At 73.3% G+C, this 113,296-nt stretch carries 102 protein-coding genes, 1 tRNA gene and 3 pseudogenes (1 of these 106 cut by a window edge); 62 read left to right on the top strand and 44 right to left on the bottom strand.

From position 1 onward, the window contains the following. On the bottom strand, positions 1–223 hold the beginning of the coding sequence (locus ACVV2G_RS26605; RefSeq protein WP_453845318.1) for a glycoside hydrolase family 15 protein. 1,580 nt of this gene lie to the left of the window's left edge; only the first 223 of its 1,803 coding nucleotides appear in the window; it begins with the start codon at positions 221–223; its stop codon lies beyond the left edge, outside the window. A 569-nt stretch (positions 224–792) separates the two neighbouring features. Here ACVV2G_RS26605 and pyrG point away from each other — a divergent pair. The 16 genes from pyrG to der all read left to right on the top strand — a co-directional run bounded on the left by pyrG (position 793) and on the right by der (position 18,472). Beyond that, on the top strand, positions 793–2,442 hold the full coding sequence (gene pyrG, locus ACVV2G_RS26600; protein ID WP_453845296.1) for a CTP synthase: 1,650 nt from the start codon (positions 793–795) through the stop codon (positions 2,440–2,442). 86 nt (positions 2,443–2,528) lie between these two features. Next, positions 2,529–3,164: an NUDIX domain-containing protein gene (locus ACVV2G_RS26595; protein WP_453845295.1), complete on the top strand. Its 636-nt coding sequence runs from the start codon at positions 2,529–2,531 to the stop codon at positions 3,162–3,164. 237 nt (positions 3,165–3,401) lie between these two features. Continuing rightward, positions 3,402–5,429, top strand: a complete 2,028-nt coding sequence (locus ACVV2G_RS26590; protein WP_453845294.1) for a tetratricopeptide repeat protein — start codon at positions 3,402–3,404, stop codon at positions 5,427–5,429. A 130-nt stretch (positions 5,430–5,559) separates the two neighbouring features. Next, the gene (gene ald / locus ACVV2G_RS26585) at positions 5,560–6,684 is read left to right on the top strand and encodes an alanine dehydrogenase (protein WP_453845293.1); all 1,125 of its coding nucleotides are present in this window, start codon (positions 5,560–5,562) and stop codon (positions 6,682–6,684) included. 439 nt (positions 6,685–7,123) lie between these two features. Next, positions 7,124–8,251 carry a ParA family protein gene (locus ACVV2G_RS26580; RefSeq protein WP_453845292.1) on the top strand — a complete coding sequence of 376 codons (1,128 nt, stop codon included), beginning with the start codon at positions 7,124–7,126 and terminating at the stop codon, positions 8,249–8,251. A 41-nt stretch (positions 8,252–8,292) separates the two neighbouring features. Then, the gene (locus ACVV2G_RS26575) at positions 8,293–8,787 is read left to right on the top strand and encodes a hypothetical protein (protein WP_453845291.1); all 495 of its coding nucleotides are present in this window, start codon (positions 8,293–8,295) and stop codon (positions 8,785–8,787) included. Between the two features lie 261 nt (positions 8,788–9,048). Next, positions 9,049–10,158, top strand: coding sequence for a segregation and condensation protein A (locus ACVV2G_RS26570; protein WP_453845317.1), 1,110 nt, complete (start codon positions 9,049–9,051; stop codon positions 10,156–10,158). A gap of 4 nt (positions 10,159–10,162) precedes the next feature. After that, on the top strand, positions 10,163–10,816 hold the full coding sequence (scpB, locus tag ACVV2G_RS26565) for an SMC-Scp complex subunit ScpB (RefSeq protein WP_453845290.1): 654 nt from the start codon (positions 10,163–10,165) through the stop codon (positions 10,814–10,816). Then, on the top strand, positions 10,816–11,931 hold the full coding sequence (locus ACVV2G_RS26560) for a pseudouridine synthase (protein WP_453845289.1): 1,116 nt from the start codon (positions 10,816–10,818) through the stop codon (positions 11,929–11,931). The genes scpB and ACVV2G_RS26560 overlap by 1 nt, the downstream gene beginning before the upstream one ends. A gap of 74 nt (positions 11,932–12,005) precedes the next feature. Further along, the gene (locus ACVV2G_RS26555; protein WP_453845288.1) at positions 12,006–12,725 is read left to right on the top strand and encodes an NUDIX hydrolase; all 720 of its coding nucleotides are present in this window, start codon (positions 12,006–12,008) and stop codon (positions 12,723–12,725) included. Continuing rightward, positions 12,722–13,744 (top strand): ADP-ribosylglycohydrolase family protein, encoded by a 1,023-nt coding sequence (locus tag ACVV2G_RS26550; RefSeq protein WP_453845287.1) that lies wholly within the window; start codon positions 12,722–12,724, stop codon positions 13,742–13,744. The genes ACVV2G_RS26555 and ACVV2G_RS26550 overlap by 4 nt, the downstream gene beginning before the upstream one ends. A gap of 278 nt (positions 13,745–14,022) precedes the next feature. Next, positions 14,023–14,385 carry a chorismate mutase gene (gene aroH, locus ACVV2G_RS26545; protein ID WP_453845286.1) on the top strand — a complete coding sequence of 121 codons (363 nt, stop codon included), beginning with the start codon at positions 14,023–14,025 and terminating at the stop codon, positions 14,383–14,385. Beyond that, a complete protein-coding gene (locus ACVV2G_RS26540; RefSeq protein WP_453845285.1) occupies positions 14,382–15,467 on the top strand; it encodes a prephenate dehydrogenase in 1,086 nt (361 codons plus the stop codon). The genes aroH and ACVV2G_RS26540 overlap by 4 nt, the downstream gene beginning before the upstream one ends. A gap of 112 nt (positions 15,468–15,579) precedes the next feature. Continuing rightward, complete coding sequence (gene cmk, locus ACVV2G_RS26535) at positions 15,580–16,275, top strand: (d)CMP kinase (RefSeq protein WP_453845284.1); 696 nt, start codon at positions 15,580–15,582, stop codon at positions 16,273–16,275. Next, a complete protein-coding gene (locus ACVV2G_RS26530) occupies positions 16,272–16,934 on the top strand; it encodes a lysophospholipid acyltransferase family protein (RefSeq protein ID WP_453845283.1) in 663 nt (220 codons plus the stop codon). The genes cmk and ACVV2G_RS26530 overlap by 4 nt, the downstream gene beginning before the upstream one ends. A gap of 59 nt (positions 16,935–16,993) precedes the next feature. After that, positions 16,994–18,472 (top strand): ribosome biogenesis GTPase Der, encoded by a 1,479-nt coding sequence (gene der, locus ACVV2G_RS26525; RefSeq protein ID WP_453845282.1) that lies wholly within the window; start codon positions 16,994–16,996, stop codon positions 18,470–18,472. A 66-nt stretch (positions 18,473–18,538) separates the two neighbouring features. On the opposite strand, the gene ACVV2G_RS26520 is transcribed toward der, so the two are convergent. Next, positions 18,539–18,829, bottom strand: a complete 291-nt coding sequence (locus ACVV2G_RS26520; protein WP_453845281.1) for a hypothetical protein — start codon at positions 18,827–18,829, stop codon at positions 18,539–18,541. Between the two features lie 74 nt (positions 18,830–18,903). Further along, the gene (locus ACVV2G_RS26515) at positions 18,904–19,716 is read right to left on the bottom strand and encodes a hypothetical protein (RefSeq protein ID WP_453845280.1); all 813 of its coding nucleotides are present in this window, start codon (positions 19,714–19,716) and stop codon (positions 18,904–18,906) included. 389 nt (positions 19,717–20,105) lie between these two features. On the opposite strand from ACVV2G_RS26515, the gene ACVV2G_RS26510 reads away from it, so the two are divergent. Both ACVV2G_RS26510 and ACVV2G_RS26505 read left to right on the top strand, forming a co-directional pair. After that, positions 20,106–20,915 carry a hypothetical protein gene (locus ACVV2G_RS26510; RefSeq protein WP_453845279.1) on the top strand — a complete coding sequence of 270 codons (810 nt, stop codon included), beginning with the start codon at positions 20,106–20,108 and terminating at the stop codon, positions 20,913–20,915. Positions 20,916–21,398: 483 nt separating this feature from the next. After that, positions 21,399–21,614, top strand: a complete 216-nt coding sequence (locus ACVV2G_RS26505) for an I78 family peptidase inhibitor (protein WP_453845278.1) — start codon at positions 21,399–21,401, stop codon at positions 21,612–21,614. Between the two features lie 41 nt (positions 21,615–21,655). Here ACVV2G_RS26505 and ACVV2G_RS26500 read toward each other — a convergent pair whose 3' ends face one another. Then, entirely contained in the window at positions 21,656–22,672 is a 1,017-nt protein-coding gene (locus ACVV2G_RS26500) for a phosphatase PAP2 family protein (RefSeq protein WP_453845277.1), read from the bottom strand. 238 nt (positions 22,673–22,910) lie between these two features. Next, positions 22,911–24,098, bottom strand: coding sequence for a glycosyltransferase family 39 protein (locus ACVV2G_RS26495; protein WP_453845276.1), 1,188 nt, complete (start codon positions 24,096–24,098; stop codon positions 22,911–22,913). Positions 24,099–24,343: 245 nt separating this feature from the next. Between ACVV2G_RS26495 and ACVV2G_RS26490 the strand changes: the two genes are divergently transcribed. After that, complete coding sequence (locus tag ACVV2G_RS26490) at positions 24,344–25,984, top strand: MFS transporter (protein ID WP_453845275.1); 1,641 nt, start codon at positions 24,344–24,346, stop codon at positions 25,982–25,984. Between the two features lie 171 nt (positions 25,985–26,155). Further along, entirely contained in the window at positions 26,156–27,346 is a 1,191-nt protein-coding gene (locus ACVV2G_RS26485) for an acyl-CoA dehydrogenase family protein (protein WP_453845274.1), read from the top strand. 74 nt (positions 27,347–27,420) lie between these two features. Here ACVV2G_RS26485 and ACVV2G_RS26480 read toward each other — a convergent pair whose 3' ends face one another. Beyond that, on the bottom strand, positions 27,421–27,858 hold the full coding sequence (locus ACVV2G_RS26480) for a cell division protein SepF (protein ID WP_053128490.1): 438 nt from the start codon (positions 27,856–27,858) through the stop codon (positions 27,421–27,423). Between the two features lie 289 nt (positions 27,859–28,147). Here ACVV2G_RS26480 and ACVV2G_RS26475 point away from each other — a divergent pair, with 289 nt between their 5' ends. From ACVV2G_RS26475 to ACVV2G_RS26465, 3 genes are all read left to right on the top strand, one after another. Continuing rightward, positions 28,148–29,317: a DUF5685 family protein gene (locus tag ACVV2G_RS26475; RefSeq protein WP_453845273.1), complete on the top strand. Its 1,170-nt coding sequence runs from the start codon at positions 28,148–28,150 to the stop codon at positions 29,315–29,317. A 27-nt stretch (positions 29,318–29,344) separates the two neighbouring features. Next, positions 29,345–30,130: a DUF1684 domain-containing protein gene (locus tag ACVV2G_RS26470; RefSeq protein ID WP_453845272.1), complete on the top strand. Its 786-nt coding sequence runs from the start codon at positions 29,345–29,347 to the stop codon at positions 30,128–30,130. 207 nt (positions 30,131–30,337) lie between these two features. After that, entirely contained in the window at positions 30,338–31,243 is a 906-nt protein-coding gene (locus ACVV2G_RS26465) for a S1 family peptidase (RefSeq protein ID WP_453845271.1), read from the top strand. A gap of 202 nt (positions 31,244–31,445) precedes the next feature. On the opposite strand, the gene ACVV2G_RS26460 is transcribed toward ACVV2G_RS26465, so the two are convergent. Continuing rightward, positions 31,446–32,504, bottom strand: a complete 1,059-nt coding sequence (locus ACVV2G_RS26460) for a DUF3533 domain-containing protein (RefSeq protein ID WP_453845270.1) — start codon at positions 32,502–32,504, stop codon at positions 31,446–31,448. Positions 32,505–32,656: 152 nt separating this feature from the next. Between ACVV2G_RS26460 and ACVV2G_RS26455 the strand changes: the two genes are divergently transcribed. Continuing rightward, entirely contained in the window at positions 32,657–36,181 is a 3,525-nt protein-coding gene (locus tag ACVV2G_RS26455; protein WP_453845269.1) for a DNA polymerase III subunit alpha, read from the top strand. Then, entirely contained in the window at positions 36,178–37,146 is a 969-nt protein-coding gene (locus ACVV2G_RS26450; protein WP_453845268.1) for a DNA polymerase Y family protein, read from the top strand. Before ACVV2G_RS26455 ends, ACVV2G_RS26450 begins: the two co-directional genes overlap by 4 nt. A gap of 114 nt (positions 37,147–37,260) precedes the next feature. Here ACVV2G_RS26450 and ACVV2G_RS26445 read toward each other — a convergent pair whose 3' ends face one another. Continuing rightward, positions 37,261–38,349 (bottom strand): lytic polysaccharide monooxygenase auxiliary activity family 9 protein, encoded by a 1,089-nt coding sequence (locus ACVV2G_RS26445; protein ID WP_453845267.1) that lies wholly within the window; start codon positions 38,347–38,349, stop codon positions 37,261–37,263. A gap of 178 nt (positions 38,350–38,527) precedes the next feature. Here ACVV2G_RS26445 and ACVV2G_RS26440 point away from each other — a divergent pair, with 178 nt between their 5' ends. Beyond that, positions 38,528–39,034 (top strand): GNAT family N-acetyltransferase, encoded by a 507-nt coding sequence (locus ACVV2G_RS26440; protein ID WP_453845266.1) that lies wholly within the window; start codon positions 38,528–38,530, stop codon positions 39,032–39,034. A 14-nt stretch (positions 39,035–39,048) separates the two neighbouring features. Here the strand turns inward: ACVV2G_RS26440 and ACVV2G_RS26435 are convergent, their stop codons facing one another. After that, positions 39,049–39,183, bottom strand: a complete 135-nt coding sequence (locus ACVV2G_RS26435) for a hypothetical protein (protein ID WP_453845265.1) — start codon at positions 39,181–39,183, stop codon at positions 39,049–39,051. 151 nt (positions 39,184–39,334) lie between these two features. On the opposite strand from ACVV2G_RS26435, the gene ACVV2G_RS26430 reads away from it, so the two are divergent. After that, the gene (locus ACVV2G_RS26430; RefSeq protein ID WP_453845264.1) at positions 39,335–39,985 is read left to right on the top strand and encodes a class I SAM-dependent methyltransferase; all 651 of its coding nucleotides are present in this window, start codon (positions 39,335–39,337) and stop codon (positions 39,983–39,985) included. On the opposite strand, the pseudogene ACVV2G_RS26425 reads toward ACVV2G_RS26430, so the two are convergent. Together ACVV2G_RS26425 and ACVV2G_RS26420 are read right to left on the bottom strand one after the other, a co-directional pair. Beyond that, positions 39,972–40,466 (bottom strand): annotated as a pseudogene (locus tag ACVV2G_RS26425) (ribonuclease FAU-1 family protein); the annotation flags it as partial. The gene ACVV2G_RS26430 and the pseudogene ACVV2G_RS26425 sit on opposite strands and share 14 nt — an antisense overlap. Beyond that, the gene (locus ACVV2G_RS26420) at positions 40,447–40,704 is read right to left on the bottom strand and encodes a hypothetical protein (RefSeq protein WP_453845263.1); all 258 of its coding nucleotides are present in this window, start codon (positions 40,702–40,704) and stop codon (positions 40,447–40,449) included. The gene ACVV2G_RS26420 and the pseudogene ACVV2G_RS26425, both read right to left, overlap by 20 nt. A 70-nt stretch (positions 40,705–40,774) precedes the next feature. On the opposite strand from ACVV2G_RS26420, the gene ACVV2G_RS26415 reads away from it, so the two are divergent. Then, the gene (locus ACVV2G_RS26415; protein WP_453845262.1) at positions 40,775–41,143 is read left to right on the top strand and encodes a GntR family transcriptional regulator; all 369 of its coding nucleotides are present in this window, start codon (positions 40,775–40,777) and stop codon (positions 41,141–41,143) included. A 178-nt stretch (positions 41,144–41,321) separates the two neighbouring features. Here the strand turns inward: ACVV2G_RS26415 and ACVV2G_RS26410 are convergent, their stop codons facing one another. From ACVV2G_RS26410 to ACVV2G_RS26395, 4 genes are all read right to left on the bottom strand, one after another. Then, complete coding sequence (locus ACVV2G_RS26410) at positions 41,322–42,416, bottom strand: DUF5925 domain-containing protein (RefSeq protein ID WP_453845261.1); 1,095 nt, start codon at positions 42,414–42,416, stop codon at positions 41,322–41,324. A gap of 106 nt (positions 42,417–42,522) precedes the next feature. Then, complete coding sequence (locus tag ACVV2G_RS26405) at positions 42,523–43,338, bottom strand: polysaccharide deacetylase family protein (protein WP_453845260.1); 816 nt, start codon at positions 43,336–43,338, stop codon at positions 42,523–42,525. Beyond that, positions 43,331–44,332 carry a glycosyltransferase family 2 protein gene (locus ACVV2G_RS26400; RefSeq protein ID WP_453845259.1) on the bottom strand — a complete coding sequence of 334 codons (1,002 nt, stop codon included), beginning with the start codon at positions 44,330–44,332 and terminating at the stop codon, positions 43,331–43,333. The genes ACVV2G_RS26405 and ACVV2G_RS26400 overlap by 8 nt, the downstream gene beginning before the upstream one ends. Then, positions 44,329–45,186, bottom strand: coding sequence for a glycosyltransferase family 2 protein (locus ACVV2G_RS26395; RefSeq protein WP_453845258.1), 858 nt, complete (start codon positions 45,184–45,186; stop codon positions 44,329–44,331). Before ACVV2G_RS26395 ends, ACVV2G_RS26400 begins: the two co-directional genes overlap by 4 nt. Before the next feature lie 617 nt (positions 45,187–45,803). Between ACVV2G_RS26395 and ACVV2G_RS26390 the strand changes: the two genes are divergently transcribed. The 4 genes and pseudogenes from ACVV2G_RS26390 (at position 45,804) to ACVV2G_RS26375 (ending at position 48,291) form a co-directional block, all read left to right on the top strand. Further along, on the top strand, positions 45,804–46,610 hold the full coding sequence (locus ACVV2G_RS26390) for an SGNH/GDSL hydrolase family protein (RefSeq protein WP_453845257.1): 807 nt from the start codon (positions 45,804–45,806) through the stop codon (positions 46,608–46,610). A gap of 340 nt (positions 46,611–46,950) precedes the next feature. Then, a pseudogene (locus ACVV2G_RS26385) lies at positions 46,951–47,163 on the top strand (sigma factor); the annotation flags it as partial. Beyond that, complete coding sequence (locus ACVV2G_RS26380) at positions 47,112–47,906, top strand: anti-sigma factor (protein ID WP_453845316.1); 795 nt, start codon at positions 47,112–47,114, stop codon at positions 47,904–47,906. The pseudogene ACVV2G_RS26385 and the gene ACVV2G_RS26380, both read left to right, overlap by 52 nt. 115 nt (positions 47,907–48,021) lie before the next feature. Continuing rightward, positions 48,022–48,291 (top strand): hypothetical protein, encoded by a 270-nt coding sequence (locus ACVV2G_RS26375; protein WP_453845256.1) that lies wholly within the window; start codon positions 48,022–48,024, stop codon positions 48,289–48,291. Between the two features lie 499 nt (positions 48,292–48,790). Here the strand turns inward: ACVV2G_RS26375 and ACVV2G_RS26370 are convergent, their stop codons facing one another. Genes ACVV2G_RS26370 through hmgA form a run of 3 tightly spaced genes read right to left on the bottom strand, consistent with a single transcriptional unit; the run spans position 48,791 to position 52,066 of the window. Then, entirely contained in the window at positions 48,791–49,951 is a 1,161-nt protein-coding gene (locus ACVV2G_RS26370; protein ID WP_453845255.1) for a type ISP restriction/modification enzyme, read from the bottom strand. 22 nt (positions 49,952–49,973) lie between these two features. After that, positions 49,974–50,723 carry a GntR family transcriptional regulator gene (locus ACVV2G_RS26365; RefSeq protein WP_453845254.1) on the bottom strand — a complete coding sequence of 250 codons (750 nt, stop codon included), beginning with the start codon at positions 50,721–50,723 and terminating at the stop codon, positions 49,974–49,976. Beyond that, complete coding sequence (hmgA, locus tag ACVV2G_RS26360) at positions 50,720–52,066, bottom strand: homogentisate 1,2-dioxygenase (protein WP_453845253.1); 1,347 nt, start codon at positions 52,064–52,066, stop codon at positions 50,720–50,722. Before hmgA ends, ACVV2G_RS26365 begins: the two co-directional genes overlap by 4 nt. 171 nt (positions 52,067–52,237) lie before the next feature. Here hmgA and ACVV2G_RS26355 point away from each other — a divergent pair, with 171 nt between their 5' ends. The 7 genes from ACVV2G_RS26355 (at position 52,238) to ACVV2G_RS26325 (ending at position 62,382) form a co-directional block, all read left to right on the top strand. Further along, positions 52,238–52,798, top strand: a complete 561-nt coding sequence (locus ACVV2G_RS26355; RefSeq protein ID WP_453845252.1) for a hypothetical protein — start codon at positions 52,238–52,240, stop codon at positions 52,796–52,798. Positions 52,799–52,898: 100 nt separating this feature from the next. Further along, positions 52,899–53,516: a TetR/AcrR family transcriptional regulator gene (locus ACVV2G_RS26350; protein ID WP_453845251.1), complete on the top strand. Its 618-nt coding sequence runs from the start codon at positions 52,899–52,901 to the stop codon at positions 53,514–53,516. Between the two features lie 602 nt (positions 53,517–54,118). Continuing rightward, complete coding sequence (locus tag ACVV2G_RS26345; RefSeq protein WP_453845250.1) at positions 54,119–56,350, top strand: molybdopterin-dependent oxidoreductase; 2,232 nt, start codon at positions 54,119–54,121, stop codon at positions 56,348–56,350. Between the two features lie 135 nt (positions 56,351–56,485). Continuing rightward, the gene (locus tag ACVV2G_RS26340; RefSeq protein ID WP_453845249.1) at positions 56,486–57,967 is read left to right on the top strand and encodes a CitMHS family transporter; all 1,482 of its coding nucleotides are present in this window, start codon (positions 56,486–56,488) and stop codon (positions 57,965–57,967) included. A 72-nt stretch (positions 57,968–58,039) separates the two neighbouring features. Next, positions 58,040–59,332 carry an MFS transporter gene (locus ACVV2G_RS26335; protein ID WP_453845248.1) on the top strand — a complete coding sequence of 431 codons (1,293 nt, stop codon included), beginning with the start codon at positions 58,040–58,042 and terminating at the stop codon, positions 59,330–59,332. 542 nt (positions 59,333–59,874) lie between these two features. After that, a complete protein-coding gene (locus ACVV2G_RS26330; RefSeq protein WP_453845247.1) occupies positions 59,875–61,263 on the top strand; it encodes an aldehyde dehydrogenase family protein in 1,389 nt (462 codons plus the stop codon). 21 nt (positions 61,264–61,284) lie between these two features. Continuing rightward, complete coding sequence (locus ACVV2G_RS26325) at positions 61,285–62,382, top strand: zinc-binding dehydrogenase (protein WP_453845246.1); 1,098 nt, start codon at positions 61,285–61,287, stop codon at positions 62,380–62,382. 127 nt (positions 62,383–62,509) lie between these two features. Here ACVV2G_RS26325 and ACVV2G_RS26320 read toward each other — a convergent pair whose 3' ends face one another. Next, positions 62,510–63,223 (bottom strand): ArsR/SmtB family transcription factor, encoded by a 714-nt coding sequence (locus ACVV2G_RS26320; protein ID WP_453845245.1) that lies wholly within the window; start codon positions 63,221–63,223, stop codon positions 62,510–62,512. 438 nt (positions 63,224–63,661) lie between these two features. Here ACVV2G_RS26320 and ACVV2G_RS26315 point away from each other — a divergent pair, with 438 nt between their 5' ends. Continuing rightward, positions 63,662–65,047 carry a PP2C family protein-serine/threonine phosphatase gene (locus ACVV2G_RS26315; protein ID WP_453845244.1) on the top strand — a complete coding sequence of 462 codons (1,386 nt, stop codon included), beginning with the start codon at positions 63,662–63,664 and terminating at the stop codon, positions 65,045–65,047. Here the strand turns inward: ACVV2G_RS26315 and ACVV2G_RS26310 are convergent. Continuing rightward, the gene (locus tag ACVV2G_RS26310; protein ID WP_453845243.1) at positions 65,031–65,672 is read right to left on the bottom strand and encodes a TetR/AcrR family transcriptional regulator; all 642 of its coding nucleotides are present in this window, start codon (positions 65,670–65,672) and stop codon (positions 65,031–65,033) included. The genes ACVV2G_RS26315 and ACVV2G_RS26310 overlap by 17 nt on opposite strands. A gap of 89 nt (positions 65,673–65,761) precedes the next feature. Here ACVV2G_RS26310 and ACVV2G_RS26305 point away from each other — a divergent pair, with 89 nt between their 5' ends. From ACVV2G_RS26305 to ACVV2G_RS26295, 3 genes are all read left to right on the top strand, one after another. Next, complete coding sequence (locus ACVV2G_RS26305) at positions 65,762–66,913, top strand: acyl-CoA dehydrogenase family protein (RefSeq protein WP_453845242.1); 1,152 nt, start codon at positions 65,762–65,764, stop codon at positions 66,911–66,913. Between the two features lie 80 nt (positions 66,914–66,993). Next, positions 66,994–67,284, top strand: coding sequence for a YiaA/YiaB family inner membrane protein (locus ACVV2G_RS26300; RefSeq protein WP_453845241.1), 291 nt, complete (start codon positions 66,994–66,996; stop codon positions 67,282–67,284). An 86-nt stretch (positions 67,285–67,370) separates the two neighbouring features. Beyond that, entirely contained in the window at positions 67,371–68,015 is a 645-nt protein-coding gene (locus ACVV2G_RS26295) for a TetR/AcrR family transcriptional regulator (RefSeq protein WP_453845240.1), read from the top strand. On the opposite strand, the gene ACVV2G_RS26290 is transcribed toward ACVV2G_RS26295, so the two are convergent. After that, complete coding sequence (locus ACVV2G_RS26290) at positions 68,006–68,467, bottom strand: MaoC family dehydratase (protein ID WP_453845239.1); 462 nt, start codon at positions 68,465–68,467, stop codon at positions 68,006–68,008. The genes ACVV2G_RS26295 and ACVV2G_RS26290 overlap by 10 nt on opposite strands. Positions 68,468–68,587: 120 nt before the next feature. Here ACVV2G_RS26290 and soxR point away from each other — a divergent pair, with 120 nt between their 5' ends. Further along, positions 68,588–69,109, top strand: coding sequence for a redox-sensitive transcriptional activator SoxR (gene soxR / locus ACVV2G_RS26285; RefSeq protein ID WP_453845238.1), 522 nt, complete (start codon positions 68,588–68,590; stop codon positions 69,107–69,109). A 113-nt stretch (positions 69,110–69,222) separates the two neighbouring features. On the opposite strand, the gene ACVV2G_RS26280 is transcribed toward soxR, so the two are convergent. Both ACVV2G_RS26280 and ACVV2G_RS26275 read right to left on the bottom strand, forming a co-directional pair. After that, positions 69,223–69,963 (bottom strand): 3-keto-5-aminohexanoate cleavage protein, encoded by a 741-nt coding sequence (locus ACVV2G_RS26280; protein WP_453845237.1) that lies wholly within the window; start codon positions 69,961–69,963, stop codon positions 69,223–69,225. 97 nt (positions 69,964–70,060) lie between these two features. Beyond that, the gene (locus ACVV2G_RS26275; protein ID WP_453845236.1) at positions 70,061–70,663 is read right to left on the bottom strand and encodes a hypothetical protein; all 603 of its coding nucleotides are present in this window, start codon (positions 70,661–70,663) and stop codon (positions 70,061–70,063) included. A 220-nt stretch (positions 70,664–70,883) separates the two neighbouring features. On the opposite strand from ACVV2G_RS26275, the gene ACVV2G_RS26270 reads away from it, so the two are divergent. Continuing rightward, a complete protein-coding gene (locus ACVV2G_RS26270; protein ID WP_453845235.1) occupies positions 70,884–73,724 on the top strand; it encodes a penicillin acylase family protein in 2,841 nt (946 codons plus the stop codon). 48 nt (positions 73,725–73,772) lie between these two features. On the opposite strand, the gene ACVV2G_RS26265 is transcribed toward ACVV2G_RS26270, so the two are convergent. Continuing rightward, complete coding sequence (locus tag ACVV2G_RS26265; RefSeq protein WP_453845234.1) at positions 73,773–75,029, bottom strand: exo-beta-N-acetylmuramidase NamZ family protein; 1,257 nt, start codon at positions 75,027–75,029, stop codon at positions 73,773–73,775. Between the two features lie 172 nt (positions 75,030–75,201). Between ACVV2G_RS26265 and ACVV2G_RS26260 the strand changes: the two genes are divergently transcribed. Genes ACVV2G_RS26260 through ACVV2G_RS26250 form a run of 3 tightly spaced genes read left to right on the top strand, consistent with a single transcriptional unit; the run spans position 75,202 to position 78,267 of the window. Then, the gene (locus tag ACVV2G_RS26260) at positions 75,202–75,972 is read left to right on the top strand and encodes an SDR family oxidoreductase (protein ID WP_453845233.1); all 771 of its coding nucleotides are present in this window, start codon (positions 75,202–75,204) and stop codon (positions 75,970–75,972) included. Further along, a complete protein-coding gene (locus ACVV2G_RS26255; RefSeq protein ID WP_453845232.1) occupies positions 75,969–77,639 on the top strand; it encodes a class I adenylate-forming enzyme family protein in 1,671 nt (556 codons plus the stop codon). The genes ACVV2G_RS26260 and ACVV2G_RS26255 overlap by 4 nt, the downstream gene beginning before the upstream one ends. 34 nt (positions 77,640–77,673) lie before the next feature. Then, positions 77,674–78,267, top strand: a complete 594-nt coding sequence (locus ACVV2G_RS26250; RefSeq protein WP_453845231.1) for a TetR/AcrR family transcriptional regulator — start codon at positions 77,674–77,676, stop codon at positions 78,265–78,267. 37 nt (positions 78,268–78,304) lie between these two features. Here the strand turns inward: ACVV2G_RS26250 and ACVV2G_RS26245 are convergent, their stop codons facing one another. The 3 genes from ACVV2G_RS26245 to ACVV2G_RS26235 all read right to left on the bottom strand — a co-directional run bounded on the left by ACVV2G_RS26245 (position 78,305) and on the right by ACVV2G_RS26235 (position 81,025). After that, entirely contained in the window at positions 78,305–79,519 is a 1,215-nt protein-coding gene (locus ACVV2G_RS26245; protein WP_453845230.1) for an acyl-CoA dehydrogenase family protein, read from the bottom strand. A 6-nt stretch (positions 79,520–79,525) separates the two neighbouring features. Next, positions 79,526–80,548 (bottom strand): phosphotransferase family protein, encoded by a 1,023-nt coding sequence (locus ACVV2G_RS26240; protein WP_453845315.1) that lies wholly within the window; start codon positions 80,546–80,548, stop codon positions 79,526–79,528. Between the two features lie 180 nt (positions 80,549–80,728). Continuing rightward, the gene (locus ACVV2G_RS26235; protein ID WP_453845229.1) at positions 80,729–81,025 is read right to left on the bottom strand and encodes a hypothetical protein; all 297 of its coding nucleotides are present in this window, start codon (positions 81,023–81,025) and stop codon (positions 80,729–80,731) included. Positions 81,026–81,098: 73 nt separating this feature from the next. Between ACVV2G_RS26235 and ACVV2G_RS26230 the strand changes: the two genes are divergently transcribed. Next, complete coding sequence (locus ACVV2G_RS26230; protein WP_453845228.1) at positions 81,099–82,043, top strand: NADP-dependent oxidoreductase; 945 nt, start codon at positions 81,099–81,101, stop codon at positions 82,041–82,043. A gap of 133 nt (positions 82,044–82,176) precedes the next feature. On the opposite strand, the gene ACVV2G_RS26225 is transcribed toward ACVV2G_RS26230, so the two are convergent. The 3 genes from ACVV2G_RS26225 to ACVV2G_RS26215 form a co-directional block, all read right to left on the bottom strand. Next, positions 82,177–82,518, bottom strand: a complete 342-nt coding sequence (locus ACVV2G_RS26225; RefSeq protein ID WP_453845227.1) for a DUF202 domain-containing protein — start codon at positions 82,516–82,518, stop codon at positions 82,177–82,179. Positions 82,519–82,520: 2 nt separating this feature from the next. Then, the gene (locus ACVV2G_RS26220; protein WP_453845226.1) at positions 82,521–82,913 is read right to left on the bottom strand and encodes a YidH family protein; all 393 of its coding nucleotides are present in this window, start codon (positions 82,911–82,913) and stop codon (positions 82,521–82,523) included. A gap of 224 nt (positions 82,914–83,137) precedes the next feature. After that, the gene (locus ACVV2G_RS26215) at positions 83,138–83,647 is read right to left on the bottom strand and encodes an NUDIX hydrolase (RefSeq protein WP_453845225.1); all 510 of its coding nucleotides are present in this window, start codon (positions 83,645–83,647) and stop codon (positions 83,138–83,140) included. A gap of 299 nt (positions 83,648–83,946) precedes the next feature. Here ACVV2G_RS26215 and ACVV2G_RS26210 point away from each other — a divergent pair, with 299 nt between their 5' ends. Further along, positions 83,947–84,897 (top strand): hypothetical protein, encoded by a 951-nt coding sequence (locus ACVV2G_RS26210; protein WP_453845224.1) that lies wholly within the window; start codon positions 83,947–83,949, stop codon positions 84,895–84,897. Positions 84,898–84,976: 79 nt separating this feature from the next. Further along, a pseudogene (locus ACVV2G_RS26205) lies at positions 84,977–85,315 on the top strand (amino acid permease); the annotation flags it as partial. Positions 85,316–85,357: 42 nt separating this feature from the next. Here ACVV2G_RS26205 and ACVV2G_RS26200 read toward each other — a convergent pair. After that, a complete protein-coding gene (locus tag ACVV2G_RS26200) occupies positions 85,358–86,755 on the bottom strand; it encodes a GntP family permease (protein ID WP_453845223.1) in 1,398 nt (465 codons plus the stop codon). 82 nt (positions 86,756–86,837) lie between these two features. Next, entirely contained in the window at positions 86,838–87,365 is a 528-nt protein-coding gene (locus tag ACVV2G_RS26195; RefSeq protein WP_453845222.1) for a gluconokinase, read from the bottom strand. A gap of 137 nt (positions 87,366–87,502) precedes the next feature. Here ACVV2G_RS26195 and ACVV2G_RS26190 point away from each other — a divergent pair, with 137 nt between their 5' ends. Beyond that, positions 87,503–88,204 (top strand): FadR/GntR family transcriptional regulator, encoded by a 702-nt coding sequence (locus ACVV2G_RS26190; protein ID WP_453845221.1) that lies wholly within the window; start codon positions 87,503–87,505, stop codon positions 88,202–88,204. A 28-nt stretch (positions 88,205–88,232) separates the two neighbouring features. On the opposite strand, the gene ACVV2G_RS26185 is transcribed toward ACVV2G_RS26190, so the two are convergent. Both ACVV2G_RS26185 and ACVV2G_RS26180 read right to left on the bottom strand, forming a co-directional pair. Then, positions 88,233–88,616 carry a YchJ family protein gene (locus tag ACVV2G_RS26185; protein ID WP_453845220.1) on the bottom strand — a complete coding sequence of 128 codons (384 nt, stop codon included), beginning with the start codon at positions 88,614–88,616 and terminating at the stop codon, positions 88,233–88,235. Positions 88,617–88,699: 83 nt separating this feature from the next. Further along, positions 88,700–88,787: transfer RNA gene (locus ACVV2G_RS26180), tRNA-Leu, on the bottom strand. Positions 88,788–88,960: 173 nt separating this feature from the next. On the opposite strand from ACVV2G_RS26180, the gene ACVV2G_RS26175 reads away from it, so the two are divergent. The 3 genes from ACVV2G_RS26175 to ACVV2G_RS26165 all read left to right on the top strand — a co-directional run bounded on the left by ACVV2G_RS26175 (position 88,961) and on the right by ACVV2G_RS26165 (position 91,640). After that, on the top strand, positions 88,961–90,286 hold the full coding sequence (locus ACVV2G_RS26175; RefSeq protein WP_453845314.1) for a M20/M25/M40 family metallo-hydrolase: 1,326 nt from the start codon (positions 88,961–88,963) through the stop codon (positions 90,284–90,286). Between the two features lie 166 nt (positions 90,287–90,452). Further along, positions 90,453–90,686 carry a chaplin ChpH gene (gene chpH, locus ACVV2G_RS26170; protein ID WP_453845219.1) on the top strand — a complete coding sequence of 78 codons (234 nt, stop codon included), beginning with the start codon at positions 90,453–90,455 and terminating at the stop codon, positions 90,684–90,686. Between the two features lie 183 nt (positions 90,687–90,869). Next, positions 90,870–91,640, top strand: coding sequence for a chaplin (locus ACVV2G_RS26165; RefSeq protein ID WP_453845218.1), 771 nt, complete (start codon positions 90,870–90,872; stop codon positions 91,638–91,640). A 109-nt stretch (positions 91,641–91,749) separates the two neighbouring features. Here ACVV2G_RS26165 and ACVV2G_RS26160 read toward each other — a convergent pair whose 3' ends face one another. Continuing rightward, positions 91,750–91,938: a DUF5703 family protein gene (locus tag ACVV2G_RS26160; RefSeq protein WP_027758838.1), complete on the bottom strand. Its 189-nt coding sequence runs from the start codon at positions 91,936–91,938 to the stop codon at positions 91,750–91,752. 47 nt (positions 91,939–91,985) lie between these two features. Between ACVV2G_RS26160 and ACVV2G_RS26155 the strand changes: the two genes are divergently transcribed. Then, the gene (locus tag ACVV2G_RS26155; protein WP_453845217.1) at positions 91,986–92,813 is read left to right on the top strand and encodes a hypothetical protein; all 828 of its coding nucleotides are present in this window, start codon (positions 91,986–91,988) and stop codon (positions 92,811–92,813) included. A gap of 167 nt (positions 92,814–92,980) precedes the next feature. On the opposite strand, the gene ACVV2G_RS26150 is transcribed toward ACVV2G_RS26155, so the two are convergent. Both ACVV2G_RS26150 and ACVV2G_RS26145 read right to left on the bottom strand, forming a co-directional pair. Then, positions 92,981–95,410, bottom strand: a complete 2,430-nt coding sequence (locus ACVV2G_RS26150) for a helix-hairpin-helix domain-containing protein (RefSeq protein ID WP_453845216.1) — start codon at positions 95,408–95,410, stop codon at positions 92,981–92,983. Further along, entirely contained in the window at positions 95,407–96,393 is a 987-nt protein-coding gene (locus ACVV2G_RS26145; RefSeq protein ID WP_453845215.1) for an aldo/keto reductase, read from the bottom strand. The genes ACVV2G_RS26150 and ACVV2G_RS26145 overlap by 4 nt, the downstream gene beginning before the upstream one ends. A 111-nt stretch (positions 96,394–96,504) precedes the next feature. Between ACVV2G_RS26145 and ACVV2G_RS26140 the strand changes: the two genes are divergently transcribed. Then, positions 96,505–97,560 carry an LLM class F420-dependent oxidoreductase gene (locus tag ACVV2G_RS26140; protein ID WP_453845214.1) on the top strand — a complete coding sequence of 352 codons (1,056 nt, stop codon included), beginning with the start codon at positions 96,505–96,507 and terminating at the stop codon, positions 97,558–97,560. 291 nt (positions 97,561–97,851) lie between these two features. On the opposite strand, the gene corA is transcribed toward ACVV2G_RS26140, so the two are convergent. Further along, complete coding sequence (gene corA, locus ACVV2G_RS26135; protein ID WP_453845213.1) at positions 97,852–98,847, bottom strand: magnesium/cobalt transporter CorA; 996 nt, start codon at positions 98,845–98,847, stop codon at positions 97,852–97,854. Positions 98,848–98,908: 61 nt separating this feature from the next. Between corA and ACVV2G_RS26130 the strand changes: the two genes are divergently transcribed. The 4 genes from ACVV2G_RS26130 to mshC all read left to right on the top strand — a co-directional run bounded on the left by ACVV2G_RS26130 (position 98,909) and on the right by mshC (position 102,402). Continuing rightward, positions 98,909–99,595: a histidine phosphatase family protein gene (locus ACVV2G_RS26130; RefSeq protein WP_453845212.1), complete on the top strand. Its 687-nt coding sequence runs from the start codon at positions 98,909–98,911 to the stop codon at positions 99,593–99,595. Between the two features lie 84 nt (positions 99,596–99,679). Beyond that, a complete protein-coding gene (locus ACVV2G_RS26125; protein ID WP_053128347.1) occupies positions 99,680–100,270 on the top strand; it encodes a DUF3090 domain-containing protein in 591 nt (196 codons plus the stop codon). Then, positions 100,234–101,064 carry an SCO1664 family protein gene (locus ACVV2G_RS26120; protein WP_453845211.1) on the top strand — a complete coding sequence of 277 codons (831 nt, stop codon included), beginning with the start codon at positions 100,234–100,236 and terminating at the stop codon, positions 101,062–101,064. The genes ACVV2G_RS26125 and ACVV2G_RS26120 overlap by 37 nt, the downstream gene beginning before the upstream one ends. Positions 101,065–101,172: 108 nt before the next feature. Then, positions 101,173–102,402, top strand: coding sequence for a cysteine--1-D-myo-inosityl 2-amino-2-deoxy-alpha-D-glucopyranoside ligase (gene mshC, locus ACVV2G_RS26115; RefSeq protein WP_453845210.1), 1,230 nt, complete (start codon positions 101,173–101,175; stop codon positions 102,400–102,402). A gap of 70 nt (positions 102,403–102,472) precedes the next feature. Here the strand turns inward: mshC and ACVV2G_RS26110 are convergent, their stop codons facing one another. The 6 genes from ACVV2G_RS26110 to ACVV2G_RS26085 form a co-directional block, all read right to left on the bottom strand. Next, the gene (locus ACVV2G_RS26110) at positions 102,473–103,456 is read right to left on the bottom strand and encodes a PAC2 family protein (RefSeq protein ID WP_453845209.1); all 984 of its coding nucleotides are present in this window, start codon (positions 103,454–103,456) and stop codon (positions 102,473–102,475) included. A 150-nt stretch (positions 103,457–103,606) separates the two neighbouring features. Beyond that, complete coding sequence (locus ACVV2G_RS26105) at positions 103,607–104,278, bottom strand: FadR/GntR family transcriptional regulator (protein ID WP_453845313.1); 672 nt, start codon at positions 104,276–104,278, stop codon at positions 103,607–103,609. A gap of 138 nt (positions 104,279–104,416) precedes the next feature. Further along, on the bottom strand, positions 104,417–106,033 hold the full coding sequence (locus ACVV2G_RS26100) for a glycerol-3-phosphate dehydrogenase/oxidase (protein ID WP_453845208.1): 1,617 nt from the start codon (positions 106,031–106,033) through the stop codon (positions 104,417–104,419). Positions 106,034–106,041: 8 nt separating this feature from the next. Further along, entirely contained in the window at positions 106,042–107,580 is a 1,539-nt protein-coding gene (glpK, locus tag ACVV2G_RS26095) for a glycerol kinase GlpK (protein WP_453845207.1), read from the bottom strand. Positions 107,581–107,665: 85 nt separating this feature from the next. Next, positions 107,666–108,460: an MIP/aquaporin family protein gene (locus ACVV2G_RS26090; RefSeq protein ID WP_453845206.1), complete on the bottom strand. Its 795-nt coding sequence runs from the start codon at positions 108,458–108,460 to the stop codon at positions 107,666–107,668. A gap of 398 nt (positions 108,461–108,858) precedes the next feature. Beyond that, entirely contained in the window at positions 108,859–109,623 is a 765-nt protein-coding gene (locus ACVV2G_RS26085) for an IclR family transcriptional regulator (RefSeq protein ID WP_453845205.1), read from the bottom strand. Positions 109,624–110,019: 396 nt separating this feature from the next. On the opposite strand from ACVV2G_RS26085, the gene metH reads away from it, so the two are divergent. Next, positions 110,020–113,296 (top strand): methionine synthase (gene metH / locus ACVV2G_RS26080; RefSeq protein ID WP_453845204.1); only part of this gene is annotated, 3,277 nt, incomplete at its 3' end.

Genomic DNA, 113,296 nt, shown 5'->3' with positions numbered 1-113,296 from the left:
CGCCCCGGTAGGTCCGCCGGGTCGCGGCGGGCGGCTCGGCGCCGGGAGCGTGGGCGGGGCCCATCCGCCAGAAGCCGTGTTCTCCGGTGCCCAGCAGACCGGCGAAGATGGCATGCGAGTCGAAGCGGGGCAGGCACAGCCAGTCGACTGTGCCGTCCCGGCAGACCAGGGCAGCGGTCTGCATGTCTCCGATGAGTGCGTAGTCTTCGATGCGCCCGGCCACGTGCAACTCCAGTCGAACGGCCACGTCACCCCGCGTGGGGGCGGTCGCTAGTGCGGTCAAGGGTGGGGTCAGGGGTGTGAGTCATGCCTGTGTGTCATGCGTGTTGTCATGCGTCGTTGAGTCATGAAGCAAAGCAGCCGTTCGGCCGGGAAGCCAAACGCTGCGCCCCAGAAGTCAATTGTTCCTCAACGGACTGACGAGCTGTTGTTGTTCCGGTGCTGACGGGCGAGGGGTGGTGCCGTGTCACCGGGGCGGGCTCGGCAGCGAACGTCCGAGCAGGATACGACGCACGTAGATGATCTGTGTGCCGCTCCGGACAACCCGGGTACGCCGAACGGGTGGCCACCGGGTGAGGAAACGGTGAGCCACGCGCCTGGGTGCCCGCGCGTGTGCGGAGGGTGGCCGGAAGCCTTCGCCCCGAGGCGCTGATACGCTGGTAGCCCGTGGACCGGTGGGAGAAAAACCCCGGAACCGCAGCGACGGCGCCGCCGACGACAACCCGGTACGACCGGGTCGGACGACGAACGCACCGCACCCCAGACCGCGACCACGGGAGCCCCCTCTTGGCCATGCCGCCCAAATCCTCGACGACCAAGCACATCTTCGTCACCGGGGGTGTCGCCTCCTCGCTCGGCAAGGGGCTGACCGCCTCCAGCCTCGGCATGCTGCTCAAGGCACGGGGTCTGCGCGTCGTGATGCAGAAGCTCGACCCGTACCTCAATGTCGACCCTGGCACGATGAACCCCTTCCAGCACGGTGAGGTGTTCGTCACCAACGACGGCGCCGAGACCGACCTGGACATCGGCCACTACGAGCGTTTCCTCGACCGCGACCTCGACGGCTCCGCCAACGTCACCACCGGTCAGGTCTACAACACGGTGATCGCCAAGGAGCGGCGCGGCGAGTACCTGGGGGACACGGTCCAGGTCATCCCGCACATCACCAACGAGATCAAGCACCGCATCCGCCGCATGGCGACGGACGAGGTGGACGTCGTGATCACCGAGGTCGGCGGCACGGTCGGAGACATCGAGTCGCTGCCCTTCCTGGAGACCGTCCGCCAGGTCCGGCACGAGGTCGGCCGCGACAACGTCTTCGTCGTCCACATCTCGCTCCTGCCGTACATCGGCCCCTCCGGTGAGCTGAAGACCAAGCCGACCCAGCACTCGGTCGCGGCGCTGCGCAACATCGGTATCCAGCCGGACGCGATCGTGCTGCGCTGCGACCGCGAGGTGCCGACCGCGATCAAGCGCAAGATCTCCCTGATGTGCGACGTCGACGAGGCCGCCGTGGTGGCCTGCCCCGACGCCCGCTCGATCTACGACATCCCCAAGGTCGTCCACACCGAGGGCCTGGACGCCTACGTCGTCCGCAAGCTGGACCTGCCGTTCCGCGACGTGGACTGGACGACCTGGGACGACCTGCTCGACCGGGTCCACAACCCCGACCACGAGATCGTCATGGCCCTGGTCGGCAAGTACATCGACCTGCCCGACGCCTACCTGTCGGTCATCGAGGCACTGCGCGCGGGCGGCTTCGCCAACAAGGCCCGGGTGAAGATCAAGTGGGTCACGTCCGACGACTGCAAGACCCCGGCCGGCGCCCAGGCGCAGCTCGGTGACGTCGACGCGATCTGCATCCCGGGCGGCTTCGGCGAGCGCGGCGTCACCGGCAAGGTCGGCGCGATCAGGTACGCCCGCGAGAACGGGATCCCGCTGCTGGGGCTCTGCCTGGGCCTGCAGTGCATCGTGGTCGAGGCCGCGCGCAACCTGGCCGGCGTCTCGGACGCCAACTCCACCGAGTTCGACCCGGCCACCGCCCACCCGGTCGTCTCCACGATGGCCGAGCAGCTCGACATCGTGGCCGGCGAGGGCGACATGGGCGGCACCATGCGGCTCGGCATGTACCCGGCCAAGCTGGCGGAGGGCTCCCTGGTGCGCGAGGTCTACGACGGCAAGGAGTACGTCGAGGAGCGGCACCGCCACCGCTACGAGGTGAACAACGCCTACCGCGCGGAGCTGGAGAAGAAGGCGGGTCTCGTCTTCTCGGGCACCTCCCCGGACGGCAAGCTCGTGGAGTACGTCGAGTACCCGCGCGAGGTCCACCCGTACCTGGTCGCCACGCAGGCGCACCCGGAGCTGCGCTCGCGCCCGACCCGCCCGCACCCGCTCTTCGCCGGACTGGTCAAGGCCGCGGTCGAGCGGAAGACGTCCAAGTAGCACGCCAGTTGTACGGTGGCCGGGGCGCGCGCAAGCGACGGCGCGGGCCCCGGCTTTTCGCGTACGTCTGAAAGGGCAGGTCAGGCATGACGGGCAGCACGATCAAGGACATCCCCGAGGAGTGGGAGGTCCGGGGCACGCGGACCCCCTTCCAGGGCAAGAAGACCTCCGTCCGCACGGACGACGTGGTCATGCCCGACGGCTCCGTCGTGACCCGCGACTACCAGGTGCACCCCGGCTCCGTGGCCGTCCTCGCCCTGGACGGCGAGGGGCGGGTCCTGGTCATCCGGCAGTACCGGCACCCGGTGCGCGAGAAGCTCTGGGAGATCCCGGCGGGCCTGCTCGACGTCCCCGGTGAGAACCCGCTGCACGCCGCCCAGCGCGAGCTGTACGAGGAGGCGCACGTCAAGGCCGAGGACTGGCGGGTGCTGACCGACGTCTACACCACCCCCGGCGGCTGCGACGAGGCCGTACGGATCTTCCTCGCCCGGAACCTGTCCGAGGCCGAGGGCGAGCGCTTCGTCGTCGAGGACGAAGAGGCCGACATGGAGCTGGCGCGGGTGCCCGTCGCGGACCTGGTCCGCGGCGTCCTCGCGGGCGAGCTGCACAACAACTGCCTGGTCGTGGGTGTCCTGTCGCTGGTCGCGGCCGAGCGGGGGGACGGGTTCGACGCCCTGCGCCCGGCGGAGGCGCCGTGGCCCGCCCGTCCGTTCGAGGCGTGAGTCCCGCCCGGGACGCCCGGGGCAAACGTTCTCGGCCGGCGCCGGGGCCCGAACGCCACCGAGGAGGGTCCTCCGCGGTGTGACCGGCGAGACCGGTGTGACCATCGGTTGATCCGATCGAGGGACGTGCCCGCCGCGCTCCGCCGGGAACGTAGCAGAGCGTGAACTAGGCTCTGGAAACGCCCGAACCGGAGTTCCGGCGGGCACCGGCGTGCGGTGGGATCGGGAGTGTGGCCCGTGACGGATCAGGCGGTGGACACGGACGGTGTACGGCTGTCGCAGGACGGGGCCGAGGAGAGTCGGTTCCTGGGCCGCACCCGTGAGCTGAAGGCGCTGCGCGCCGACATCGAACGCGCGGGCCTGGACACCCTCTCCGGCCGCAAGGCCCCCCGCGCGCGCGTCCTCCTCATCGCGGGCCGTCCCGGCTCGGGCCGCACCGCGCTCGCCGGGGAACTGGCCGCCCAGGTCGCGGACGGCTACCCCGACGGCGTGCTGCGGGCCCGCCTGAGCGAGCCGGACGGCACGCGCGTGCCCGTCTCCCGGCTCGCCCGGGACCTGCTCACCGAGCTGGACCACCCTGCCCCGCCCGGGGCCGACGAGGACGACCTCACCGAGGCACTGCGCGCCGCCCTCGCCGACCGCAGGGCCCTGCTCCTGCTCGACGACGCGGCCGACGCCGAGCAGGTCGACGCCCTGCTGCCGGACACCCCGCACTGCCTGGCCGTCGCCGTCGCCGAGGGCCCGCTCACCGGGATCGCGGACGTCCGCCCGTGCACGCTGGGCGGGCTGGACACCAAGTCGGCCGTGGAACTGCTGTCCCGGCACACCGGCTCGGTCCGCATCACCGTCGACCCCCGGGCCGCCGAGCAGCTCGCCGAGGCCTGCCGGGCCCAGCCCGCCGCGCTGACCCTGGCCGGCGGCTGGCTCGCCGCCCGCCCCCAGGCGGCCGTCGCCGACCTCGCCAAGCAGGTGCACACGGAGGGGGACGAAGGGACCCCGCTCAGCCGTGTCTTCCGCCTCGCCTACGCCTCGCTGCCCAGCCCCGCCGCCCGGATGCTGCGGCTGCTCTCCCTGGCTCCGGCCGGTCTGGTCGACCCGCACACCGCCTCCGCGCTCGCCGGCTGCTCGGTGCACGGCGCCCGCACCACGCTGGACGACTTCGTCGCCCTCGGCATGCTGCGCGCGGTCGACGCCCCGCTGCCCGAGTACGAGGTCCCCGGCTGCCTGCACTCCCTGCTGCGGTCCCTCGCCGAGACCCACGACCGGCCCGCCGAGATCCAGCTCGCCCGCGCCCGGATGCTGGAGCGGACGGTACGGCTGCTCCAGTCCTGCCGGGCGGTCACCGAGACCGACAGCCCGCAGGCCCGCGAGAAGCTCCTGACCCTGCCGCGCTCCCTGCGCTTCCCCACTCCGCGGGCCGCCGCCGAATGGCTGCGCGTCCGCCGTCCCGCCCTGCTGGCCGCGGCCCGCCTCGCGGTCGCCGACGGGGAGCTGGACACTCTCGCCCGGCGGCTGATGTCCCAGCTGGTACGGGCCATGGTGGCCCACTTCGGAACCCAGGCGGCGGCCCCCGACCTGTACGGCGTCCACCGCCTCGTCCTCGACGTGGCCGAGCGCCGCGACCTGCCCCGGGAGAAGGCGGCGGCCCTGCTCAACCTGGCCGACCTGGACGCCCGCACCGGACGCACCGCCGAGGCCCTGGTGCGCTACCGGGCCGCGCTGGACGCCGGACGCGAGGCGGACGACCCGTACGCGACCGCCCGCGCGATGGAATCCGTGGGCGGCGCCCACCTGGAGCTGGGGGACTACGACCGGGCCGCCGACTGGTTCGGCCGGGCCCTCGCCCAGCGGCTCGCCCGGGACGAGCGCGCCGACGCCGCCCGGGTCTACGGCCGCCTCGCCACCGCCCACACCTATGCCGGCCGCTACGGCGAGGCGCAGCGGGGCTGGCGCGCGGCGGCCGCCGGGTACCGCAGGACGGGCGACGTGGCCGCGCACGCGCGGGCGTTGAGCGAGCTGGCCCGTGTCCAGGAGTACGCGGGACGCCCCGTGGAGTCGCTGCGCACCTGTCAGGAAGCCGTCGACCGGGCCCGCCGGGCCGAGGACGTCCGGCTCCAGGCCGCGCTGCACCTGCGGCTGGCCGACACGCTCGACCGGCTCGGCGACCCCGCGGCGGCCGGCCTGCAGCGCAGCGCTGCGGACCGCATGCTGAGGGAACATCCCGCTGAAGCCTGCGAAATCCGCAGCACTGCGTCTGAAGATTGATGCTTTGAAAGGCTAGACAGCGGGAACACCTTCATTAGACTGGCTCTGCCGCACGTTCTTGCGGTCTCTCCCGTTGTGCCCTCTGCACACGGGTACGCGTAGTAATGCCCCATCCTCTGAGCCAAGGACCGTGATCGACGTGAAGGTCGGTATCCCCCGCGAGGTCAAGAACAACGAGTTCCGGGTGGCCATCACCCCCGCCGGCGTGCACGAGCTGGTGCGCCACGGTCACCAGGTCGTCATCGAGCACGACGCCGGTGTCGGTTCCTCGATCCCCGACGAGGAGTACGTCGCGGCCGGCGCGCGGATACTCGGCACCGCCGACGAGGTCTGGGCCACCGCCGACCTGCTGCTGAAGGTCAAGGAGCCCATCGCGGAGGAGTACCACCGCCTCCGCAAGGACCAGACGCTCTTCACCTACCTGCACCTGGCCGCCTCCCGGGAGTGCACGGACGCGCTCGTGGAGTCCGGCACCACCGCGATCGCCTACGAGACGGTCGAGCTGCCGAACCGCGCGCTGCCGCTGCTCGCCCCGATGTCCGAGGTCGCGGGCCGGCTGGCCCCCCAGGTCGGCGCCTACCACCTGATGGCCGCCAACGGCGGGCGCGGTGTGCTGCCCGGTGGCGTCCCCGGCGTGCTGGCCGGCCGGGCCGTCGTCATCGGCGGCGGTGTCTCCGGCTGGAACGCGGCGCAGATCGCCATCGGCATGGGCTTCCACGTGACCCTGCTCGACAAGGACATCAACAAGCTCAAGGAAGCCGACAAGATCTTCGGCACGAAGATCCAGACCGTCGTCTCCAACGCCTTCGAGCTGGAGAAGGCCTGCCTGGAGGCCGACCTCGTGATCGGCGCCGTCCTCATCCCGGGCGCCAAGGCCCCGAAGCTGGTCACCAACGAGCTGGTCTCCCGGATGAAGCCCGGGAGTGTCCTTGTCGACATCGCGATCGACCAGGGCGGCTGCTTCGAGGACTCCCACCCGACCACGCACGCCGAGCCGACCTTCCCGGTCCACCACTCGGTCTTCTACTGCGTCGCCAACATGCCCGGCGCGGTGCCGAACACCTCCACCTACGCGCTGACCAACGCCACGCTGCCGTACATCGTGGAACTGGCCGACCGCGGCTGGGCCGAGGCGCTGCGCCGCGACCCCGCGCTGGCCAGGGGCCTCAACACCCATGACGGCAAGGTCGTGTACAAGGAGGTCGCCGAGGCGCACGGACTGGAGCACGCCGAGCTGGACTCGCTGCTCGCCTGACGCCCCGCCCCCCCCTGCCGGCGACCGGTCCACCGGCCGGTCCACCGGCCAAGTCGTCAAACGGCAAAGGCGATACGTCAACAGTCGCCGTCAACCCCGCACACCCGGCCGGACCTTGCCCGACGAGGTCCGGCCGGGTGTGTGTATGGTCACTTTGCGATTCTCGGTCAACTCGCCTCGAACGTGACGCTTCAACCGATTCGCGCACCGGTGAAACCTGCTGTGCGACGGCCGTACGCCCTTGACAGAGGGATGTTTCAATGCCGACACATCGGGCCGGGTCCGGCGGATTGTGTTGCTGCGGACGGCCGACACGCCATAGAGTCGCCGAACGTCGGCATGGTGCCACGCTGACCTGTCTAGAAGTTAACTGGTCACCAAGGAGGTAAGACGACTTGTGAATGAGTCGACATTTACTCCCGGGGGTGGTCAACCAGGAATGCCTGCACGGGCCGAGAGCCCCGGGCGTCTCGAGGCTGTCGGCTCCGTCGCTGTACGCACCTTCGCAGCCCACCAGAGTCCGCAGGCAACTCGGACAGCACACATGAGCATGGATGGCCAACACGTGAACGCCATGGCCGGCGACGGAAGTGGCGCGCCCCGCAACCACTTCGCCGACTACGACGAACTGCCCGAGGGGCACTTCTACGATCCGGACGCGGAGTACGAGCCCGATCCCGAGTACGCGGCCACCCTCGCGCCCGACGCGGCCCGTCAGCGCCGCGAGCGCATCGGCCCGACCGGACGCCCGCTGCCGTACTTCCCGATCCCGGGTCCGCTGACCGATCACGGCCCCGCGAAGATCATCGCGATGTGCAACCAGAAGGGCGGCGTCGGCAAGACCACGTCGACCATCAACCTGGGTGCCGCGCTCGCCGAGTACGGGCGCCGGGTGCTGCTCGTCGACTTCGACCCGCAGGGCGCGCTGTCGGTCGGTCTCGGCGTCAACCCGATGGAGCTCGACCTCACCGTCTACAACCTGCTCATGGAGCGGGGCATGGCGGCCGACGAGGTGCTGCTGAAGACTGCGGTCCCCAACATGGACCTGCTGCCCAGCAACATCGACCTGTCGGCGGCCGAGGTGCAGCTGGTGAGCGAGGTCGCGCGCGAGTCCACGCTGCAGCGGGCGCTGAAGCCGCTGATGGACGACTACGACTACATCGTGATCGACTGCCAGCCCTCGCTCGGCCTGCTCACGGTCAACGCGCTGACGGCCGCCCACAAGGTGATCGTGCCGCTGGAGTGCGAGTTCTTCGCGCTGCGCGGTGTGGCGCTGCTGACCGAGACGATCGAGAAGGTCCAGGAGCGGCTCAACCCCGACCTGGAGCTCGACGGAATCCTGGCCACGATGTACGACTCGCGCACGGTGCACAGCCGTGAGGTGCTCGCGCGGGTCGTCGAGGCCTTCGACGACCACGTCTACCACACGGTCATCGGACGCACGGTCCGCTTCCCGGAGACCACGGTCGCCGGCGAGCCGATCACCACGTACGCCTCCAACTCCGTCGGTGCCGCCGCCTACCGCCAGCTCGCCAGGGAGGTGCTCGCCCGGTGTCACGCCGAGTGAGTCTGCCGGGGGCCGACGAACTCTTCCGTACGACAGGGGGCATGGCGCTCCAGGCGTCCTCCCCGCGGCGCACGCCCCACGGGGAGGCCCGGGTGCCGGCGCCGGCGGGGGAGAGCGACCAGGCCGCCGCGGAGGACGGGCCGCAGTCGGTGCCCGCGCGGGGCGGCGAGGGCGCGGAGCACACCGCGGCGGACGCGGAACCGGGTCCGGCGGGCGAGTCCCGCAGCCGGGGCGCGGAGCGCTCCGGGCCGGGCGCGCAGGAAGGTTCTGCCGCCGCTGCCCAGCCCCGCAAGCGCGGCGGCCGGGCCGCCGCACGCCGTCCCAGCGGCCGTGAGCGCCACGACGAGAAGATCACCGTGTACGTCTCCGCCGAGGAACTCATGGATCTGGAGCACGCCCGCCTGGTGCTCCGGGGAGAGCACGGACTGGCCGTCGACCGCGGCCGCATCGTCCGCGAGGCGGTCGCCGTGGTCCTCGCCGACCTGGAGACCCGCGGGGACGCCAGCATCCTCGTACGACGGCTGCGCGGGCGGTAGCGGTAGCCTGCGGGGGCCATGACCTCGAACGACGCCCCCCACCCCGGCGCCCGCGCCGGCCGCAGGCGTGTGCTGGGGAAAGGCCCGGGAGAGCCCCCGGCGGCTCCGCCGGTCCCACCCGCCCCGCCCGCCCCACCGGTCGCCGAGGCGTCCGAGGTGCCCGACGTCTCCGCGGACGCGGCGCCGGGGGACGGGGCCGCAGGGACTTCCTCGTGGCGCGACGCGGCCTCTTCGCGGATCTCCCGCGCGGCGGCCGAGCCGATCGCGGTGAGCGTCCCCCGGGGGACCGGGGCGCGGGGCGGGCCGCAGGCCCCGACGCAGCCGCAGCCGGGGACCGCGCCGCCGGTGTCCGCCGAGCCGCCGGGCACGCCCCCCGCCGCACCGGAGGCGCCCGGACCCGCGGACGGCCCCGCGGGCCGCGAGAGCGCGCCGCAGGGCGCTCCGGAGCCCGGCGGGGCGGTGGCCGGCCCCGTGCGCGGGGCGGGAGCCGCCTCCACGGTGCCGGAGGACCCGCCGGGGACCGCGGAGGCACCCGGCGTCCTCCCCGGGGGCGCGCCCGGCGACGGGGCCGACGGTGTCTTCACGGTGCGGCTGGCCAACTTCGAGGGGCCCTTCGACCTGCTTCTCCAGTTGATCTCCAAGCACCGGATGGACGTCACCGAGGTCGCCCTCTCCACGGTGACCGACGAGTTCATGGCGCACATCCGCGCGCGGGGACCGGACTGGGATCTCGACGAGACGACCGAGTTCCTGGTGGTCGCGGCCACCCTGCTGGACCTGAAGGCGGCCCGGCTGCTGCCCGCCGCCGAGGTCGAGGACGAGGCGGACCTGGCGCTGCTGGAGGCCCGTGACCTGTTGTTCGCGCGGCTGCTGCAGTACCGCGCGTTCAAGCGGATCGCGGAGATCTTCAACGAGCGCCTCGATGCCGAGGCCCGTCGCCACCCCCGTACCGCCGGCCTGGAACCGCACCACGCCGCACTGCTGCCCGAGGTCGTCATCAGCGTCGGACCGGAGGGCTTCGCCGGGCTCGCCGTGAAGGCGATGCAGCCCAGGCCCGAGCCGCAGGTCCACGTGGAGCACATCCACGCGCCCCTGGTCAGCGTGCAGGAGCAGGCCGGGATCGTCGTCGCCCGGCTGAGGGAGCTGGGCGAGGCCAGCTTCCGGGTGCTGGTCGAGGACACCGAGGACACGCTGACCGTCGTGGCCCGCTTCCTCGCCCTCCTGGAGCTGTACCGGGAGAAGGCCGTCGAGCTGGACCAGGACACCGCGCTCGGTGACCTGCTGGTGCGCTGGAGCGGCGGGGACGCGGACGCCGAACCGGTGGTGACCGACACGTACGACCGCCCGCCGGACGAACCCGAGGAGGGATGAAGACGTGAGGGACGAGACCACGGAGGCCGAGGGCCGGGCGGAGGCCGTCGCCGGCCTGGACCTGAAGCCCGCTCTCGAAGCCGTCCTCATGGTCGTCGACGAGCCCGCGACCGAGGAGCACCTCGCCCGGACACTCCAGCGGCCCCGGCGGCAGATCGCCGACGCGCTGCGCGAGCTGGCCGACGAGTACACCGCCCGGGGCCGCGGCTTCGAACTCAGACGCGTCGCGGGCGGCTGGCGCTTCTACAGCCGCCCCGAGTACGCCGCGGCCGTCGAGGGCTTCGTCCTGGACGGCCGGCACGCCCGCCTCACCCAGGCCGCGCTGGAGACGCTCGCCGTGGTCGCCTACCGCCAGCCGGTGAGCCGCAGCCGCGTCTCCGCGGTGCGCGGAGTGAACTGCGACGGCGTACTGCGCACCCTCCTGCAACGGGGTCTGGTCGGGGAGGCGGGCACGGAACCCGAAACAGGTGCGATCCTGTACGTGACGACGAACTACTTCCTGGAGCGGATGGGCCTGCGCGGCCTGGACGAGCTGCCGGAACTCGCGCCCTTCCTCCCGGAGGCGGCGGCGATCGAGGCCGAGACGCTGGAAGGGGTCCCGTCGTTCGATCCGGACGCCCCGGATTCCGAGGACGCAGACGACAAGACGGAACTTTGATGCGAAGCAGCAGCGGCAGGAACAGCAGCGGAAACAACGGCGGGAGCCGTGGTGGCAACAGCGGCGGCCGCGGCGGGAGCAGCGGTGGCCGCGGTAACCCTCGCGGCGCCGGCGGCAACCGCGACGACAAGCAGGGCGGCCGTCCGAAGAACCCGCGCCCGGAGGAGCGGCGCTACGACGTGGGGCCCGGCGCCACGCACGAGGGCCCGAAGTCGGGCCGCGGCCCGGCGGCCCGCGGCGGCGCCAAGGGCGGCCCGAAGAAGCCCCTGCAGCGGGGGCGCTCGGTCCCGGCCACGTCCCGCGAGTACGAGGCGCGGGCCGAGGAGCGCAACCGGGAGCGGTACGCGGGCAAGAAGGACGTCAAGCCGCCCAAGACCTTCCCGGGCGCCGAGCAGGAGGGCGAGCGGCTGCAGAAGGTCCTCGCACGCGCGGGCTACGGCTCCCGGCGCTCCTGCGAGGAGCTGATCGAGCAGGCGCGCGTCGAGATCAACGGGGAGATCGTGCTGGAGCAGGGCAGGCGGGTCGATCCGGAGAAGGACGAGGTCAAGGTCGACGGCCTGACCGTCGCCACGCAGTCGTACCAGTTCTTCTCGCTGAACAAGCCCGCCGGTGTCGTCTCCACCATGGAGGACCCGGACGGCCGGCAGTGCCTCGGTGACTACGTCACCAACCGTGAGACGCGTCTCTTCCACGTCGGCCGGCTCGACACCGAGACCGAGGGCGTCATCCTGCTCACCAACCACGGCGAGCTGGCACACCGACTCACCCACCCCCGGTACGGCGTGAAGAAGACCTACCTCGCGCACATCGTGGGCCCGATCCCGCGCGACCTCGGCAAGCGCCTGAAGGACGGCATCCAGCTGGAGGACGGGTACGCGCGCGCGGACCACTTCCGGGTCGTGGAGCAGACCGGCAAGAACTACCTGGTCGAGGTCACCCTGCACGAGGGCCGCAAACACATCGTCCGCCGCATGCTGGCGGAGGCCGGGTTCCCCGTCGACAAGCTGGTGCGCACCTCCTTCGGCCCGATCACGCTGGGCGACCAGAAGTCGGGCTGGCTGCGCCGGCTGTCCAACACGGAGGTCGGCATGCTGATGCAGGAGGTCGAGCTCTAGCCCGCCGGACAGGCCTTGTACGGAACGGCCACCCCCTTTTATAGTCCGAGTGACTATTAAGGGGGTGGCCGTTCGTGCACGGCTACGACAAGCACGCCTTCGAGCCCTTCGCCGTCACCGTCGACCTCGCCGTCCTCACGCTCCGCGCGGGTGCGCTGCACGTGCTGCTCGTCGAGCGGGGGCAGGAGCCGTACGCCGGCCGCTGGGCGCTGCCCGGCGGCTTCCTGCTGCCGGCCGAGTCCGCGGAGGCGGCGGCCCGGCGCGAGCTGGCCGAGGAGACCGGCCTGGCGCACGTGACCGGACTGCACCTGGAGCAGCTGCGCACCTACAGCGAGCCCGGCCGGGACCCCCGGATGCGGGTCGTGTCGGTCGCGTTCGCCGCCCTGCTGCCCGACCCGCCCGAGCCGCACGCGGGCACCGACGCGGACGAGGCCCGCTGGGTGCCGTACGACGCGGCCGTGGACCTCGCCTTCGACCACGACCGGATCCTGGCCGACGCCCGGGAACGCGTCGGCGCCAAGCTGGAGTACACCTGCCTGGCCACCGCCTTCTGCTCGGCCGAGTTCACGCTCGGCGAGCTGCAGCAGGTCTACGAGACGGTGTGGGGCACGGCCCTCGACCGGCCCAACTTCCGCCGCAAGGTCCTCGCCACCCCCGGCTTCGTCGAAGCCGTCCCCGGCGCCGCCCGCCTGACCGGCGGCCGCGGCAAACCGGCCGCGCTCTACCGCGCCGGCCCGGCCGGCACCCTGCACCCGCCCCTGCTCCGCACCCCTCGGGAAGGACGCCCCGCATGACCACGACCACCGTCACCAAGCGCGCCGCCACCGGTGCCCTCACCGGCCTCGCCCTCGGGGACGCGCTCGGCTTCCCGACCGAGTTCGACGACGTCCCGTCGATCCTCGCCCAGTGCGGTCCGTGGCGGGAGATGGAACTGCCCCGGCCCGCGACCGTCACCGACGACACCCAGATGACGCTGGCGCTGGGGAAGGGGCTGCGGACGGCCGTGGGCCGGGGGGACCTGGCTCCTGAGGGGATGACCGAACCCGTGCGGCGGGAGTTCATCGCCTGGAACCGGTCGCCGGACAACGACCGGGCCCCGGGCGGCACCTGCCTCAGGGCCTGCGAACTCCTGGAGCGACCGGACCGTCCCTGGCAGGACGCCAGCCAGGTCCACTCCAAGGGCTGCGGCGCCAACATGCGCGTCGCACCGGTCGGGCTCGTCCCCGGTCTGAGCGACGAACAGCGCGCCGGCGCCGCCCAGTTGCAGTCCGCGCTCACCCACGGGCACCCCACCGCGCTCGCCGCCTCCGACCTCACCGCACACGCCGTCCGGCTGCTCGCGGAGGGAGCCGAGCCGACCGGACTGGTCGGGCTGCTGCGGTCGTACGCCTACGACAACCGCACCCGCTACCACGAGCGCTGGCTGGGCGACCTGTGGACCCGCGCCCAGGACCCGACGCCCGAGCACTTCATCGCCCGCGGCTGGGACGAGTGCCTGGCGGCGCTCGACCGGCTCCAGCAGGCGGCGCGCACCGTGTCGCCGGAGACCGACCCCTGCCTCGCGGTCGGCGAGGGCTGGATCGCCGAGGAGGCGGTGACCGCCGGACTGCTCTGCTTCCTGCTCTTCGTGGACGAGCCCCTGACCGCCCTGCGCCGCGCCGCCTGCACCTCGGGCGACTCCGACTCCATCGCCTGCCTCGCGGGCGCCTTCGCGGGCGCGTACCTGGGCGCCGACGCCTGGCCGGCCGAGTGGGCGGACCGCATCGAGTACCGGACCGACCTCCTCGCCCTCGGAGCGCTCTGGGACGCCTGACCCCACGCCCCCCCAGGAGGTCCGGATTCGCGCGCAGCGCCTCAGGCCGGCCGGGCCGGGTTTCCCTCCACCGCGATCCGCACCTCGGGCAGCGGCGACCGTACGACGGGTCGGACGGTGGGTCATGTCGTCACTCCGGGGGATGCGGGGGATGCGGGGGAGGACTCCCGCCGGGGCCGGCGTCTCAGGAGACGGGCGCCCCGGGCCGGTGGGCGGCGGGCTGACTACGCTGGACGGACCAAGAACCGATACGCACGTCAGCAGCAAGGAGCATCGCCGTGGCGGTACGAGCGGTCCGGGGCGCCGTCCAACTGGAGCGGGACGAAGCCGGACACATGGACGAGCAGGTCGCGGCCCTGCTGACCGAGGTCCTGGAGCGCAACGGCCTGACCGGCGAGGACCTGATCAGCATCTGGTTCACGGCCACCCCCGACCTGCACAGCGACTTCCCGGCCGCCGCCGCCCGCAAGCTCGGCATCACCGACGTCCCGCTGATCTGCGCCCAGGAACTGGACATCGAGGGCGCCATGCCCCGGGTCGTCCGGATCCTCGCCCACGTCGAGTCCGACCGGCCCCGCGCCGGGATCGCCCACGTCTACCTCGGCGCCGCCGCGGCCCTGCGCAAGGACATCGCCCAGTGAGAACCGCCCTCGTCATCGGTACCGGCCTCATCGGGACCTCCGCCGCCCTCGCCCTGACCCGGCGGGGCGTCACCGTCCACCTCGCCGACCACCACCCGGAGCAGGCCCGCACGGCCGCCGCGCTGGGTGCCGGCACCGACGAGCCGCCGGCCGGGCCCGTCGACCTCGCGATCGTCGCCGCCCCGCCCGCCCTGGTGGCCGACGTGGTCGCCGACGCCATGGCGCGCGGCGCCGCCCGCGGGTACGTCGACGTGGCCAGCGTCAAGGGCGGCCCCCGGCGCGAGCTGGAGGCGCGCGGCCTCGACCTGAGCGCGTACATCGGCACGCACCCCATGTCCGGCCGGGAGAAGTCCGGCCCGCTGGCCGCCACCGGCGACCTCTTCGAGGGCCGCCCCTGGGTGCTGACCCCCACCCGGGACACCGACACCGAGGTGCTGAACCTCGCCCTGGAACTGGTCTCGCACTGCCGGGCGGTGCCGGTGGTGATGGACGCGGACGCCCACGACCGCGCCGTCGCCCTCGTCTCCCACATGCCCCACCTGGTCTCCAGCATGGTCGCCGCCCGCCTGGAGCACGCCGAGGAGGCCGCCGTACGGCTGTGCGGGCAGGGCATCCGCGACGTGACCCGGATCGCCGCCTCCGACCCCCGGATGTGGATCGACATCCTCTCCGCGAACCCGGGGCCGGTCGCCGACCTGCTCACCGACGTCGCCGCCGACCTGGAGGAGACGGTGCGGGCCCTGCGCGCCCTGCAGTCCGCCGACGACGACAAGCGCCGGGAGGGCGGCACCGGCATCGCCGAGGTGCTGCGCCGCGGCAACGCCGGGCAGGTGCGGGTCCCGGGCAAGCACGGCAGCGCCCCCCGGCTCTACGAGACCGTGGCCGTCCTCATCGACGACCAGCCCGGCCAGCTGGCCCGTATCTTCGCGGACGCGGGACGGGCCGGGGTCAACATCGAGGACGTACGGATCGAGCACGCGACCGGGCAGCAGGCCGGTCTGGTCCAGCTGATGGTCGAGCCGACGACCGCCCCCGTGCTGACGGCGGCCCTGAAGGAACGGGGCTGGGCGATCCGGCAGTGATCCCGGGGATCGGGCGCCTGTCGGAGGGGCCCCGGGGAGCCAGTAACCTGGTGCGGGGCGCGTTCGCGTCCCGCACACCACCCACCGCACCGCACCAGGAAGGTGTCCCCCCGTGGAAAACGGCGCCGCCCCGACCGTCCCGGCCGTGATTGTCGCCATCGACGGCCCGTCCGGCACGGGCAAGTCGAGCACGTCGAAGGCCGTCGCCGCGCAGCTCGGCCTGCGCTACCTGGACACCGGGGCCCAGTACCGGGCGATCACGTGGTGGATGGTGACCAACGGCATCGACACCGACGACCCGCACGCCGTCGCCGCCGCGGCCGGCAAGCCCGAGATCGTCTCCGGCACCGACCCGGCGGCCCCGGCCATCACGGTCGACGGCGTGGACGTGGCCGGCCCGATCCGCACCCAGGAGGTCACCTCCAGGGTCAGCGCGGTCAGCGCCGTCCCCGAGGTGCGGACCCGGATCACCGAGCTGCAGCGCACCATCGCCGCCGCCGCCCCGCTCGGTATCGTCGTCGAGGGCCGCGACATCGGCACGACCGTGCTGCCGGACGCCGACCTGAAGATCTTCCTCACCGCCTCGGCGGAGGCCCGCGCCGCCCGCCGCAGCGGCGAACTCAAGGGCGCCGACATCGACGTCACCCGCGAGGCCCTGATCAAGCGGGACGCGGCCGACTCCAGCCGCAAGACCTCTCCGCTGGCCAAGGCCGGCGACGCGGTCGAGGTGGACACCACCGAGCTCACCCTCGCGCAGGTCGTCGAGTGCGTCGTCACCCTCGTCGGGGAGAAGCGGGCGGGCAAGTGACCGAGGTCCCGTCGGCGCAGGGCGCCGAGGTCGGGCGGCGCATCGGCGTCGGCCTGATGTACGGGCTGTGGAAGCCCCGCGTGCTCGGTGCCTGGCGGGTGCCCGCCACCGGCCCGGTGATCTACGCCGTCAACCACGCGCACAACATCGACGGTCCGATGGTCATGGGCGTGGCCCCCCGGCCGACGCACTTCCTGATCAAGAAGGAGGCGTTCGTCGGCCCGCTCGGCCCGTTCCTGACCGGCATCGGCCAGCTGAAGGTGGACCGCCACTCCACCGACCGCACGGCCATCGCCCGCGCCCTCGGCGTCCTGGAGAACGGCGGCGTACTGGGCATCTTCCCGGAGGGCACCCGGGGCGAGGGGGACTTCGCCTCGCTGCGCGCCGGGCTCGCCTACTTCGCGGTCCGCAGCGGCGCCCCGATCGTTCCGGTCGCCGTGCTGGGAAGCACCGACCGGCCCGGACGGTTGATAAAGGCGCTGCCCCCGCTGCGCTCCCGCGTCGACGTCGTCTTCGGCGACCCCTTCGACGCGGGCGACGGCAGCGGACGGCGCACCCGCAAGGCACTGGACGAGGCCACCGAACGCATCCAGAAGCAGCTCACCGCGCACCTGGAAAACGCCAGGCGCCTCACCGGGCGCCGGGCGACACCCGAGTAGTGGATCACCCAGTGAAGGGGTGCACCACCGATCACCACGATGAACGAGGTACGGACTTCATGAACGACCACATCCACTCCGAGGACTCGGGCGAGGAGCACGACCACGGGGCGCTCGGCGACGCCGAGTACGCGCAGTTCATGGAGCTCGCAGCGGAAGAGGGCTTCGACGCCGAGGACGTGGAGGGCGCGATCGAGGCGGCCGGGCACGGCCCCCTGCCCGTCCTCGCCGTCGTCGGCCGCCCCAATGTCGGCAAGTCGACCCTGGTGAACCGGATCATCGGCCGCCGCGAGGCCGTCGTCGAGGACAAGCCCGGCGTCACCCGCGACCGCGTCACCTACGAGGCGGAGTGGGCCGGCCGCCGCTTCAAGGTCGTCGACACCGGCGGCTGGGAGCAGGACGTCCTCGGCATCGACGCCTCCGTGGCCGCGCAGGCCGAGTACGCGATCGAGGCCGCCGACGCGGTCGTCTTCGTCGTGGACGCCAAGGTCGGCGCCACCGACACCGACGAGGCGGTCGTACGGCTGCTGCGCAAGGCCGGCAAGCCCGTCGTGCTGTGCGCCAACAAGGTGGACGGCCAGAGCGGCGAGGCCGACGCCTCCTACCTGTGGTCGCTGGGACTCGGCGAGCCGCACCCGGTCTCCGCGCTGCACGGCCGCGGCACCGGCGACATGCTGGACCGGGTGCTGGAGGCCCTGCCCGAGGCTCCGGCCCAGACCTTCGGCACCGCCGTCGGCGGCCCGCGCCGCATCGCGCTGATCGGCCGCCCCAACGTCGGCAAGTCCTCCCTGCTGAACAAGGTGGCCGGCGAGGAGCGCGTCGTCGTCAACGAACTGGCCGGCACCACCCGCGACCCCGTCGACGAGCTGATCGAGCTGGGCGGCGTGACCTGGAAGTTCGTCGACACGGCGGGCATCCGCAAGCGCGTCCACCTCCAGCAGGGCGCCGACTACTACGCCTCACTGCGCACCGCCGCCGCCGTCGAGAAGGCGGAGGTCGCCGTCATCCTCGTCGACGCCTCAGAGTCGATCTCGGTCCAGGACCAGCGGATCGTCACCATGGCCGTCGAGGCGGGCCGCGCGATCGTCGTCGCCTACAACAAGTGGGACACCCTCGACGAGGAGCGCCGCTACTACCTGGAGCGGGAGATCGAGACCGAGCTGGGCCAGGTGGCGTGGGCGCCGCGGGTCAACGTCTCGGCGCAGACCGGCCGGCACATGGAGAAGCTGGTCCCCGCGATCGAGACGGCCCTGGCCGGCTGGGAGACCCGCGTCCCGACGGGCCGGCTGAACGCCTTCCTCGGCGAGCTGGTCGCCGCCCACCCGCATCCGGTGCGGGGCGGCAAGCAGCCGCGCATCCTGTTCGGCACCCAGGCGGGCACCAGGCCCCCGCGGTTCGTGCTCTTCGCCTCCGGCTTCATCGAGGCGGGCTACCGGCGCTTCATCGAGCGCCGGCTGCGTGAGGAGTTCGGCTTCGAGGGGACGCCGATCCACCTCTCGGTGCGGGTGCGCGAGAAGCGCGGCGCGAAGAAGAAGTAGCACCGCGAGCGACGAGAGAGGGCGACCCCGGCCGGGGTCGCCCTCTCTCGTCGCTCGCGGTGGCCGTCAGGTGGCCGAGCGCGGGGCCGGGGGCAGCGCGGCCGGCACGTGGTGCGTACCGACGCGCTGCCACACCGACTGCTGGCCGGCCCGGGCGCTGTGGGCCCCCGCGCTGTAGGCGCTGTACCCGCCCCTGCTGCGCGGGATGCTCACGAACGACGTGAACCCCAGCTCCTCCTCGCCGCTGCGATCGCCCGGCAGCGATCGGAAGGACCGGACGTACTCGGCGTAGAGCGCGTCGTAGATCGGTGTGGCCGAAGGGCCACCCTGGCGGTGGAAGGCGTCGTATGCGTACACGTATGTCCAAACGACACGGCGCGGGAAGGGATGCGGCCCGGGCAGCGCCGGTCCGGCACCCGCGGGGGCGGCGCTCAGGTCCCGGCCAGCGGCAGTGCCGCCGCGACCAGCTGCCCGTTCGCCGCGGCCTTGTCCAGGGCGTCCCGCAGCAGGTCCTCGCGCGGCTGCCGTCCGATCGACCCCACGGGCGCCGCGAACATCAGCACCTGCTGGTGCTTGTTGGCCGCGGTGCGCCAGCCCTCGGTGACCTGGAGCGGCTGGTGCGCCTGCCACCAGGCCACCGGCCGGCCGCCGTCGGTCCCCGGCTGGAGCACCGCGTGCAGCTGGCCCATCGCGAGCAGCACCGACCAGCCGTGCAGCACGGACGGTGCGGTGGCCAGCTCGGTGACCGGCATGAAGCCCTGCTCGATGAGGAGCGGCAGGAAGTCGTCGCCGAGGCCGGCCGTACCGGGCCGCGCGATGGGGGCGGTCGGCTCCACCACCAGGGCCGGGTGCAGTTCCCCGGCGATCAGGATCAGTCCGCTGGTGACACCGAGCTCGGCCTGCTCGGGCGCCGCCTTCTCGGGGACGGCCCGCGCGGGCTCGGGGCGGGCGTGGTCGGGGCGGGCGTGGTCGGCGTTGATGGAACGCACCGCCCCCTGGAGCTGCTCCTCGGTGACCTTGACGACCTGTGAGGGCAGGCAGCCGGCGTGGGCGAAGGCGAGGACGGCGGTCTCCTCGCCGACGAAGAGAACGGTGCTGGTGCGCTCCTGCTCGCAGTCGCCCGGGGTGCGGCAGGACGTGCAGTCGTAGCTGCCCGGGGCGGACTCCCCGGCGAGCAGGCGGTCGGCTTCTTCGTCGCCGATCTCGGCGCGTACGTCGTCGCTGACGTCGAGCATGCGCGGCACGGGTGGCTCCTCGGGATGCGGTGCGAGTCCGGACCGGGTGGCTCCCGGGCCGTGGTCCGGGCGGTCCCCGGCTCATGCAGAAGACAACGGGTGATCCGTGGCGGGGGTCACGCCTCACGGCCGACGGAATCGGACCGCGGGAGACGGCGGCCCCCGGTCGGCGCGGATCACCCGCCGACGTCCAAGTGGCTTGACACGCACGTGGGTTGAGGATGCGGGGCGGGCGGCCGCCGGTCTGGCCGGGAGTCGACATATCATGAAATCAGTGAATGAACCGGGTGACCGGACGTGCCACGGCCGTGACCACATCGCAATCGGGCACGGACAACCAGAAGACCGGGTTCAGGGTCTCACCGGACGATGGGAAGTCCAGGGAGGAACCGCACCGCATGACGCCGCCGGCCGCATCGGCCGCCCCGCTGCGCGCCGACTGCGTCGGCGACTCCGCGGGCGGTCTCACCTTCGAGGTCGCCGCGCACGGGGACGCCCGGGCGGCCCTCGTGCTGCGCCGTGTCGGCGCCGCCGACGAAGAGGTCGGCCTGCCGCTCGCCCCGGCCGCCGAGGGCCGGCTGCGGGCCGCGCTGCCCAGCAGCGTGTCCCTGCCCGAGGGCCGCTGGGACGCCTACGCGCGTGTGTCCGACGACGAGCCGCGGCGCCTGGTGCCCGGCGTCACCGACCTGCGCCCGCTCGCCGACCGCGCTCCCAGCGGACTGCTCGGGCACGTCGCCGTCCGCATCCCGTACGCCGACCGGCAGGGCAACCTCACCGTCCGCAGCTGGCTGCGGGCCCCGCACGCGGAGACGGGCGAGCTGAGCCTCGCGGAGGACGGGCTGACCGTGCGCGGGCGGGTGTACGGCACGCAGTTCGCCGCCGGCGCCCACGCCGAGCTGCGGTCCCGGCCGGGCGGCGGCGCGGGAGACGTGCGCCGGCTGGACGTCGCGGCCGACCGGGCGGACTTCGGCCTCACCGTGCCCTACGTCGCCCTCGCGCCGGGCGAGTGGGACCTGTGGCTGCGGCCCGCCGGCGGGTCCGGCCCGGTGGTGCGCCTCGCCCGGCTGCTGGACGACGTCGCCGACAAGCACCCGGTCCTCACCTATCCGCGCACCCGCCTGGAGACGCCGCACGGGCCCGTGGCGGCGGGGCCGTACTACACCCGGGACAACGACCTGTCGGTGTCGGTCGCCGCGGTGGAGCCCTGACGGTCGCGGACAGCACCCGTCCGTGACCTCCGGCGGACTCGGCGCCTTGCTCCTCGGGACCCCGGCACGTCCGGTGCGCCCGCTTTTCCTCCTCCGGGCCCACCGCGAGGGGTGCGGCCCCGGCCGGGCCGAGCCGGCCCACAGGAGTGGAGGACCTGTGAGCGCCGGATGAGTTTTCCGTGTCGATTTACGTTCCCGGCAAGCCCGTTCGAAGTCCGACCGGGACCGTTCGAGCGTGGAATGCGCGGCGGTTGCGGGGTGCTCCGGAGGTCTTTTCCGTCCGCTTATTCGAAGCGGTGGCGCGACATGCGGAAATTCACCCCGCACGCCCGCGGAAGAGGCGCGGAACCACCCCTCCGTGTGGCGCGTCGGACCGGAACGCAGCCCGTGACCCTGTGACAGAAGTGTGACCGCGGGGGCGTCCGTGGTCTCCGTTACCGGCCTGGGCTTCCCCCTCCGTGGGGCAGGGCTTAGCGTGGCGGCATGGCACCCATTCCGACACCACCGGCCGAACCCCAGGACAGTCCGGACACGTATGTGGGCCTCGACTCCGACGCCGCCGAACGGCTCGCTCGGCAGCGGGGCTGGCCGACGGTGCGGTCCCTGGCACCGGGGACGGTCATCACCATGGAGTACCGCGTGGGCCGCCTCAACTTCGAGGTGAAGGGCGGCCGGGTGACCCGGGCCTGGAAGGGCTGAGACGCGGGACAGGCGCCCGTGCGCACCGGCGCGCGCAGGGGTCAGCCGCCCGACACGGGGCGTGCGGCGGGGGCCGCGTTGCGCGGGTGGCGGTCGGCGTGCGGTGGCCGGCGGCTGCCGGCCGGGGTCACCGGCGTGCGGTCCGAGCGGGTCGTGTGCGGCCCCGGAGCCAGGTACGCCGGGGCCCGGGTGCGGGGCGCGGCGACCGGCTCGCGGGCCGGGCTCTCCTCCTGGACGGAGGCGGGCGGGGCGGCGGCCACGGGCGGGCCGGCCGGCCGCTTCGTGTCTCCCGGACGGCCCGGGCGGGCGTACCGGCGGTCGCGCAGGCCGAGGATCCGGGCCTCGGCGCGGGTGATCAGCGGCTCGAACCACGGCAGCGCCAGCAGGATCAGCAGTCCCGCGGCCCAGCCGAGGAGCACGTCGCTGAGCCAGTGCGTACCGAGGTAGACGGTGGACATGCCCACCCCGAGCGACACCACCGCCGACAGGGCCGACAGCCAGCGCCGCGCCCTCGGCGTCGAGGCCAGGTAGGCGAGGATGCCCCAGGTGACGACGGCGTTCGCGGTGTGACCGCTCGGAAATATATCGCCGCCGCGCCACATCTCGTTCGAACCGATCGTGGTCGCGTAGTGCGGCCCCAGCCGGCCCATGCCGTACTTGGCGGCACCGACCGTGACGTTCAGCAGGAGCAGCGAGACGCCGAGCGCGAGCAGGGGCCGCAGCGTGTGCTGCCGCCAGGAGCGCCAGCCCAGCCAGGCCGCGACCATCACGGCGGTGGGGCCGCGCTGGCCCAGCACCACGTAGTAGTCGACGAACGCGTGGATGCCGGGCCACTGCTGGTAGGGCCGGAAGAACATGACCTGCCAGTCGAGCCGGACCAGCCACGAGGTGATCAGTACGGCCCACACGATCGCGAGGTAGAAGGCGAGGGTTCCGGCGAACAGCGCGAACCTGTGCCGGCTCATCTCCGGCACGTCCAGGAGCGCCGGCCGTTCCGGCTCCCGGTCCAGTCTCGCGAACACCCGGTCCAGACGGGTGAGCTTCCGTTCGGTACGCACCCAATCGACGTTACAGCGAGTGAGGAGTGATCCCGGCCGAATCAACGGCTTTGTGATGACGATGTGATGTGGGATTGCTCTCAGGGGGAGGTCTATTTCCGGGGAATCCGCAATGCGGGCGGGTTGCGGACTTCAATTCTTTTGATCGGTCCGGTCGGCTGTTTTATCGTGCTTATGAATTCGTTCACCGAATGCTGGTGCGGAATTCTCCCGGCGGTCATCGGGCGCCCGGGCCCGGTCAGGGCGGGCCGGAGCCGTTCAGCCAGAACGCCCCGTACGCCGCCGACGCCACCGCCACGGCGCCCACGACCGGCGCCGACCTGGAGGTCCGCAGCCGGGCCAGGGCCACGGCGAGGGGCAGCAGCAGGGGGAAGGCGGGCAGCAGCAGCCGGGGCTTCGAGCCGAAGTAGCTCGAAGCGCACAGGGCGAGGACGGTGACGGCGCCCGCGTACACCAGCAGCGCGAGCGGTTGGCGCCGCCGCACGCACTCGGCGTAGAGCCGGACGAGCAGCGCGACCCCGACGACGAGTCCGACGCCCGCCGGGACCGAGGAGAACGACGTGAACTTCTCGGCGACGAAGCGGGCGAAGGCCGCGCCCCCGTCGAAGCCGTTGCGCCAGCCGGCCTGGACGTCGAGATAGCCGAACGGGCCCTTGCCGGTGCGGTGGCCGACCCACAGCACGTAACCGGCGGCGCCCAGGGGTGCGAGGAGCACGCCCAGCACGCGCCGCGCGCCGTCGGAGGGGGCGCGCCCCGGGCCGCGGGCACCGTCCGGGACGGTGCCGCTCCGGCTGCGCACGCAGGCCGCGAGCGCAGCCGCCCACACCGCCGCCGTCACCGCGAGCCCCACCGGGCGGGTCAGTCCGGCCAGCGCGGCCAGCGCCCCCGCCGTCACCCAGCGGCCGGTCAGCACCGCGTACAGCGACCAGGCGGCCAGCGCCGTGAACAGGGACTCGCTGTACGCCATCGACTGCACGACCCCGACCGGCAGCACGGCCCACAGCAACACCGCGCACACCCCCGCCCGGCGGCCGTGGGCGTGCTCCGCCACCGCGAAGATCCCCCAGGCCGCGGTGAGCGAGGCGAGCAGCGAGACGACGAACCCCGCGTCGGCGTGCGACAGGGGCGTCACCGTCGCGCCGAGCCGCTCCAGCCAGGGCAGCATCGGGAAGAAGGCCAGGTCGGAGTGCACGTCGCCGTTCGGCAGGCGCACCTCGTAGCCGTACCCCAGCTCGGCGACCCGGGTGTACCAGAGGGAGTCCCAGCGGGCGGTCAGCAGCGTGTACGCGCTCTTGTCGCGCGCGGCGCTCCACAGGGCCAGGGCGAGCAGGCCCAGGGCGCGCACGGCCGCGTAGCCGAGGAGCGCCGGGGCGGCCCGGCGCAGGGCACCGGCGCGGCCCGGCGCGTGCGTCTCAAGATCGGTCACGGGCCCGATTATCGGCCGGGCGCGAGGACGCCCCGCCCGCCGGAGCAGCGCGGTGGCGGACGCCACACGGGCGACACGGGATGTGTGAGGCCCGCCACATGCGTGGAGGAGGGTCTCGCGTACTCTGGCGAGTCACTCGCGTTCCGCCGCACGGCCCGGAGCCCCCGCTCCGCTCCGGCCGACCCGCAGGGGAGTCCCCACCCCGCGCAGCCCGCCGACGCGAGGGACATCTTGGAGGTACGTACATGTCCGGGACGATCACGGCTGTCACCGCGCTGCGCCGTCGGACGGCCGGGGCCGGTGCCAACCGCTGGGTGGTCCTGGTCGTCCTCTGCGTCAGCCTGCTGCTGGTCGCCGTCGACGCGACCGTGCTGCACGTGGCGGTCCCCGCCGTCACCGAGGACCTGCGCCCCGGCGCGATCGAACTGCTCTGGATCGTCGACGCCTACCCCCTCGTCTGCGCCTCGCTGCTGATCCTGTTCGGCACGCTGGGCGACCGGGTGGGCCGCAGACGCGTCCTTCTCCTCGGGTACGCGCTCTTCGGGGTGGCCTCCGCGCTCGCGGCCGTCGCGGACAGCGCCCAGGTCCTGATCCTGGCCCGGGCGCTGCTCGGCGTCGGCGGCGCCATGATCATGCCGGCCACGCTGTCGATCCTGCGGCAGGTCTTCCCCGACCGGCGGGAGCGGGCGCTGGCCATCGGCGTCTGGAGCGCCGTGGCCGCGGTCGGCGCGGCGGTCGGCCCGCTGGTCGGCGGTTTCCTGCTGGAGCACTTCTGGTGGGGCTCGGTCTTCCTCGTCAACATCCCGCTGATGCTGGTCGGTCTGCCGGTGGGGCGGCTGCTGCTGCCCGAGTCGAAGGGCGACGGCCGCGGGCCCTGGGACGTGGTCGGCGCGCTGATGGCGGCGGGCGGCCTGTTCGGCGTGGTCCTCGGCGTGAAGCGGCTGGGCGGCGGCGAGCCGGTGGCGAGCGTGCTCACCGTGCTGCCGCTGGTGGCGGGCGCGGCCCTGCTGACCGCCTTCGTACGGCGGCAGCGGCGGCGCACGCATCCGCTGGTGGACCTCGCGATGTTCCGCCGGCCGGCGTTCAGCACGTCGGTGGGGTGCATCGTGCTGGCGATGCTGGCGCTGGTGGGTCTGGAGCTGATCGCGGCGCAGTACCTGCAGCTCGTGCTCGGGCTGTCCCCGCTGCAGACCGGGCTGCGGCTGCTGCCGCTGACCTTCGCGGCGATGGCCGCGGGGCTGGCGGGCGCGCGGCTGCTGCGCCGGTTCGGGCCGCGGCGGATGGTGTGCACCGGATTCTGCCTGACGGCCTTCGCGGTGGTGCTGCTGACGGCGATGGGCCGGACCGACGACTGCGCGCTGATGGTGTCCGGCTTCGTGCTGCTCGGCTTCGGTCTGGAGACGACGCTCTTCGGGGCGTACGAGTCGATGCTGAGCGAGGCGCCGCAGGCGCAGGCCGGCGGGGCGGCGGCGATCGGGGAGACGTCGTACCAGCTGGGGGCCGGCATCGGGATCGCGCTGCTCGGCAGCGTGATGAACATGGCGTACGCGCCCGGGCCGGCGGGGGGCGTGCCCGGGGTGCCGGCGTGGGCGTCGGTCGCGGCGGGGCATTCGCTGGGGGAGGCGTACGAGGTTGCCGCGCGGCTCGGGGGGCCTGCGGGGGCCGCCCTGCGGCGGGCGGCCGCCGACGCGTTCGTGCACGGGCTGCATGTGACGTTGGTGGTGAGTGCGGGGTTGCTGCTGCTGGGGGCGGCGATGGCGTCGCGGCTGCCGCGGGTGATGCAGTGCGAGGCGGGCGTGGAGGCGGGAGCGGAGGAGGTCGCGGAGGCGGGGGCGGTCGCGGTGCCCGCACCCCGGGACGCGGTGGAGACACGCGTCCCGGTGTGAGCGCCCGTCGCCGGCGGGGTGCCCGCGGGCCGCTCCGCCCGCCGGCCGAGGGGTGCGGCGGCTCACGGCGGGTGGGGGCGGAGCAGGGTGGACGTGCGGGAGACTGCCGCGTAACGTCGGCTTCGAGCCGTAACTAGCGCTGCTAGTTTTATCGTTCCCGGAGGGTGTCCCATGGCCGCGTCCCCCCAGTTGCCCGCGTTCGACCCCGCCGATCCGCTCGGTCTCGACGACCTCCTGGAGCCGGAGGACCTGGCGGTCCGGGACACCGTGCGCGACTGGGCCGCCGACCGGGTGCTGCCGTACGTCGCGGACTGGTACGAGAAGGGCGAGCTGCCCGGTGTCCGGGAGCTGGCCCGTGAACTCGGCGGCATCGGCGCGCTGGGCATGTCGCTGAAGGGGTACGGCTGCGCCGGCGCGAGCGCCGTGCAGTACGGGCTGGCCTGCCTGGAGCTGGAGGCGGCCGACTCCGGCATCCGCTCCCTGGTCTCCGTGCAGGGCTCCCTCGCCATGTACGCCATCCACCGCTTCGGCAGCGAGGAGCAGAAGGAGGCGTGGCTGCCGCGCATGGCCGCCGGCGAGGTCATCGGCTGCTTCGGGCTGACCGAGCCCGACCACGGTTCCGACCCCGCCCACATGCGCACCCGCGCCACGCGCGACGGCGGCGACTGGGTGCTCAACGGGCGCAAGATGTGGATCACCAACGGCTCCGTGGCGGGCGTCGCCGTGGTGTGGGCCCAGACCGAGGACGGCATCCGCGGGTTCGTCGTCCCGACCGACAGCGCCGGTTTCTCCGCGCCCGAGATCAGGCACAAGTGGTCGCTGCGGGCCAGCGTCACCAGTGAGCTGGTCCTCGACGACGTACGGCTGCCCGCCGACGCCGTACTGCCCGGGGTCACCGGTCTGCGCGGGCCGCTCGGCTGCCTCACGCACGCCCGTTACGGCATCGTCTGGGGTTCGATGGGGGCGGCCCGCAGTTCCTTCGAGGCGGCCGTGGAGTACGCGAAGTCGCGGGAACAGTTCGGGCGGCCCATCGGCGGCTTCCAGCTGACCCAGGCCAAACTCGCCGACATGGCGGTCGAACTGCACAAGGGGATTCTGCTCGCCCACCACCTCGGGCGGCGCATGGACGCCGGCCGCCTGCGTCCCGAGCAGGTCAGCTTCGGCAAGCTCAACAACGTACGCGAGGCCATCGACATCTGCCGTACGGCCCGCACGATCCTCGGCGCCAACGGGATCTCCCTCGAGTACCCCGTGATGCGGCACGCGACGAACCTGGAATCGGTGCTCACCTACGAGGGCACCGTCGAGATGCACCAACTGGTGCTGGGCAAGGCGCTCACCGGACTCGACGCCTTCCGGTAGGTCCCGGGCGGTGGTCCGGCGGGGCGGACCCGGTGGTCCGGCGGGGGAGCGGGGCCGTGCGGTGCGGCCCCGCCTCAGCTCTGGTTGAAGAAACCGTCGGAACGGTGCGCGGCGGGCTCGCCGCTGATGACCTGGGTGTCGGCCGGGCTCAGCAGGAACACCCGGGTGGAGACCCGCTCGATCGAACCGCGCAGGCCGAAGATCAGCCCGGCCGCGAAGTCGACCACCCGCTTCGCGTCGGTGGCCTCCATGGCCGTCAGGTTCATGATGACCGGGACCCCGTCCCGGAACAGCTCGCCGATGGACCGTGCGTCCCGGAAGCTGTCCGGGGTGACCGTCGCGATGCGGCGGCCCTTCTCCTCGGCCACGTCCGAGGCCACCTTCACCCGCGGGTCGGTGACCCAGGCGTCGCGGGGCTCGGTGCCCTCGGTGTAGTCGTCGTCGTAATAGCGCTCGTCATCGTTGTCGTCGACGAGGCCGAGCCACGCACTCGCCTTGCGTACCGATCCCATGGACGCCTCCTCTCACAGCGGTCTTTCGTGCTTCCGCAGCCCTATGGTCATCCATGATGCGGACGTCGCGCCAAGTGGATAGACGCCGCGCGGGGGGTTTGTGACGGTACTGGTGCACAGCGAATCCGTCGAGAGTCCTTGTGTCCCAAGGGTCGTTTCCCAAACGGATGCTGACTGTGAGTGAAATATGATTCTTCCCGGCGGACGGGTGAGGGCGGGTGCGTACGGGTGAACCCCCGGATCGGTACGATGCCGCGGCTCAGCGTCGCAGGAATCACGGGGGAACGTCGTGTTCGGAATCGTCAGGCCTTGCAGGCACCGGCTCGGAGAAAGCCTCACGAGCCAGTGGATGGCGCATCTGTGCGGGCTGTGTCTCGCCCTGCGCAAGGACCACGGCCAGTTCGCACGCATCGTGACGAACTATGACGGGCTGCTCATATCGGTTCTGACGGAGGCTCAGGCCGGGCGGGAGGGCGCGGGTGCCGGACGGCGCACCGCCGGGCCCTGTCCGTTGCGCGGGATGCGCACCGCGTCCGTCGCGCACGGCGAGGGCGCCCGGCTCGCCGCGGCCGTCTCCCTGGTGCTGGCCTCGGCCAAGGTGCGCGACCACGTCGCCGACGGGGACGGGGTGCTGGCCCGCCGGCCGGTGGCGCGTGCGGCCCGCCGGGTCGCGGCGGGCTGGGACGCGGCCGGCGCCCGCAGCGGCGGCGCCGTCGGATTCGACACCGCCGTACTGGTCGACGCCGTGGACCGGCAGGGCGGCATCGAGGCGCTCGCCGGGCCCGGCACGCCGCTGCTCACCGTCACCGAGCCGACCGAGACCGCGACCGCCGCCGCGTTCGCGCACACCGCCCACCTCGCTGGACGCCCGCACAACGCCGCGGCGCTGGCCGAGGCCGGGCGCCTCTTCGGCCGGCTCGCCCACCTCCTCGACGCCGTGGAGGACAAGGAGGCTGACGCCGCGTCGGGCGCCTGGAACCCGCTCACCGCCACCGGGACCCCGCTCACCGAGGCCCGGCGGCTCGCCGACGACGCCGTGCACGGGGTGCGGCTCGCGTTGCGCGAGGCGGAGTTCGGCGACGGGCGGCTGGTCCACCGGCTGCTCGTGCACGAGCTGGGCGCCTCGGTCGACCGCGCATTCGGCACCGTCTCGTGCGCCCACGGCAGCCATCCGTACGCCCCTCCGGGCACCCCCGGCGGTCCCGGGGCGCCGGGGCCTCCGCAGCCGCCGCGCCGGGACCGCCGGGGGCTGCTGGCGGGGTGCGCCGTGTGGCTGGGGCTGGCCTGCACGTGCCAGATGTGCTGCGGCACGTACCACGACCCCTGGAGCGGGGAGCGCAGGCAGTCGGCGTGCTCCCAGTGCGACTGCGGCAGCTGCTGCGAGTGCGGCGGCTGCTGCGAGTGCTGCGGCGACGACGGGTGCGGATGCGGCGGCTGCGACTGCGGCTGCAGTTGCTGAGACGTCCGTCATGGGAGGGTTGCTCCCATGACGACGGACGCATCCGACGCGTGGAAGCGGTGGCACGAGCAGCGCGTGGCGACGGTCGCGGCGCCCTACGGGCCCCTCGCGCTGACCGGCACGTACTGGCTGGAGGACCATCCGGACGGGCACCTGCCGGGCCTCCCCGGGAACTGGACGGCGGACGGTGACGCGGTGCTGCTGAGGGCCGGCCCGGCGGACGGGATCACCGTGGACGGCCGGCCCCTCGACGGGGAGGCGAGGCTCACGGCCGACCCGGGCCCGGTGAGCGGGGCCCGGGTGGCCCGCGGTGAGCGGCGCCTGGTCGTCCTGGTCCGCGAAGGCGCCTGGGGGGTGCGGGACTTCGACCCCGCCGCCGGGGCGCGGCGGGCGTTCCGCGGCATCGCGGCCACGCCCTACGACCCGCGCTGGTCGGTGCCGGGGCGTTTCACGCCGTACGGCACCGGGCGGCGCAGCGTGCGGGTGCCGAACGCGGACGGGCGGGAGCGCGGTCTCGGCCTCGGCGGGGAACTGGCCTTCGTGCTGGGCGGGCGGGAGCACACGCTCCAGGTGAGCGTCGAGGAGGACGGTTCGCTGTGGGCCGTCTTCGCCGACGCCACCAGCGGAAGCACCAGTTACCGCTTCCGGTTCCTGCGGCCGGCCGCACCGGACGCCGACGGCCGTACGACGGTCGACTTCAACCGCGCGCTGCTGCCGCCGTGCGCCTTCGCCGACCACTTCGTCTGCCCCTTCCCGCCGCCCGGGAACACCCTGGAAACCCGCGTCGAGGCGGGGGAGCGCGAACTGCGCTGAGCGCCGCCGGGGGGGCGGCAACAAGTCGTTCAAAGGTTGACGGCCGAAAGGCACCCTTGCGCCGACCGGCCGTTCGGCCGAATACTCCAACCTCAGCGCTTGTCAGGGGCACGACGCTTCCGGGATCCGGACGTCTCACCCCTGACTGCGCCTCACGGGCCCGACCCCACAAGAGGGCCCCCGACTTCCCCCGTGGAGGAACGAAAAGTGAGGATCAGGCGCACCACCCCCCGCAGCGGTGTCACGAGACGGACTCGGCTGATCGCCGTATCCGCCGGCCTCGTGGCCGCAGCCGCGATCGCGATCCCCAGCGCGAACGCGGCACCCGCCCCCGTCGCCTTCAGCGCCGCCGAGCTGAACAGCGCCAGCGGCGCGGTGCTCGACGCCGACGTCCCGGGCACCGCCTGGGCCGTCGACAGCAAGACCGGCCGGGTGCTTCTCACGGTCGACAGCACGGTCTCCCAGGCCGAGATCGCGAAGATCAAGGAGCAGGCCGGCGACAAGGCCGGCGCGCTCACGATCAAGCGGACCCCCGGCACGTTCAACAAGCTCATCCAGGGCGGCGACGCCATCTACTCGAACAGCGGGCGCTGTTCCCTCGGCTTCAACGTCCGCAGCAGCAGCGGTGCCGAGTACTTCCTGACCGCCGGTCACTGCACCGCCGGCGCGGGCACCTGGTACGGGAACTCCGCGCGTACCTCGGTCCTCGGCTCGACGGCCGCCTCCAGCTTCCCGGGCAACGACTACGGCATCGTGCGGTACACCGGGTCGGTCAGCAGGCCCGGCACCGCGAACGGCGTGGACATCACCCGTGCGGCCACCCCGAGCGTGGGCACCACCGTCCTCCGTGACGGTTCCACCACCGGCACCCACAGCGGCCGGGTCACCGCCCTGAACGCCACCGTCAACTACGGCGGCGGCGACGTCGTCAGCGGGCTCATCCAGACCACGGTCTGCGCCGAGCCCGGTGACTCCGGCGGTTCGCTCTACGGCAGCAACGGCACCGCGTACGGTCTGACCTCCGGCGGCAGCGGCAACTGCTCCTCCGGCGGTACGACCTTCTTCCAGCCGGTCACGGAGGCCCTGAGCGCCTACGGCGTCAGCGTCTACTAGACCGGTCCATCGAAGCGCAGCCGGCGGCACTACGAGCCCCCGCACACCAACCGGTGTGCGGGGGCTTCCCCTTGCCCGGCCCGGCTGCCGGGCTCCGGTGAGCCACCACCGCGTGTAGACGCACGGGGGCGGCCCGAAGGCAAGAGGTGATTTTCGGACAGGGGTGAATACGCTCGGCCGGTCGCCGCGTGCGTGCGGCGGGTCAGCCGGCCTGCGTGGGCAGTTCCGGCTCCCGTCGCGCACGGCGCAGCGCGGCCGCCAGCACCGTGACCACCGTCCCCGCGACCGCCCACGCCCACAGCACCAGCAGGGGAACGGTCGTGTCGTTGCCCTTGAAGTAGGCGATCGAGCGGGCCGCCCAGGTGCCCGCGCCCGGCGGCAGTGCCGGGCCGATCGCCTTCCAGAACGGCGGCAGCATCGGCAGCGGGAAGGCGCCGCCCGCGCTCGGATTGCCCGCGATCACCACCAGCAGGATCGCCAGCCCGATCCCGACGATCCCGAAGAGGCCCTGGAGGGCGAGGGTGGCGGCGCCCACGGCGAAGGTGATCAGCGCACCGAGCCCCCACAGGTCCACCACGCTGCCGGGCAGCGCGCCCAGGACCGGCCCGATGATCACCGCGCCGCCGAGCCCGCCGACGATCGCGACCAGGGCCATCACGATCAGCCGGATCGCCGCGCGGCGCGGGTTGGCCGGCCGGGCGCCGGTGCTGATCGCCAGGATCGAGGCGCACAGATAGCCGCCGACGCACCAGCCGACGACCAGGTAGAAGGACGACAGCCCGTCGAAGTCCTGGGCCGAGGCCGGGGCCACGTCGACGGTGCGCACCGTGCGGCCCTCGGACCGCTCCGCCCGGGTGACGAGGCTCTCCAGGGTGGTGGCGAGGGCGGTGCCGCCGCCGGAGGCGACCAGCAGCGTGTCGGTGCGGCCGGAGGGGCCGGCGACCAGGGCGCCGTCGATCTCCCGGTTCATGATCTGCTTCCGGGCGCTCGCCTCGTCGGCCACCGTGCGCGGGTCCAGCGGCGAACCGGGCAGGCGCTCCAGCCCGCTCACCGTCCGCTCGGCGGCCGCCGGGGGTGCGACCACCCCGAAGGGCACGTCCTTCGGCTTCGGATCGTGCAGCGCTCCCACGTAGGAGGCGATGAACAGCAGCTGGAGCGCGATCACGCCGAGCACGAGCAGCGTGGCCCGCGGGGTAACGGCGTCTCTCACCTCGTCGAGGAAGGAGCCGCTCCGGGTGCCGGTGCCTGGGGTGTGCGACATGCCCCCACGGTCCGGGCCGGCGGACGTTCGCGCAGGTGGGGCGGGGCCGAATGGATGTCGCACACATATTCGAAAATTGGTCTATGGTGGGGGTGAGGTAGTGGGGAACAGGCGTTCGATAAGGCGTCGGTTCATGAGATCGGGAGGTGCGTGTGCCGGGTTTCACGCATCTGCACACCGTCTCCGGGTTCTCCGCCCGCTACGGCGCCTCCCACCCGGAACGGCTGGCCGAGCGCGCCTTCGAGCGGGGCATGGACGCCCTCGCCCTCACCGACCGCGACACCCTCGCGGGCACGGTCCGCTTCGCCAAGGCCTGCGCGAAGGCGGGCGTCCGTCCGCTGTTCGGCGCGGAGCTGGCGGTGGCCGCCCCCGAGTCCGAAGCGGACCGCGCGGAGACCTCCGTACGCCGGGGCCGGCGCCGCGTCCCCGTGCGCGGAGGCGCCTTCGTCGACGAGTCGGCCCCGCGGGTGACCTTCCTCGCCCGGGACGGCGCCCGCGGCTGGGCCGACCTGTGCCGGCTGGTGTCCGCCGCCCACACCGCCGAGGGCCCTCCGCTGCTGCCCCGCGCCGACAACCACGGTGCCGGCCTGACCGTCCTGCTCGGCCCCGGGTCCGACGTCGGCCGCGCCCTCACCGCGGGCCGCCCCGACCGCGCGGCGAAGCTCCTCGCCCCCTGGCGGGAGGTCTACGGCGACGCCCTGCGCCTGGAGGCCGTCTGGCACGGCCGCGAGGGGACCGGCCCCGGCTCCCTGCGCCTGGCCGCCCGCACCGTCGGCCTCGCCGCCGAACAGGGCGTCCGGCCGGTGCTGACCAACGCCGTCCGCTACGCCGACCCCGGCCAGGGCCCGGTCGCCGACGTGCTGGACGCCGCCCGCCGCCTGGTCCCGATCGACGCCACCAAGGAGCTGGACTCCGGCGAGGCCTGGCTCAAGGGCGCGGACGCCATGCGGTACGCCGCCGAACGGATCGTCGAGGCCGCGGGCTTCCGGCGGGACACGGCCCACCGCCTGCTGGAGCAGACGCGGGCCACGGCCGCCGCGTGCCTGGTCGACCCGGACGACGACCTCGGCATGGGCGCCGTCCACTTCCCCGAGCCGCACCTCGTGGGCGCCGGCCGCCGCACCGCCCAGCGCGCGCTCGCCTCCCGGGCGGCGGCGGGCATGGTGCTGCGCGGCCACGACCGGCGCCGCGCCTACTGGGAGCGGATGCACCACGAGCTGGACATCATCGCCCACCACGGCTTCGCCTCGTACTTCCTCACCGTCGCCCAGGTCGTGGACGACGTGCGGCGCATGGGCATCCGGGTCGCCGCGCGCGGCTCCGGCGCGGGCTCGCTCGTCAACCACCTCCTCGGCATCGCGCACGCCGACCCGGTCGAGCACGGGCTGCTGATGGAGCGCTTCCTGTCCAGGGAGCGGGTCGTGCTCCCCGACATCGACATCGACGTGGAGTCCGCGCGCCGCCTGGAGGTCTACCGCGCGATCATCGACCGCTTCGGCACCGAGCGGGTCGCCACGGTCGCGATGCCGGAGACGTACCGCGTGCGCCACGCCATCCGCGACGTGGGCGCCGCCCTGTCCATGGACCCGGCCGAGATCGACCGCGTCGCCAAGTCCTTCCCGCACATCCGCGCCCGCGACGCCCGCACGGCGCTGGAGGAGCTGCCCGAGCTGCGGGAGCTGGCGGGGGAGAAGGAGAAGTACGGCAGGCTGTGGGAGCTGGTCGAGGGGCTCGACGCCCTCCCGCGCGGGGTCGCCATGCACCCCTGCGGCGTGCTGCTGTCGGACGCCTCCCTGCTCTCCCGCACGCCGGTCGTGCCGACCAGCGGCGAGGGCCTGCCCATGGCGCAGTTCGACAAGGACGACGTGGAGGACCTCGGGCTGCTCAAGCTGGACGTGCTCGGCGTGCGGATGCAGTCGGCGATGGCACACGCGGTCGCCGAGGTGAAGCGGGCGACGGGCGCCGAGGTCGGCCTGGACTCCGTACCGGAGGGCGATCCGGCGACGTACCGGCTGATCCGCTCCACCGAGACGCTGGGCTGCTTCCAGATCGAGTCGCCGGGACAGCGGGACCTGGTCGGGCGGCTCCAGCCGGCCACCTTCCACGACCTCGTCGTCGACATATCGCTCTTCCGGCCCGGCCCGGTCGCCGCCGACATGGTGCGGCCGTTCATCGAGGCCCGGCACGGGCGGGCGCCGGTGCGCTACCCGCACGAGGATCTGGCGGAGCCGCTGGAGGACACCTGCGGAGTCGTCGTCTTCCACGAGCAGATCATCGACATCGTGGCCATCATGACCGGCTGCGGGCGCGGAGAGGCGGACCGGGTGCGGCGCGGACTGTCCGACCCGGAGTCGCAGGGGCGGATCAGGGTGTGGTTCGCACAGCACGCGGCGGCGCGCGGGTACGACGCGGAGACCGTCCGGCGCACCTGGGAGATCGTCGAGGCCTTCGGGTCGTACGGCTTCTGCAAGGCGCACGCGGTCGCCTTCGCGGTGCCGACGTACCAGTCGGCGTGGCTGAAGGCCCATCACCCGGCCGCCTTCTACGCCGGGCTGCTCACCCACGACCCCGGCATGTACCCCAAGCGGCTGCTGCTGGCGGACGCGCGGCGGCGCGGGGTGCCGATCCTCCCGTTGGACGTGAACAAGTCGGGGGCCGCACACAGGATCGAACTGGTGTCCGAGAAGAAGCGCGGGGAGCCCGTGTGGGGCCTGCGCCTCGCCCTCTCCGACGTGCACGGCATCAGCGAGGCCGAGGCGGAGCGGATCGCCGGGGGGCAGCCGTACGCCTCCCTGCTCGACTTCTGGGAACGGGCCCGCCCCAGCCGGCCGCTGGCCGGACGGCTCGCCCAGGTCGGAGCACTGGACGCGTTCGGCGCCAACCGTCGCGACCTGCACCTGCACCTGACCGAGCTGCACCGGGGCGCCCGGGGCGGACGCGGCGACCAGCTCCCGCTGTCCGGCGGACGGAGGACGGCGTCGGCCGGGCTGCCCGACCTCACCTCGGCGGAGAAGCTCAGTGCCGAACTGGGCGTGCTCTCCATGGACGCCTCGCGCAACCTGATGGACGACCACCGCACCTTCCTGAACGAGCTGGGCGTGGTGCCGGCCAAGCGGCTGCGCGAGGTCGGGCACGGGGAGACGGTGCTGGTCGCGGGCGCCAAGGCGGCCACGCAGACACCGCCGGTCCGCTCCGGCCGCCGGGTCATCTTCTCCACCCTCGACGACGGCACCGGCCTGGTCGACCTCGCCTTCTTCGACGACTCGCACGACGCGTGCGCGCACACCGTCTTCCACTCCTGGCTGCTGCTGGTGCGCGGGGTGGTGCAGCGGCGCGGCCCGCGCAGTTACAGCGTGGTGGGCTCCGTCGCCTGGAACCTCGCCGACCTGCTGGAGGTGCGCCGGGAGGAGGGCCTGGAGGGCGTCGCGGCCCGGCTGGCCGGAGCGGGCGGGCCCCGGGGCGACGACCCCGGGGACGGCCCGGCACGCAGACGCCTGGCCGGTTCGGACGGGCGGCCGGCGCCGACGGGTTCCGCGGCCCAGGACCCGATGGAACAACGGCGCATCCGCATGCCCACGGGATACGAGATGCACCCATGGGCCGATCTGCGCCCCGCGGGCGAGGGGCCCGCGGGGGGAAGGAAGTTGTGGCACCAGAGCCCGGGGAGTGCGGGATGACCATCCTCTGCGTACGTTTCCAGCTGCCGCCGATGTACGAGGCGGCCCTGCCCCGGCTGCTGGGGCTGTTGGAGGAGTTCACGCCGGTCGTCGAGGCGCTGCCGCCGGACGGGGCGCTGGCCGATCTGCGGGGTGCCGAACGGTACTTCGGACGCGACGCCGTGGAACTGGCCTCGGTGATCCGCGTCCGCGCCCTCGCGCTGTACGGCGTCGACTGCGTGATCGGCGCCGGGCCGAGCCCGATGCCGGCCCGCATGGCCCTGCGGGACGCCCGGCCGGGGCTGACCCGCGCGGTGCCCGAGGGCGGGGTGCGGGAGTTCCTCGCCGGAAAGCCCGTCGCCGCGCTGCCCGGCGTCGGCACCGCGACCGCCCGCACCCTGTGCGAGTACGGCCTCGACACCCTCGGCCGGGTCGCCGCCGCGCCGCTGTCCACGCTCCAGCGGCTGGTCGGCGCGAAGGCCGGCCGCGAACTGCACGAGAAGGCGAACGGCGTCGACCGCGGCCGGGTCGTCCCCAACGGCGTCTCGCGCTCCCTGGCCGCCGAACGCCCCTTCACCCGCGACGAACTCGACCCCGGCCGGCACCGCCGCGCCCTGCTCTCGGCTGCCGAGGAACTGGGCACCCGGCTGCGCGCCGTGGACAAGGTGTGCCGCACCCTCACCCTCACCGTGCGCTACGCCGACCGCTCGGTCACCACCCGCAGCCGCACCCTGGAGGAGCCGACCGCGCACTCGGCCGCCCTGACGCGGGCCGCGTACGACATGTACGAGGCGCTCGGCCTCCAGCGCGCCCGGGTCCGCTCGCTCGCCCTGCGCGCCGAGGGCCTCGCCCCCGCCGAACAGGCCTCCCACCAGCTCACCTTCGACCCCGTGGACGAGAAGGTCCGCCGGATCGAGGAGGTCGCGGACCGCGCGCGGGCGAAGTTCGGACCGAGGGCGGTGATGCCGGGGTCGCTGGCGGCGTGACACACCCCGCGGGCCGGCCGTCCGCGGTGGTCCCGGCCGCCCGGCGCCGGAACGCCCCGCGGGGCCTGTCCGGCCTGAGCCGCCGGACAGGCCCCGCGTCCCCCGCGTCGCGGATCAGCCGCTGTGCCGGCCACCGGTCGTCGCCCGCCGGCGCACCGACGCGAAGAGCACCGCCGCGCCGGCCGCGAGAGTGGCGGCACCGCCGACGGCGAGGTAGGGCGTGGTGCTGTCCCCGCCGGTCTCGGCGAGGCTCTCGGTGCCCCCGCCGGCGGCCTTGACCTGGTTGGGCTCCTCCGAGGCCGCCTCGGTGGCCGCCTCGGGCCCCGTGCCGGACGCCGTGTCGGTCGCCGGGTCCGGGACGGCCGGGTCCACCGGGTCGGTCGTGGTCTCGGCGTCCTGGTCGCCGTGGCCGTTGTGCTCGATGGTCGACTTGTCGGCCGCGGCCGCGATCTGCTCCTCGGACGGGACGGAGGCCTCGGGCACCGGGACGGCGCCCTCCGCGGAACCCTCCGCGGTGTCCCCGCTCGACCCCGCACCGTCCGCCGCACCGCCGCCGTCGCCGCCGAAGGAGACGTCGGAACAGGAGTAGAACGCCTCCGGGCTGTCCGAGCGCTGCCACACCGCGTACAGCAGGTGCTTGCCGGAGCGCTCGGGCAGGGTGCCGGAGAAGGTGTAGAAACCATCCGAGGCGACCGGGTCGGTGGCCGTCGCCACCGGGGCGGACAGGTCCAGGTCGCCCCAGCCCAGCGGTCCCGCCGGGTCGTAGCCGGGCTTGGTGATGTACACCTTGAAGGTGCCCTTGTGCGGGGCCGTCACACGGTACTTGAACGTGTACGACCCGCTGCTCACACCGGTCGCGGGCCAGTCGGCGCGCGCCAGGTCCATGCCCTTGAAGGCCGGGTCGTTGGCACTGCACAGCTTGCCGTCCGGGATCAGCTCCTGGTGCTTCCCGGCGGCGTTGCCGATGCGGATGCCGTTCCAGTCGTACAGCGCCTGCGTACCGCCGGCCGCGACCGCCGCCTTGCACGCGTCGGACTGCGGGCTCTCGGGGCCCTCGGCGTGGCACTGCGACACCCGGCTGACCGGGTCGCCCATCGAACCGTGCGCGGATGCGGGGGCGGCGGCCAGCGTGGTCAGGGCGAGCGGGGCGAGACCGGCGACGGCGACGGCGGCGACCCGGCGGGACGCGGACGGTGCGGGCATGGGGAACTCCTCGGAACGGTCACTGGGGACGAGGGCACTGGGGCCGGAACCCGTGGGGGTGATCAGCAAGCTAGCCCCGGGAAACCGTGAAGTCGCCCGCTGGAGGCGGGCGACGGGAATCCTTATGGCCGCGTTAAGGGAGTGCTCAGGCTGCGCTGAGGTAGCCACCGTTCGCGGCATGGCACACGAACGCGAAGAGCGGGTCCGGCGGGCGGTCACCGCGGACCTGCCGGCCGTCAAGGCCGTCACCGACGCCGCCTACCGCCCCTACGCCGAGCGCATCGGGGCGGTGCCGCAGCCCATGGAGGCGGACCACGCGGCGAACGTGGCCGCGGGAAGGGTCTTCGTCACGGAAGCCTCCGGCGAACCCGCGGTGGGCGTCGTGGGCGTCGTCGGCCTCGTCGGCCTCGTCGTCCTGGAGACGTTCGCGGACCACCTCTTCCTCGACAGCGTCGCCGTCCACCCCGACGCGCGCGGCAGGGGCGTGGGGCGGCTGCTGCTGCGCTTCGTGGACGCACACGCCCGTGCGCGGGGCCTGTCCGAGGTCAGGCTCTACACGAACGCGTTGATGCGGGAGAACCAGGAGATCTACCCGAAGTACGGGTACGAGGTCGTGGAACGCCGGGTGGACGGGCCCTACGACCGCGTCCACTACCGTAAGCGGCTGCTTCGACGCGTCTCATGACGTGGCCGGCCCGGTCAGCTGTCCGGCCACCATGTACGGGCGATGTCCTTGCGGACCTCCGGGCGCCCCGAGGGCCGCTCGTCGGACTCCTCGCGGACTCGGCGGGCGTCGGTCTTCTTCAGGGGCTTCTGCACGGTCAGACGGCGCATGGCTGCCTCCTTACGGATCCACCGGGTTCCGCGTTCTCACGGAGGTAGACCCCTTCCCCGAGAGTCACTCATCGATGCATCCCTGTCAGTGGCGGCTGTCACGTTCCCGCGGGACGGATCCGCTGTCAGGGGTGGCCGGCACCCTGGGCGCATGAGCGAGAACGGTGACCGGACGACCGCGGCGGGTGTCGACTGGGACGCGCAGGCCGCCGTCTTCGACGACGCACCCGACCACGGGCTGCGCGACGCGGACGTGCGCCGGGCCTGGGCCTCGCGGCTGGGATCCTGGCTGCCCGCACGGGCCGGGGACGTCCTCGACCCGGGGTGCGGCACCGGCAGCCTGTCGCTCCTCGCGGCCGAACAGGGACACCGCGTCACCGGCGTCGACCTGTCCCCGGCCATGGTGGAGCGAGCCAGGTCCAAACTCGCCGGCCGTGACGCGGTGTTCCGCACCGGTGACGCGGCGGCACCGCCGGTGGGCGGGCAGCGCTTCGACGCCGTACTGGCGCGACACGTCCTGTGGACACTGCCCGACCCCGGCCGGGTCCTGCGGCACTGGCGGGAGCTGCTGCGTCCCGGAGGGCGGCTGGTGCTGGTCGAGGGGGTGTGGGGGACCGTCACCCCGGTCGGCATCCCCGCCGACCGGCTCACCGCCCTCCTCGCCCCGCTCGCCGGGCGGGTGCACGTGGAACGGCTGTCGGACGACCCGTCGCTGTGGGGCGGACAGGTGCCGGACGAACGGTACGCGGTGGTCGCGGTGCCCGGCCGGGCCGGGCACCGCCCTGTCGCAGCAGGTCCGTGAAGCCGTCCCCGCGGGCCAGCCGCTCCAACTCGTCCAGCGCGGCCACCGCGGCGGCGGCGGCCTCGGGGTCCCGCTCCGTCAGACCGCTCTCGGCGAACTCGTCCTCGTCCAGCCGCCGCACGTCCGTGCCGTCCGCGGAGCGCCACAGGTCCAGGTCGAGGTCCTCCACGACCAGTTCCGCGCCGGTGCGGACGGCGGGGCGGGTGACGTCGCAGTACCAGCCCTTGAGCGCGCCCGTGCCGGCCCGGACCTCTTTCACGGCGTACCAGCGGTCGCGCCAGTAGTACTCGGTGAAGACGTCACCGGCCTCGAACCGCACGAAGCCGAAGTCGCGGACGCCGGCACCGGCCCAGGGGGCGCGCACGGCGAGGCGGGTGCCGTCGTCGTGCAGCAGTTCGCTCGCGTACCTGATCTTCGTACGGCCCGCCTTGACCAGGACGACGTCCACCTCGGACGGCGGTTCAGCCGAGTTCGCGGACATGGCGCGCCTCCGTCCCGCAGATCCCGTACCCGAGCCCGTTGGCGGCGGTGAGCATCGGGCCGTTGTCGCCGTCCGCGACGAGGGACCGGCTCCGGGCGCCCGGCTGGGCACGGACGAGGTGGTGGACGACGGCCTCGGACGTCCACAGGACGAACGGCAGGGCAAGGTGGCGGACACGGGCGAAGGCCGCGGCGTCGGCCGGATCGCCGGGGCGCAGGTCGCGCACGAGAACGGTCATGTGAGCGCACGCTACGGCGGCCGGCCGGTCGGACGCCTCTCCTTTTCCGCGGATACGGGACAATCGCTGCGTGACCTTGAGGATCCACATCGATGACGGTGCCCCGCCCTACGAGCAGGTGCGTGCGCAGATCTCCGAACAGGCGCGGTCGGGGGCGCTGCCGGTCGGGTACCGGCTGCCCACCGTGCGCGGGCTGGCCGAGTCCCTGGGGCTCGCGGCGAACACGGTCGCCAAGGCGTACCGGGCGCTGGAGGGGGACGGGGTGATCGAGACGCGCGGGCGCAACGGCACGTTCGTCGCCGCCGCCGGCTCGGCGGCGGAGCGGGAACTGGCGTCCGCCGCGCAGGAGTACGCCTCGCGGGCCGTGCGGCTGGGGGGCACGCAGGCACAGGCGCTGGACGCGGTGCGGGACGCCCTGCGGGCGGCCTACGGGGACTGACCGCGCCGCTGCCGGGGTCGGGTCTCCTGAGCACGGGCGCGTCGCGGCTGCTCGCGCGGTTCCCCGCGCCTCTCCGGGGCGGGTTTCCCGGACCCTCGGGGGCTGCGGCCCGGGTGCCCTCGGTGTGCGGGCGACCGTCAGGCCCGCCGTGCGCGTGAGCCGGGCGAACACCTCCGTGTCACAGGTAGAGTCCCGCGTCCGTGCCGGTCCGCGGCTCCGGCAGCGCCGTCGGCGAGGTGCCCCGGCGCAGCGCGTACAGCTCCGCCAGTGTGGCGCCCTCGCGGCCCACGCCCTCCTCGGTGCCCAGCCAGCCCACCGCCTCCCGGCGGGTCAGCGGTCCGACCTCGATGCGGGCCAGGCAGCGGCCGGGGCGGACGACGGCGGGGTGGAGGCGCTCCAGGTCCTCGTTGGTCGTGACGCCGACCAGGACGTTGCGGCCCTGGCCGAGCAGCCCGTCCGTCAGGTTCAGCAGCCGGGAGAGGGCCTGGCCCGCGGTGTGCTTGGCCTCGCCGCGGATCAGTTCGTCGCAGTCCTCCAGCAGCAGCAGCCGCCAGCGGCCCCTGCCCGTCGCGTCCTCCTCGCCGATGGCGATGTCCATCAGGTAGCCGACGTCGGAGAAGAGCCGCTCCGGGTCCAGTACGCAGTCCACCTGGCACCAGTCCCGCCAGGACCGGGCGAGCGTGCGCAGTGCCGACGTCTTGCCGGTGCCGGGCGGCCCGTGCAGGAGCAGCAGCCGGCCCGCGATGTCCTCGGGGGTGGTCTTCATCAGGCCGTCCATCGCCTCGGCGACCGGTGCCGTGTAGTTGGTCCGGACCTCGTCCCAGGTGCCCGCGGAGATCTGCCGGGTGGTGCGGTGCGGGCCGCGGCGCGGGGAGACGTACCAGAAACCCATCGTGACGTTCTCCGGCTGCGGCTCGGGTTCGTCGGCCGCGCCCTCGGTCGCGTCGCCGAGCACCTTCTCGGCCAGGTCGGCGCTGGTCGCCGTGACCGTGACGTCGGCGCCCCGGTTCCAGCGCGAGACGAGCACCGTCCAGCCGTCGCCCTCGGCCAGCGTCGCGCTGCGGTCGTCGTCGCGGGCGAGCCGCAGCACGCGCGCGCCGGGCGGCAGCAGGGTCGCCCCGGGCCGCACGCGGTCGAGGCCGGCCGCGTGGGCGAAGGGCTGCTCGCCCGTCGCGAAACGGCCGAGGAACAACGCGTCGACGACGTCGGAGGGCGAGTCGCTGTCGTCGACGTTGAGCCTGATCGGCAGGGTGTCGTGCGGGTCCACGGGCATTCCGCCATGATCCGGCACGGGCAGGCCGCGTGCACCCGGTTTCCCGGGGACACGCGGCACCCGCGGCGCGGCGCCCCGCGGCAGGGCGCGGCCGACGGCCGGTGGTTCAGGCGCCCGCCCCCGGCATCCGCCTCCGTGCCCGCCGCGCCCCGCGGAGCACGGCGTACCCCTTGGTGAGCGTCCGGTCCCGCGCGAAGGTGCGGGCGACGGCCCGGCCCTCGACCAGCCGGGCGAACTCGCCGGGCCCCGTGCGGCGCCGCACGGTGACCCGCCGCAGGGCGTACGGCCCCTGGGCACGGCGCGCCAGGGCGTTGCCGACGGCGAGCGCCTGCGCGTACCCCGTCTCGCGCACCGCCCGCCGTACCCGGCGGTCGGAGTATCCGTAGGGGTAGGCGAAGGACACCGGGGCGGCGCCCAGCTGGTCGGTGATGCTCTCCCGGCAGTGGATCAGCTCGGACCGCAGCCGCTCCTCGCCGAGCTGGTCGAGCTGCGGATGGGTGTGGCTGTGCCCGCCGATCTCCACACCGGCGGCGGCCAGTTCACGGACCTGGTCCCAGTCGAGCATGGTGTCCGGGGCGCTCCCGGTGTCGTACGGGCCCCGCAGCCAGCCCGTGGAGACGAACAGGGTCGCCGGGAAGCCGTACGCGGTGAGAACGGGCAGGGCGTGCCGGTGCACGCCCTCGTAGCCGTCGTCGAAGGTGATCAGGACGGGCCGCTTCGGCAGCGGGCGGCCCGAGCGCCACGCGGCGGCCAGCTCCGCCGTGCCGATCGGGGTCAGGCCCCGGTCGGCGATCGCCGCCATCTGCCCGGCGAACGCCCGGGGGGTCACCGACAGGGCGCGGGTGGCGGCGACGGGATCGGCCGCGACCGCGTGGTACATGAGGACCGGCACGCGCGCGTCGTCCCGGTGGGCGTCAGCCATGCGCGCCGCCCCCGACGGGCGTCGCGGAGAACGCGGCCCCGCTCCGCCGCGCCCGTACGCTCCCCACCAGGTAGCCGCCCGCCGCCGTGAGCACCCCGGTGACGATCGCGCCCGCCCGGCCCGCGCCGCCCGGCCGGGCCAGCACGGCGTCCCGCAGCCCGCGCGCCACCCCGGCCGGCAGGACCCGGGTGGCGTACCGGCGTTCGGACTCCAGCCCCTTGCCCGCGCCGACGCTGCGCGCCACCAGGGCTTTGGACAGTCCCTCGGCGTAGCTGCGGGCGCGGAAGTAGCCGAAGCGCTCGCGCGCCTCGGGCACCCGGTGGTGGATCACCGCCCGGTCGTCGATCAGCAGGACGGCGTCGGGCCGGGCGCGGGAGAGCCGGATGCACAGCTCGGTCTCCTCGCAGCCCAGCGGGCGTCTGTCGCCGTCGCGCCCGATGCCGGTGGCGAAGCCGCCCGCCGCGTCGAACGCCTCGCGCCGGAAGGAGGCGTTGCCGCCCAGCACGTTGCGCACCCGGACCCGGCCGGGCGGCAGGCCCCGGTACGTGCAGCCCACCACCCAGTCGAACTCCTCGGGGAACCAGACCGGCCGGCGTCCCGACGCCCAGACGGGCACGGTGCGCCCGCCGACGGCCATCACCCGGGAGTCGGCGTACGCCTCGGCGAAGTACCGCAGCCAGTCGCGCTCGGCCACGGCGTCGTCGTCGAGGAAGGCGATCACCTCCCCGCGAGCTGCCGCGATGCCGGTGTTGCGGCCGGCGGAGAGACCGCGGGGGCCCGCGTTGGCGAGCACCCGCACGTCCCGTCCCTCCCCGTACTCCTGCAGCAGCCGGTCCCGCAGGGCCTCGTTGTGGTCGACGACCAGCAGCGTCTCCCGGGCCGGGCGGGACTGCGCCCGCACCGAGGAGACCGCCGCGAGGACGTCCTCCCAGCGCTCCTCGGTGTAGGCGCAGATCACGACGGAGACCGTGAGCGAGGCGCCGGGAGCGCTCAAGACGCCTGCCTCCGGGCCGGGACGACCGGGACCACCGGACCGACCGGTGCGAGGGTCGGCGAGTGGGTACGGCTGCGCAGCGCGCGCCGGTTGGAACGCTCGCCGAGGATCACTCTGAGCACCCGCAGCCCGTCCCGCACCGCCCGCAGGTTGCTGACGCCGTGGATGCGCAGGTACTCGTGGCTGGGTATCTCCTGGACCCTCAGGCCCGCCTTGACGACCCGGATGTTCATCAGGGTCTCGACCTCGAAGCCGGTGCAGTCGAGGTCGATCCTGTCCAGGCAGTGCCGCCAGAACGCGTTGTAGCCGTAGCAGAGGTCGGTGTAGCGGGCGCCGAACTTCCGGTTGACCACCGCGCACAGGGCGCGGTTGCCCAGCTTGCGGATGAAGGTCATGTCGTCGGTGCCGCCGCCGTTGGCGAAGCGGGAGCCCTTGGCGAAGTCCGCGCCGGAGACGAGGGCGCAGACGTACGACACGATCTCCTGGCCGTCGGCCGAACCGTCGGCGTCGACCATCACGATGATGTCCCCGGTGCACGCCTCGAAGCCGGTGATCAGCGCGTCCCCCTTGCCCTTGCCGCGCTGCTCGACGACCTTGACGTCCGGTCGCAGTTCCCGGGCGACCCCGACGGTGTCGTCGGTGGAGTTGCCGTCCACGAGGACGACCTCGTGGATCCAGTCGGGCAGCGTCTTGAAGACGTAGGGAAGGTTCTCCGCCTCGTTCATGGCGGGTATGACCACGCTCACCGGCGGCGCTATCGCCAGGTGCGAGGAGACGGGCCGGTACTCACCGGCGGGTGAAGGACCGGACGACGGTTCGTTGCCCGTCGACGCCGGCTGCAGAACTGAGCTCATGACTGGTCCCTCTCGTCCGGCGGACCGCCCGCCCCAGGGGCGGTCCGGCTCTGTGTCCGGTTCGAAAGGGGGGTTCTCGCCCCACGGCACGACGGGGTGGAACTCCGCACGTGACCGGGCGAGCCGGCAAAGCCTGCCGGCGCCGGAAGAAAGCGGCAGCCGACCGCGCGGCGCGGCCCGGTCACCTGTGCGGTCACCGAGCACGGCACCCCCCAACCGCGCGCCCCGTCCCGGTCCGCCGCGGCCTCGAGCCCTCCCCTGAGCCGCTTGCCGACGCACCGATGCGGGAGATGTATGACGGTATTGACGATTGAACCCGTATGGCAAGACCTGGAAACAGGTCCCACGTTTCCGCTGGTTTGACATCATCCGTTCCTCATGGGGCCGATGTCCCACGGAGCAGGTCCCCCGGACCGTTCCGCTTTGCCCCCTGAAGCCCAAGATGCCGGACATCAATGTGGCGCAGCTCTCGGAAGGCCGTCAAGACGGCACTGGTGTTCCCGACGGTTTCCGTCCGATTTTGGACGACCATCAGCCATCTTTTGGCATGGACACTTCCGGTCAACACGCGTAGCTGCTACCACGGTTCGAGCGGAGATCCTGCTAAAGGAGGTTCCATGAGACGTTCCCGACTTGTCGGCTTCCTGAGCTCCATCCTCCTCGCCGCCGGCGCCACCCTCACCGGGGCCGCGACCGCCCAGGCAGCCCAACCCGCAGCGTCCGGCGGCTATGTGGCGCTCGGCGACTCCTATTCCTCGGGGGTCGGAGCAGGCAGCTACATCAGCTCCAGCGGCGACTGCAAGCGCAGCACGAAGGCCCACCCCTACCTTTGGGCGAACGCCAACTCCCCCTCGACGTTCGACTTCACCGCCTGTTCCGGCGCCCGTACGGGTGATGTTCTCGCCGGACAGCTCGGCCCGCTCAGCTCCGCCACCGGACTGGTCTCGATCAGTGTTGGCGGCAACGACGCCGGATTCGGCGACGTCATGACCACCTGTGTGCTCCAGTCCGACAGTTCCTGCCTGTCGCGCATCGCCACCGCGAAGGCGTACGTCGACTCGACGCTGCCCGGCGCCCTCGACAACGTCTACTCGGCGATCAGCGGCAAGGCCCCGAACGCCGAGGTCGTCGTCCTCGGCTACCCGCGCTTCTACCAGCTCGGCGCCGCCTGCCTCGGCCTCTCCGAGACCAAGCGGAAGGCCATCAACGACGCCTCCGACCACCTCAACACCGCGATCGCCAAGCGGGCCGCCGGCCACGGCTTCACCTTCGGCGACGTACGGCCGACCTTCACCGGACACGAGCTCTGCTCCGGCAGTCCCTGGCTGCACAGCCTGAACTGGCTCAACATCGGCGAGTCGTACCACCCGACCGCGGCCGGTCAGTCCGGCGGCTACCTGCCGGTCCTCAACAGCGCCGCCTGACCGGAAGCGGAAGGAAAGCAAGGAAAGCAAGGAAAGCAAGGAAAGGGCGAAAAGGGCGAAAGGGTGAGAGGAGGGGGAGGTTCCGTCCATCGGAGCCTCCCCCTCCTCTCCGTCCCGCAGGTCCGTCCCGCAGGACACCGAGAGGCCACCGCCCGAGGGGAAGAACGACGCCCGCCGAGGCCAGGCCGCCCGGTCCCCCGTCACCCGGCGGTGACCCGCCCCCGCCCGGCCGACCCGCGCTTTCCGCCCGCCGATCCGTACCTCCCTTGGAGGGCGCGCCGCCGCGTGTCCGCGGTGACGTCGACGGGCCCTCCGCGGCCCGCGGAGGAGGGGGACCGGGGTGGAGGCGGACGAGCTGCTGATGCGCGTGGCGGACGGCGACCACACGGCCTTCGAGGAGCTGTACGGGCTGGTCGCCGGACCGGTGTTCGGACTCGTGCGGCGCGTGGTGCGCGACCCCGCCCAGGCGGAGGAGGTGGCGCAGGAGGTGCTGCTCGAACTCTGGCGGTCGTCCGCCCGGTTCGACCCCGGCCGGGGGAGCGCCCTGTCCTGGACGACGCCCTGGAAGGTGCCGAGCGGGTCCGCTTCGACCGGCATCTGACCGGGTGCGACCGCTGCGCCGCCGAGGTGCGGACCCTGTCCGAGGACGCCGTCCGGCTGGCCCGGACCACGGCCGCCCCGGCGCCGGCCGCCCTGCGCGCCCGCGTCCTGGCCGCCGTACGCACCACCGCACAGGAGCCCGCGCCCGTGTCCGTCCGCCGGCTGCCGCCGCACGTGCGGGGCGGGCGACCGCGGCCGGAGCGCTCCCGGGCGTCCCGGCCACGCCCGCTGCTCGTGCCGTTCGCCACGACGACCGCCGCCGCGGCCCTCGTGGTCGCCTCGCTCTTCGCCGTGCAGGCGGACCGGGCGCGGGACGAGCTGGCCGGGGCGCGGGACCGGGCACGTGAGATCGCCCACGTTCTCGCGGCTCCGGACGCCCGCGCCACCCACGGCGAGGACGACCGGGGCCACCACCTCGCGGTGGTCGCCTCCGCGTCCGAGGGGCGCGCGATCGTCACCCTGCGCGGATACGGCGAGCCGTCCGGCGACCGCGTGCACCAACTGTGGCTCATGCGCCGGGGCGCGGGACCGCGCTCCCTCGGGCTCCTGGACGGCGACACGCCCCTGGTCGCCTCCGGCCTGCACCGGTCCGCCACGTCACTGGCCGTGACGGTCGAACCCGACGGCGGCTCGGCCCGGCCGACCAGCAGGCCGGTTGTCCAACTCACCCTGGAATCTGTCGGATTCGGAGAGTGATCGCCAACCCCCTTACGGGGAAGGTGAATCCCGTGACCGCGATACACGCATGCCGCACCGGGGCGATAGGGTTACCCTGCCCGGGCCGGGCGGACTCGTACGGGTGGGGAGTGACATGGAACAGATAACAGTGCGCAGCAGGGCCAGGGTCCCTGCGATCACCTGCGGGAGCAGCGCGACCAGCTCGCGTCTCGACCGCCATCTCGCGGTACTCGGAGGGCCCGCCCTTCCGCAGCGGGAGACGGTGGAGGCGACGTCGCTGATGCGTGAGCTGACCGCGCGTGAGCCCGCGCACCAGCGCAGCAGCAGGGGTGCCAGGGTACGCCGGGTCTCGCTGTTCGCGCCGCTGCGCCGACTGCGTCGTTCGCTGTTCGGCGGCAACTGAGGCCCGCGCTCCGGCGGTCACACCGACCCGGCGCGGCGCCGCCGCACTCGTCCGTCATCCCCACGGCACGCAGCGGCGCCCCGGTGTGTTCCCGGGCGCGGGCAGCACCCCGTACGCCCGCCCCCGTACGTCCGCTCCCGCCCCTCCGCCCTGGGGCCCGCCCCGGTACACCCCACCCTGGGGTCCGCCCCCTTACGCCCGTCCGGTTCGCCCCCGTGGGCGTGCTCGCGTCCTCGGCTCCCGCCCGGCGACGACGCCCACCGGTTCGTTCAGCCGTCCCCACGCGCGTACCGGCGTACGGCGGGACGGAGCGGTCGCCATGGTGAACGGCGTCGTGACGACCTGCGGCACCGACGAGATCGCCACCGCCGAGCGCACCCGCCCGCTGCCCTGATTGCAGGAGCAGGAGCAGGAGCAGGAGCAGGAGCAGGAGCAGGAGCAGGCGGACGCGGGGCAGGGCGCCGGCCCGAGCGGTCTGCCGCGAGCCGTCGAAGGAGCCCTACAGCAAGGCCAGTTGTCCCTCCGGGCCCTCCTCCCGGCCGTCCAGGACGGAAGCCGGGCGACGGGCCGCCGAGGGGACCGGGAGTACGCCCGCCTCGCGCAGCTCGGCCGCCGTGATCTCCGCCGACACCGCCAGCTCCCGGCACCGGGGCCGGACCTCGGCGAGCAGGGCGAGGACCGTGATCAGTTCCAGCAGCTCGGACGTCCAGGTCTGCGACCAGCCGGCCGCGCGGATCGCCGCCAGCGTGCCCGGCTCGCCCCCGGCGCCGCGTGCCGCGAACCACTGCTCCAGCACCCGTACCCCGCCCGCCTCGAAGTCCCAGGCGCCCGGCGGCACGGGGGAGATACGGCCCTCGTCCAGGTACAGGGCCTCCTCGTCCCGGTCGTAGCGCAGGGTCAGCGGGCGCGCGGGCAGCGGGGCCCGGACGTAGGGGCGGCGGCCGCCGGGCAGCTTGGGACGCTCGCCGTCGCGGCGCATCAGCCACAGGGCGCGCCGGCCCAGGCCGACTCCGTGCTCCCACAGCTCGGGGTCCGCGGTGAGCGGGACCCGGGAGCCCTCCCGCACGGTCGCCACCGCCCAGGCCAGGACGTCCAGCGGTCCGGGGCGCCGGCCGAGCCGGGCGGCCAGGTGGTCGAGGAGGCCGGGGGCCAGGTTCGGTTCCGTCCCCCCGGGGCGGCGGAACAGCGGGCGTACCGGGGCGCCGCCGAGCAGCGGCAGCCGGGAGGTCGCCAGGAGCAGGGGAGGCCCCCCGGGGCCGGGGGTCTCCGCCACGAAGACCTGCCGCCCGTCCGCCACCCGCCACAGCTCCGGACGGGCCGCGTCGATCAGCCGGTGGTCGGGGATCAGCCACTGCTCGTCGAAGGGCGCGCGCAGCACGCGGACCGGCTCCGGGCACGGGCCGGTGGCGCGCAGCAGCCTCTCCGTGCCGCCGGACGTGCCCGGCAGCCGGCCGACCGCCGTGTGCAGCGTGCGGGCGCGCGTCGGTTCGAGCAGGGCCTCGCGGTCGGGCCCCTCGGCCTTCACCAGAGCGTCCCAGCGGGCCTTCAGGGATGCCGGGTCGGGTGCCGCCGGCCACCCCCGGCCGAGCCGCGGCGGTGCGACGGACCACGGCATGAGGTCCGCCAGCGGCGGAGCGTCGTCGTGCGTCACGCTGGGCATCGTACGACGGGGCACCCGGGTCTCAGGTGGCGTCCAGGGTGACCGTGAAGGAGAAGCGGTCGCCCCGGTAGTGGATGACGGCGACGTCCAGCACCCGCCCCGCCGTGTCGTACGTGATGCCCGTGTAGTGCAGGATCGGGCTGAGCAGCGGGACTTCGAGCAGCCGGGCGGTCTCCGGGTCCGCGAGCCGGGCCTCCACGGTGTCCGTGATCCGGCTGATGTCCATGCCCACCACGTCCCGCAGCACCTTCGTCATCGGCCAGCGGGCCAGATCGTCCACGTCGACCCGGGCGGCGACTTCGGGACGGACGTAGTTGCGGGCGTGATTGGTGGGCTCGCCCGTCCTCTCGTCACAACGCAGCCGGTGGTACGTCGCCGTCTCGGCCAGGTCCGGGAAGTGCTCGGCCAGTCCGGGCGGGACCGGGCCGGTGCCGTGGCCCAGCAGCTCGGTCCTCATGCCGGACTGCTGCGCCACGATCGCGTCCACCGAGCCCAGCAGCCGCACCGGGGCGCCCCGTCTGGCGTGCGGCTCGATGAACGTGCCGCGCCTGCGGTGGCGGGTGATCAGCCCCTCGTCCTCCAGTTCCTTCAGCGCCTGCCGCATGGTCAGCACGCTCACCCCGTAGTGGCCGGCCAACTGCTCCTCGGTGGGCAGGCGCAGCGGGTCCCGGGGCGAGCGGCCGAGTATCGAGGCGCGCAGCGACTGCGACACCTGGTACCAGAGCGGCAGCTTGCGGTTGAGGACGATGGAGTCCGGGGCGAAGGAGGTCACGGGCCATCCGTACCGGTAGGCAATCCTCGGTGCAAGGGCCGGAAGTGACGCTCCAGGCCCTGCCAGACGTCGTCGTAGCGCGGTTGCAGGTGCTCGGCGCGGGCCGCCTGGGGCGTGAGGGTCACCGGCCACCGGGTCTCGAACATGAACGCCAGCCCGTCGTCGATCCGCTGCGGCTTCAGCTCGGCGGCGCTCGCCCGGTCGAAGGTCTCCCGGTCCGGGCCGTGGGCCGACATCATGTTGTGCAGCGAGCCGCCGCCCGGCACGAAGCCCTCGGCCTTGGCGTCGTAGGCGCCCTCGATCAGGCCCATGTACTCGCTCATCACGTTCCGGTGGAAGTACGGCGGCCGGAAGGTGTCCTCGCCCACCAGCCAGCGCGGCGCGAAGACCACGAAGTCGACGCCCGCGAGGCCCGGGGTGTCCGACGGGGAGGTGAGCACCGTGAAGATCGACGGGTCCGGGTGGTCGTACGAGATGGAGCCGATGACGTTGAAACGGCGCAGGTCGTAGACGTAGGGCACATGGTTGCCGTGCCAGGCGACCACGTCGAGCGGGGAGTGGTCGTAGACGGCGCTCCAGAGGTTGCCGCAGAACTTGTTGACCACCTCCACCGGACCCTCGACGTCCTCGTACGCGGCGACCGGCGCCCGGAAGTCCCGGGCGTTGGCCAGGCCGTTGGCGCCGATCGGGCCGAGGTCGGGGAGGCGGAAGGGGGCGCCGTAGTTCTCGCACACGTAACCGCGGGCGTCCTCGTCGAGCAGCTCCACGCGGAAGCGGACCCCGCGCGGGATCAGCGCGACGTGGCCCGGCTCGGCGTGCAGCAGCCCGAACTCGGTGCGCAGCAGCAGGCCGCCGCGCTCCGGGACGATCAGCAGCTCCCCGTCCGCGTCGCTGAGGACGCGCTCCATGGAGGCCGTGGCGTGGTACAGGTGCACGGCCATGCCCGTGCGCTGGGTGACGTCGCCGTTGCCGCCGAGCGTCCACAGTCCCGCCAGGAAGTCCGTGCCGGCCCCGGGCCGGGGCAGGGGGTTCCAGCGCAGCCGGTTCGGGTCGGGCACGGCCTGGGTGAAGGGCGCCGTCCGGATCGCGCCGTTGCCCGTGCGGGTGAACGCGGGGTGCGCGGCCGACGGGCGGATGCGGTACAGCCACGAACGCCGGTTGTCGGCCCTCGGCTCCGTGAACGCCGTGCCGCTCAACTGCTCCGCGTACAGCCCGAGAGGCGCCCGCTGCGGTGAGTTCCGGCCCTCGGGCAGTGCGCCCGCAACGGCCTGCGAGCTGTGCTCGTTGCCGAATCCGGACAGGTAGGCCAGTCCCTCCGCGGTCTTCCGCGCGTCCCCGGTCATTGATCGCTCCCTCGCCGTCCGATTCCTATGGCACACCGTAGGATTGCGGTTTCCCGCGCGCAAGGGGGCGTACGGGTCCTGCGGTGCCGCCCGGGTCCCTCCCGGGGAGGATGACCGGAACCGGACCCCGGGGGGATACGCACGCTCGGACCGGTGTTCTAGTCTCCCGTCATGTCGTGGACGCGCGGAGTACCCACCGTGCTCGCGGTCTGTGTCCTGCTGCTGACCGGACCCGCGGGCTGCGGCTCCAGTGGTGCCGGGGAACCGGAGGCCCGGGGTTCGGCCACACCGGTGGGCAGGCTGCTCGACACCACCGACGAGGAGGGCCGGCGCTACCGCGAGGTGGACGGCGAGCGGGCGCCCGAGGTCGGCATCGAGGTGCAGCCCGAGACCGGTGACGGCTGGGACGTACGCCTGACCGTCCGGAACTTCCGGTTCTCGCCCGCCGGCGCGGAGGCGAAGGCGGTGGCCGGCCGCGGCGTCGCCCACCTCTTCCTCGACGGCGAACTCGTCACCCGCCTGCGCGGACCGGAGCACCGCCTCGCCGCCGCCCTCGTCCCGCGCGGCACGCACCAGGTCACGGTCCGCCTCCACGCCGACGACGGCACCGTCTGGGCCGTCGACGGCGAGCCCGTCGAGAGCACGGCGGACATCACGGCGTCGGGCGCGGAGCCCACGGAGCCCGAGGAGATCAAGGGCCAGGGCTCGGCCGGACGGGCGGCGGGCCGGTGAGCGCGGTCGCCGCCGCCCCTCCCCGGCGCCGCGAGGGTACGGGAGGTGCCTTCGGCCGTGCCGGAGGCCGCAGTTCACCGGGCCGCGGCGGGAGGGCATCATGAGGACCGTGTCCCCTGCGACCCCGATACGCCGTGCCCCCGTGCAGCGGCGCAGCGCCGAACGGCTGACCCGCATCCTCGACGCCTGCGCCGACCTCCTCGACGAGGTCGGCTACGACGCCCTGAGCACCCGGGCCGTCGCCCAGCGCGCGGACGTCCCCATCGGCTCGGTGTACCGCTTCTTCGGCAACAAGCGGCAGATGGCGGACGCGCTCGCCCAGCGGAACCTGGAGCGCTACGCGGAACGCGTGACCGAGCGGCTGACGCAGGCGGCTGACGGCGGCTGGCGCGGGGCGCTGGACGCGGTGCTCGACGAGTACCTGGCGATGAAGCGGACCGCGCCCGGCTTCTGCCTGATCGACTTCGGCAACCAGATCCCGGTCGGCCACCGCCACGCCGTCCCGAACCACCGGGTCGCCGACCGGCTCACCGAACTGCTCTCCGGCTACCTGGGCCGCCGCCCCGACGACGACCTGCGCCGCGCCTTCCTCGTCGCCGTGGAGACCGCCGACACCCTGGTGCAGCTCGCCTTCCGGGTCGCGCCGGACGGGGACGAGAAGATCATCGAGGAGGCCCGGGAACTGCTGCGGGCGTACCTGGGGCGCGTGCTCGGCTGACGTGCCGGCCCGAGCTGCCCATGGGGTCGGCCGACGGGCCGGCCTTCGCCGTCCCTTCGGGCCGGCCGGTGTGCCGGTCTGGATCGTCCTCATGGGTCCGGTCGGCATCTCGGCCCGGGGTGTCCTCACGGGCACGGCCGACGCACCGGCCTGACCGTGCTCGCGGGTCCGGCCGGGATGTCGGCCCGGGGTGTCCTCACGGGCCCGGCGCGCCGACCTGAACGGCTCCTCCGCAGGTCCGGGGTCCGGTGGGTGTGCCGGTGCAGTCCTGCGGTTCGGTGGGTGTGCCGGTCGGGTCCGTGGCCCGGCGGATGTGCGGGTCCGGTCCCGCGGTCCGGCCGACGTACCGGCAGGGGGCGTTGCCAACCGCCGGTCGGGTCCGTGGTCTGGTGGGTGCGCGGGTCCGGTCCGTGGCCCGGCGGATGTGCGGGTCCGGTCCCGCGGTCCGGCCGACGTACCGGCGGGGGACGCGGCCGACCCGGGCCCGGCCTCCCCCGAGCCGACGAGTCGCCGCGAGCCCTCCCCTGCATGCCTACCGGTCGGTATGCTCCTTGCGAGGTTCCACGTCCGAGCAGCCCCAGCCGCCGCCTCCCGGAGGATCCGTGTCCCGCACCGCCCTGCGTATCTGTCCCCTGTGCGAGGCCACCTGCGGCCTGGCCCTCACCATCGACGGCACCGCGGTCACCGCCGCCCGCGGTGACCGCGACGACGTCTTCAGCCGGGGGTTCATCTGCCCCAAGGGCGCCTCCTTCGGGGCCGCCGACTCCGACCCCGACCGGCTGCGCACACCCCTGGTGCGCAGGGACGGCGAGCTGCGCGAGGCCACCTGGGAGGAGGCGTTCGACGCGGTCGCCGCCGGTGTGCGGTCCGTCGTCGAGCGGTACGGCCCGCACTCCGCCGGCGTCGTCCTCGGCAACCCCAACGTGCACACCATGGCCGGCGCCCTCTACCCCTCCCTCCTGGTCGGCGGCCTCGGCACCCGCAGCCTCTTCACCGCCTCGACGGTCGACCAGATGCCCAAGCACGTCTCCAGCGGACTGCTCTTCGGCGACGCGAACGCCATCCCGGTGCCCGACCTCGACCGCACCGACCACCTGCTGCTCATCGGCGCCAACCCGCTGGAGTCCAACGGCAGCCTGTGCACCGCGCCCGACTTCCCCGGCCGGCTCAAGGCCCTCAGGGCCCGCGGCGGCACCCTCACCGTCATCGACCCCCGCCGCACCCGCACCGCGAAGCTCGCCGACCGGCACGTGGCGATCCGCCCCGGCACCGACGCCCTCCTCCTGGCCGCGATGGCCCAGGTGCTGTTCGAGGAGGACCTGGTGGACCTCGGCACCCTCGCCCCGCACGTCGAGGGCGTGGCGGAACTCGCCGACGCCGTACGCGACTTCACCCCGGAGTCCGTCGCCGCCGCCTGCGACGTGGACGCCGGCGTGACGCGCGCCCTCGCCCGCGAACTCGCCGCCGCCCCCACCGCCGCCGTCTACGGCCGCATCGGCAGCTGCACCGTCCCGCACGGCACCCTCGCCAGCTGGCTCGTGGACGTCCTCAACGTCCTCACCGGCAACCTCGACCGGCCCGGCGGCGCCCTCTTCCCGCAGGCGGCCACGGACCGCACGCCCCGCCCCGCCGGGCCCGGCCGCGGGTTCGCGCTCGGCCGCTGGCACTCCCGCGTGAGCCGGCATCCCGAGGCGAAGGGGGAACTGCCCCTGTCCGCCCTCGCCGAGGAGATCGACACCCCCACCGGGGAGGGCGAGCCGATCCGCGCGCTGATCACCGTCGCGGCCAACCCCGTCCTGTCCGCCCCGGACGGCGACCGGCTCGACAAGGCGCTGGACTCGCTCGACTTCATGGTCAGCGTCGACCCCTACCTGAACGAGACCTCGCGCCACGCCCACGTCGTCCTGCCGCCGCCCCCGCCAGCCCAGAGCCCGCACCACGACTTCGCCCTCAACACCCTCGCGGTGCGCAACCAGGTCCGCTACACCCGCCCCGCCGTCCCCCTGCAGCCCGGCCGCATGGCCGAGACCGAGATCCTGGCCCGGCTGACCCTGGCCGCCACCGGCACGCACGGCGCCGACCCGGCCGCCGTCGACGCCATGGTGGTCGAGCAGACCCTCGGCAAGGCCGTCCGGGACCCGCGCTCACCCGTGCACGGACGGGACCCCGGCGAGCTGACCGCACAGCTCACCGGCGAGAGCGGCCCCGAACGGCGGCTCGACATGATGCTGCGCCTCGGCCCCTACGGCGACGGCTTCGGCGCACGCCCGGACGGACTGACCCTCGAACGGCTCCTCGCCCGTCCGCACGGCATCGACCTCGGCCCGCTGCGTCCCCGTCTGCCGCAGCCGCTGCGGACCCGCAGCGGCAAGGTCGAGCTGCTGCCGGAGCCGATCGCCGGCGACCTGCCACGCCTGCGGCGGGCCCTGACCGAGCGTCCCGAGGGACTCGTCCTGGTCGGCCGCCGCCACCTGAGGTCCAACAACAGCTGGATGCACAACCTCCCGGCCCTCACCGGCGGCTCCAACCGCTGCACCCTGCACCTCCACCCCGACGACGCCGAACGGCTCGGTGTGCGCGGCGGGGCGAGCGTGCGCGTGAAGGGTGCCGGGGGAGAGGTGACCGTCCCCGCGGAGGTCACCGACGCCGTCCGGCCGGGTGTGGTCAGCCTCCCGCACGGCTGGGGTCACGACCGGCCGGGCACCCGCCTCACCCACGCCGCCACCGAGCCCGGCGCCAACGTCAACCAGCTCCTCGACGGCAGCCTGCTCGACCCGCTCTCGGGCAACGCGGTCCTCAACGGTGTCCCCGTGGAAATCGGCCCGGTGACCTGAGCAAAGCCGTGACCTGGAGTTCTGCGCTTATTGCTCGCGTGTCAACGTCTTGTTGGCTCAGCTCGGCGGCACCTAACGTCGCTCGCACCGCCTGCCCCGGTGGGATGTTCAAGGGCGAACGTTAGGTACTCATTCATGCTGACCATCCTCGGCTTCGCCATGATCGCGACCTTCCTGGTCCTGATCATGATGAAGAAGATGTCGCCGATCGCGGCGCTCGTGCTGATTCCCGCGCTGTTCTGCGTGTTCGTCGGCAAGGGCGCCGAACTCGGTGACTACGTCATCGACGGCGTGTCCAGCCTCGCCCCCACCGCGGCGATGCTCATGTTCGCGATCGTCTACTTCGGGGTGATGATCGACGTCGGACTCTTCGACCCGATCGTCCGGATCATCCTGAAGTTCTGCAAGGCCGACCCGATGCGGATCGTCGTCGGTACGGCCCTGCTCGCCGCGATCGTCTCGCTGGACGGCGACGGCTCCACCACCTTCATGATCACGGTCTCGGCGATGTACCCGCTGTACAAGCGCCTGAAGATGAGCCTGGTCGTCATGACCGGCATCGCCGCGATGGCCAACGGTGTGATGAACACCCTGCCCTGGGGCGGCCCCACCGCCCGCGCCGCCACCGCGCTGAAGGTCGACGCCACCGACATCTTCGTCCCGATGATCCCGGCCCTGGCCGTCGGTCTGCTCGCCGTCGTCGTCCTCGCGTACGTGCTCGGGCTGCGCGAGCGCCGGCGGGTGGGCACGCTGACGCTGGACGAGGAGCTGGTGCACGAGCCGGAGCGGGAGACGGTGCTGGTCGGTGCGGGGGCGGAACCCGGTGCGGGTACGGGAGCGGCAGCGGGTGCGGGTGGGCATGCCGGTTCGCGAGCCGGTGCCGGCACGGGCAGCGCGTCCGTCTCCGCCGCGGGTGGCGGGGAGCCGGTGGGTTCGGGTGACTCCACCGTGCGGGACGACGGGTCCGACGACGACTTCCAGGGCCTCGACCCGAACCGGGCCACCCTGCGCCCCCGGCTCTACTGGTTCAACGCGCTGCTCACGGTCACCCTGCTCACCGCCATGATCATGGCGCTGCTGCCGATCCCGGTGCTCTTCCTGCTCGGCGCCGCGCTCGCGCTCACCGTCAACTTCCCGCACATCCCCGACCAGAAGGCCCGGATCGCGGCCCACGCCGACAACGTCCTCAACGTCTCCGGCATGGTCTTCGCCGCCGCCGTCTTCACCGGCGTCCTCACCGGCACCGGCATGGTCGACCACATGGCCAACTGGCTGGTGGACACCATCCCCGAGGGCATGGGCCCGCACATGGGCCTGGTCACCGGCCTGCTGAGCCTGCCGCTCACCTACTTCATGTCGAACGACGGCTTCTACTTCGGCGTCCTGCCGGTGCTCGCCGAAGCCGGCCAGGCACACGGCGTGTCGACGCTGGAGATCGCCCGCGCCTCGATCGTCGGCCAGCCGCTGCACATGTCCAGCCCGCTGGTCCCGGCGGTGTACGTCCTGGTCGGCATGGCCAAGGTCGAGTTCGGCGACCACACCAGGTTCGTGGTGAAGTGGGCGGTCCTGACGAGCCTGGTCATCCTCGCGGCGGGCATCCTGTTCGGCATCATCTGATCACCGGACCGGCACCTCGGGGACTCGTCCGGAGGCCGGTCCGCGGACCGGCAGTTCGGGAAGGACACGCTCATGGCGCCCGGTGGGAACCGCGGCTGGCTGCTCCGCCTGGTCATCGCCTTCGGCTTCGCGCAGGGGGCGGTGTCGATGGCCCGGCCCGCCGTCTCCTACCGGGCCCTCGCGCTGGGCGCGGACGAACGGGCGGTCGGCGTCATCGCCGGGGTGTACGCGCTGCTGCCGCTGTTCGCCGCCGTTCCGCTCGGCCGCCGCACCGACCACGGCCGCTGCGCGCCGCTGCTGCCCGCCGGCGTGGTGCTCATCGCCGGCGGCTGCGTGCTGAGCGGCATCGCCGGCTCCCTGTGGACGATGGCCCTGTGGAGCGGCGTCATGGGCCTCGGCCACCTCTGCTTCGTCATCGGCGCCCAGTCGCTGGTCGCCCGCCAGTCCGCGCCGCACGAACAGGACCGCAACTTCGGTCACTTCACGATCGGCGCCTCGCTCGGCCAACTGGTCGGACCCATCGCGGCGGGTGCGCTGATCGGCGGGCACGACATGGCGGGCAGCAGCGCGCTCGCCCTGGTGGTCGCGGGCGCGGGCGCGGCGATGGCGTTCACCTCGCTGTGGCGCACGGAGCACCCGACGGCCGCCGGGCTCCGTACGGAACAGGGCGCGCGCGTACCCGTCGGGAGCATCCTGCGTACCCGGGGGGTGCCCGCGGGCATCCTGATCAGCCTGTCCGTCCTGTCCGCGACCGACATCCTCACCGCCTACCTGCCGGTGGTCGGCGAGCACCGGGGCATCTCCCCGACCGTGATCGGCCTCCTGCTCAGCCTGCGCGCGGCGGCCACGATCGCCTGCCGGCTGGTGCTGACCCCCCTGCTGCGCCTGCTCGGCCGCACCGCGCTGCTCACGGTCACCTGTCTGCTGGCCGCCCTGCTGTGCGCCGGCGTCGCGCTGCCGGTGCCGGTGTGGGTGCTCGCGCCGATGCTGGCCGTCCTCGGCTTCTGTCTCGGCGTCGGCCAGCCACTGTCCATGACGACCGTCGTCCAGGCGGCGCCCGACGGAGCCCGCTCCACCGCCCTGGCCCTCCGGCTGACCGGCAACCGCCTCGGCCAGGTCGCGGCACCCGCCGCGGCCGGTCTGATCGCCGGCGTCGCGGGTGCGGCGGCGCCGTTCGTGACGCTCGGCGCGCTGCTGCTCCTGTCCTCGGGCGTCGCCCTGCGCTCCCGCTCCGGCTCGCCCGGGGACGAGGCGCCCGGGGACGAGCAGCCGGAGGACGGACCGCCGGGATACGGACCGCCCACCCGGGAACCCGTCCCTCTACCTCCTGGAGCCCGGCGCACACCGCGCCGCACGGCCCGCTAGCTGTTCCGTCCGAGGGCCCGGAGCCGCCTCCGGACCGCCTCGGAGGCGCTGCCTCGCTGCCCTGGGACCGCCTCCAAGGCGGCGGGGCGGCCTTCGAAGCGGCGGGACCTCTTTCCACGGCGGCCGGGGCGGCTTCCGAGGCGGCGGGACGTCTTCCGGGGCGGCCGGGGTCGCCTCCGGTGCGGCAGGCACCGCTTTCGGCGTGCCGCCCGGCTTCCTCCCGCACGCCCCACGTCCCACACCCCTGCGGCCCTTCCCGAGGCAGCCCGCCGACTGGATGCGGCCGTCCGTCTTCTCACCAGCCGGACGCCGGCAGCGAGATCGGGTCCGGTGTCTTCCCCCGGCCGCGCACATACCGTTTCGACCAGCACGGCGGACGGATCCGCCCCGCCCCGCGCGGCTGCCGGATCCGGAGGGGCGAGCCCGCCGGTGTCCGCCCTCCGGGAGGGTGACCCGCGCCACCATGGGGGTCGCCCCTGGTGCCGTAAAACTATCGGCGCTAGTTTGGGGCCGGACGACGAGGCCCGCCCGGAAGGAACGCGATGAAGGCACATGACGGCATGTACATCGACGGAGCCTGGCGCCCCGCCGACGGCCGGGACACGATCGACGTCGTGAACCCGGCCGACGAGCAGGTGATCGGCAAGGTCCCGGCCGGCAACGCCCTGGACGTCGATACCGCCGTACGGGCCGCCCGCGCCGCCCTGCCGGGCTGGGCCGCGACCCCGCCCGCCGAGCGGGCCGCGCGCCTGGCCGCCCTGCGGGACGTGCTGGTGGCCCGCAAGGACGAGATCGCCGAGACGGTCACCGCCGAACTCGGCTCACCGCTGAAGTTCTCCCAGGCCGTGCACGCCGGCGCTCCGATCGCGGTCGCGGGCTCCTACGCCGAGCTGGCGGCGACGTACGCCTTCGAGGAGAAGGTCGGCAACTCCGTCGTCCACCACGAACCGATCGGCGTGGTCGGCGCCATCACCCCCTGGAACTACCCCCTCCACCAGATCGTCGCCAAGGTCGCCCCGGCGCTCGCGGCCGGCTGCGCGATCGTGCTGAAGCCCGCCGAGGACACCCCGCTCACCGCCCAGCTCTTCACGGAGGCGGTGCACGAGGCGGGCGTCCCGGCGGGCGTCTTCAACCTGGTCACCGGCCTCGGCCCGGTCGCCGGGCAGGCCCTCGTCGAGCACCCGGGCGTCGACCTGGTCTCCTTCACCGGCTCCACGGCCGTGGGCCGGCGGATCGGTGCCGTCGCCGGCGCCGCCGTCAAGAAGGTCGCCCTGGAACTCGGCGGCAAGTCCGCCAACGTCATCCTGCCCAGCGCCGACCTGGCCAAGGCCGTGAACGTGGGCGTGGCCAACGTCATGTCCAACTCCGGTCAGACCTGCAGCGCCTGGACCCGCATGCTGGTCCACCGCGACCAGTACGACGAGGCCGTGGAGCTGGCCGCCGAGGCCGCCGCCAAGTACGGCGACCGGATCGGCCCGGTCGTCAACGCCAAGCAGCAGGAGCGCGTACGCGGTTACATCGAGAAGGGCGTCGCCGAGGGCGCGCGCCTTGCCGCGGGCGGCCCCGAGGCGCCCCGCGAGCAGGGGTACTTCGTCAGCCCGACGGTCTTCGCCGACGTGACCGAGGGGATGACCGTCGCCCAGGAGGAGATCTTCGGGCCGGTCCTGTCCATCCTCCGCTACGAGGACGAGGAGGACGCCCTGCGGATCGCCAACGGCACGGTGTACGGCCTCTCCGGCGCCGTCTGGGCCGGGGAGGAGGCCGAGGCGGTCGCCTTCGCCCGCCGCATGGACACCGGCCAGGTCGACATCAACGGCGGGCGGTTCAATCCGCTGGCGCCCTTCGGCGGCTACAAGCAGTCCGGCGTGGGCCGCGAGCTGGGCTCGCACGGCCTGTCCGAGTACCTCCAGACCAAGTCCCTCCAGTTCTAGCTCCGGGGAGTTGTCCACGTCATGGCCGTCCGTACCGCTGTCCGTGCCGCCGTCGTACCCGCCGTAGGCGCCCCGCTGGAACTCACCGGGATCGAGCTGCCGGAACCCGGCCCCGGCCAGGTCCACGTGAAGCTCGCCGCCGCCGGCGTCTGCCACTCCGACCTGTCCCTGTCCAACGGCACCATGCGCGTGCCGGTCCCCGCCGTCCTCGGCCACGAGGGGGCCGGAACGGTCCTCGCCGTCGGCGACGGTGTCACGCACGTCGCCGTCGGCGACGAGGTCGTCCTCAACTGGGCGCCGAGCTGCGGAGCCTGCCACGCCTGCTCGCTCGGCGAGGTCTGGCTGTGCGTGAACGCCCTGGCCGGCGCGGCGAACGTGCACGCCCGCCGCGCCGACGACGGCACCGACCTGCACCCCGGGCTCAACGTCGCCGCCTTCGCCGAGGAGACGGTGGTGAGCGCCGGCTGCGTGCTGCCCGTCCCCGACGGCATCCCCCTCACCGACGCGGCGCTGCTCGGCTGCGCCGTCCTCACCGGGTACGGAGCCGTCCACCACGCGGCGAAGGTCCGGGAGGGCGAGACCGTCGCGGTGTTCGGCGTCGGAGGAGTGGGCCTGGCCGCGCTCCAGTCGGCCCGTATCGCGGGCGCCTCGAAGATCGTCGCCGTCGACGTGTCCCCCGAGAAGGAAGAGCTGGCCCGCGCCGCCGGCGCCACCGACTACCTCGTCGCCTCCGACACCACCGCCCGCGAGATCCGCGCCCTCACCGGCAAGCAGGGCGTCGACGTGGCCGTCGAGTGCGTCGGCCGGGCCGTCACCATCCGCACCGCCTGGGAATCGACGCGGCGCGGGGGCCGCACCACGGTCGTCGGCATCGGCGGCAAGGACCAGCAGGTCACCTTCAACGCCCTGGAGATCTTCCACTGGGGACGCACCCTCGCCGGCTGCGTCTACGGCAACGCCGACCCCGCCCGCGACCTCCCGGTGCTGGCCGAGCACGTCCGCGCCGGGCGGCTGGACCTGGGCTCCCTGGTCACCGAGCGGATCGCGCTGGACGGCATCCCGGCGGCCTTCGAGAACATGCTGGCGGGCAAGGGCGGCCGGGCGCTGGTGGTGTTCTAGCCAGAGCGGCCGGCGTCCCCCGGGCGCGGCTCCGCGGGCCTTCCAGGGCCGCGGAGCCGCCCTACGGCGGCCGGCAGGGACGGCAGCAGGGGGCGCACCGGCGGATTCCGGACGGGGAGACGCACGCTCAGCGCAGCACCGCCGGGTCGAGGCCCAGCAGCCGGGACAGCGCGTCCTCGCCCGCCGGTGTGACCTTCACCGCCCGCTCGGAGCCGACGCGCACGCACCAGCCCGCGTCCAGCGCGTGCCGGCACAGGGCCGCGCCCGCGACGCCGGCGAGGTGGGGGCGGCGCTCGGTCCAGTCGAGGCAGGCCCGGGCCAGTGGCCGGCGCCCGGTGGGCTCCAGGGGGATTCCGGCGGCCTCGAACCAGCCGAGCCCCGCGTCGGTGAGGGCGAAGCCGGTGTCCTGGCGCAGCAGCCCGCGCCCGGTGAGCGCGTCGGTGAGCGTGATACCGAGCCGCCCGGCCAGGTGGTCGGAGCAGGTGCGCCCGCGCGCCATCGCGGAGCCGGCGTTCGACGCGCGCAGCGTGCGCGGTCGCCGTGCCGCGGCCTCCGGCGCGACCTGTGCGGCGAGGTCCTCCACCAGGTGCGCGACCCCGGGACCGGCCAGCCGCACGTACCGGTGGCGCCCCTGCCGCTCCTCGGCGAGCAGCCCGCCCGCGACGAGCCTGCCCAGGTGCCCGCTGAGCGTGGAGGCGGCCACCCCCGCGTGCCGGGCCAGCTCACCGGCGGTCCAGGCCCGGCCGTCGAGCAGGGCCAGCAGGCACGCGGCGCGGGTCTCGTCGGCGATCAGCCCGGCCAGCCGGGCGAGTCCCGGGGCTCCGGGGTCCTTCGCGGTCATGCCCCCAGCATGCGACACGGACGGTTCGGCGGACGCCGAAGCGTCCGGCCCGGGACCCCGAGCGGTACGCGTCGTCCGGCGTCCGCGCGCAGGCGCCGGCCGGCGGCTTCCGCGCGATCGGCGGGGCGACGGTCCGCGTCTTCGTGCCTACCACGTTCCTCTCGGACGACCGTGGGGACTTGAAGAGGGTGAAGGTGTCCACACCGGTCCCCGAGTGCGCCGTGGCCGTCATCGCTCCCCGGGGAGCCGACGCGCTCGTCCGGCCGCTGGGCTCCGACGCCCGTCCGGTCACTCCGGCCGCTCGGGTCACTCCGGTCACTCCGGCCACTCCGGTCGTTCCGGCCACTCCGGTCTCTCCAGACGCCACCGGACACTGCCCCGCACCCGGCGCCCCCGGGGACACCACCGACGCCGCACCCGACTTCCTGGACCGTCTCCATGGCACCCCGTAAGGCTCCTGACCCCGCCCCCGGCGCCGACGGCGACCGGGACGGTCGGGCGGTGCCCGTCGGCGGCGCGCCCGGCGGCCCGGAGGACAGCGCCGAGGCGCTCTACGACTCCGCCCCCTGCGGTTTCCTGTCCACGACCATGGACGGCACCGTCACCAAGATCAACGCGACGCTCCTGGACTGGCTCGGCCTCGGGCGGGGCGAGGTCGTGGGCCACAAGCGTTTCGCCGACCTGCTCACCGTCGGCGGCAGGCTCTACCACGAGACCCACTTCGCACCCCTGCTGGGCATGCGGGGCGAGATCGGCGGGATCGCGCTGGAGATGCGGACGGCCGGGGGCGGACGACTGCCGGTGCTCGTCTCCGCCGTGGTCGCACGGAACGCGGAGGGCGAGCCGGCCCTGATCCGCACCACCGTCTTCGACGCCTCCGGCAGGCGCGCCTACGAGGAGGAGCTGCTGCGCCGCAGGGCAGCCGCCGACGAGGCCCGCGACCTGGCCGAGGCGGCGCGGCGGGAGGCCGAGGAGGCACGCCGGGAGGCGGAGGCGGCACGGCGGGAGGCGGAGGCGGCACGCTGCCGCTCCGAGGCCGACCGGGCCCGGCTGACCGACGCCCTCGCCGTGCTCCAGCAGGCCCTGCTGCCCGCCGAGCTGCCCACCGTCCCCGGCCTGGAGGTGGCCTCGTACTACCACACGGCCTCACCCGACCGGCTCGGCGGCGACTTCTACGACCTGTTCGCCCTCGACGCCCGGCGCTGGGCCTTCTTCCTCGGCGACGTGAGCGGCAAGGGGCCCCAGGCCGCCGCCGTCACCTCCCTCACCCGCTACACCCTGCGGGCGGCCGTCTTCCACGACTCCGACCCGGTCAGCGCCCTCACCACCCTCAACGCCGTCCTGCACGAGCGCTACGCCGTCGAGGCCGACCCGCGCCACTGCACCGCCGTCGTCGGCGTCGTCGAGCCGGACGCCGTCCGCGGCCGTACCAGGGTCCACCTCGCCTCCGGCGGCCACCCGCCGGCCCTCCTGCTGCGGGCCGGCGCCCCGGTCGACGGCCCGGGGCGGGCCGACTACCTCCCCACCCCCGGCGGCATGCTGGTCGGCGCGCTGCCCGACGCCTCCTTCACCCCCGCCACCGCCGTCCTCGAGCCCGGCGACACCCTGCTGCTCTACACCGACGGTCTGACCGAGGCCCGCACGGACCCCGAGCGCACCACCCTCTACGGCGAGGAACGGCTGCGGGACTTCGCCGCCCGCCAGGCGTCGACGGCGCCCGGCGACGTGATCGCCGCCGTGGCCGCACTGCTGGAGAAGCTCGGCGACGGTGTCGACGACGACACCGCCCTGCTCGCCCTGGGCGTCCCTAGCCGTCCCGCGTGAGCCCCTCGTACTGCTGCGCCAGCCCGTCCAGCAGAGCCGCGAGGCCGGTCTCGAACGCCCGCTCGTCGATCTTCTCCTGGTGCTCGGCGAGCCGGTGGGCCTGCTGGAGGTGCGGGTAGTCGGACGGGTCGTAGGCGCCGGCGTCGTCCGGGAAACCGCCGGCGAACGAGCCCAGCGCGGAACCCATGACGAAGTAGCGCATCAGCGCGCCGATGGACGTGGCCTGGGCCGGCGGCCAGCCCGCCTCGACCATCGCGCCGTAGACGGCGTCCGCGAGGTGCAGCGCGGCCGGGCGGCGGCCGGGGCCGTGGGCGAGTACCGGGACGATGTTCGGGTGGTCGCGCAGGGCCGCCCGGTAGGAGACGGCCCAGTCGTGCAGCGCGGTCCGCCAGCCCCGGCCGTCCTCGAACATCGACAGGTCGACCTGTGCGCTCACCGAGTCCGCGACCGCCTCCAGGATCTCGTCCTTGGTGCGGAAGTGGTTGTAGAGCGAGGGCCCGCTGACCCCCAGCTCCGCCGCGAGCCGGCGGGTGGAGACGGCCGTGAGGCCCTCCGCGTCCACCAGAGCGCGGGCCGCCTCGACGATCCGGTCGGTGCTGAGCAGGGGCTTGCGCGGTCGGGCCATGGCGCACATAGTAGGGCTGCGGACGGAAACTAGCAGTGCTAATTTAAATGTACGGATTTCAAGATTCCTTTTCTGTGGGGTGACTCGGCATGAACCTGGAGCTCAGCGAGGAGCAGAACGCCGTACGGCAGCTCGCCCGGGACTTCGTGGAGCGTGAGATCGCCCCCAACGCCGTCGCCTGGGACCGCGCCGAGGAAGTCGACCGGGGGATCGTGAAGAAGCTCGGCGAGGTCGGCTTCCTCGGGCTCACGATCGACGAGGAGTACGGCGGCTCCGGCGGCGACCACCTCGCCTACTGCCTGGTGACGGAGGAGCTGGGCCGCGGCGACAGCTCGGTGCGCGGCATCGTCTCGGTCTCCCTGGGGCTGGTCGCCAAGACCGTCGCCGCCTGGGGCGACGAGGAGCAGAAGCGGCGCTGGCTGCCGGGCCTCACCTCCGGGGAGTACGTCGGCTGCTTCGGCCTGACCGAGCCCGGCACGGGTTCGGACGCCGGGAACCTGTCCACCCGCGCGGTCCGCGACGGCGACGACTTCGTCGTCAACGGCACCAAGATGTTCATCACCAACGGCACCTGGGCCGACGTGGTGCTGCTCTTCGCCCGCTCCACGGACGCCCCCGGCCACAAGGGCGTCTCCGCCTTCCTGGTGCCCACCGACACGCCCGGCCTGACCCGCCGCACCCTCCACGGCAAGCTCGGCCTGCGCGGACAGGCCACCGCCGAACTGGTCCTGGAGGACGTCCGCGTCCCCGCCTCCGCCCTGCTCGCCCCCGAGGGCAAGGGTTTCTCGGTCGCCATGTCGGCCCTGGCCAAGGGGCGGATGTCGGTCGCGGCGGGCTGCGTCGGCATCGCCCAGGCGGCCCTGGACGCGGCCGTGCGGTACGCGGGGGAGCGCGAGCAGTTCGGGAAGACCATCGCCCACCACCAGCTGGTGCAGGAGCTGATCAGCGACATCGCCCTCGACGTCGACGCGGCCCGGCTGCTGACCTGGCGGGTCGCCGACCTGATCGACCGCGGCCTGCCCTTCACGGTGGAGTCCTCCAAGGCCAAGCTCTTCGCCTCGGAGGCCGCCGTCCGCGCCGCGAACAACGCCCTGCAGGTCTTCGGCGGCTACGGCTACATCGACGAGTACCCGGCCGGGAAGCTGCTGCGCGACGCCCGCGTGATGACCCTCTACGAGGGCACCAGCCAGATCCAGAAGCTGGTCATCGGGCGGGCGCTGACCGGGGTGTCGGCCTTCTGAGTCCCGCGCACCCCTCTGAGTACGAGAACTGAGTACTCCGGCGGATGTGGCACCCGCCACATCCGCCGACGCTTGTCCTCATGAGTGACACACCGGTCAAGCAGCAGAGCACCGCCGCCTTCTACGGGCAGGCCGTCGTCTCGTTCGCGGTCGCCATGGCCGCCACCGCCATCGGCATCTACCACCTCCAGGCCGACGCCTGGGTGCGGGCCTTCCTCGCCATCGCCGTCCTGTACCTGGTCACCTCGGCCTTCACCCTGGCCAAGATCATTCGTGACCGGCAGGAGGCGGGGCAGATCGTGAGCCGTGTCGACCAGGCCCGGCTGGAGAAGCTCCTCGCCGAACACGACCCCTTCGAGAAGCTGGGCTGACGCGCCCGCCGGGGCGCCGCCCCTAAGCGACCGCTCAGCTTCGGCGGTATGGTGGTGCTCCTGTCACCGAGAGGGGCGAACAAGCGATGAGTACGGCGGCCGAGAAGACGGGCGGCGACACCGAGCCGTGGGCAGAGGTCACCCCGGACGCGGCCCGGCGGCTCCTGGTCGCCGCGGTGGAGGCCTTCGCCGAGCGCGGGTACCACGCGACCACGACCCGCGACATCGCCGGGCGCGCCGGCATGAGTCCGGCCGCCCTCTACATCCACTACAAGACCAAGGAGGAGCTGCTCCACCGCATCAGCCGGATCGGCCACGACCGGGCGGTCGCCATCCTCCGCACCGCGGCCCGGCGTGAGGGCAGCGCGGCCGAGCGGCTCGCCGACGCCGTGGGCTCCTTCGTCCGCTGGCACGCCGGGCGGCGCACGACCGCGCGGGTGGTGCAGTACGAGCTGGACGCGCTCGGCCCCGAGGCCCGCGACGAGATCCTCACGCTGCGGCGGCAGTGCGACGCCGCGGTGCGCGGCATCATCGACGACGGCGTGGCGTCCGGCGAGTTCGACGTGCCGGACGTCAAGGGCACGACGCTGGCCGTGCTGTCGCTCTGCATCGACGTGGCCCGCTGGTTCAACGTGGACGGCCCCCGCACGCCCGACGAGGTCGGCGCGCTCTACGCCGACCTCGTGCTGCGGATGGTGGGTGCCGAACCGTCCGGCGCCGCTCAGACGTAGTAGCGCGAGACGGACTCGGCGACGCAGACGGGCTTGTCGCCGCCCTCGCGTTCCACGGTGAAGGCGACGGTCACCTGGATGCCCCCGGCGACGTCCTCGACGCCGGTGATCGTCGCCGTGGCGCGCAGCCGCGAGCCGACGGGGACGGGGGAGGGGAAGCGGACCTTGTTCGTGCCGTAGTTGACGCCCATCTTCACGCCCTCGACCCGGATGAGCTGCGGCCCGAAGAGCGGGAGCAGCGACAGGGTCAGATAGCCGTGCGCGATGGTGGTGCCGAACGGGCCCGCGGCGGCCTTCTCCGGGTCCACGTGGATCCACTGGTGATCGCCGGTCGCCTCGGCGAACAGGTCGATCCGCTTCTGGTCGACGTCCAGCCAGTCGGTGTACCCCAGCTGCTCGCCGACCGCCGCCTTCACCTCGTCGGTGGATGTGAAGATCCTCGGCTCTGCCATGTCCCGGCCTCCCTGCTCGCTCGACCTGTGCACGCGACTCTAAGCGACTGCTTAGCATGGTCGCCCGCGCAGCCCATGTCAACGGACCGGAGGGGTGACGGGGTCGGTAGGGTTCGAGGAGTGCCTCAGATTCCCGAGAAGATCCACGAGCTCACGGTCGGCCAGCTCGCCGCGCGCAGCGGCGCCGCCGTCTCCGCCCTGCACTTCTACGAGTCCAAGGGCCTGATCAGCAGTCGCCGCACCTCGGGCAACCAGCGCCGCTTCAGCCGTGACACGCTGCGCCGGGTCGCCTTCGTGCGTGCGGCGCAGCGCGTCGGCATCCCGCTCGCCACGATCCGCGAGGCGCTCGCGGAACTGCCGGAGGGGCGCACGCCCACCGAGGAGGACTGGTCCCGGCTCTCCGCCTCCTGGCGTTCCGAACTGGACGAGCGGATCATGCAGTTGAACCGGCTGCGCGACCACCTCACCGACTGCATCGGCTGCGGCTGCCTGTCCCTGGAGACCTGCGTCCTGTCCAACCCCGATGACGTCTTCGGCCAACGCCTCACGGGCTCGCGCCTGTTGGTGGAGCGCCGGGAGTCCGCCGCCGCGGGCGAGCGGGCGAGCCGCGGCCGTGCGCCGCGGGCGGAGTGCTGCGACTGACGGACCGTGAGCGGACCGGCCACGCCCACGGGACGCTCCGCGGCAGGCCGCGCGCCGCCCCTCCGGACCGGCGGAGGGGCGGTCGCCGGGCCCGTGGCCGGGAAGGCGCGTCTTCAGCCGGGCCCGTGCCGCCGCGCCGACGTCCACTCCGTCAGTCCCGCGGTGACCAGCTCGGCGTTCGAGGCGGCCCGGCGGCCGTCCGGCAGGTGCAGGGTGTCCTCCAGGCCGATGCGGGCCGGCAGGCCCAGACGGCCGGCCAGGCGCAGGACCGGCCAGGCGCCGGCCTCCTCGCCGTGCAGCAGGACGGGGCGGCCGTGGGCCGTGCCCAGCTCCGTCAGCAGCTCGCGCGCGGAGTCCTCCGCGGACGCCGGGCCGGTGTCCGTGACCTCCGCCAGGACGCGCAGCACCTTCGGGGCGAGCGGTGAGCGCAGGTACAGCGCCGCACCGTCCGTGCCGGACCAGAGGCCGGCCTCCACGCCCACCCCGCGCTCGATCAGCGCGGCGGCGACCTGCTCGGCGCCCGGCTCGTGCCAGTTGACCGAGGCGTGGTCGGGCAGGACCGTCCAACTCCGCACCCGCGCGGCCCGGGCGGCGGGGTCGGGCTCGGTCCACGCGCCCGTCGTGACGCCCACCGGCACCGGTGCCGGCAGCCGTGCCCGTATCGCGTCGAGCGTGACCGCCAGCATCCGCGGCGACAACGAGTCCCGGCCGCACGGGCTCTTGGGGTGGACGTGGACGTCCGTGGCCCCGGCGGCGACCGCCTCGGCCACGGAGCCCGCGATCGCCTCCGGCGACAGCGGCACCACCGCCCCGTCGGCGCTCGTACGCGTACCGTTCGCACAGACCTGCACCATCACCCCATGGTGCCGGACCCCTCCGACGACGCGCGCCGGCCGCCGTCCCGTACGGGCCGCCGGGGGTGCGGCATCCCCTGCGCACACCCCCGGGCGGCTAGGCCGACATCAGCAGCCGGCCCCGCCGGGCGTCCGCCAGTGCGTCGGGAGTGAGGACGGGCCGCGGGACGAGGATTCCGCAGTCCGTGCAGACGGGTCCCGTCGAGGGGTCGTGGTCCAGGTCGTACTTCCAGACGAGGCGCTCCCCGTCGCACACCGGGCACACGGACCCGGGCGCGCGTTCCAGCGCGGAGATCAGGTTCCGCAGCACCTCCGCCAGTGGCCCGTCGGGATGGACGCGGGGGTCGTCGCACCAGGCGACCCCGAAACCGCCCCAGGTCATCCGGTGCCAGTCGTCCACGCTGCCCGGCCTGCGCAGCCCGTCGTGCTTCTCCTTCCTGCGCCGCTCGGCGAACTCGACCTCGTAGGCCAGCCACACCGAACGCGCCGCCTCCAGCTCCTCCAGTGCGGCCACGAGCCGCGCCGGGTCGGGAGAGCGGTCCTCGGGGCCGAACCCGGCCCTGGAACACAGATGGTCCCAGGTCGCCCGGTGCCCGTACGGGGCGAACCGTTCAAGGCACTTGCGCAGCGAATAGCGCCGTAGCGCCAGGTCGCACCGTGGATCGCGGACCTGTCTCGCCAGACTTCGGAAACCGGCCATCGCCCTGCACCTCCGTCACACCTGCACCTGTACTTCGGTCACTTCGGCGTCGTCGTACGGACGTCGCCGAATAGACGTATCGACAGGCGATTCGGCTCCATCCGTTTTCCGATGCCCCTCATAAGCCGATCCACCCACTCCGAAACGTGACGCATGTTCATCTTCCTGTGCGGGGATACCGGCGGTAACGTCCGGCCCATCCCCGTCGGGAGGAGCTGCCATGCCACGGCGCACCCCACGCAACGCCCTCGACAGACTGAGAACTCCCCGCGGCTTCCACGGGTTCCTGAAGGGCGCTTCCGTATGCGCCCTCGTCGCCGGTCTTTTGTCCCCGCTTTCCCCCGCGATGGCCGCCGGAACGGGCCCCGGCCCGGACAACACCCCGAAACCGGCCACCGGAACGACCGCCGCGACGACCGCCGCGGCGGCGGACGACCACTGCGGCGGCCAGTGCTCCGACATCCTGCCGCCCGGTCAGAACGGCAACGCCACCCTCGCCCAGATCCTCCTCAACCAGGCCTTCGGCACCCGGCCCGCCCACGCCGAGGACCAGCTCGGGCCCTACGCGAACCTCGCCACCGGCTACTCCGGCCTCACCAACGACAAGATCAACGACTTCTTCAACGACGCCTCGTTCGGTGTCCCCGCCGGCCAGGTCGCCTCGACCGTCCGCCCCGCCGGACGCGACGACGTGACCATCGTCCGCGACAAGAAGACGGGCGTGCCGCACATCACCGGCACCACCCGCTACGGCACCGAGTTCGGCGCCGGCTACGCGGCGGCCCAGGACCGGCTGTGGCTGATGGACCTCTTCCGGCACGTCGGACGCGGCCAGTTGACCCCCTTCGCCGGCGGTGCCCCCGCCAACCAGGGCCTGGAGCAGCAGTTCTGGCGCAGCGCCCCGTACACCGAGGCCGACCTCGAGGCGCAGATCCTCGGCGCCGCCGCCAAGGCCGGTGAGCGCGGCGAGCTGGCCCTGGCCGACGTGGACGCCTACGTCGCCGGCATCAACGCCTACATCGACGCCTCCGACAAGGGCCGCTACTTCCCCGGCGAGTACGTCCTGACCGGCCACAAGGACGCCCTCACCAACGCGGGCACCATCGAGCGCTTCCAGCGCACCGACCTGATCGCCCTGGCCTCCGTCATCGGCTCCCTCTTCGGCGCGGGAGGCGGCGGCGAGGTCGCCAACGCCCTCTCGCTGCTCGCCGCCCAGGAGAAACACGGCGTCGCCGAGGGGACGAAGGTCTGGGAGTCCTTCCGGCAGCGCAACGACCCCGAGGCGGTCCTCACCCAGCAGACCGGCAGCTTCCCGTACCTGCCCAGGCCCGACGACCCGCAGGGCCGCGCCCTGCCCGACGCCGGTTCGGTCACGGCCGAGCCGCTGGTGCACGACCGCACGGGCGGCGCGGCCGGCCCGGGCGCGACCGGCGCCTCCGCCACGGCGGCGGACGCGGCCGTCTCCTCGGCCCGGCGCGGCATGTCCAACGCCCTCGTGGTCAGCGGCGAGCACACCGCGAGCGGCCACCCGGTCGCCGTCTTCGGCCCGCAGACCGGCTACTTCGCCCCCCAGCTCCTCATGCTCCAGGAGATCCAGGGCCCCGGCATCAGCGCCCGCGGCGCCTCCTTCGCGGGCCTGAGCATGTACGTCGAACTCGGCCGCGGCCAGGACTACGCGTGGAGCGCGACCACCTCCGGCCAGGACATCATCGACACCTACGCCGTCGAGCTGTGCCGGGACGACTACCACTACCTCCACCGCGGCACCTGCACGCCGATGGAGAAGATCGAGCGCAGGAACGCCTGGAAACCGACCGTCGCCGACTCCACCGCGGCCGGCTCCTACACGATGCGGGTCTGGCGCACGGAGTACGGCCCGGTCGAGTACCGCGCCACGGTCGGCGGGAAGAAGGTCGCCTACACCACGCTGCGGTCCTCGTACCTGCACGAGGCCGACTCGATCATCGGCTTCCAGATGCTCAACGACCCGGACTACCTGAACGGCCCGGAGCGTTTCCAGAGCGCCGTCCAGCACATCAACTACACCTTCAACTGGTTCTACGCCGACTCCGAGCGCACCGCGTACTACAACAGCGGCGACAACCCGGTACGGGCGGAAGGCGTCGACGCCGACTTCCCGGTCTGGGCGCGCCCGCCGTACGAGTGGGCGGACTGGGACCCGGCCGCCAACACCGCCCGCTACACGCCCGCGTCGGCCCACCCCCGGTCGGTCGACCAGGACTACTACGTGTCCTGGAACAACAAACAGGCCAGGGACTACACCACCGCCCCCTGGGGCAACGGCTCGGTCCACCGCGGCAACCTGCTCGACGACCGCGTGAAGGACCTGGTCGCCGGGGGCGGCGTCACCCGGGCCGCGCTGGTGAGGGCCATGGCGGAGGCGGGCCTCGCCGACCTGCGGGCCGAGGGCGTACTGCCGGACCTGCTGAAGGTGATCGACTCCGCGCCGGTCGCCGAGCCCGCGGTGAAGACCGCCGTGGACCGGCTCAAGGCGTGGCGGGCGGCGGGCGGCCTGCGCACGGAGACGTCGGCCGGCTCGAAGAAGTACGCCCACGCCGACGCGATCCGTACGCTGGACGCCTGGTGGCCGCTGCTGGTGAAGGCCATGTTCGAACCCGGCCTGGGCAGCGGCCTGTACACCGCCTTCACCCGCAACCTCCCCGTCGACGAGTCCCCGTCCGCCGCCCACGGACCGACCGGCGCGCACGCCGGCAGCGCCTTCCAGTACGGCTGGTGGAGCTACGTCGACAAGGACGTCCGGGCCGTGCTCGGTGAGCCCGTCAAGGGCCCCCTGGCCCGCGCGTACTGCGGGGGCGGCGACCTCGCCGCCTGCCGGGACACCCTGCTGGCCACCCTGGGGGAGGCGGCGGGCCGGACGTCCGCCCAGGTCTATCCCGGTGACGAGAACTGCGCGGCGGGCGACCAGTGGTGCGCCGACTCCGTGATCCACCGCACCCTCGGCGGCATCCGGCACGGCGGGATCGGCTGGCAGAACCGGCCGACCTACCAGCAGGTCGTGGAGTTCACGTCGCACCGGTGACGGGCCGGGCGCGGCCTCACCCGTAGCGGAGGCACGGGCGGCGCGGACTCACCCGTAAAGGAGGTACTGGCGGCGCTTCCTCCGGAACGCCGCCAGTTCCCGCTCCCAGCCGCCCACCACCTCGTCGGTGTCCGCGCCCGCGTCGATCATCGTCCGGACCTGCGTGGAGCCGGTGAGCCTGTCGATCCAGTGGTCCGGCCGCCAGGCGAAACCCTCCCAGGTCCGCTTCGCGGTCACCAGAAGGGCGATCCCCATGCGCACCGGGTCGAGGGCGGCCCGGTCGTGCACGTGGATCTGCACACCCCCGACGGTCCTCCCCTGGAACTTGGAGAAGGTGGGCGTGAAGTACGCCTCCCTGAAGCGCACACCCGGCAGGCCGAGCCCGTTCGCGGCGGCGGCCCAGCTCCCGTCGACGCCCTCGGCCCCGAGCAGTTCGAAGGGGCGGGTGGTGCCGCGCCCCTCGGACAGGTTCGTGCCCTCGAACAGGCACGTCCCCGCGTACACCAGCGCGCACTCCGGCGTCGGCATGTTGGGGCTCGGCGGCACCCAGGGCAGCCCGGAGGCGTCGTAGAACTCCGAGCGCTTCCAGCCCGACATCCGCACCGTCTCCAGCGGCACCGGCGACGCCAGGAACTCGCCGTTGAACAGCCGCGCCAGCTCGGCGACCGTCATGCCGTGCGCCTGCGCGATCGGCCGCCGGCCGACGAAGGAGGCGAACTCCTCGTGCAGGACCGGCCCGAGGGCCGCCCGCCCGGTCACCGGGTTGGGCCGGTCCAGGACGACGAACCGCCTGCCCGCGAGCCGCGCCGCCTCCATGCAGTCGAACAGCGTCCAGATGTACGTGTAGAAGCGCGCGCCGACGTCCTGGATGTCGAAGACGACGGTGTCCACGCCGGACGCCGTGAAGACGTCGGCCAGGGGCTGCCCGCTCTTCTGGTACGTGTCGTAGACCGGCAGCCCGGTCGCGGGGTCGTCGTACCGGCCCTCGGAACCGCCCGCCTGCGCGGTGCCGCGGAAGCCGTGCTCGGGACCGAAGACGGCCGTCAGGTCCACCCGGTCGTCGGCGTGCATGACGTCGACCACGTGGCGCACGTCCCGGGTGACGCCGGTCGGGTTGGTGACGACGCCGACCCGCTGCCCGTCCAGCAGGGCGTAGCCGTCGTCGGCGAGGCGTTCGAAGCCGGTGCGCAGCCGGCGGCCGCCGTGACCGTCGGGGGCCGCCTGCGCCGTGCCGGCCGCGGAGGCCGTTGTGGTGGCCGCCACCGCGGCCGTGGTGGCGAGCAGGGACCGTCTGGACAGCGTCATGCGGTGACCTCCGTGATCGCGGCGGGTGTCATGCGCACGCACGCTAACCCGCGTCCCCGTCCGCGCGGAACGAGGCGAACCGCGGTTCGCCCCTTCCGCCGTACATACCGACTGGTTAGTCTGACGCAGCAACGGGGAGCCAGCAGAGCCCGAGCCGTGTCGAAGGAGACCGATGGTGGAAGCCGTGCAGGATGCCGGAGTCGTGGTCACCGGGGCGGGAGGCGGCATCGGTGCCGCGCTGGCCCGCCGCTTCGCGGCCGAGGGGGCCCGGGTCGTCGTCAACGACCTGGACGCCGGCCGGGCTAAGGCCGTCGCCGACGAGATCGGCGGCATCGCGCTCCCGGGCGACGCCTCGGCGGTCGTCGCCGAGGCCCGTGAGGCGCTGGACGGCAGGGTGGACGTGTACTGCGCCAACGCGGGCGTCGGCTCCGGAGGCACGGAGGCGGCCGACGAGGCCGTCTGGGCACTCGCCTGGGACGTCAACGTCATGGCGCACGTGCGGGCGGCCCACGAGCTGATCCCCGACTGGCTGGAGCGCGGCAGCGGCCGGTTCGTCTCCACCGTCTCGGCCGCCGGACTGCTCACCATGATCGGCGCCGCGCCCTACAGCGTCACCAAGCACGGCGCCTACGCCTTCGCCGAGTGGCTGTCCCTGACCTACCGCCACCGCGGGATCAAGGTCCACGCCATCTGCCCGCAGGGCGTGCGCACCGACATGCTCACCGCGAGCGGCAGCGCGGGCGACCTGGTGCTCGCGCCGACCGCCATCGACCCCGAGGACGTGGCGACCGCCCTCTTCCGGGGCATCGAGGAGGACCGGTTCCTGGTCCTCCCGCACCCCGAGGTCGCCGAGTACTACCAGGCCCGCGCCACCGAGCCGGACCGCTGGCTGCACGGCATGAACCGGCTCCAGCGGCAGTGGGAGGAGGCGACGGCCCGGTGACCGGCTCCCGCTACGCGGCCAAGCCCTGGCTGGACCTGCTGACCGACGTCCAGAAGGCGCCGCTCGCCCCGGAGCCCTCCCTGGTGCACTCCCTGCGCCGGGCCGCCGCCGAGGCCCCCGACCGGGCCTTCCTCGCCTACTTCGACGGCCGCCTCACCTACCGCGAGGTGGACGAGCTGAGCGACTCCGTCGCCGGGCACCTCGCCGCCCGGGGCCTGGAGCACGGCGACCGGGTGGCGGTCCTGCTGCAGAACTCGCCGCACTTCGTGCTCGCCGTGCTGGGCGCCTGGAAGGCCGGCGCGGTGGTCGTGCCCGTCAACCCCATGTACAAGGCGGGCGAGGTCGGGCACGTCCTGCGGGACGGCGAGGTGGCCGCCCTGGTCTGCTCCGACCGGGCCTGGGAGTCGTACCTGCGCGAGACGGCCGCCGACTCGCCGGTGCGGATCGTGCTCACCGGCTGCGAGCTGGACTTCCAGAGCCGCCGGGACGCGCGCGTGCTGGCGTTCGAGCGGCTGCCCCCGGCCGCCGACGCCGACGACCTCGTGGAGGCGGCCCGCGCCGGCCACAGGGCGCCCGAGGACCGCGACCCGGGCCCCGACGGCACCGCGCTCATCAGCTACACCTCGGGCACCAGCGGCACGCCCAAGGGCGCCACCAACACGCACCGCAACATCATGTACAACGCCGAGCGGCAGCGCACCGGGCTCGGCCTGCCCGAGGCGCCCGTCTACTTCGCGCTGGCGCCGCTGTTCCACATCACCGGCATGGTCTGCGAGTTCGGTGCCTGCCTGAACAGTGTGGGCACCCTCGTCCTGGCGTACCGCTTCGAGGCGGGCGTCGTGCTGGACGCGTTCGCGGAGCACCGGCCGCACTACACGGTCGGCCCCTCCACCGCCTTCATGGCGCTGGCAGCCCATCCGGCCGTCACCCGCGCGCACTTCGCGTCCTTCACGAACATCTCCTCCGGCGGCGCCCCGCTGCCCCCCGCCCTGGTGGAGAAGTTCCGGGCCGGCTTCGGACCGTACATCCGCAACGGCTACGGGCTGACCGAGTGCACGGCCCCCTGCGCCTCCGTCCCGCCCCACCTGGAGGCGCCCGTCGACCCGGTCTCCGGGACCCTCGCCGTCGGCGTGCCCGGCCCCGAGAGCGTCGTCCGGATCGTCGACGAGCAGGGCGCGGAGGTGCCCTTCGGGGAGCACGGCGAGATCGTCGTGAGCGGCCCGCAGGTCGTACCCGGCTACTGGCGCCGCCCCGACGCCACCGCCGAGACCTTCCCCGGCGGCGAGCTGCGCACCGGTGACATCGGCTTCATGGACGCCCAGGGGTGGCTCTACGTCGTCGACCGCAAGAAGGACATGATCAACGCCTCCGGCTTCAAGGTCTGGCCGCGCGAGGTGGAGGATGTGCTCTACACCCACCCGGCGGTGCGCGAGGCCGCCGTCTTCGGCGTGCCCGACGGGTACCGAGGGGAGACCGTCAAGGCGTACATCAGCCTCCGTCCGGGCGCCGAGGCGGACCCGGACGCGCTCGCCGCGTACTGCGCGGAGAAACTGGCCGCCTACAAGTATCCGCGCCAGGTGGAGATCCTGCCCGAGCTGCCGAAGACGGCGAGTGGCAAGATCCTTCGTCGGGAACTGCGTTCCCGCGCGCATCAGGACGAACGGTGAACGGACACTGAAAACGGAAAGGCAGGTGACGGCAGTGCCCAGGACCACGGACGGGGACGGCACTCCGGTGCCGCAGCGGCTCCTGGCCGCCGCCACCCGGCTCTTCGCAGAGCAGGGCTACGACCGCACCTCGGTACAGGAGATCGTGGAGGCGGCCGGCGTCACCAAGGGCGCGCTGTACCACTACTTCGGCTCCAAGGACGACCTGCTGCACGAGGTGTACGCGCGCGTCCTGCGCCTCCAGCAGGAACGCCTGGACGCCTTCGCGGGGTCCGACGAGCCGGTCGAGAAGCGGGTGCGGGACGCGGCGGCCGACGTCGTCGTCACGACCATCGACAACCTCGACGACGCGTCGATCTTCTTCCGCTCCATGCACCAGCTGAGCCCGGAGAAGAACAGGCAGGTACGCGCGGAGCGCCGGCGCTACCACGAACGCTTCCGCGCCCTGATCGAGGAGGGCCAGCGGGCCGGCGTCTTCACCAAGGAGGCCCCGGCGGACCTCGTGGTGGACTACCACTTCGGCTCCGTCCACCACCTGTCCACCTGGTACCGCCCCGACGGGCCGCTCGGCCCGCAGGAAGTGGCCGACCACCTGGCCGACCTGCTGCTGCGGGCACTGCGCCCGTGAGGTGACGCCCCCGGCTCCCCGGGGGCGTCGTCGCGTCTCAGAGGTACTTCTTGATCTCCCGGCGCGCCAGCGAGCGCTGGTGCACCTCGTCCGGGCCGTCGGCGATCATCAGGGTCCGGGCTCCGGCATACAGTTCGGCCAGCGGGAAGTCCTGGCTCACGCCGCCCGCGCCGTGCAGCTGGATGGCCCGGTCGATGATGTCGACCACCGCGCGGGGCGTGGCGATCTTGATGGCCTGGATCTCGGTGTGGGCGCCCCGGTTGCCGACGGTGTCCATCAGCCAGGCGGTCTTCAGCACCAGGAGCCGCAGCTGCTCCACGGTGACCCGCGCGTCCGCGATCCAGTTGTGCACGACGCCCTGCTGGGCCAGCGCCTTGCCGAAGGCGGTCCGGTCCACCGCCCGACGGCACATCAGCTCGATCGCCCGCTCGGCCATGCCGATCAGCCGCATGCAGTGGTGGATGCGGCCCGGACCCAGGCGGGCCTGGGCGATGGCGAACCCGCCGCCCTCCTCGCCGATCAGGTTCGACACCGGCACGCGCGCGTGGTCGAAGGTCACTTCGGCGTGGCCGCCGTGGGAGTGGTCCTCGTAACCGAAGACCTGCATGGCCCGGTCGACGGTGACGCCGGGCGTGTCGCGCGGGACCAGCACCATCGACTGCTGGCGGCGGATGTCCTCGCCGGCCGGGTCGGTCTTGCCCATCACGATGAAGATCCGGCAGTCCGGGTTCATCGCCCCGGAGATGTACCACTTGCGGCCCGTGACGACGTACTCGTCGCCGTCGCGCTCGATGTGCGTGGTGATGTTGGTGGCGTCCGAGGAGGCCACGTCCGGCTCGGTCATCGCGAACGCCGAGCGGATCTCACCGGCGAGCAGCGGCTGGAGCCACTGCTTCTTCTGCGCCTCGTCGGCGAACTGGGCCAGCACCTCCATGTTCCCGGTGTCCGGCGCCGCGCAGTTCGTCGCCGTCGGCGCCAGCTGCGGACTGCGGCCGGTGATCTCGGCGAGCGGCGCGTACTGGAGGTTGGTGAGGCCGGCGCCGTGCTCGGCGTCGGGCAGGAAGAGGTTCCACAGGCCCTGGCGGCGGGCCTCGGCCTTGAGGTCCTCGACGACCTGCGGGGTGTCCCACGGCGAGGCGAGGCGGGCGCGCTGCTCGTGGGCGACCTGCTCGGCCGGATGGACGTGCTCGTCCATGAAGGCGAGCAGCCTGGCGCGGAGTTCCTCGGTGCGTGCGTCGAACGCGAAGTCCATGGCGGGTCAGTCCTCCTGGAGGGTGGTCAGGCCGTGCTCGATGAAGACGGGGACGAGATCGCCGATGCGGTCGAAACCGCGGCCGACCGTCTGGCCCAGCGTGTAGCGGTAGTGGATGCCCTCCAGGATCACGGCGAGCTTGAACCAGGCGAACGCCGTGTACCAGGCGACGCCGGACACGTCGCGCCCCGAGCGCGCGGCGTACCGCTCGATCAGCTCGGACGGCGCGGGGTGGCCGGGGGCCTGGGCGGTGGTGGAGACGGGGGAGTCGGGCATGCCGAGCGGCCTGCTGTACATCACCAGCAGGCCGAGGTCGGTGAGCGGGTCGCCGAGCGTGGACATCTCCCAGTCGAGGACCGCCTTGATCTCGTCGCCGTCGCCGATCAGCACGTTGTCGAGGCGGTAGTCGCCGTGCACGACCGCCGGGGCCGGGGAGCGGGGCAGCTCCCGGCCGAGCGTGGCGTGCAGTTCGTCGATGCCGGCCAGGTCGCGGTTGCGGGAGGCGTCCAGTTGCTTGGCCCAGCGCCGCAGCTGCCGGTCCAGGAAGCCCTCGGGGCGGCCGAAGTCCGCGAGACCCGCCTCGGCGGGGTCCACCGCGTGCAGTTCGACGAGCGTGTCGACCAGGTTGAGCACGGCGGAGCGGGTGCGCTCGGGGCCGAGCGGGGCGAGCTGGCCGGCGGTGCGGTACGGGGTGCCCTCGACGAACTCCATGACGTAGAAGGGCGCCCCGAGGACCTCCTCGTCCTCGCAGAGGAGGACGGTGCCCGGTACCGGCACCCTCGTCGGGTGCAGGGCGCTGATGACGCGGTGCTCGCGCTTCATGTCGTGCGCGGTGGCCAGGACGTGGCCGAGCGGGGGGCGTCGTACGACCCAGCGCGCGGTGCCGTCCGAGACCGCGTAGGTGAGGTTCGACCGTCCGCCCTCGATCAGCCGGCCGGACAGCGGGCCGGTCACCAGTCCGGGCCGCTCGCGGTCGAGCAGGCCGCGCAACCGGTCGAGATCGAGTCCGGGCGGGTGGTCGGGGCTCATCATCGCTCCTACGGGCAGGCGAACAGTACCCGAGTCATGATGCCGACCAGTCGGTATGCCGTCCAGTGGGCGAACCGGACGTGATCGGCGCCACGACGGGCCGACGGCTCCCGGCACGGGGGTGCCGGGAGCCGTCGGCGGTGCCCGGGGGCCGGGCCGGAGCGAGCGGCGGACCGTCGGTCAGTGGTCGTCCCAGTGGCCGTCGTGCGCGGCGTGCCGGTGGCCGTCGTGGAGGTAGTCGACGTGGTCGCCGTGGCGCACGCGCGCGTGCCCGCAGTTCTCGTCGTGGCGGTGCTCGTGACTCTCGTGCGCGGTGTGCCCGGAGGGCTCGCACTCGTCCCAGTGGCCGCCGTGCGCGCGGTGCAGGTGTCCGTCGTGCGCGTAGTCGACGTGGTCGCCGTGCGGCACCTCGGCGTGCCCGCAGGCGGGGCCGTGGGCGTGGTCGTGGGCCGTGTGTTCCTGGTGGAGAGTGGTCATGGCGCTCACCTCAACGGCGTATATGCGGACATTCGGCTTGCGTGGCGCCCGGGTACCCCGGAGGGTCGGAGCCATGAAGGCGATCAGTTACGCACGGTACGGCGGCCCCGAGGTGCTGGAGTACGGCGAGGTCCGCGATCCGCGGGTCGGGCCCGACTCGGTTCTGGTGAAGGTGCGGGCCGCCGCCGTCAACCCCGTCGACTGGAAGTGCCGGGACGGCCACCTCGACGCGCTGCTCCAGCCCGTCTTCCCGGTGGTCCCCGGGTGGGACCTCTCGGGAGTCGTCGTGCGGCCCGGGGCGTCCGTCACGGAGTTCGCGGCCGGGGACGAGGTCATCGGCTACGTCCGTGAGGACTTCCTCTCCCGCGGGACCTTCGCCGAGTACGTGGCGGCGCCCGTGCGCACCCTCGCGCGCAAGCCGCGCAACCTCACCCACGAGGAGGCGGCCGGCCTGCCGCTGACCGGGCTGACCGCGTACCAGGTGCTGCTGAAGGCGCTGCGGGTGCAACGGGGTGAGACCGTCCTGGTGCACGCCGCCGCGGGCGGGGTGGGCTCGATCGCCGTCCAGCTGGGGCGGCATCTGGGGGCGCGGGTGGTCGGTACGGCCGGCGAGCACCACCACGACTTCGTGCGGGCGCTGGGCGGGGAGCCGGTGGCGTACGGGGAGGGACTGGCCGAGCGGGTGCGGGGACTGGCGCCCGAGGGCGTGGACGCGGTGTTCGACACGGTCGGCGGCGAGACGCTGACGGTCTCGGCGAACCTGCTGGCCCCCGGGGGCCGGCTGGTGTCGATCGCCGACGCGGACGTCGTCGGCTACGGCGGGCGGTACTGCTTCGTGCGCCCCGACGCGGACGACCTGCTGCGGCTGACCGAGCTGGCGGAGCAGGGGGTCGTGACCGTGCACGTGTCGGAGACGTTCCCGCTGGAACGGGCGGCGGACGCGCACCGGCGCAGCCAGGAGGGGCACACGCGGGGGAAGATCGTGGTGACGGTGGACGGGGAGGAAGGCCGGACGTGACGGTGGGCCGCGGAGGAGGACCGTGGTGATGGCGCATGGGGAGGAAGACCGTGGTGACGGTGGACGGGGAGGCGGGCCGGGCGTGACGGTGGGCCGCGCGGGACAGGGGCCTGGTGGTCGGCCGCGCGGGGCCCTAGAGGACGAGGAAGGCGCCGCACACCGCGAGCGCGACCGTGCACAGGGTCGCCGCCGTGGCGTACCGGGGGGTCAGCGCGCGGGGCCGGCCGGTTGCGGCGAGGGTGCGGATGCGGGCGTGGGCGAGGCGCAGGAAGACCAGCCAGAGCGCGCAGCACAGGGCGGCGGCGACGATCGAGGCCGGGCTCGGGCCCCCGTGCAGCGCGGCCTTCGCCGCGAGCACGGCGGCCACGGTGCCCGACAGGGTCGTCCGGCGCCAGGCGAGCCGGGTGCGTTCGGGCTGGAGGCCGGGGTCGCGCGCGGGGACGGCGGGTTCGGCGCCGGGGGCGTCGGCGCTCACGCTCAGCCCTCCCAGTCGACGAGGACCACGACGACCATGACCACGGCGACCACGGCGACGACCAGGCTGAGCAGGACCGGGAAGCGGGAGACCGGAAGGTCCTCGCCGCGACGCATGGCCCGCTCGCAGCGCACCCAGTGGTTCACGGCGCGCAGCGAGCAGAGCACGCCGGCCGCGAGCAGGGCGAGGGCGAGACCCACCCGCCAGCCCCAGCGCAGGTCGGGCAGGAACTGGTCCACGGCGAAACCGCCGCCGACCAGGGCGAGAGCCGTGCGCAGCCAGGCCAGGAAAGTGCGTTCGTTGGCGAGCGAGAACCGGTAGTCGGGGGTGCCGCCCTCCTGCCGGACCTCCCCGGGGGCGAACCAGAGCCGGACGTTCCGCACGAATTCGATCACTCGGGAACCCTATCGGGCGGGCGGCTGCGGTGGCCGGTGAGGGCGGCCCCCGGGCGCTTCCGTCCTCTTCCCGCCGTATGCGGGGCCCCCGCGACTGCGGAGGGTCGTGCCGCCGGGGAGCCCCGCGGCCACCGGCCCCCTCGTCCGCCCGCCTGCCCGCCCGCACCGGCACGCGCGCGGGACGCCCGCCGGTCCCTCCGGCGGCGTACACCCCCTCGCCTCCGTCACCCCCGCCGGGCCCGCAACCGCGCGTACGCCGCCAGACCGTCCGGCACCCACTCCCACTCCCCGAGCCGGCGCTCCAGCTCCGTCTCCGTCAGGAAGCCGTGCCAGGCCACCTCCTCCACCTGCGGGGCGACCGGCCCCTCGCAACGCACCTCGTACACCGCCGACCACCAGCTCCGGCCGGCGCCGTCGTCGTAGAGGAACGTGAAGAGGTGCTCCGGCCGCGGCAGCCGGGTCACCCCCAGCTCCTCCCGTGCCTCCCGCAGCGCCGCGTCGTCGTAGGACTCGCCCGCGCCCACCACGCCGCCGACGAACATGTCGTACAGGGACGGGAACACCAGCTTCACCGCCGTGCGGCGGTGGACGAAGACGCGGTCCCGGGCGTCCCGCGCGTACACGAACACGCAGCGGTGGCGCAGTCCCCGCGCGTACACGTCGCCCCGCCGGGCCTGCCCGACGACGTGGTCGTTCTCGTCGACGACGTCGAGGATCTCGTCAGCAGCGCTCATGCCTGCATCCAAGCAGCGCCGCCCGTCCGGTGCCGTCGCGGGTCCCGCGCGCCCGCCCCCGCCCTGCGGCACGGCCGGACACAGACCCTTCAGGCGGCGGGGAGCGGGGAAGCCGCCCGGCGCGGGCGGGGGAGCGGCGTGAGAATGGCCGACAAGTGCCCCTGCCGACACGGGGGTTGACGCGTGTAAACGGTCTGTCGGCGCTTGACGCCAAGCCTTGGCCGCGGGTTTGCTGAGCGTGATCAGTTCATGGCAACCGGCTACGACGACCTACCGTGTCGCGTGAGGAAGTTCCCGCGGTGTCCCCACCTCCGCCTCCCCTCGGCCGCGGCCGAGGACGCGCCGCCCAGGTCTTCGACGAAGCCCTCGACGACGCCGAACTCGTCACCGCCCGGGCCGCGTTGGCCCAGGGCCGCTGGCAGCCCGCCCGCTCCCTGCTGCTCCACACGGGCGACGACTGGGACCGCAGGGGACACCGGGTGTCCGTCCTCGCCAAGCAGCCCTACTGCACCGCCTGGGCCCGCGAGTGGCTGCTCGCCGAACCAGACTCGCCCGACGCCCCGGTCCTGCTCGCCTTCGCCCAGGTCCACCGCGCCCTGCGCGGCAAGGAGAAGGCGGACCGGGTCCGGACGGTGTGCCGGGACGCGGCCGCGCTCGTCCCGGACGATCCCACGCCTTGGCTCGGACTCCTCGCACTGGAACGCTCGCTGGGCACGGACGACGAGGTCGTACGCGTCTTCGAGGCGGTGCGCGGCCGGCACCCCGACCACCACCACGCCCACCACCTGATGGTGGCCCGGCTCGCCGAACGCCGCGGCGACGACGGTCCGGACCCGCTGCACGAGGTGTACGACTTCGCGAACTGGGCCGCCGAGCAGGCCCCCGCCGACTCCCCGCTCGCCGTCCTCCCGGTCGTCGCGCACGCCGAGCGCTACCGCGTCCTGGCCGCCGCCGGGCTGGAGCCCGCCGTCCCGGACGCCTCCGGCCACTGGACCGGCCGGCGCGCCCGGCTCGTGATGAAGGCGGCCTTCGACTGGTGGCTGGAGTGGGAGCAGGACGGCCACCCCCGCCGGCTGGTCGACCTCAACTTCCTCGCCCACGCCAAGTCCTGCGAGGGCCGCGGTGCCGAGGCCGCCGCCCTCTTCCACCGCATCGGCGAGCACGCCACGCCCGCTCCGTGGTCGTACCCGGACCGCGACCCGGACCGCGCCTTCCGCACCGCCCGCGCCGGCGCGCTCGGAGCGGCCTGACCCTCCCCGACCACGACGTACAGGAAGAAGGACGTCCCCTGACAAGAAGGACGTCCTCCGACAAGAAGGACGTCCTCCGGTGACCACGGGCAGTTTGCACAGAGGCAGGCCCGCCGGCGGTGGCGCCATCAACACCTGCAAAGGCCAGGAGCGGACGCTGCGCGCCGGCCGGCTGACCGCCGGCGGCCCGCTGCTCTCCGTCCTCGCCGCCACCGCCCCGCTCATGGCGGTCGCGGGCGTCATGCCCACCACCTTGGCGGTGATGGGCGTCGTCGGACAGCCGCTGCTCTTCGTGCTCCTGGGCGTGGTGCCGGTCCTGTTCAGCGTCGGGTACGCCGAGACGAGCCGGCACGTCCACAACGCGGGCGCCTTCTACGCCCGCATCTCCCGACGCGCGCGTGGACCGGCGCCCCGGGGCGGCCGACGGGACACGCCGTACCGCGCGGGGGCCGCCGTACCGCTAGACGACCAGGGACAGCAGCAGGACCAGGGCACCGGCGACGACCGAGATGATCGTCTCCATGACGGACCAGGTCTTGACGGTCTGGCCGACGTCCAGGCCGAAGTACTCCTTCACCAGCCAGAAGCCCGCGTCGTTGACGTGGCTGAAGAAGAGCGAGCCGGCGCCGATGGCCAGGACCAGCAGGGCCGCGTGGGTCATCGACATGTCGGCCGCCAGCGGCGCCACCAGACCGGCCGCCGAGACGGTCGCCACGGTCGCCGAGCCGGTCGCCAGCCGGATCGCCACCGCGATCAGCCAGGCCAGCAGCAGCGCCGGGATCGACCAGTCCTCGGAGATCTCCAGGATCATCCGTCCCACGCCGGAGTCGATCAGCGTCTGCTTGAAACCGCCGCCCGCGCCGACGATCAGCAGGATGCCCGCGATGGGCGCGAGCCCCTTCTCGACCAGGCCCGACAGCCGGTCCTTGCCGAACCCGGCCGGGCGCAGCAGCGTGAAGATGCCGACGATCACCGAGGCGAGCAGGGCGATCAGCGGGTTGCCGACGACGTCGAAGGTGCGCTGCACGAGGTGCTCGGGGTCGTCGACGATGATGTCGACGAGGGCCTTGGCCAGCATCAGCACGACCGGCAGCAGGATCGTGGCCAGGGTCGCGCCGAAGCCGGGGCGCTTCTCCAGGTCCTCGGAGGCGCGCTGCGGGATCATGCGGTCGGGGGCCGGGACGTCCACCCAGCGGGCCGCGTACCGGGAGAACACCGGACCGGCGATGATCACCGTCGGGATGGCGACCAGGACGCCCAGCGCGAGCGTCACACCCAGGTTGGCGCCGATCGCGTCGATCGCGACCAACGGGCCGGGGTGCGGCGGGACCAGGCCGTGCATGACGGACAGGCCGGCCAGCGCCGGGATGCCGATGCGCATCAGCGAGTAGTTGCCGCGCTTGGCGACCATCAGGACGACCGGGATCAGCAGGACGATGCCGACCTCGAAGAACAGCGGCAGTCCGATGACGGAGGCGATCAGCACCATCGTCCACGGCATCGAACGCGGCGTCGCCTTCGCGAGGATGGTGTCCACGATCTGGTCGGCGCCACCGGAGTCGGCGAGCATCTTGCCGAGGATCGCGCCGAGGGCGATCAGTACGCCGACCCCCGCGACGGTGGAGCCGAGCCCGGCGGTGAAGCTGGTGATGACCTTGTCCAGCGGCGCCCCGGCGAACGCGCCGAGCGCCAGCGACCCGATGGTCAGCGACAGGAAGGCGTGCAGCTTGAACTTGGTGATGAGCAGGACGATGACGGCGATGCCCAGGAGCACGGCGATGCCCAGCTGGGCGTGGCCGGCCGAGGTGATGGGCTCGACGGTGTCCGCTGCCAGCATCTCGGCGCTGAGTCTGGTCACGGTGGCTTCCTTGAGGTGATGGGGGCGGGCAGGGCAGGGCCGGACCCAGGCGGGGGTACGGCCCCGAAGGCGGGAGCGGGGGTTACCGGAGCGGCTCGGGAAGGCCCGTCAGGGCGTTCGTCGCCCGTTCGGCGATCTCCTCGGGGGCGCCGGTGACGTCCACCGCGACGCCCGCCTCGTCCGGCTCCAGCGGCTGGAGCGTGGCGAACTGGGAGTCGAGCAGGGCCGTCGGCATGAAGTGCCCCTGCCGGTGCGACATCCGGTCCTCGATCAGCTCGCGGCTGCCCGTGAGATGCACGAAGACGACACCGGGAGCGGCGGCCCGCAGCCGGTCGCGGTACGACCGCTTCAGTGCCGAGCTGCTCACCACCCCGCCGAGTCCCGCCCGCTCGTGGGCCCAGCCGCCGATGGCGTCCAGCCAGGGCAGGCGGTCCTCGTCGGTGAGCGGGGTGCCGGCCGTCATCTTGGCGATGTTGGCCGGCGGATGGAAGTCGTCGCCCTCGGCGTAGGGAACGCCGAGCCGGGCCGCGAGCAGGGGACCGATGGTGGTCTTCCCGGTGCCCGCCACGCCCATGACCACGACGACGTGGGGGGTGTGCAGTCGCTGCATCGCACTCTCGCTGTCTGCTGTCTTCGTCGACACGTGATGTCGACGCAACTGAAACTCATTAGGTACGACGAATTCAAGAGCCTGTGACATATAAGTCTGACTTTTTGTTCGCGTGACATGGCCCGTACGCTGAGTGCATGAGCACACCTGGCCGGGGGCTGCACGGCCGCGTACTGGACACCCTCGGTCCCGCCATCACAGCGGGCGAATACCCCGTGGGCAGCGTTTTGCGCACGGACGAACTGGCCCAGCGTTTCGAGGTGTCGCGTTCCGTGATGCGGGAGGCCGTGCGGGTGCTGGAGTCCATGCACCTGGTCGAGTCGCGCCGCCGGGTGGGCGTGACCGTCCTCCCCGAGTGCGAGTGGAACGTCTACGACCCCCAGGTCATCCGCTGGCGCCTGGCCGGTTCCGGCCGCCCGCGGCAGCTGCGCTCCCTGACCGTGCTGCGGTCGGCGGTCGAGCCGGTGGCGGCGGGCCTGGCGGCGCGCCACGCCACGCCGGAGCAGTGCGCCGAGCTGACCGAGTGCGCGCTCGGCATGGTCGCCCACTCGCGCGGCCACCGGCTGGAGGGCTACCTCTTCCACGACGTGGCCTTCCACCGCGTCATCCTGACCGCCTCGGGCAACGAGATGTTCGCCCGTCTCGGCGGTGTCGTCGCCGAGGTCCTGGCGGGCCGCACGCACCACGACGTGATGTTCGAGGACCCCGACCCGGCCGCGGTCACCCTGCACGTCCAGGTCGCCGAGGCGGTCCGCGCCCGTGACGCCGAACGCGCGGAGCGGCTGACCCGGGAGATCACGGTGGGGGCGCTGCAGGAACTGGACATCCTGGCGCCCTGAAGCCCGCCGGGCGGATCCACGCGCGGATCTACGCGAGGAACTCCCCGTCGAGGTACGCCCACGCTCCGTCGACCCGCTCGAAGCGGCTCCGCTCGTGCAGCGAGCCCCCGCGGTAGGACGCCCGGAACGTCACGGTGCCGGCGGAGTGGAAGGCGGACCCGCCGGTCGTGTCCAGGATCTCCAGCCCGGTCCACCGCGTGCCCGGATCGAGGTCGAGCCGCTCGGGTCGCGTCCGCGGGTGCCAGGTGCGCAGCAGGTGGCCCGCGTCGAGACGGACGAAGGCGCTGTAGCGCGAGCGCATCAGGGCCTCGGCGGTCGGTGCGGAGGCGGCCCCCGTGTGGAAGCGGCCGCAGCACCTCTCGTACGGCCCGGGCAGCCCGCAGGGGCAGGAAGGCGTGGTCATGTCGGCCATTGTGCCCGCACCGGGCCCCGTCGGTCCGGCCTCGCGGAGCAGTCCTGAAAAGCAGAAGACCCCTGCTCGGCAGGGGCCTTCACTGGTGTCCGAGGGGGGACTTGAACCCCCACGCCCGATAAAGGGCACTAGCACCTCAAGCTAGCGCGTCTGCCATTCCGCCACCCGGACAAGGTGTCTGTCGTGCGGGGCGTTGCCCGCGGCGACGACGTAAACATTACCAGGCTTTCCGGGGTGGCCGATCACCCCCTCCTTGGGCGCGGACGGTCCGGGGAGGAGGATGAGGGGGACCCACCGGCACGACCGTCGGCAGTGACATGAGCAGTGACAGCGGGAGGAAGCACGTGAGCGACTCGGGTACGGCCAGGAGCGTCACCGGCGAGGACGAGGTCGTCGACCTCTGCCGCGAACTGATCCGGATCGACACCAGCAACTACGGCGACCACTCGGGTCCGGGTGAGCGCGAGGCGGCGGAGTACGTCGCCGAGAAGCTCGCCGAGGTGGGACTCGAACCGCGGATCTTCGAGTCCCACCCCGGACGCGCCTCCACGGTGGCCCGGATCGAGGGCGAGGACCCGTCCCGGCCCGCGCTGCTCATCCACGGCCACACCGACGTGGTTCCGGCCAACGCGGACGACTGGACCCACCACCCCTTCTCCGGCGAGATCGCGGACGGGTGCGTCTGGGGGCGCGGCGCGGTCGACATGAAGGACATGGACGCGATGACCCTCGCGGTCGTCCGCGACCGGCTGCGCAGCGGGCGCAAGCCCCCGCGCGACATCGTGCTGGCGTTCCTCGCGGACGAGGAGGCCGGCGGGACGTACGGCGCCCGCCATCTCGTCGACCGCCACCCCGGCCTCTTCGAGGGCGTCACGGAGGCCATCAGCGAGGTGGGCGGTTTCTCCTTCACCGTGAGCGAGCAGCGCCGCCTGTACCTGATCCAGACGGCCGAGAAGGGCATGCACTGGATGAAGCTGACCGTGGCCGGCACCGCCGGGCACGGGTCGATGATCCACCGTGACAACGCCATCACGGAGCTGTCGGAGGCGGTCGCCCGCCTCGGCCGTCACACGTTCCCCGTCCGCGTCACCAAGACCACCCGGGCCTTCCTCGACGAACTGGGCGACGCGCTCGGCACCGAACTCGACCCGGAGGACATGGAGGGGACCCTCGCCAGGCTCGGCGGCATCGCCAAGCTCATCGGCGCGACCCTGAGCAACACCGCCAACCCGACCCAGCTGGGCGCGGGTTACAAGGTCAACGTCATCCCCGGCGAAGCCACCGCGCACGTCGACGGCCGGTTCCTGCCCGGACACGAGGAGGAGTTCCTCGCCGACCTCGACCGGATCCTCGGGCCGAAGGTGCGGCGCGAGGACGTGCACGCCGACAAGGCCGTCGAGACCACCTTCGACGGAGCGCTCGTCGACGCGATGCAGTCCGCGCTGGTGGCCGAGGACCCGGCCGCGAAGGCGATCCCCTACATGCTCTCCGGCGGTACGGACGCGAAGTCCTTCGACGACCTCGGCATCCGGGGCTTCGGCTTCGCGCCGCTCAAGCTGCCGCCGGAGCTGGACTTCGCGGGCATGTTCCACGGGGTCGACGAGCGGGTGCCGGTGGAGGGACTGCGGTTCGGCGTGCGGGTGCTCGACCGCTTCATCGACGCGTCCTGAACCGCCCGGAGGAACGCGTCTTCCGCACACGGAGCTATTCGGCCGCGCGTGCGGGAGGCGCCCGGGGCGAGTGAATGCGCTCATAAGCTCGTATCCTCATTACTCCCTCCTCGTTACAAGTGATGCGATCAGCAACCTGGATCGCTTTTGCCAACTAGGAGGAACAATGCTCAAGAAGGTCGTCGCCGCCGCTGCCGCCACCGGTGGTCTGGTTCTCGCGAGCGCAGGCATGGCCGTCGCCGATTCCGGTGCCCAGGGTGCCGCTGTGCACTCGCCCGGTGTCCTCTCCGGCAACGTCGTTCAGGTGCCCGTTCACGTGCCGGTGAACATCTGCGGCAACACGGTCTCCGTGATCGGCCTGCTGAACCCCGCCTTCGGCAACGTCTGCATCAACAAGTGACGTCGTGCCTCACCCCTTGAGGCTCTGAGTCCGCCGGCCCCGTAGCGTGTCCCGCGCTCCGGGGTCGACGGCCTTTGACGTCTTCGAGGGCGTGGGAACGACGACAACGTCGGAATTCTCGGCATTCTCAGTGCTACGGGACATCTCGTACCACGGGACTAGGGCAAGGCAGGGATTCAGGAAATGCGACAGGTCACCCGCAAGGGCCTGATGACGATGGCGGCGGCCACCGGCGTGATCGCCGCCGCGGGCGCCGCCCACGCGGACTCGGGCGCGCACGGTTCGGCTTCCGGCTCGCCCGGCGTACTGTCCGGCAACACGGTGCAGGCACCGGTGCACGTGCCGGTGAACGTCTGCGGCAACACGGTCGACGCCGTCGGCGTCCTCAACCCGGCGATGGGCAACTCGTGCGCCAACCGGGGCGGCGACGCGTCCGACGGGTACGGCGACCCCGGAGGCCGGGGCGGCTCGCACGAAGGCGCGCACGCGGGCGGGCACGCCACCGGCTCGCCCGGCGTCGGCTCCGGCAACCACGTCGAGGCGCCGGTCCATGTGCCGGTGAACGTGTGCGGCAACAGCGTCGACGTCGTCGGCGTCCTCAACCCGACCACCGGCAACGACTGCGGCAACGGGGGTGGCGGGGACCACTCCACGCCGCCCGGTGGCGGCCAGGAGACGCCTCCCGGGAACCCGGGCGACCCGGGTGACCCGGGTGACCCCGGTAATCCGGGCGACCCCGGTACTCCGGGAACCCCGCCCGGGTCGGACGGTGAGACGCCGGGCGGTTCCTCGCGGGGCAACGAGCCGGGCGCCCAGTCCGTCGCCCACCCCCGGGGCGACGCGCAGCTCGCCGAGACCGGCAGTGACCTGCCCCTCGGTCTCGCTCTCCCGATGGGTGCGGGCGTGCTGCTCGCGGGCACGGTGCTCTACCGCAAGGCACGCGCTTCGGCCTGACGCGAGCCGGTTCCGCGGCACGCACGGCGGGCCCCGCACCTGCGGGGCCCGCTCCGTCTCCGTCTCTCTCCACGACCGCGACCGTGCGCGGTCCGGCCGGTCGCCCGGCTCACCAGGTGGCGCGCACCTGGCGGATGATCCGCCTGCGCAACCGCACCCTGCGGCTGCCGTCGCGCAGCAGGCTCAGGCGGTACAACTCCCAGTGTCCGTACTCGGCGTGGTCCGTCAGCAGACGTGTCGTCTCCTTGCGGGAGACCCCGCGTGGCACGTACACGTCGACAAATTCGTATTCCGGCATCGCATCTATTGTGCGGGCTGGGGCCCGGTACGGATAGCGTCTGCACTATGTCTGATGCTGCGCAGCCCACCGCTGCCGAGGTACGCGCCGCCGCCGAGGCGGTCAAGACCGCGCTCGACCGCCACCTGGCCGCGGTCGAACGCCGGTCGGGGGAGGACGACCCGGCCGTCTACGACGCGTTCAACCAGCTGGCCGCGGCCGCGGAGGCGTACGACGAACTGCTCTACGACCGTTACGACGAGGTCACTCCCTTCGAGATCCCCGGTGCGGACGACTCGCTGCCGCCGTACGCCGGTCCCGAGGAGCCGAACGCCCTGAGCGTCCTGATCCGCCGCGACTACGCCGTGGCCGAGCCGCAACGGCTGATGGCCCAGGCCCGCCGGGTCGAGGCGGCGGACGACGAGGATGCGGGGGCGGCGTCCTCCAGCACGGTGCACGGGGCGCTCGGTCTCCTGTTCGGCGAGTTCGAGCCGGACGAGATCGCGTCCCGGCACAAGGAGTTCGGCCTGGAGGAGGGCGACTCCACGCTCTGGGTGACGGCCGCCGAGGAGGCCGCCGATCCCGGCGAGTGGCTGGAGGCCCCGTTCGAGCAGGCCGACGCGCAACTGGTGATCTGCCGCTTCGACGTCAGCGCGGTGTTCGACGACGAATTCGACGACGACATGGCCGACGACCTCGACGACCTCGACGAGGTTGCCGTGGGCGTCGCGCGCGCCGGCGCCGACTTGGACGATCCGGACGAGGACCTGGACACGGATCTGGACGAGGACGAGGACCTCGGCACGGACCAGGATCCGGAGGCGGTCGACAACCTCGACCCGCGCTCGGGCCCGGGCCGGGGCGGTGCGGCGGCGCGTACCGAGTCGGAGCGCTGAGCGGCGGGAGCCGCTGCGGTCCGGGCGGGACGACGTGACGGCGGCGGCCGCGGGGGAGTCCCGTGGCCGCCGCCGTCGGCGTGTTCGGCCGGCCGGGCGGAGCGAGGGCGTGGGCCGACGGGGCGTGGCGCCGGGGACGGCCGGGGGAGCGGCCGGCGCCCCGAGGCTCAGCCGGACACCGGGACCTGCGGCGCGAGCAGCACCGGCAGCCGGGTGGTGCGCTGCTTCGCGGGAACCTCCGAGACGGCACGCGGCAGCGCCTGCTCCACACCGTGCACCACGGACAGATGACGGACGGCCCGGCCGAACGCCGTGTAGACCCAGGGGCGGCTGAGGGCCTGCGCGGCGTCGCCGGGCAGGACCACGACCACCGCCGGCCACCGGCCGCCCACCGCCTGGTGAGCGGTCAGGGCCCAGCCGTGCCGTACGGACTGCTCCACCCGCTCCTTCGGCACGACGACGGCCTCGCCGGCGCACGACAGGTGCAGCCCGTCGGCGTCGGCCCGCACCACCCGGCCCGGGAGCGTGCGGCCGGGTACGGGTGAGTAGGCGACGCGGTCGCCGGGGTCGAAGCCGCCGAAGCGGCCGGGGCCCGGATTCAGCCGTTGCTTCAACGCCGCGTTGAGGACTCGCGTGCCCGCCGCGCCGCCGTGGCCCGGCGTGATCACCTGGGTCTCCTCGGGGGGGACGCCGATCGCGCGCGGCACCGAGTCGGCGACGAGCTGGACGGTGCGGTGCACGGCCTCGCCCGCGTCGCGCACCGGCACGATCACGACCTCCTTGCCGGGCGCCTCCACCTGGCCCAGCTCTCCGGCGCCGATGCCGGAGACCAGCTCACCGAGCGGCCCGGGGTCCGGGCGCCGCGAGGCGATCCGGGGGCAGACCTGTGCCGCCAGCAGATCCGCGAAGACCCGCCCGGGCCCCGCCGACCACAGCACCGCCGGGTCGCCGGCCAGCACCAGCCGGGCCCCGTCCGGCAGCGACTCCGCCAGCAGGGCCCCCGCCTCGACGTCGAGCTGCGGCGCGTCGAGCACGACGAGCAGATCGAGGTCCAGGGCGCCGTCCGCGTCCCGCCCCGGCCCCTCGGCTCCGGCCAGCAGCCCGCCCACGGTGACGACGGCCCGGTCATCCGGGCCGGGGCCGTCCGGGCCGGTGGGCTCCGGGGCGTGCGGCTCGGAGACCCGGCCGGCCAGCAGCGCGGCGAAGCGGTCGCGTCCGAGCGGCCCGTGCGCGGCGGCCCAGGCGCGCAGACCCAGGGCCCGCGCCGCGTGCAGCAGAGCGGCCGGTTCGGCGAGGGACGCCTCCCCGCCGGTGTGCAGGACCAGGCCATGGCTCGCGACGGCACGGATCAGGTCGGCGGCGGAACCCGGCGCTCCGGCGGCGGCCCGCTCCCAGTCCGCCGCCGAACCGTCCTGCTCGGGCGCGGAGTTGACGAGGCGGGCCAGACCGTCGGCGAGACTCTCCTCGGCGAGCGCGTAGCGCTCCAGACCGACCAGGACCCGTACCGGGCGGTCCTCGTCCCCGTCCGCCGCCGTCTCCGCCGTCTCCTCCGTGCCGCCCGGCGCGGGCTCCGGGTGGGTGCCGGTCTGCTCCAGCGCGTCCTGGAAGGCGAGCGCCTCCCCCTCGGCGAGTGTGCTCTGTACGGCGGCGTCGGGGTCCGGTACGCCCCGCTGGGCCAGGGTGGCCGTGAGCCGCGGCAGCTCCAGGGCCGTGTGCCCGGCCAGCGCCGCCTGCTCCAGCAGCCACACGGTGATCGCACGGCCACGCCGCTCGTCCTCCGGGCCGCACGCCGCGCCGAGCAGCGCCCGGGCGAACCCGTCGGCCTGCTCCGGCCGGACTCCGCCGACCCCGAGCAACCGCCAGGGGTCCGCGCGCAGCGCCTCCTCCGCCGCCTCGCCGAGGAGCGCGGCCGTCTGCGGGGCGAGCGCCTCGGGCGCGCCGCCCTCGGCCAGTACCCGCCGCACGGCCTCCACGGTCTCCGGCGCGGGTCCCACGGGCCCGGCGGCGGGCCCGGCCGGCACCGGCCGCGGCCGGCGCACCGGCTCCCCGGCGGGGCGGCGCGGCGCGGGGGAGGGGTCGCCGAAGACCGTGGCCGCCGGCTTCTCGCCGCTCTCCACGGCGCGCACGGCGGCCAGCAGATCCGCCGCCGTGCCGCTGAGCTTGGCGCCGGCGGCGATCGCCTCCTGCCGCTCGGCCCTGCGCCGCTCGATCCGCTCCCGCTCGACCCGCTGAGCGGCCAGCTCGGCCTCGGCCTCGGAGAGCCGAGCCGCCCCACCGTCACCGTCGGAGCGCGCGCCGTCCGGGTCGACGGCGGCCCTCCCGGTCCCGTCGGCTTCCCGGTCGAGCGGCCCCGCGGCCGCCCCGGCGGCCGGGTCGTCAGCGCCCGCCCCGTCATCCGCCGCCGGCGGCCCGGCGCCGTCCGTGCCGTCGCCTCCCGGTCGCCCGTCGGCCTCCTCGGTCCCGGTGGCCCGGCCGTCGGCCGGTGCCTCGCCCGCTGCGGAGCCCGGCTCGGCCCCGGCCGTGGTGCCCGGGGCCCCCGGCCCGGCGTCCACGGCTTCTGCGACGTCCTCGGAGGCGGACTCGGGCTCCGTGCTCACAGCGTGCTCCAGTCGTGATCGGGATAGCGGTGCACGGGCGCCGACACGTCGTCGAGCGCCCGGCAGATCTCGTCGGGAAGACTAAGGGTCTCCACTGACAACGCCGCCGTGAGCTGTTGCGCGGTGCGCGCGCCGAGGATCGGGGCGACCACGCCGGGCCGGTCGCGGACCCAGGCCAGCGCCACCTGGAGCGGTGTCACCGCGAGCCCGTCCGCCGCCGTCGCCACCGCGTCCACGATGTGGCCGGCCGTGTCGTCCAGGTAGGGCGCGACGAACGGCGCCAGGTGCCCCGAGGCGCCCCGCGAGTCCGGCGGCGTCTCGTCCCTGCGGTACTTGCCGGTGAGCACCCCGCGGCCCAGCGGCGAGGAGGGCAGCAGGCCGATGCCCAGGTCCAGGGCGGCCGGCAGCACCTCGCGCTCGACGCCCCGCTGGAGCAGCGAGTACTCCATCTGCGTGCTCGCCAGCCGGTTCCGCACGCCCGGCGCCGACAGCTGCCAGGTCGCCGCCTTGGCCAGCTGCCAGCCGCAGAAGTTGGAGACCCCCGCGTAGCGGGCCCGGCCGCTGCTCACCGCCACGTCGAGGGCGTGCAGCGTCTCCTCCAGCGGGGTGTGCGGATCGAAGGCGTGCAGATGCCACACGTCCACGTGGTCGGTGCCGAGACGGGCCAGCGAGGCGTCCAGCGCGGAGAGCAGATGGGCGCGCGAACCGTCGAAACGGCGGTCGGGATCCGGCACGCTGCCCGCCTTGGTCGAGATCACCAGGTCCCGGCGCGGCACAAGGCCCTCCATCAGCCGCCCGAGCAGGTACTCGGCCTCCCCGTCCCCGTAGACGTCCGCGGTGTCGACGAGACTCCCGCCCGCTTCCCAGAAGGTCTTCAGGAGGTCCGCGGCGTCGTGCTCGTCGGTGCCCCGGCCCCAGGTCAGGGTGCCGAGACCGATGCGTGACACGCGCAGGCCGGTGCGGCCGAGATGCCTCTGCTCCATGAACGCCGACATTACTGGCCACGGCTTGCGCCGTGGGGGCCTGTGGACAACCGAATTCCCGCGCTAAGGTCGGGCGCACACAACGTTACTGATCGGTAAGGGGAATCGGCCATGCAGCTCGGGATCAACCTCGGTTACTGGGGTGCCGGAATGGACGCGGACAACCTGGCCGTCGCCCAGGAGGCCGACCGGCTCGGCTACGCCGTCTGCTGGGCGGCCGAGGCCTACGGCTCCGACGCGGCCACCGTGCTGACCTGGGTCGCCGCCCAGACCGAGCGCATCGACGTCGGCTCGGCCATCTTCCAGATCCCGGCCCGCCAGCCCGCGATGACCGCGATGACGGCCGCCACCCTGGACTCCCTCTCCCAGGGGCGCTTCCGGCTCGGCCTCGGCGTCTCCGGCCCCCAGGTCTCCGAGGGCTGGTACGGCGTCACGTTCGACAAGCCGCTCGCCCGCACCCGCGAGTACGTCGAGATCGTGCGCAAGGCGATGACGCGGGAGCGGCTGTCGTACGAGGGACAGCACTGGACGCTGCCGCTGCCCGGCGGCCCCGGCAAGCCGATCAAGCTCACCGTGCACCCGCAGCGCGAGCACATCCCGCTGTACATCGCCGCGATCGGCCCGAAGAACCTGGAGCAGACCGGCGAGATCGCCGACGGCGCCCTGCTGATCTTCCCGTCCGCCGACCACCTGGAGGACACCGCGATCCGGCACCTGCGCGCCGGGCGCGAGAAGGCGGGGAAGACCCTCGACGGCTTCGACGTCTGCCCGACCCTGCCGCTCGCCCTCGGCGAGGACAAGGACGTCACCGCGCTCGCCGACACCTTCCGCCCGTACACCGCGCTCTACGTCGGCGGCATGGGCAGCCGCAAGCAGAACTTCTACAACCAGCTCGCCCAGCGCATGGGCTACGAGCGGGAGGCCGCCGAGGTCCAGGACAAGTACCTGTCCGGCGACAAGCAGGGGGCCGCCGAGGCCGTCCCGCACGACCTGATCGACCAGACGACGCTGCTCGGTTCCGTCGACCGCATCGCGGACCGGATGAAGGCCTACGCCGCCGCCGGTGTCACCACGCTGACCCTCGCCCCCGCGGGCTTCACCCTGGACGAGCGGATCGCCTCGCTCCGCGCCGGCACGGAGGCCCTGGAACGCGCCGGACTGGCCTAGCCGGGGCCTGCCGTGACGGGCCCTGGAAGGCCCGCTGTGGATGTCTGCGGCCGTGGTGGGGGCTCGGGGGTCTTCCCCGCCACGGCCGTCACGGGTAACAACGCGCCCACGCGCCTCCGGTTACGCCTCGCCCGGCTCCCGGCCGTCCCCCGGCCGGCGGACTCGTCCGCCGCACCTGTCGCCGCACCTGGCGCCGCACCCGCCGCCCGCGCTTGGCCGCGCGACGCGCTCGGCGGACCCGCGACCGCGGTCCCGGAGACCGCCTGGGGGGCCGGGCCCGTCCTTCGCCCGCTACAGCCAGCCCCGGTTCTTGAACGTCCGGTACAGCAGCACCTCCAGCACGGCCATCACCACGATCACCGCCGGGTAGCCCCACTCCCAGTGCAGCTCCGGCATGTGCTCGAAGTTCATGCCGTACACCCCCGCGACCATCGTGGGAATCGCCGCCATGGCCGCCCACGCGGAGATCTTCCGCATGTCGTCGTTCTGCCGGACGCTCGTCTGCGCCAGATGGGCCGACAGGATGTCCGAGACCAGCCGGTCCAGGCCCTCCACGGACTCGTTGACCCGTTCGAGGTGGTCGCTCACGTCCCGGAAGAAGGGCCGCGCCCTGTCGTCGACGAACGGCACCCCGCCGCCGAACACCCCCGTCCCGGCCAGCTTCTCCACGGGCGGCGCCAGCGGACCGGTCGCCCGCCGGAACTCCAGGATCTGCCGCTTGAAGGTGTAGATCCGGGACGCGGTGTGCCGCGAGCCGCCGCCGTCCGGCGAGAAGACCTCGGCCTCCAGCTCCTCCAGGTCGTTCTGCAGCTCGACCGCCACGTCCAGGTAGTGGTCGACGGCTGCGTCCGCCAGCGCGTACAGCACCGCGGTGGGGCCGTTCCCGAGCAGCTCGGGTTCCTGCTCCAGACGCTGCCGTACGGCCTTGAGCGGGGCGCCCTCGCCGTGCCGGACGACGACCACGAAGGCGTCGCCCAGGAAGATCATGAGTTCGCCGGTGGAGACGGCGTCGCTCTCCGGTTCGTAGACCACCGGCTTGAGGACGGCGAAGAGCGAGTCCTCGTACACCTCCAGCTTGGGCCGCTGGTGCGCCTTCAGGGCGTCCTCCACCGCCAGCGGATGCAGTTCGAACTCCTGCGTGACCAGGTCGAACTCCTCCTCCGTCGGCTCGTGCAGCCCGATCCAGACGAAGCCGCCCGCGGCCCGCGCCTCGCCGAGCGCGTCGGAGAAGTCCTCGGGCCCGTCCGCGCGGCGCCCCTCCCGGTAGATGGCACAGTCGACGATCACCGAACGCGTTCTCCCTCCGCCCCGGCGCCCCGGCACCGCGCCGTGCGCCTACCCTGGCCGCATGCCCACGCTGATCCTGGTTAGGCACGGACGGTCCACCGCCAACACCGAGGGGCTGCTCGCCGGCTGGACGCCCGGCGTCGCCCTCGACGAACGCGGCGCCGCACAGGCCGCCGCACTGCCCGGGCGGCTCGACGCCCTGCCGCTCACCGAGGTCGTCGCCAGCCCGCTGCAGCGGTGCCAGGAGACGATCCGGCCCCTGCTCGACGCCCGCCCCGGACTGCGCGCCCACACCGACGAACGCATCGGGGAGTGCCACTACGGCGACTGGTCCGGCCGCAAGCTCGCCGAACTCGGGGACGAGCCGCTGATGGAGGTGGTGCAGGCGCACCCCTCCGCCGCCGCGTTCCCCGGCGGCGAGTCGATGCGCGCCATGCAGACCCGCGCCGCCGAGGCGGTGCGCGAGTGGAACGCGCGCGTGGAGCGCGATCACGGTGCCGACGCCGTCTACCTCATGTGCTCCCACGGCGACATCATCAAGTCCCTCGTCGCGGAGGCGCTCGGCCTGCACCTCGACCTCTTCCAGCGCATCTCCGTCGAGCCCTGCTCCGTCACCGCGATCCGCTACACCCGCCTGCGCCCGTTCCTCGTCCGCCTGGGCGACACCGGTGACTTCGCCTCCCTGGCCCCGCGGGAGGAGCCGCCGGGCGACGAGGCCCCGGTCGGTGGTGGTGCGGGCGCACCGTGATCGTCGGCCGCAGTAGGGTGAAGCGATCGCAGCAGTGACCGACCCCGCCTTCCCGCTTCTTACGACTTCTCATGGAGACAGGACGTGTCCCGTCAGGTGTTCCTCTACGACCAACCGGAACGTTTCGTGGCCGGTACGGTCGGACTGCCCGGGCGCCGTACGTTCTTCCTCCAGGCCACCGCGGGCTCCCGGGTCACGAGCGTGGCCCTGGAGAAGACCCAGGTCGCCGCTCTCGCCGAGCGCATGGACGAGCTCCTCGACGAGGTCGTACGGCGCAGCGGGGGCAGTACCGCCGTCCCGGCCGTGGCGCCCACGGAGCCCGCCGACACCGCCCCGCTGGACACCCCCGTCGAGGAGGAGTTCAGGGTCGGCACCATGGCGCTGGCCTGGGACGGCGAGGACCAGCGCATGATCGTCGAGGCGCAGGCCCTCGTCGAGCTGGACGCCGAGTCCGAGGAGGACCTGGCGGAGGCCGAGGAGCGGCTCCTGCAGGACGAGGAGAACGGCCCCCCGATGCTCCGGGTCCGCCTCACCGGCGCGCAGGCCAGGGCCTTCGCCAAGCGCGCCCTCGACGTCGTCAACGCCGGGCGGCCGCCGTGCCCGCTGTGCAGCCTCCCGCTCGATCCGGAAGGACACGTATGTCCGCGCCAGAACGGATACCGCCGCGGAGCGTGACCGCCGACGCGGCGGACGCCGAGCTGCTCGCCCGGGGCGAGCTGGCCGTGCGCGGACGCATCCGTGACGCCTCCAACGCGGCGCTGTACTGCACCGTGGCGTACGGGGGACGGGAGGCGGCCTGCGTCTACAAGCCGGTCGCCGGCGAGCGGCCCCTGTGGGACTTCCCCGACGGCACCCTCGCCCAGCGCGAGGTCGCCGCCTACGAGGTCGCCGAAGCCACCGGCTGGGGCCTCGTGCCGCCCACCGTGCTGCGCGACGGGCCGTACGGCGAGGGCATGGTCCAGCTGTGGATCGAGGCGGAGCCGCAGACGGAACTCCTCGCCCTCGTGGACGCAGAAGAGCCCGGCCCCGGCTGGAAGGCCGTCGCCCTCGCGGAGGTGGACGAGGGCCGCACCGCGCTGCTCGTGCACGCCGACGACGAGCGGTTGCGCCGGCTCGCCGTCCTGGACGCCGTACTCAACAACGCCGACCGCAAGGGCGGCCACCTGCTGCCCGCGGCCGGCGAGCGCCTGTACGGCATCGACCACGGGGTGACCTTCCACGCCGAGAACAAGCTGCGGACCCTGCTGTGGGGCTGGGCGGGCGAGTCGCTCACCGAGGAGGCCCTGGCGGTGCTCGACGCCCTCGGCAAGGCGCTGAAGGACGGCAGCGCCCTGGCGCACCGGCTCGCCGCGCTGATCACCCCCGCCGAACTCGACGCCACGCGCGCGCGGGTCGACGCCCTGCTGGCCTCCGGGCGGCACCCCGAGCCGAGCGGGGAGTGGCCGGCCATCCCCTGGCCGCCGGTCTGACCACCCGTCGCGGCAGGCACGAGGACCGGTGTCGCGCAAGAGCGCCTCACCAGCCATCCGGACCGGTCCGGTTCGTGCACGGAACATCCGTCCGGTTAGGCTCATGACATGCATGCCTGGCCCGCTTCCGAGGTCCCCGCCCTGCCTGGTCAGGGTCGCGACCTGAGGATCCACGACACCGCGACCGGCGGCCTGGTCACCCTCGCCCCCGGTCCCGTCGCCCGCCTCTACGTCTGCGGCATCACGCCGTACGACGCCACCCACATGGGGCACGCGGCGACCTACAACGCGTTCGACCTCGTGCAGCGCGTGTGGCTCGACAACAAGCGGCAGGTTCACTACGTCCAGAACGTCACCGACGTCGACGATCCGCTGCTGGAGCGGGCCAACCGCGACGGCCTCGACTGGACCGCCCTCGCCGAGCAGGAGACCGCCCTCTTCCGCGAGGACATGACGGCGCTGCGGATGCTCCCGCCCCAGCAGTACATAGGCGCCGTCGAGGCCATACCCGGGATCGTGCCGCTCGTCGAGCGGCTGCGCGACATCGGCGCGGCCTACGAGCTGGAGGGCGACACCTACTTCTCCGTCGAGTCCGATCCGCACTTCGGCGGCGTCTCGCACCTGGACGCCGCCGCCATGCGCCTGCTCTCCGCCGAGCGGGGCGGCGACCCGGACCGGCCGGGCAAGAAGAACCCGCTCGACCCGATGCTGTGGATGGCGGCCCGCGAGGGCGAGCCCAGCTGGGACGGCGGATCGCTCGGCCGCGGACGCCCCGGCTGGCACATCGAGTGCGTGGCCATCGCCCTCGACCACCTCGGCATGGGCTTCGACGTCCAGGGCGGCGGCTCCGACCTCGTCTTCCCGCACCACGAGATGGGCGCCTCGCACGCCCAGGCGCTCACCGGCGAGTTCCCCATGGCCAAGGCCTACGTCCACGCCGGCATGGTCGGTCTCGACGGCGAGAAGATGTCGAAGTCCAAGGGCAACCTCGTCTTCGTGTCGGAGCTACGGCGCGAGGGCGTCGACCCGGCCGCCGTCCGGCTCACGCTCCTCGCCCACCACTACCGCTCCGACTGGCAGTGGACCGACCAGGTGCTGCGGGACGCCGTGGACCGGCTGGAGCGCTGGCGCGCCGCGGTCTCCCGGCCCGACGGCCCGCCCGCCGAGGCCCTCGTCGAGGAGATCCGCGCGGCGCTCGCCGACGACCTGGACTCCCCGGCCGCGCTGGACGCCGTCGACCGCTGGGCGGCGCTCCAGCAGGAGAACGGCGGCACGGACATCGGCGCCCCCGGCGTCGTCTCCCGCGCCGTCGACGCGCTGCTCGGCGTCGCCCTGTAAGGCGCGCGCGTAGGAGAACAGGGGTGCTTCCCGCGGGAAGCACCCCTGTTCCTCGTCCTTCTGCGCCTGCTCAGTCCTCCGACGACTCCTCGTCGTCACCGCTCGTCTTCGGCGGCCTCGGCGGGCGGGACCGTCCGCTCGGGCCGCCCCGCAGGTGCGGCGTCCCGGGCGTGCCGTCGCCGCCGTCCGCCGTGGCGTGTCCACCCGGTCCGGAGCCGTCCCGGCGCCGCAGGTACCGCTCGAACTCGCGGGCGATCGCCTCGCCCGACGCCTCCGGCAGCTCCGCGGTGTCCCGGGCCTCCTCCAGCGACTGGACGTACTCGGCGACCTCGCTGTCCTCGGCGGCGAGCTGGTCCACCCCGACCTGCCAGGCACGGGCGTCCTCGGGCAGCTCGCCCAGCGGGACGCGGATGCCGATCAGGTCCTCCAGCCGGTTCAGCAGGGCCAGCGTGGCCTTCGGGTTCGGCGGCTGCGACACGTAGTGCGGCACCGCGGCCCACAGCGACACGGCCGGTACGCCCGCGTGCGTGCACGCCTCCTGGAGGATGCCGACGATGCCGGTGGGCCCCTCGTACTTGGTCTCCTCCAGGTCCATGCGCCGGGCCAGGTCGGCGTCCGACGTGGTCCCGCTGATCGGGACCGGACGGGTGTGCGGGGTGTCGCCCAGCAGGGCGCCCAGGACGACCACCAGCTCGACGCCCAGCTCGTGGGCGAAGCCGAGCAGTTCGTTGCAGAACGAGCGCCAGCGCATGGACGGTTCGATGCCGCGGACCAGGACGAGGTCGCGCGGTTTGTCGCCGCCGACCCGGACCACCGACAGTCTGGTCGTCGGCCAGGTGATCCTGCGGACGCCGTCCTCGATGAACACCGTGGGCCGGTTGACCTGGAAGTCGTAGTAGTCCTCGGCGTCCAGCGCCGCGAACACCTCGCCCTTCCACTCCCTGTCGAGATGCGCGACCGCGGTGGAGGCGGCGTCGCCGGCATCGTTCCAGCCCTCGAACGCGGCCACCATGACCGGGTCGACCAGCTCGGGAACCCCCTCGAGCTCGATCACCCAGCGCCTCCTTCCGACGTGCCCTCGCGTACCCCCCAACCTTACGGCGTGCAGAGGGGCCCTCCGCAGCCCCCTTGCGCGGGGCGGTGAACGGATCACTGCCCCGTCCCCGGTGCCCGGACACCCGCCGTGCCACCGGGCCCCAGGTGATCAGAGAGTGGAGCGCAGCCACTGCTCCACGGACGCGATGTGCACCGTCGCCCACGCCCGCGCGGCCTCCGCGTCCCGGTCGCGCAGGGCGGTCAGGATCGCGCGGTGCTCGTGCAGGGTGCGGCCGACCGCGTCCTCCTGGGTGATTCCGCGCCAGACCCGGGCCCGGGTGGTGGGCCCGGACAGACCGTCGAGGAGGGAGCAGAGCACCGAGTTGCCCGACGCTCCGGCGACGGCCCGGTGGAACTCCAGGTCGCAGGCGACCAGTTCCTCCACCGACGGTTCGGTTCCGAGGGCGTCCAGCCGGGTTCCGAGGGCGTCCAGTTCCCGTTCGCCGATCCGCAGGGCCGCCATCGCGGTCGCGGCCGGCTCCAGCATGCGGCGCACGGCGAGGAACTCCAGCACCGTGTCGTCGCGGTGGAAGTCGACGACGAAGCTGAGGGCCTCCAGCAGCAGTTGCGGGTCCAGGCTGGTGACGTACGTGCCGTCGCCCTGGCGCACGTCCAGGATCCGGATCAGGGACAGCGCGCGTACGGCCTCGCGCAGGGAGTTGCGGGACAGCCCGAGGCCGGCGGCCAGCTCGCTCTCCCTGGGCAGCCGGTCGCCCGGCCGCAGGGCGCCGGAGACGATCATGTCCTTGATCTTCTCGATCGCCTCGTCGGTGACCGCCACGGCCGACCTCCCTGTGTCCGGGATGCGCTCAGACATCCGATGTCTCCAGGACATTATGGGGGTCTCCGGGCCCACCGCCCCACCGGCCGGTGCGGCGGTGGGGCGGCGGACGTGCGGTCGCGTGCGCCGGAGGCGGTCCTACTTCCGGTCGAGCAGGTCCTGGACCTTGGCGCGGACGTCGTCCGTGGCGAGGCCGCGGATCGTCAGCGTCGTGCGGCGGCGCAGCACGTCGTCCTGCGTCTCGGCCCACTCGTGGTCCCGTGCCCACACGACCTGCGCCCAGATCTCCGGGGCGTCCGGGTGAACCCGCTCTCCCAGCTCCGGGTTCTCGTTCGCGAGCCGGGCGATGTCGAAGGCCAGCGAGCCGTAGTGCGTGGCCAGGTGCCTGGCGGTGTCCGCCGCCATGCGCGGCCCGGGCGCGGGGCCGTCGACCAGCAGCCGGTGGGCGACCGCACGCGGGTTGGCGACGCCGGGCAGCGGCAGCTTCTTCGGCAGCGAGGCGATCGGCTCGAAGTCGTCGCCCAGCGGGTGGCCCGGCAGTGTCTCCAGCTGCTTCATGACGGTGCGGCCGATGTGGCGGAAGGTGGTCCACTTGCCGCCCGCGACGGACAGCATGCCGCCCCGGCCCTCGGTGACGACCGTCTCGCGCTTGGCCTTCGCCGTGTCACCGGGGCCGCCCGGCAGCACACGCAGACCCGCGAAGGAGTACGTGATCAGGTCCCGGTCGAGCTGCTGGTCGCGGATGGAGAACGCGGCCTCGTCGAGGATCTGGGTGATGTCCTTGTCGTTGACCGCGACGTCCGCCGGGTCGCCCTCGAACTCCTCGTCGGTCGTGCCGAGCAGCAGCATGTCCTCCCAGGGGAGGGCGAAGGTGATGCGGTACTTGTCGATCGGGGTGGCCAGCGCGGCCTTCCAGGGCGCGGTGCGCTTGAGGACCAGGTGCGCGCCCTTCGACAGGCGGATGGACGGGGCGGCGTCCGGGTCCTCCATCCGGCGCAGGTGGTCGACCCAGGGGCCGGTGGCGTTGAGCACCAGGCGGGCGTTCACCCCGAACTCGGCGCCGGTCAGCCGGTCCTTCAGCTCGGCGCCGGTCACCCGGCCCTTGGTGAAGCGCAGGCCGGTCACCTCGGCGTGGTTGAGGACGACCGCGCCGGACTCGGCCGCCGCGCGGACGGTCATCAGCGCCATGCGGGCGTCGTTCATCTGGTCGTCGCCGTACACGGCCACGGCCTTGAGGTTGTCGGTGCGCAGCTCCGGCACGTCCTGCGCGGCCTTGGCCGGCGAGAGCAGGTGGCCGACGCCGTCACCGAAGGCGGACAGCGCCGAGTACGCGAAGACGCCGGCGCCCAGCTTCGCCGCGCCGTGCGGCCCGCCCTTGTACACGGGGAGGTAGAAGGTGAGCGGGTTCGCCAGGTGGGGGGCCACCTGGCGGGAGACCGCACGGCGCTCGAAGTGGTTCTCCGCCACCAGCTTCACCGCGCCGGTCTGCAGGTAGCGCAGACCGCCGTGGAGCAGCTTGGAGGAGGCGGAGGAGGTGGCACCGGCGAAGTCGCCGGCGTCGACCACGGCCACCCTGAGGCCGGACTGCGCGGCGTGCCAGGCGGTGGAGATGCCGAGGATGCCGCCGCCGATCACGAGAAGGTCGTACGACGCCTTGGAGAGCTGCTCCCGGGTCTCGGCCCGGCTCGGGTTCGAGCCGGAGGCCGGGTGGGTCCCCAGGGCAGGCACGGACTGCAGGGTGGACTGAGTGGTCATGGTGGTTCTTACTCCTCGTCCTCGAGCCAGCCCATGGTCCGCTCGACGGCCTTGAGCCAGCTCTTGTACTCACGGTCGCGGATCTCCGCGTCCATGCGGGGGGTCCACTCGGCGGCCCGCCGCCAGTTGGCGCGCAGGTCGTCGGTGCTGTTCCAGAAGCCGACGGCGAGACCGGCGGCGTAGGCGGCGCCGAGGCAGGTGGTCTCGGCGACCATCGGGCGCACCACGGGGGCGTCCACGAAGTCGGCGAGGGTCTGCATCAGCAGGTTGTTGGAGGTCATGCCGCCGTCGACCTTGAGGGCGGTCAGCTCCACACCGGAGTCCTTCGTCATGGCGTCCGCGATCTCCCGCGTCTGCCAGGCGGTGGCCTCCAGGACGGCGCGCGCGAGGTGCGCCTTGGTGACGTACCGGGTCAGGCCGGCGATCACACCGCGGGCGTCGGAGCGCCAGTACGGGGCGAACAGGCCGGAGAAGGCCGGGACGAAGTAGGCGCCGCCGTTGTCCTCGACCTGCATCGCCAGCGTCTCGATCTCGGCGGCGGTGGAGATCAGGCCCATCTGGTCGCGCATCCACTGCACCAGCGAACCGGTGACGGCGATCGAGCCCTCCAGGGCGTAGACCGTGTCCTGGTCGCCGATCTTGTAGCCGACCGTGGTCAGCAGGCCCGAGTACGAGTTGATGAGCTTGTCACCGGTGTTCATCACCATGAAGGTGCCGGTGCCGTACGTCGACTTCGTCTCGCCCTCGGAGAAGCAGGTCTGGCCGAACAGGGCCGCCTGCTGGTCGCCGAGGGCGGAGGCGACCGGGATGCCGCCGAGCAGCTCGCCCAGCCTGCCGCCCTTGATCTCGCCGTAGACCTCGGCGGAGGAGCGGATCTCGGGGAGCATCTGCGTCGGCACGCCGATGGACTCGGCGATCTTCGCGTCCCACTGCATGGTGTGCAGGTTCATCAGCATGGTGCGGGAGGCGTTGGTGACGTCGGTGACGTGCCTGCCGCCGTCGGTACCGCCCGTCAGGTTCCAGATGACCCAGCTGTCCATGGTGCCGAAGAGCAGGTCGCCCGCCTCGGCGCGCTCGCGCAGGCCGTCGACGTTGTCCAGCAGCCAGCGGGCCTTGGGCCCGGCGAAATAGGAGGCCAGGGGCAGGCCGGTCTCGCGGCGGAAGCGGTCCTGGCCGACGTTGCGGCCGAGTTCCCGGCACAGGGCGTCGGTGCGGGTGTCCTGCCAGACGATGGCGTTGTGGACGGGCTCACCGGTGTTCCTGTCCCAGACCAGCGTGGTCTCGCGCTGGTTGGTGATGCCGATGGCCTTGATGTCGTCGCGGGTGATGCCGGCCTTCTCGACGGCCCCGGCGACGACCTCCTGGACGTTGGTCCAGATCTCGGTGGCGTCGTGCTCGACCCAGCCCGGCTTGGGGAAGATCTGCTCGTGCTCCTTCTGGTCGACGGAGACGATGCGTCCGTCGCGGTCGAAGACGATGCAGCGGGAGGAGGTCGTGCCCTGGTCGATCGCGGCGATGAAGGGGCCTGCGGTGTGAGCGTCGGTCACTGTGTGCTCCTGGGGTTCGGTGGTGTGGCGGTCGGTGTGTACGGCGCGAGTACTGCGGCTCGATGATGGCCGAGCGGAGGCCCGCTCAGGCGAACGCGACGTTGTAGACACCTCCGGCGATCGCACCGCCGATCAGCGGACCGGCGACCGGTATCCAGGCGTAGGCCCAGTCGGAGCCGCCCTTGTTGGGCAGGGGCAGCAGGGCGTGCACGATGCGCGGGCCGAGGTCGCGCACCGGGTTGATCGCGTAGCCCGTCGGGCCGCCGAGGGACAGACCGATCGAGACCACGACGAACGCGGTGATCAAAACGCCCAGGACGCCGAGGCCGTTGCCCGCGTCGTTCAGGCCCTGGGTCAGGATGGCGAGCAGCAGGACGAAGGTGCCGATGATCTCGGTGGCGAGGTTCTGGACCGTGTGCCGGATCTCCGGGCCGGTGGAGAAGACGCCCAGGACGGGTCCGGCGGCCTTCTCCTGGGCCTCGACGGACTTGGCGGCCGTGTCCCGCGTGCCCGGGTCGCCGACGATCTCCCGGTCGGTGAGGTGGGCCTGGAACTGGCCGTAGTAGGCGATCCAGACCAGGACCGCGCCGATCATGGCGCCGAGGAGCTGGCCCGCGAAGTACGCCGGGGTGTTGCTCCAGTCACCGTCCTTGATCGCGATGCCGACCGTGACGGCGGGGTTGAGGTGGGCTCCGGAGAGCGGGCTCGCGATGTACGCCGCCGTCATGACGGCGAAGCCCCACCCGAAGGTGATGGCGACCCAGCCGGCGTTGCGCGCCTTGGAGGCCTTGAGCGTCACGGCGGCGCAGACGCCGCCGCCGAGCAGGATGAGTATGGCGGTACCGATGGTCTCGCCGATGAAGATGTCGGAGCTGGACACCCGCGACTCCTTTGTCCTTCGTCCAGGGAAGCCGAACCCCCGGGTCCCTCCGGGTGTTCCGGCGCCCTCGGTGTGAGAGCGATGGCGGCCCTTGGCGTTGTCACACTCTAACGCGTATTGCCGGTAGGTGTTCGACAATGCCGACCGATGGACGCGAGTCTTGTCCGGCGGCTCAGGTGCGTCAAGAGTTCCGTAATCGAAAGTACGATCGTTATTGATCGTCATGGGTTATCGGTCCCGAGGCCGGACGCGCGGGTGTGGGAGGTGTACGTCGGCCTCGGGCCGGAGAGCGGGGCGGGCCGCGCCGGCGGCGGCGGACGCGGAGGACCGGGACGCCGCGGGGCGTCCCGGTCGCTCACTCGTGGTTCCGCGCTCCCGCGTCCGTGGCCGGGGGCGCCCTAGAAGCGCCCGGCGCCCAGGTCCCGCGACACCGCGCGGGCGCAGTCCCGCACCGCCGCGACCAGTTCGGGCCGCAGCTCGCCGTCCCGGCGCAGCCGTTCCACGGCCCCGGTGATGCCGACCGCGCCGACCGGCATGCGCCTGCGGTCGTGGATGGGGGCGGCGATGGAGGCGACGCCCTCCCAGGTCTCCTCGACGTCGGCCGCGTACCCCCGCGCGCGCGTGATGTCCAGGATGCTCTCGAACCCGTCCGGTTCGCAGACGGTCCGGTCCGTGTACGCCGTGCGGTCGGCCTCCAGGGCCTCGCTGTGCGCGACCGGGTCGTACGCCGACAGCACCTTGCCCAGCGCCGTGGAGTGCAGCGGCTGCATGGCCCCGATCTCCAGGACCTGCCGGCTGTCGTCGGGCCGGAAGACGTGGTGCACGATCAGGACGCCCTGCTGGTGCAGGACGCCGAGGTGCACGCTCTCACCGCTGGAGCGCGCCAGGTCGTCCGTCCACACCAGGGCGCGCGCCCGCAGTTCGTGCACGTCGAGGTAGGTCGTGCCCAGGCGCAGCAGCTCGGCGCCGAGCTGGTAGCGCCCGGACGCGTCGTCCTGCTCCACGAAGCCCTCCTGCTGGAGGGTGCGCAGGATGCCGTGGGCGGTGCCCTTGGCCAGTCCCAGCGACGAGGCGATGTCCGACAGGCCGAGCCGCCGCTCGCCGCCCGCGAGCAGGCGCAGCATCGCGGCCGCCCGTTCGAGCGACTGGATGTTCCGTGCCATCGACGTACTGCCTCCGTCCCCTTCGACTGCCGACCTCGGCGTCGCTGACGTCGTTCGACAATGTCGAACACTACCGGTCGATGCCGATCTCCCGCCAATGGTCGGTGGGCCACTGTTGCACTTCGGCCACCTTCCGGTGGCCACTGCCTCGCCCCGCGGGCCCCTCCCGGCCCGCCGCGTGACCGTCACCGGGCGGCGGCCGGGCCGCCCCCGGCCCGAAGACCACTCCTTCGGCGGACGTCCGTCCCGCCGGTCCCCGTCCGTGTCGTGGACGCCCCCGACCGCCGGCCCCCGGTCCCGGCTACCCTGACGGCGTGCGTTCTCCCCGGGACGTTCCCTGCGGACGGCTCCGGGCAGCGCAAAGCCGACAGCCGTCGCATCCTAGGGAGCCCCTTCATGGCCTCGTCGCCGTCCACCCCGTCCGCCGACACCCGGACCCGCGTGTCCGCCCTGCGTGAGGCGCTGGCCACCCGTGTGGTGGTCGCCGATGGTGCGATGGGCACCATGCTGCAGGCGCAGAATCCCTCGTTGGAGGATTTCCAGCAGTTGGAGGGCTGCAACGAGGTTTTGAATCTGACCCGGCCCGACATCGTGCGTTCGGTGCACGAGGAGTATTTCGCGGCTGGTGTGGACTGTGTGGAGACGAACACGTTCGGCGCGAACCATTCGGCGCTGGGTGAGTACGACATTGCCGAGCGGGTGCATGAGCTGTCGGAGGCGGGTGCGCGGGTGGCGCGTGAGGTGGCCGACGCGTTCGCCGCGCGGGACGGCCGGCAGCGCTGGGTGCTGGGCTCGATGGGTCCGGGTACCAAGCTCCCCACGCTGGGCCACGCCCCCTACACCGTCCTGCGGGATGCGTATCAGCGCAATGCCGAGGGGCTGGTGGCGGGTGGTGCGGACGCGCTGCTGGTGGAGACGACGCAGGACCTGCTCCAGACCAAGGCCTGCGTCCTGGGCGCGCGGCGTGCCCTGGACGCGCTGGGTCTGGAGGTGCCGGTGATCGTGTCGGTGACGGTCGAGACGACCGGGACGATGCTGCTCGGCTCGGAGATCGGCGCCGCCCTGACCGCGCTGGAGCCGCTGGGTATCGACATGATCGGTCTGAACTGCGCGACCGGTCCGGCGGAGATGAGTGAGCATCTGCGTTACCTGGCCCGTCACTCGCGTATCCCGTTGTCCTGCATGCCCAACGCCGGTCTGCCGGTCCTGGGCAAGGACGGGGCCCACTACCCGCTGAGTGCGCCGGAGCTGGCGGATGCGCAGGAGATGTTCGTCCGTGAGTACGGCCTGTCGCTGGTGGGCGGCTGCTGCGGTACCACGCCCGAGCACCTGCGGCAGGTCGTGGAGCGGGTCCGCGGTGCCGTGCCGGCCGGACGGGACCCCCGTCCGGAGCCGGGCGCGGCCTCGTTGTACCAGTCGGTGCCGTTCCGGCAGGACACGTCGTACCTGGCGATCGGTGAGCGGACGAACGCGAACGGGTCGAGGAAGTTCCGCGAGGCGATGCTGGAGGGCCGCTGGGACGACTGTGTGGAGATGGCCCGCGACCAGATCCGCGAGGGTGCGCACATGCTGGACCTGTGCGTGGACTACGTGGGCCGTGACGGCGTGGCCGACATGGCGGAGCTGGCCGGCCGGTTCGCCACCGCCTCGACGCTGCCGGTCGTACTGGACTCCACCGAGGTCGAGGTGCTCCGCGCCGGGCTGGAGAAGCTCGGCGGCCGCGCGGTGATCAACTCGGTCAACTACGAGGACGGGGCCGGCCCCGGCTCCCGTTTCGCCAGGGTCACCCGGCTGGCGCGCGAACACGGCGCCGCGCTGATCGCGCTGACCATCGACGAGGAGGGCCAGGCCCGCACCGCCGAGAAGAAGGTGGAGATCGCCGAACGGCTGATCGAGGACCTGACCGGCAACTGGGGCATCCACGAGTCGGACATCCTCGTCGACTGCCTGACCTTCACCATCTGCACCGGCCAGGAGGAGTCCCGCGGCGACGGCATCGCCACCCTCGAAGGCATCCGCGAACTCAAACGCCGCCACCCGCAGGTGCAGACCACCCTGGGCCTGTCGAACATCTCCTTCGGCCTCAACCCGGCCGCCCGCATCCTGCTCAACTCCGTCTTCCTCGACGAGTGCGTCAAGGCCGGCCTGGACTCGGCGATCGTGCACGCCTCCAAGATCCTGCCCATCGCCCGCTTCGACGAGGAACAGGTCACCACCGCCCTGGACCTGATCCACGACCGCCGCCGCGAGGGCTACGACCCGCTGCAAAAGCTCATGCAGCTCTTCGAGGGCGCCACCGCCACATCACTGCGGGCCTCCAAGTCCCAGGAACTGGCCGCGCTCCCGCTGGAGGAACGGCTCAAGCGGCGCATCATCGACGGCGAGAAGAACGGCCTGGAACGGGACCTGGACGAAGCCCTCCGGGAACGCCCGGCCCTCGACATCGTCAACGAAACCCTGCTGGACGGCATGAAAGTCGTCGGCGAACTGTTCGGCTCCGGTCAGATGCAGCTGCCCTTCGTCCTCCAGTCCGCCGAAGTCATGAAGAGCGCGGTGGCCCACCTGGAACCGCACATGGACAAGACCGACGACGACGGCAAGGGCACCATCGTGCTGGCCACCGTCCGCGGCGACGTCCACGACATCGGCAAGAACCTCGTCGACATCATCCTGTCCAACAACGGCTACACCGTCGTCAACCTCGGCATCAAGCAACCCGTCTCCGCGATCCTGGAAGCAGCCGCAGAGCACCGGGCCGACGTGATCGGCATGTCCGGCCTCCTCGTCAAATCCACCGTGATCATGAAAGAGAACCTGGAAGAACTCAACCAGCGCCAACTGGCCGCCGACTACCCCGTCATCCTCGGCGGCGCCGCCCTCACCCGCGCCTACGTCGAACAGGACCTCCACGACATCTACGACGGCGAAGTCCGCTACGCCCGCGACGCCTTCGAGGGCCTGCGCCTGATGGACGCCCTCATCGGCGTCAAACGCGGCGTACCCGGCGCACAACTGCCCCAGCTGCGCCCGCGCCGGGTGCGGGCGGCCACGGTGACAGTCGAGGAACGACCCGGGGAAGACCACGCCCGCTCCGACGTCGCCACCGACAACCCCGTCCCCGCCCCGCCCTTCCGCGGCACCCGCGTCATCAAGGGCATCCAGCTCAAGGAATACGCCTCCTGGCTCGACGAGGGCGCCCTGTTCAAGGGCCAGTGGGGCCTGAAACAGGCCCGCACCGGCGAAGGACCCTCCTACGAGGAACTCGTCGCAACCGAGGGCCGCCCCCGGCTGCGCGGCCTCCTCGACCGCCTCCAGAGGGAGAACCTGCTGGAAGCGGCCGTCGTCTACGGCTACTTCCCCTGCGTCTCCAAGGACGACGACCTCATCGTCCTCGACGAAGCGGGCAACGAACGCACCCGCTTCACCTTCCCCCGCCAGCGCCGCGGCCGACGCCTGTGCCTCGCCGACTTCTTCCGCCCCGAGGAATCCGGCGAAACCGACATCGTCGGCTTCCAGATCGTCACCGTCGGCTCCCGCATCGGCGAGGAAACAGCCCGCATGTTCGAAGCCAACGCCTACCGCGACTACCTCGAACTCCACGGCCTGTCCGTCCAACTCGCCGAAGCCCTCGCCGAATACTGGCACGCGCGTGTGCGCTCCGAGCTGGGCATCG

This window comes from Streptomyces sp. JK94, from assembly GCF_053613315.1.
Note: the sequence above shows the minus strand (reverse complement) of the source record. Positions and strands in the feature narration are given on the sequence as shown.

What these genes read in the sequence shown, in the direction of transcription:
- pyrG (WP_453845296.1), top strand. Translation starts at nt 793, where the DNA reads ATGCCGCCCAAATCCTCGACGACCAAGCACATCTTCGTCACCGGGGGT.
- ACVV2G_RS26595 (WP_453845295.1), top strand. Translation starts at nt 2,529, where the DNA reads ATGACGGGCAGCACGATCAAGGACATCCCCGAGGAGTGGGAGGTCCGG.
- ACVV2G_RS26580 (WP_453845292.1), top strand. Translation starts at nt 7,124, where the DNA reads ATGCCTGCACGGGCCGAGAGCCCCGGGCGTCTCGAGGCTGTCGGCTCC.
- ACVV2G_RS26575 (WP_453845291.1), top strand. Translation starts at nt 8,293, where the DNA reads ATGGCGCTCCAGGCGTCCTCCCCGCGGCGCACGCCCCACGGGGAGGCC.
- ACVV2G_RS26560 (WP_453845289.1), top strand. Translation starts at nt 10,816, where the DNA reads ATGCGAAGCAGCAGCGGCAGGAACAGCAGCGGAAACAACGGCGGGAGC.
- ACVV2G_RS26550 (WP_453845287.1), top strand. Translation starts at nt 12,722, where the DNA reads ATGACCACGACCACCGTCACCAAGCGCGCCGCCACCGGTGCCCTCACC.
- der (WP_453845282.1), top strand. Translation starts at nt 16,994, where the DNA reads ATGAACGACCACATCCACTCCGAGGACTCGGGCGAGGAGCACGACCAC.
- ACVV2G_RS26510 (WP_453845279.1), top strand. Translation starts at nt 20,106, where the DNA reads ATGACGCCGCCGGCCGCATCGGCCGCCCCGCTGCGCGCCGACTGCGTC.
- ACVV2G_RS26505 (WP_453845278.1), top strand. Translation starts at nt 21,399, where the DNA reads ATGGCACCCATTCCGACACCACCGGCCGAACCCCAGGACAGTCCGGAC.
- ACVV2G_RS26490 (WP_453845275.1), top strand. Translation starts at nt 24,344, where the DNA reads ATGTCCGGGACGATCACGGCTGTCACCGCGCTGCGCCGTCGGACGGCC.
- ACVV2G_RS26485 (WP_453845274.1), top strand. Translation starts at nt 26,156, where the DNA reads ATGGCCGCGTCCCCCCAGTTGCCCGCGTTCGACCCCGCCGATCCGCTC.
- ACVV2G_RS26480 (WP_053128490.1), bottom strand. Translation starts at nt 27,858, where the DNA reads ATGGGATCGGTACGCAAGGCGAGTGCGTGGCTCGGCCTCGTCGACGAC.
- ACVV2G_RS26470 (WP_453845272.1), top strand. Translation starts at nt 29,345, where the DNA reads ATGACGACGGACGCATCCGACGCGTGGAAGCGGTGGCACGAGCAGCGC.
- ACVV2G_RS26460 (WP_453845270.1), bottom strand. Translation starts at nt 32,504, where the DNA reads ATGTCGCACACCCCAGGCACCGGCACCCGGAGCGGCTCCTTCCTCGAC.
- ACVV2G_RS26450 (WP_453845268.1), top strand. Translation starts at nt 36,178, where the DNA reads ATGACCATCCTCTGCGTACGTTTCCAGCTGCCGCCGATGTACGAGGCG.
- ACVV2G_RS26445 (WP_453845267.1), bottom strand. Translation starts at nt 38,349, where the DNA reads ATGCCCGCACCGTCCGCGTCCCGCCGGGTCGCCGCCGTCGCCGTCGCC.
- ACVV2G_RS26440 (WP_453845266.1), top strand. Translation starts at nt 38,528, where the DNA reads ATGGCACACGAACGCGAAGAGCGGGTCCGGCGGGCGGTCACCGCGGAC.
- ACVV2G_RS26435 (WP_453845265.1), bottom strand. Translation starts at nt 39,183, where the DNA reads ATGCGCCGTCTGACCGTGCAGAAGCCCCTGAAGAAGACCGACGCCCGC.
- ACVV2G_RS26430 (WP_453845264.1), top strand. Translation starts at nt 39,335, where the DNA reads ATGAGCGAGAACGGTGACCGGACGACCGCGGCGGGTGTCGACTGGGAC.
- ACVV2G_RS26420 (WP_453845263.1), bottom strand. Translation starts at nt 40,704, where the DNA reads ATGACCGTTCTCGTGCGCGACCTGCGCCCCGGCGATCCGGCCGACGCC.
- ACVV2G_RS26410 (WP_453845261.1), bottom strand. Translation starts at nt 42,416, where the DNA reads ATGCCCGTGGACCCGCACGACACCCTGCCGATCAGGCTCAACGTCGAC.
- ACVV2G_RS26405 (WP_453845260.1), bottom strand. Translation starts at nt 43,338, where the DNA reads ATGGCTGACGCCCACCGGGACGACGCGCGCGTGCCGGTCCTCATGTAC.
- ACVV2G_RS26395 (WP_453845258.1), bottom strand. Translation starts at nt 45,186, where the DNA reads ATGAGCTCAGTTCTGCAGCCGGCGTCGACGGGCAACGAACCGTCGTCC.
- ACVV2G_RS26390 (WP_453845257.1), top strand. Translation starts at nt 45,804, where the DNA reads ATGAGACGTTCCCGACTTGTCGGCTTCCTGAGCTCCATCCTCCTCGCC.
- ACVV2G_RS26375 (WP_453845256.1), top strand. Translation starts at nt 48,022, where the DNA reads ATGGAACAGATAACAGTGCGCAGCAGGGCCAGGGTCCCTGCGATCACC.
- ACVV2G_RS26370 (WP_453845255.1), bottom strand. Translation starts at nt 49,951, where the DNA reads ATGCCCAGCGTGACGCACGACGACGCTCCGCCGCTGGCGGACCTCATG.
- hmgA (WP_453845253.1), bottom strand. Translation starts at nt 52,066, where the DNA reads ATGACCGGGGACGCGCGGAAGACCGCGGAGGGACTGGCCTACCTGTCC.
- ACVV2G_RS26355 (WP_453845252.1), top strand. Translation starts at nt 52,238, where the DNA reads ATGTCGTGGACGCGCGGAGTACCCACCGTGCTCGCGGTCTGTGTCCTG.
- ACVV2G_RS26350 (WP_453845251.1), top strand. Translation starts at nt 52,899, where the DNA reads ATGAGGACCGTGTCCCCTGCGACCCCGATACGCCGTGCCCCCGTGCAG.
- ACVV2G_RS26340 (WP_453845249.1), top strand. Translation starts at nt 56,486, where the DNA reads ATGCTGACCATCCTCGGCTTCGCCATGATCGCGACCTTCCTGGTCCTG.
- ACVV2G_RS26335 (WP_453845248.1), top strand. Translation starts at nt 58,040, where the DNA reads ATGGCGCCCGGTGGGAACCGCGGCTGGCTGCTCCGCCTGGTCATCGCC.
- ACVV2G_RS26330 (WP_453845247.1), top strand. Translation starts at nt 59,875, where the DNA reads ATGAAGGCACATGACGGCATGTACATCGACGGAGCCTGGCGCCCCGCC.
- ACVV2G_RS26325 (WP_453845246.1), top strand. Translation starts at nt 61,285, where the DNA reads ATGGCCGTCCGTACCGCTGTCCGTGCCGCCGTCGTACCCGCCGTAGGC.
- ACVV2G_RS26320 (WP_453845245.1), bottom strand. Translation starts at nt 63,223, where the DNA reads ATGACCGCGAAGGACCCCGGAGCCCCGGGACTCGCCCGGCTGGCCGGG.
- ACVV2G_RS26315 (WP_453845244.1), top strand. Translation starts at nt 63,662, where the DNA reads ATGGCACCCCGTAAGGCTCCTGACCCCGCCCCCGGCGCCGACGGCGAC.
- ACVV2G_RS26310 (WP_453845243.1), bottom strand. Translation starts at nt 65,672, where the DNA reads ATGGCCCGACCGCGCAAGCCCCTGCTCAGCACCGACCGGATCGTCGAG.
- ACVV2G_RS26305 (WP_453845242.1), top strand. Translation starts at nt 65,762, where the DNA reads ATGAACCTGGAGCTCAGCGAGGAGCAGAACGCCGTACGGCAGCTCGCC.
- ACVV2G_RS26300 (WP_453845241.1), top strand. Translation starts at nt 66,994, where the DNA reads ATGAGTGACACACCGGTCAAGCAGCAGAGCACCGCCGCCTTCTACGGG.
- ACVV2G_RS26295 (WP_453845240.1), top strand. Translation starts at nt 67,371, where the DNA reads ATGAGTACGGCGGCCGAGAAGACGGGCGGCGACACCGAGCCGTGGGCA.
- ACVV2G_RS26290 (WP_453845239.1), bottom strand. Translation starts at nt 68,467, where the DNA reads ATGGCAGAGCCGAGGATCTTCACATCCACCGACGAGGTGAAGGCGGCG.
- ACVV2G_RS26280 (WP_453845237.1), bottom strand. Translation starts at nt 69,963, where the DNA reads ATGGTGCAGGTCTGTGCGAACGGTACGCGTACGAGCGCCGACGGGGCG.
- ACVV2G_RS26275 (WP_453845236.1), bottom strand. Translation starts at nt 70,663, where the DNA reads ATGGCCGGTTTCCGAAGTCTGGCGAGACAGGTCCGCGATCCACGGTGC.
- ACVV2G_RS26270 (WP_453845235.1), top strand. Translation starts at nt 70,884, where the DNA reads ATGCCACGGCGCACCCCACGCAACGCCCTCGACAGACTGAGAACTCCC.
- ACVV2G_RS26265 (WP_453845234.1), bottom strand. Translation starts at nt 75,029, where the DNA reads ATGACGCTGTCCAGACGGTCCCTGCTCGCCACCACGGCCGCGGTGGCG.
- ACVV2G_RS26260 (WP_453845233.1), top strand. Translation starts at nt 75,202, where the DNA reads ATGGTGGAAGCCGTGCAGGATGCCGGAGTCGTGGTCACCGGGGCGGGA.
- ACVV2G_RS26245 (WP_453845230.1), bottom strand. Translation starts at nt 79,519, where the DNA reads ATGGACTTCGCGTTCGACGCACGCACCGAGGAACTCCGCGCCAGGCTG.
- ACVV2G_RS26240 (WP_453845315.1), bottom strand. Translation starts at nt 80,548, where the DNA reads ATGAGCCCCGACCACCCGCCCGGACTCGATCTCGACCGGTTGCGCGGC.
- ACVV2G_RS26235 (WP_453845229.1), bottom strand. Translation starts at nt 81,025, where the DNA reads ATGACCACTCTCCACCAGGAACACACGGCCCACGACCACGCCCACGGC.
- ACVV2G_RS26230 (WP_453845228.1), top strand. Translation starts at nt 81,099, where the DNA reads ATGAAGGCGATCAGTTACGCACGGTACGGCGGCCCCGAGGTGCTGGAG.
- ACVV2G_RS26215 (WP_453845225.1), bottom strand. Translation starts at nt 83,647, where the DNA reads ATGAGCGCTGCTGACGAGATCCTCGACGTCGTCGACGAGAACGACCAC.
- ACVV2G_RS26195 (WP_453845222.1), bottom strand. Translation starts at nt 87,365, where the DNA reads ATGCAGCGACTGCACACCCCCCACGTCGTCGTGGTCATGGGCGTGGCG.
- ACVV2G_RS26190 (WP_453845221.1), top strand. Translation starts at nt 87,503, where the DNA reads ATGAGCACACCTGGCCGGGGGCTGCACGGCCGCGTACTGGACACCCTC.
- ACVV2G_RS26185 (WP_453845220.1), bottom strand. Translation starts at nt 88,616, where the DNA reads ATGGCCGACATGACCACGCCTTCCTGCCCCTGCGGGCTGCCCGGGCCG.
- chpH (WP_453845219.1), top strand. Translation starts at nt 90,453, where the DNA reads ATGCTCAAGAAGGTCGTCGCCGCCGCTGCCGCCACCGGTGGTCTGGTT.
- ACVV2G_RS26165 (WP_453845218.1), top strand. Translation starts at nt 90,870, where the DNA reads ATGCGACAGGTCACCCGCAAGGGCCTGATGACGATGGCGGCGGCCACC.
- ACVV2G_RS26160 (WP_027758838.1), bottom strand. Translation starts at nt 91,938, where the DNA reads ATGCCGGAATACGAATTTGTCGACGTGTACGTGCCACGCGGGGTCTCC.
- ACVV2G_RS26155 (WP_453845217.1), top strand. Translation starts at nt 91,986, where the DNA reads ATGTCTGATGCTGCGCAGCCCACCGCTGCCGAGGTACGCGCCGCCGCC.
- ACVV2G_RS26145 (WP_453845215.1), bottom strand. Translation starts at nt 96,393, where the DNA reads ATGGAGCAGAGGCATCTCGGCCGCACCGGCCTGCGCGTGTCACGCATC.
- ACVV2G_RS26140 (WP_453845214.1), top strand. Translation starts at nt 96,505, where the DNA reads ATGCAGCTCGGGATCAACCTCGGTTACTGGGGTGCCGGAATGGACGCG.
- ACVV2G_RS26130 (WP_453845212.1), top strand. Translation starts at nt 98,909, where the DNA reads ATGCCCACGCTGATCCTGGTTAGGCACGGACGGTCCACCGCCAACACC.
- ACVV2G_RS26120 (WP_453845211.1), top strand. Translation starts at nt 100,234, where the DNA reads ATGTCCGCGCCAGAACGGATACCGCCGCGGAGCGTGACCGCCGACGCG.
- mshC (WP_453845210.1), top strand. Translation starts at nt 101,173, where the DNA reads ATGCATGCCTGGCCCGCTTCCGAGGTCCCCGCCCTGCCTGGTCAGGGT.
- ACVV2G_RS26100 (WP_453845208.1), bottom strand. Translation starts at nt 106,033, where the DNA reads ATGACCACTCAGTCCACCCTGCAGTCCGTGCCTGCCCTGGGGACCCAC.
- ACVV2G_RS26085 (WP_453845205.1), bottom strand. Translation starts at nt 109,623, where the DNA reads ATGGCACGGAACATCCAGTCGCTCGAACGGGCGGCCGCGATGCTGCGC.